Annotated in this window: 98 protein-coding genes, 2 tRNA genes and 2 pseudogenes (1 of these 102 running past the window's edge); 59 read left to right on the plus strand and 43 right to left on the minus strand. The window is 35.5% G+C overall.

The genetic code is table 11. The annotated features are described in order from the left end of the window. Positions 1-392: 392 nt before the first annotated feature. Positions 393-740, plus strand: a complete 348-nt coding sequence (locus LB449_RS07300; protein ID WP_224454443.1) for a DoxX family protein — start codon at positions 393-395, stop codon at positions 738-740. 3 nt (positions 741-743) lie between these two features. After that, positions 744-1,022, plus strand: coding sequence for a TIGR03643 family protein (locus LB449_RS07305; RefSeq protein WP_224454444.1), 279 nt, complete (start codon positions 744-746; stop codon positions 1,020-1,022). 14 nt (positions 1,023-1,036) lie between these two features. On the opposite strand, the gene LB449_RS07310 is transcribed toward LB449_RS07305, so the two are convergent. Further along, positions 1,037-1,804 (minus strand): S1/P1 nuclease, encoded by a 768-nt coding sequence (locus LB449_RS07310; protein ID WP_224454445.1) that lies wholly within the window; start codon positions 1,802-1,804, stop codon positions 1,037-1,039. A 158-nt stretch (positions 1,805-1,962) separates the two neighbouring features. Between LB449_RS07310 and LB449_RS07315 the strand changes: the two genes are divergently transcribed. From LB449_RS07315 to LB449_RS07325, 3 genes are read left to right on the plus strand one after another with little or no spacing between them, the layout of a single operon-like run. Next, positions 1,963-2,769 (plus strand): HAD family hydrolase, encoded by an 807-nt coding sequence (locus LB449_RS07315; RefSeq protein ID WP_224454446.1) that lies wholly within the window; start codon positions 1,963-1,965, stop codon positions 2,767-2,769. Positions 2,770-2,818: 49 nt separating this feature from the next. Further along, positions 2,819-4,084, plus strand: coding sequence for a DUF819 family protein (locus tag LB449_RS07320; protein ID WP_224454447.1), 1,266 nt, complete (start codon positions 2,819-2,821; stop codon positions 4,082-4,084). An 11-nt stretch (positions 4,085-4,095) separates the two neighbouring features. Beyond that, positions 4,096-4,842, plus strand: coding sequence for a DUF4369 domain-containing protein (locus LB449_RS07325; protein ID WP_224454448.1), 747 nt, complete (start codon positions 4,096-4,098; stop codon positions 4,840-4,842). A gap of 130 nt (positions 4,843-4,972) precedes the next feature. Here the strand turns inward: LB449_RS07325 and LB449_RS07330 are convergent, their stop codons facing one another. The 8 genes from LB449_RS07330 to LB449_RS07370 all read right to left on the minus strand — a co-directional run bounded on the left by LB449_RS07330 (position 4,973) and on the right by LB449_RS07370 (position 15,210). Beyond that, positions 4,973-5,239, minus strand: a complete 267-nt coding sequence (locus LB449_RS07330) for a hypothetical protein (protein WP_224454449.1) — start codon at positions 5,237-5,239, stop codon at positions 4,973-4,975. A gap of 43 nt (positions 5,240-5,282) precedes the next feature. After that, entirely contained in the window at positions 5,283-6,251 is a 969-nt protein-coding gene (locus LB449_RS07335; RefSeq protein WP_224454450.1) for a type I phosphomannose isomerase catalytic subunit, read from the minus strand. Continuing rightward, positions 6,251-6,706 carry a peroxiredoxin gene (locus tag LB449_RS07340; protein WP_224454451.1) on the minus strand — a complete coding sequence of 152 codons (456 nt, stop codon included), beginning with the start codon at positions 6,704-6,706 and terminating at the stop codon, positions 6,251-6,253. The genes LB449_RS07335 and LB449_RS07340 overlap by 1 nt, the downstream gene beginning before the upstream one ends. Position 6,707: 1 nt before the next feature. Further along, on the minus strand, positions 6,708-7,118 hold the full coding sequence (locus LB449_RS07345; protein ID WP_224454452.1) for a 6-pyruvoyl trahydropterin synthase family protein: 411 nt from the start codon (positions 7,116-7,118) through the stop codon (positions 6,708-6,710). Between the two features lie 4 nt (positions 7,119-7,122). Further along, on the minus strand, positions 7,123-7,659 hold the full coding sequence (gene idi, locus LB449_RS07350) for an isopentenyl-diphosphate Delta-isomerase (protein ID WP_224454453.1): 537 nt from the start codon (positions 7,657-7,659) through the stop codon (positions 7,123-7,125). Positions 7,660-7,762: 103 nt separating this feature from the next. Further along, a complete protein-coding gene (locus tag LB449_RS14035) occupies positions 7,763-10,060 on the minus strand; it encodes an OmpA family protein (RefSeq protein WP_317196207.1) in 2,298 nt (765 codons plus the stop codon). A gap of 2 nt (positions 10,061-10,062) precedes the next feature. After that, complete coding sequence (locus tag LB449_RS07365; protein ID WP_394372311.1) at positions 10,063-10,998, minus strand: PorP/SprF family type IX secretion system membrane protein; 936 nt, start codon at positions 10,996-10,998, stop codon at positions 10,063-10,065. Positions 10,999-11,007: 9 nt separating this feature from the next. Continuing rightward, complete coding sequence (locus LB449_RS07370; protein WP_224454455.1) at positions 11,008-15,210, minus strand: SdrD B-like domain-containing protein; 4,203 nt, start codon at positions 15,208-15,210, stop codon at positions 11,008-11,010. Between the two features lie 125 nt (positions 15,211-15,335). Here LB449_RS07370 and LB449_RS07375 point away from each other — a divergent pair, with 125 nt between their 5' ends. Further along, positions 15,336-16,922, plus strand: a complete 1,587-nt coding sequence (locus tag LB449_RS07375) for a peptide chain release factor 3 (RefSeq protein ID WP_224454456.1) — start codon at positions 15,336-15,338, stop codon at positions 16,920-16,922. Positions 16,923-17,122: 200 nt separating this feature from the next. Here LB449_RS07375 and LB449_RS07380 read toward each other — a convergent pair whose 3' ends face one another. The 3 genes from LB449_RS07380 to LB449_RS07390 form a co-directional block, all read right to left on the minus strand. Beyond that, positions 17,123-17,362 (minus strand): hypothetical protein, encoded by a 240-nt coding sequence (locus LB449_RS07380; protein WP_224454457.1) that lies wholly within the window; start codon positions 17,360-17,362, stop codon positions 17,123-17,125. Positions 17,363-17,884: 522 nt separating this feature from the next. Continuing rightward, complete coding sequence (locus LB449_RS07385) at positions 17,885-18,865, minus strand: PLP-dependent cysteine synthase family protein (RefSeq protein WP_224454458.1); 981 nt, start codon at positions 18,863-18,865, stop codon at positions 17,885-17,887. Between the two features lie 80 nt (positions 18,866-18,945). Then, a complete protein-coding gene (locus LB449_RS07390; RefSeq protein WP_224454459.1) occupies positions 18,946-20,181 on the minus strand; it encodes an ABC transporter permease in 1,236 nt (411 codons plus the stop codon). Between the two features lie 8 nt (positions 20,182-20,189). On the opposite strand from LB449_RS07390, the gene LB449_RS07395 reads away from it, so the two are divergent. Beyond that, positions 20,190-21,389, plus strand: a complete 1,200-nt coding sequence (locus LB449_RS07395; RefSeq protein ID WP_224454460.1) for an exo-beta-N-acetylmuramidase NamZ family protein — start codon at positions 20,190-20,192, stop codon at positions 21,387-21,389. Between the two features lie 50 nt (positions 21,390-21,439). Here the strand turns inward: LB449_RS07395 and LB449_RS07400 are convergent, their stop codons facing one another. Continuing rightward, positions 21,440-21,862, minus strand: a complete 423-nt coding sequence (locus LB449_RS07400; RefSeq protein ID WP_224454461.1) for an OsmC family protein — start codon at positions 21,860-21,862, stop codon at positions 21,440-21,442. 212 nt (positions 21,863-22,074) lie between these two features. On the opposite strand from LB449_RS07400, the gene metK reads away from it, so the two are divergent. After that, positions 22,075-23,325 carry a methionine adenosyltransferase gene (gene metK, locus LB449_RS07405; protein WP_224454462.1) on the plus strand — a complete coding sequence of 417 codons (1,251 nt, stop codon included), beginning with the start codon at positions 22,075-22,077 and terminating at the stop codon, positions 23,323-23,325. A 474-nt stretch (positions 23,326-23,799) separates the two neighbouring features. Here the strand turns inward: metK and LB449_RS07410 are convergent, their stop codons facing one another. Continuing rightward, positions 23,800-24,855: a glycosyltransferase family 9 protein gene (locus tag LB449_RS07410; protein ID WP_224454463.1), complete on the minus strand. Its 1,056-nt coding sequence runs from the start codon at positions 24,853-24,855 to the stop codon at positions 23,800-23,802. A 197-nt stretch (positions 24,856-25,052) separates the two neighbouring features. On the opposite strand from LB449_RS07410, the gene LB449_RS07415 reads away from it, so the two are divergent. From LB449_RS07415 to LB449_RS07460, 10 genes are all read left to right on the plus strand, one after another. Further along, complete coding sequence (locus LB449_RS07415; protein ID WP_224454464.1) at positions 25,053-25,751, plus strand: hypothetical protein; 699 nt, start codon at positions 25,053-25,055, stop codon at positions 25,749-25,751. 3 nt (positions 25,752-25,754) lie between these two features. Then, entirely contained in the window at positions 25,755-27,023 is a 1,269-nt protein-coding gene (gene kynU / locus LB449_RS07420; protein ID WP_224454465.1) for a kynureninase, read from the plus strand. Then, positions 27,016-28,434, plus strand: a complete 1,419-nt coding sequence (locus LB449_RS07425; RefSeq protein ID WP_224454466.1) for an FAD-dependent oxidoreductase — start codon at positions 27,016-27,018, stop codon at positions 28,432-28,434. Before kynU ends, LB449_RS07425 begins: the two co-directional genes overlap by 8 nt. Before the next feature lie 9 nt (positions 28,435-28,443). Beyond that, positions 28,444-29,331 carry a bifunctional 5,10-methylenetetrahydrofolate dehydrogenase/5,10-methenyltetrahydrofolate cyclohydrolase gene (locus LB449_RS07430; RefSeq protein WP_224454467.1) on the plus strand — a complete coding sequence of 296 codons (888 nt, stop codon included), beginning with the start codon at positions 28,444-28,446 and terminating at the stop codon, positions 29,329-29,331. A gap of 59 nt (positions 29,332-29,390) precedes the next feature. Beyond that, positions 29,391-30,473: an amidohydrolase family protein gene (locus tag LB449_RS07435; protein ID WP_224454468.1), complete on the plus strand. Its 1,083-nt coding sequence runs from the start codon at positions 29,391-29,393 to the stop codon at positions 30,471-30,473. After that, positions 30,473-31,114, plus strand: a complete 642-nt coding sequence (locus LB449_RS07440) for an O-methyltransferase (RefSeq protein WP_224454469.1) — start codon at positions 30,473-30,475, stop codon at positions 31,112-31,114. Before LB449_RS07435 ends, LB449_RS07440 begins: the two co-directional genes overlap by 1 nt. A gap of 67 nt (positions 31,115-31,181) precedes the next feature. Next, a complete protein-coding gene (locus tag LB449_RS07445) occupies positions 31,182-33,557 on the plus strand; it encodes a TonB-dependent receptor (protein ID WP_224454470.1) in 2,376 nt (791 codons plus the stop codon). Positions 33,558-33,560: 3 nt separating this feature from the next. Continuing rightward, the gene (locus tag LB449_RS07450) at positions 33,561-34,370 is read left to right on the plus strand and encodes a DUF4249 domain-containing protein (RefSeq protein WP_224454471.1); all 810 of its coding nucleotides are present in this window, start codon (positions 33,561-33,563) and stop codon (positions 34,368-34,370) included. Then, positions 34,370-35,191 carry an N-acetylmuramic acid 6-phosphate etherase gene (gene murQ, locus LB449_RS07455; protein ID WP_224454472.1) on the plus strand — a complete coding sequence of 274 codons (822 nt, stop codon included), beginning with the start codon at positions 34,370-34,372 and terminating at the stop codon, positions 35,189-35,191. Before LB449_RS07450 ends, murQ begins: the two co-directional genes overlap by 1 nt. Then, positions 35,175-35,399 carry a DUF6095 family protein gene (locus tag LB449_RS07460; protein ID WP_224454473.1) on the plus strand — a complete coding sequence of 75 codons (225 nt, stop codon included), beginning with the start codon at positions 35,175-35,177 and terminating at the stop codon, positions 35,397-35,399. The genes murQ and LB449_RS07460 overlap by 17 nt, the downstream gene beginning before the upstream one ends. A gap of 7 nt (positions 35,400-35,406) precedes the next feature. Here the strand turns inward: LB449_RS07460 and LB449_RS07465 are convergent, their stop codons facing one another. Further along, complete coding sequence (locus tag LB449_RS07465) at positions 35,407-36,276, minus strand: sterol desaturase family protein (RefSeq protein WP_224454474.1); 870 nt, start codon at positions 36,274-36,276, stop codon at positions 35,407-35,409. Positions 36,277-36,448: 172 nt separating this feature from the next. Between LB449_RS07465 and LB449_RS07470 the strand changes: the two genes are divergently transcribed. Further along, on the plus strand, positions 36,449-37,207 hold the full coding sequence (locus LB449_RS07470; RefSeq protein WP_224454475.1) for an SDR family NAD(P)-dependent oxidoreductase: 759 nt from the start codon (positions 36,449-36,451) through the stop codon (positions 37,205-37,207). A gap of 3 nt (positions 37,208-37,210) precedes the next feature. Here LB449_RS07470 and LB449_RS07475 read toward each other — a convergent pair whose 3' ends face one another. Then, positions 37,211-37,654 (minus strand): methyltransferase family protein, encoded by a 444-nt coding sequence (locus LB449_RS07475; protein ID WP_224454476.1) that lies wholly within the window; start codon positions 37,652-37,654, stop codon positions 37,211-37,213. A gap of 121 nt (positions 37,655-37,775) precedes the next feature. Here LB449_RS07475 and hemN point away from each other — a divergent pair, with 121 nt between their 5' ends. Both hemN and LB449_RS07485 read left to right on the plus strand, forming a co-directional pair. After that, the gene (gene hemN / locus LB449_RS07480) at positions 37,776-39,122 is read left to right on the plus strand and encodes an oxygen-independent coproporphyrinogen III oxidase (protein ID WP_224454882.1); all 1,347 of its coding nucleotides are present in this window, start codon (positions 37,776-37,778) and stop codon (positions 39,120-39,122) included. Between the two features lie 11 nt (positions 39,123-39,133). After that, the gene (locus LB449_RS07485) at positions 39,134-39,967 is read left to right on the plus strand and encodes a universal stress protein (RefSeq protein WP_224454477.1); all 834 of its coding nucleotides are present in this window, start codon (positions 39,134-39,136) and stop codon (positions 39,965-39,967) included. A gap of 50 nt (positions 39,968-40,017) precedes the next feature. Here LB449_RS07485 and trxA read toward each other — a convergent pair whose 3' ends face one another. From trxA to LB449_RS07550, 13 genes are all read right to left on the minus strand, one after another. After that, on the minus strand, positions 40,018-40,317 hold the full coding sequence (trxA, locus tag LB449_RS07490) for a thioredoxin (protein ID WP_224454478.1): 300 nt from the start codon (positions 40,315-40,317) through the stop codon (positions 40,018-40,020). 40 nt (positions 40,318-40,357) lie between these two features. After that, positions 40,358-41,644 (minus strand): acetyl-CoA hydrolase/transferase family protein, encoded by a 1,287-nt coding sequence (locus LB449_RS07495; RefSeq protein WP_224454479.1) that lies wholly within the window; start codon positions 41,642-41,644, stop codon positions 40,358-40,360. A 145-nt stretch (positions 41,645-41,789) separates the two neighbouring features. Beyond that, positions 41,790-42,188, minus strand: coding sequence for an STAS/SEC14 domain-containing protein (locus LB449_RS07500; RefSeq protein WP_224454480.1), 399 nt, complete (start codon positions 42,186-42,188; stop codon positions 41,790-41,792). A 28-nt stretch (positions 42,189-42,216) separates the two neighbouring features. Further along, positions 42,217-43,674, minus strand: coding sequence for a glutamate synthase subunit beta (locus tag LB449_RS07505; protein WP_224454481.1), 1,458 nt, complete (start codon positions 43,672-43,674; stop codon positions 42,217-42,219). Continuing rightward, positions 43,674-48,185: a glutamate synthase large subunit gene (gltB, locus tag LB449_RS07510; RefSeq protein WP_224454482.1), complete on the minus strand. Its 4,512-nt coding sequence runs from the start codon at positions 48,183-48,185 to the stop codon at positions 43,674-43,676. Before gltB ends, LB449_RS07505 begins: the two co-directional genes overlap by 1 nt. Before the next feature lie 182 nt (positions 48,186-48,367). After that, a complete protein-coding gene (locus LB449_RS07515; RefSeq protein ID WP_224454483.1) occupies positions 48,368-49,069 on the minus strand; it encodes a sulfite exporter TauE/SafE family protein in 702 nt (233 codons plus the stop codon). Further along, on the minus strand, positions 49,070-49,516 hold the full coding sequence (locus LB449_RS07520; RefSeq protein WP_224454484.1) for a FixH family protein: 447 nt from the start codon (positions 49,514-49,516) through the stop codon (positions 49,070-49,072). Between the two features lie 6 nt (positions 49,517-49,522). Continuing rightward, a complete protein-coding gene (gene ccoG, locus LB449_RS07525; RefSeq protein WP_224454485.1) occupies positions 49,523-50,938 on the minus strand; it encodes a cytochrome c oxidase accessory protein CcoG in 1,416 nt (471 codons plus the stop codon). Between the two features lie 17 nt (positions 50,939-50,955). Next, positions 50,956-51,843, minus strand: coding sequence for a cbb3-type cytochrome c oxidase N-terminal domain-containing protein (locus LB449_RS07530; protein WP_224454486.1), 888 nt, complete (start codon positions 51,841-51,843; stop codon positions 50,956-50,958). Then, positions 51,840-52,025, minus strand: coding sequence for a CcoQ/FixQ family Cbb3-type cytochrome c oxidase assembly chaperone (locus tag LB449_RS07535; RefSeq protein WP_224454487.1), 186 nt, complete (start codon positions 52,023-52,025; stop codon positions 51,840-51,842). Before LB449_RS07535 ends, LB449_RS07530 begins: the two co-directional genes overlap by 4 nt. Before the next feature lie 11 nt (positions 52,026-52,036). After that, a complete protein-coding gene (gene ccoN, locus LB449_RS07540; protein WP_224454488.1) occupies positions 52,037-54,232 on the minus strand; it encodes a cytochrome-c oxidase, cbb3-type subunit I in 2,196 nt (731 codons plus the stop codon). Between the two features lie 2 nt (positions 54,233-54,234). Beyond that, positions 54,235-54,441 carry a cbb3-type cytochrome oxidase assembly protein CcoS gene (ccoS, locus tag LB449_RS07545; protein ID WP_224454489.1) on the minus strand — a complete coding sequence of 69 codons (207 nt, stop codon included), beginning with the start codon at positions 54,439-54,441 and terminating at the stop codon, positions 54,235-54,237. A 51-nt stretch (positions 54,442-54,492) separates the two neighbouring features. Further along, positions 54,493-56,889 (minus strand): heavy metal translocating P-type ATPase, encoded by a 2,397-nt coding sequence (locus LB449_RS07550; RefSeq protein ID WP_224454490.1) that lies wholly within the window; start codon positions 56,887-56,889, stop codon positions 54,493-54,495. Positions 56,890-57,006: 117 nt separating this feature from the next. On the opposite strand from LB449_RS07550, the gene LB449_RS07555 reads away from it, so the two are divergent. Then, complete coding sequence (locus tag LB449_RS07555) at positions 57,007-57,561, plus strand: hypothetical protein (RefSeq protein WP_224454491.1); 555 nt, start codon at positions 57,007-57,009, stop codon at positions 57,559-57,561. Here the strand turns inward: LB449_RS07555 and LB449_RS07560 are convergent. Continuing rightward, positions 57,558-58,031: a hypothetical protein gene (locus LB449_RS07560; RefSeq protein WP_224454492.1), complete on the minus strand. Its 474-nt coding sequence runs from the start codon at positions 58,029-58,031 to the stop codon at positions 57,558-57,560. The two genes, LB449_RS07555 and LB449_RS07560, sit on opposite strands and share 4 nt — an antisense overlap. A 155-nt stretch (positions 58,032-58,186) precedes the next feature. Between LB449_RS07560 and LB449_RS07565 the strand changes: the two genes are divergently transcribed. From LB449_RS07565 to LB449_RS07580, 4 genes are all read left to right on the plus strand, one after another. Next, entirely contained in the window at positions 58,187-58,660 is a 474-nt protein-coding gene (locus LB449_RS07565) for an SRPBCC family protein (protein WP_224454493.1), read from the plus strand. A 4-nt stretch (positions 58,661-58,664) separates the two neighbouring features. Further along, positions 58,665-59,363 (plus strand): SDR family NAD(P)-dependent oxidoreductase, encoded by a 699-nt coding sequence (locus LB449_RS07570; protein WP_224454494.1) that lies wholly within the window; start codon positions 58,665-58,667, stop codon positions 59,361-59,363. A 93-nt stretch (positions 59,364-59,456) separates the two neighbouring features. Continuing rightward, positions 59,457-60,764, plus strand: a complete 1,308-nt coding sequence (locus LB449_RS07575) for a cryptochrome/photolyase family protein (RefSeq protein ID WP_224454495.1) — start codon at positions 59,457-59,459, stop codon at positions 60,762-60,764. A gap of 12 nt (positions 60,765-60,776) precedes the next feature. Further along, positions 60,777-62,234 carry a cryptochrome/deoxyribodipyrimidine photo-lyase family protein gene (locus LB449_RS07580; RefSeq protein ID WP_224454496.1) on the plus strand — a complete coding sequence of 486 codons (1,458 nt, stop codon included), beginning with the start codon at positions 60,777-60,779 and terminating at the stop codon, positions 62,232-62,234. Between the two features lie 72 nt (positions 62,235-62,306). Here the strand turns inward: LB449_RS07580 and kdsB are convergent, their stop codons facing one another. Beyond that, entirely contained in the window at positions 62,307-63,050 is a 744-nt protein-coding gene (gene kdsB, locus LB449_RS07585) for a 3-deoxy-manno-octulosonate cytidylyltransferase (protein ID WP_224454497.1), read from the minus strand. Between the two features lie 23 nt (positions 63,051-63,073). After that, on the minus strand, positions 63,074-64,507 hold the full coding sequence (locus LB449_RS07590) for an ATP-dependent DNA helicase (RefSeq protein WP_224454498.1): 1,434 nt from the start codon (positions 64,505-64,507) through the stop codon (positions 63,074-63,076). Positions 64,508-64,622: 115 nt separating this feature from the next. On the opposite strand from LB449_RS07590, the gene LB449_RS07595 reads away from it, so the two are divergent. From LB449_RS07595 to aat, 7 genes are all read left to right on the plus strand, one after another. After that, complete coding sequence (locus LB449_RS07595) at positions 64,623-65,267, plus strand: hypothetical protein (RefSeq protein WP_224454499.1); 645 nt, start codon at positions 64,623-64,625, stop codon at positions 65,265-65,267. Next, complete coding sequence (locus LB449_RS07600; RefSeq protein WP_224454500.1) at positions 65,267-66,064, plus strand: DUF3822 family protein; 798 nt, start codon at positions 65,267-65,269, stop codon at positions 66,062-66,064. The genes LB449_RS07595 and LB449_RS07600 overlap by 1 nt, the downstream gene beginning before the upstream one ends. A 3-nt stretch (positions 66,065-66,067) precedes the next feature. Continuing rightward, positions 66,068-66,604 (plus strand): RsmD family RNA methyltransferase, encoded by a 537-nt coding sequence (locus tag LB449_RS07605; RefSeq protein WP_224454501.1) that lies wholly within the window; start codon positions 66,068-66,070, stop codon positions 66,602-66,604. A gap of 80 nt (positions 66,605-66,684) precedes the next feature. After that, a complete protein-coding gene (locus LB449_RS07610; RefSeq protein ID WP_224454502.1) occupies positions 66,685-67,557 on the plus strand; it encodes a flavin reductase family protein in 873 nt (290 codons plus the stop codon). A gap of 2 nt (positions 67,558-67,559) precedes the next feature. Beyond that, positions 67,560-67,934 (plus strand): DUF3127 domain-containing protein, encoded by a 375-nt coding sequence (locus LB449_RS07615; protein WP_224454503.1) that lies wholly within the window; start codon positions 67,560-67,562, stop codon positions 67,932-67,934. Between the two features lie 93 nt (positions 67,935-68,027). Beyond that, positions 68,028-69,380 (plus strand): short-chain fatty acid transporter, encoded by a 1,353-nt coding sequence (locus tag LB449_RS07620; RefSeq protein WP_224454504.1) that lies wholly within the window; start codon positions 68,028-68,030, stop codon positions 69,378-69,380. A gap of 3 nt (positions 69,381-69,383) precedes the next feature. Next, positions 69,384-70,031, plus strand: a complete 648-nt coding sequence (gene aat, locus LB449_RS07625) for a leucyl/phenylalanyl-tRNA--protein transferase (protein ID WP_224454505.1) — start codon at positions 69,384-69,386, stop codon at positions 70,029-70,031. Here the strand turns inward: aat and LB449_RS07630 are convergent. Beyond that, a complete protein-coding gene (locus LB449_RS07630; RefSeq protein WP_224454506.1) occupies positions 70,028-70,375 on the minus strand; it encodes a tRNA-binding protein in 348 nt (115 codons plus the stop codon). The genes aat and LB449_RS07630 overlap by 4 nt on opposite strands. A gap of 117 nt (positions 70,376-70,492) precedes the next feature. On the opposite strand from LB449_RS07630, the gene LB449_RS07635 reads away from it, so the two are divergent. The 6 genes from LB449_RS07635 (at position 70,493) to LB449_RS07660 (ending at position 75,766) form a co-directional block, all read left to right on the plus strand. After that, complete coding sequence (locus tag LB449_RS07635) at positions 70,493-71,593, plus strand: alkene reductase (RefSeq protein WP_224454507.1); 1,101 nt, start codon at positions 70,493-70,495, stop codon at positions 71,591-71,593. A 78-nt stretch (positions 71,594-71,671) separates the two neighbouring features. Next, on the plus strand, positions 71,672-72,310 hold the full coding sequence (locus tag LB449_RS07640; RefSeq protein ID WP_224454508.1) for a flavin reductase family protein: 639 nt from the start codon (positions 71,672-71,674) through the stop codon (positions 72,308-72,310). Next, positions 72,310-72,447, plus strand: a complete 138-nt coding sequence (locus LB449_RS07645) for a DUF2256 domain-containing protein (RefSeq protein ID WP_224454509.1) — start codon at positions 72,310-72,312, stop codon at positions 72,445-72,447. The genes LB449_RS07640 and LB449_RS07645 overlap by 1 nt, the downstream gene beginning before the upstream one ends. After that, positions 72,426-73,736: a DASH family cryptochrome gene (locus LB449_RS07650; protein WP_224454510.1), complete on the plus strand. Its 1,311-nt coding sequence runs from the start codon at positions 72,426-72,428 to the stop codon at positions 73,734-73,736. Before LB449_RS07645 ends, LB449_RS07650 begins: the two co-directional genes overlap by 22 nt. Before the next feature lie 212 nt (positions 73,737-73,948). Further along, positions 73,949-75,487: a cryptochrome/photolyase family protein gene (locus tag LB449_RS07655; protein ID WP_224454511.1), complete on the plus strand. Its 1,539-nt coding sequence runs from the start codon at positions 73,949-73,951 to the stop codon at positions 75,485-75,487. Between the two features lie 51 nt (positions 75,488-75,538). Then, the gene (locus LB449_RS07660; protein ID WP_224454512.1) at positions 75,539-75,766 is read left to right on the plus strand and encodes a hypothetical protein; all 228 of its coding nucleotides are present in this window, start codon (positions 75,539-75,541) and stop codon (positions 75,764-75,766) included. A 53-nt stretch (positions 75,767-75,819) separates the two neighbouring features. Here LB449_RS07660 and pyrF read toward each other — a convergent pair whose 3' ends face one another. From pyrF to LB449_RS07700, 8 genes are all read right to left on the minus strand, one after another. Beyond that, complete coding sequence (gene pyrF, locus LB449_RS07665; RefSeq protein ID WP_224454513.1) at positions 75,820-76,632, minus strand: orotidine-5'-phosphate decarboxylase; 813 nt, start codon at positions 76,630-76,632, stop codon at positions 75,820-75,822. A gap of 6 nt (positions 76,633-76,638) precedes the next feature. Beyond that, the gene (gene prfA / locus LB449_RS07670; protein ID WP_224454514.1) at positions 76,639-77,715 is read right to left on the minus strand and encodes a peptide chain release factor 1; all 1,077 of its coding nucleotides are present in this window, start codon (positions 77,713-77,715) and stop codon (positions 76,639-76,641) included. A gap of 87 nt (positions 77,716-77,802) precedes the next feature. Continuing rightward, a complete protein-coding gene (locus LB449_RS07675) occupies positions 77,803-78,861 on the minus strand; it encodes a DUF3078 domain-containing protein (RefSeq protein WP_224454515.1) in 1,059 nt (352 codons plus the stop codon). A 6-nt stretch (positions 78,862-78,867) separates the two neighbouring features. Further along, positions 78,868-80,043: an AIR synthase related protein gene (locus tag LB449_RS07680; RefSeq protein WP_224454516.1), complete on the minus strand. Its 1,176-nt coding sequence runs from the start codon at positions 80,041-80,043 to the stop codon at positions 78,868-78,870. Positions 80,044-80,129: 86 nt separating this feature from the next. Then, entirely contained in the window at positions 80,130-82,316 is a 2,187-nt protein-coding gene (locus tag LB449_RS07685) for a glutamine synthetase III family protein (RefSeq protein WP_224454517.1), read from the minus strand. A gap of 106 nt (positions 82,317-82,422) precedes the next feature. Next, entirely contained in the window at positions 82,423-83,373 is a 951-nt protein-coding gene (locus LB449_RS07690; protein ID WP_224454518.1) for a calcium/sodium antiporter, read from the minus strand. 68 nt (positions 83,374-83,441) lie between these two features. Continuing rightward, positions 83,442-84,932 (minus strand): OmpP1/FadL family transporter, encoded by a 1,491-nt coding sequence (locus LB449_RS07695; RefSeq protein WP_224454519.1) that lies wholly within the window; start codon positions 84,930-84,932, stop codon positions 83,442-83,444. Positions 84,933-84,953: 21 nt separating this feature from the next. Beyond that, positions 84,954-86,177, minus strand: coding sequence for a hypothetical protein (locus tag LB449_RS07700; protein ID WP_224454520.1), 1,224 nt, complete (start codon positions 86,175-86,177; stop codon positions 84,954-84,956). A gap of 100 nt (positions 86,178-86,277) precedes the next feature. Between LB449_RS07700 and proS the strand changes: the two genes are divergently transcribed. The 7 genes from proS to LB449_RS07735 all read left to right on the plus strand — a co-directional run bounded on the left by proS (position 86,278) and on the right by LB449_RS07735 (position 92,042). Beyond that, positions 86,278-87,756, plus strand: a complete 1,479-nt coding sequence (gene proS / locus LB449_RS07705; protein WP_224454521.1) for a proline--tRNA ligase — start codon at positions 86,278-86,280, stop codon at positions 87,754-87,756. Positions 87,757-87,819: 63 nt separating this feature from the next. Beyond that, a tRNA-Glu gene (locus tag LB449_RS07710) sits at positions 87,820-87,891 on the plus strand. Positions 87,892-87,924: 33 nt separating this feature from the next. Further along, positions 87,925-87,996: transfer RNA gene (locus LB449_RS07715), tRNA-Glu, on the plus strand. 25 nt (positions 87,997-88,021) lie between these two features. Next, on the plus strand, positions 88,022-88,273 hold the full coding sequence (gene rpsT / locus LB449_RS07720; RefSeq protein ID WP_224454522.1) for a 30S ribosomal protein S20: 252 nt from the start codon (positions 88,022-88,024) through the stop codon (positions 88,271-88,273). Between the two features lie 116 nt (positions 88,274-88,389). Then, positions 88,390-89,418 carry a Fe(3+) ABC transporter substrate-binding protein gene (locus LB449_RS07725; protein WP_224454523.1) on the plus strand — a complete coding sequence of 343 codons (1,029 nt, stop codon included), beginning with the start codon at positions 88,390-88,392 and terminating at the stop codon, positions 89,416-89,418. Between the two features lie 7 nt (positions 89,419-89,425). Then, complete coding sequence (locus tag LB449_RS07730) at positions 89,426-91,063, plus strand: ABC transporter permease (RefSeq protein ID WP_224454524.1); 1,638 nt, start codon at positions 89,426-89,428, stop codon at positions 91,061-91,063. Further along, the gene (locus tag LB449_RS07735) at positions 91,047-92,042 is read left to right on the plus strand and encodes an ABC transporter ATP-binding protein (RefSeq protein ID WP_224454525.1); all 996 of its coding nucleotides are present in this window, start codon (positions 91,047-91,049) and stop codon (positions 92,040-92,042) included. The genes LB449_RS07730 and LB449_RS07735 overlap by 17 nt, the downstream gene beginning before the upstream one ends. Here LB449_RS07735 and LB449_RS07740 read toward each other — a convergent pair whose 3' ends face one another. Beyond that, positions 92,043-93,419 (minus strand): sugar transferase, encoded by a 1,377-nt coding sequence (locus tag LB449_RS07740; protein ID WP_224454526.1) that lies wholly within the window; start codon positions 93,417-93,419, stop codon positions 92,043-92,045. It abuts the gene before it with no gap. A 133-nt stretch (positions 93,420-93,552) separates the two neighbouring features. Between LB449_RS07740 and lnt the strand changes: the two genes are divergently transcribed. Then, positions 93,553-95,130 (plus strand): apolipoprotein N-acyltransferase, encoded by a 1,578-nt coding sequence (lnt, locus tag LB449_RS07745; RefSeq protein WP_224454527.1) that lies wholly within the window; start codon positions 93,553-93,555, stop codon positions 95,128-95,130. 1 nt (position 95,131) lies between these two features. Here the strand turns inward: lnt and LB449_RS07750 are convergent, their stop codons facing one another. Then, positions 95,132-95,860, minus strand: a complete 729-nt coding sequence (locus tag LB449_RS07750) for a CDP-alcohol phosphatidyltransferase family protein (RefSeq protein ID WP_224454528.1) — start codon at positions 95,858-95,860, stop codon at positions 95,132-95,134. 88 nt (positions 95,861-95,948) lie between these two features. On the opposite strand from LB449_RS07750, the gene LB449_RS07755 reads away from it, so the two are divergent. The 12 genes and pseudogenes from LB449_RS07755 to LB449_RS07800 form a co-directional block, all read left to right on the plus strand. Further along, positions 95,949-97,016: a putative type IX sorting system protein PorV2 gene (locus tag LB449_RS07755; protein WP_224454529.1), complete on the plus strand. Its 1,068-nt coding sequence runs from the start codon at positions 95,949-95,951 to the stop codon at positions 97,014-97,016. A 153-nt stretch (positions 97,017-97,169) separates the two neighbouring features. Further along, a complete protein-coding gene (locus LB449_RS07760) occupies positions 97,170-100,394 on the plus strand; it encodes a SusC/RagA family TonB-linked outer membrane protein (RefSeq protein ID WP_224454530.1) in 3,225 nt (1,074 codons plus the stop codon). A 10-nt stretch (positions 100,395-100,404) separates the two neighbouring features. After that, entirely contained in the window at positions 100,405-101,838 is a 1,434-nt protein-coding gene (locus LB449_RS07765; RefSeq protein WP_224454531.1) for a SusD/RagB family nutrient-binding outer membrane lipoprotein, read from the plus strand. Positions 101,839-102,456: 618 nt separating this feature from the next. Beyond that, the gene (locus LB449_RS07770; protein WP_224454532.1) at positions 102,457-105,675 is read left to right on the plus strand and encodes a SusC/RagA family TonB-linked outer membrane protein; all 3,219 of its coding nucleotides are present in this window, start codon (positions 102,457-102,459) and stop codon (positions 105,673-105,675) included. Between the two features lie 12 nt (positions 105,676-105,687). Beyond that, the gene (locus LB449_RS07775) at positions 105,688-107,364 is read left to right on the plus strand and encodes a SusD/RagB family nutrient-binding outer membrane lipoprotein (RefSeq protein WP_224454533.1); all 1,677 of its coding nucleotides are present in this window, start codon (positions 105,688-105,690) and stop codon (positions 107,362-107,364) included. 14 nt (positions 107,365-107,378) lie between these two features. Beyond that, positions 107,379-108,251 (plus strand): hypothetical protein, encoded by an 873-nt coding sequence (locus tag LB449_RS07780; protein ID WP_224454534.1) that lies wholly within the window; start codon positions 107,379-107,381, stop codon positions 108,249-108,251. 113 nt (positions 108,252-108,364) lie between these two features. Then, entirely contained in the window at positions 108,365-108,490 is a 126-nt protein-coding gene (locus LB449_RS13975; protein ID WP_262901850.1) for a hypothetical protein, read from the plus strand. Further along, a pseudogene (locus LB449_RS14130) lies at positions 108,457-108,726 on the plus strand (hypothetical protein); the annotation flags it as partial. The gene LB449_RS13975 and the pseudogene LB449_RS14130, both read left to right, overlap by 34 nt. Positions 108,727-108,861: 135 nt before the next feature. Then, a complete protein-coding gene (locus LB449_RS07785) occupies positions 108,862-110,463 on the plus strand; it encodes an IS5 family transposase (protein WP_317196208.1) in 1,602 nt (533 codons plus the stop codon). 23 nt (positions 110,464-110,486) lie between these two features. Then, positions 110,487-110,690, plus strand: a pseudogene (locus tag LB449_RS07790) (hypothetical protein); the annotation flags it as partial. Between the two features lie 141 nt (positions 110,691-110,831). Next, positions 110,832-114,056: a SusC/RagA family TonB-linked outer membrane protein gene (locus tag LB449_RS07795; RefSeq protein ID WP_224454535.1), complete on the plus strand. Its 3,225-nt coding sequence runs from the start codon at positions 110,832-110,834 to the stop codon at positions 114,054-114,056. Positions 114,057-114,067: 11 nt separating this feature from the next. Further along, positions 114,068-115,343 carry the 5' portion of a SusD/RagB family nutrient-binding outer membrane lipoprotein gene (locus LB449_RS07800; RefSeq protein WP_224454536.1) on the plus strand. It continues 167 nt past the right edge of the window, so 1,276 of the gene's 1,443 nt are visible here — the first part of the coding sequence; it begins with the start codon at positions 114,068-114,070; its stop codon lies beyond the right edge, outside the window.

Below are 115,343 nucleotides of genomic sequence, written 5' to 3' on the forward strand. Positions count from 1 at the left end.
TTTCTCTAAGCGGATGCAAAACTAATACTTATTTTTGATTTAACAAGTGATAATTTTAAAAAAATAAAAACTTTTAATGAACGAAAACTAAATTTTTCCGGGAGGGCAAAACTACAACTTATCTTCAAACCTCACAAGTAAAAATAACTTCAAATTATCTCTACTCCTACCTTACATCTCCTCTCAATACCTCAATTAGCGGGGTGCAAAACTACAACTCTTTTCCTCTTCCTACCAAACTTTTTTAAAGGTTTTTTTGAAAGATTTTATGGTTACATCTTAACTCCCTCTCCTATCACTATTTAGATAATTTAATATCTAATGACGTGTGAAAAATTGATTAAAAAAACATAGGATTCAATTGTTCCTAGTTTAAAATTTTAAATTGCAGTATGAATTTGGATCTTATATTAATGTCAATAATGTATGCTTTTGCAGGAATCATGCATTTTATAAAACCTAAAGCTTACATTAAAGTAATGCCTAGGTTTTTTAAAGCAAGGAAATTTCTTGTCTTACTTTCAGGAGGGATTGAAATAGCGCTTAGTATTGGATTGTTATTTCAAGAAACTAGAAGTATATCAGCAATCGGTATCATATTGATGTTGCTCGTATTTTTTATTGTACACTTTAATATGTTACGAGGCGGTAAATTTGCTGCAGGAGTGCCAAAATGGATTTTAATTTTAAGAATCCCTATTCAGTTTGTTTTAATCTGGTGGGCTTACCTTTATATATAAATTATGGAAAAAGAATTTACAGAAAGAGAACTAGACAGAATTATTGAAATGGCATGGGAAGATCGAACTCCCTTTGAAGCTATTGAATTCCAATTTGGAGTGACTGAGAGTGATGTTATAAAAATCATGCAGAAGGAAATGAAACCTTCAAGCTTCAGAATGTGGAGAAAACGTGTTCAGGGACGGGCTACCAAGCATAAAAAACTGAGAATAAACTCGATGAAAAAATTCAAATCTTCTCGCCAAAAACAAATAACACATAATAAAATTTCTAAGCGATAAATTATCGCTTAGAATTAAGAATAAATATCATTTAAAATTACAGCTAGACGTATTCCTGCTTTTTTCATTTGTAATTGAGATACGCCAAACCAATCATACATGTATCTATAGCTTAAGTTCTCGTTTGCTTCGGCCGATTTGTAAACTTCTCGTGTTAGATTTCTGTTTTCTTCAACCCAATCTAATAAAGTTCCAGCCTTAATGTCGTTAATTTCTGTTTTACTTAATTCTGGTAAACTCTCCGCAAGCTCAGTATAACTCATATTATAACTTTCGATCATCTTTGTATCCCAAACGCTGTGAAGATTGGTTGAATTATAAAACCATTTTACTTTAAAATCATTTGCGCCCTTGTCTTCTTTAAGACCAAAATGAAGTGGCTGATGCATATCTCCGACCAAATGAATTAGCATTTTTAGATAAAATTGCTCTTTTTCTTTACTTAGTTCTTCGTATTTTAAATTTCGAATACACTCTTCTATTCCATATACAATGTCTCCCTTTGGATTTTTATCAGCTTCAGAATACGTTTGGTCAAAAGGAATATTGGCATAATGCCAAGGCTTATATTTATCATAAGCTCTGTCACTCTTAATCTCATCTGCATAGGTGGAAGCATCTGCAATAGATTGTCCATTAAGTATCCTGTCTATTTTTCTACTTGCTTTTGATTTTAAATACTGCTCTGCAGTTTCACCGACTGTGCGGTGACCATTTTGCCCCCAATCTTCTGACGCTAATAATGTTTGAGAGAGTATAAGAAAAGCTAGTAAATATTTCATATCAATTTTTTTTTCAAATATAAATGGAATTGTTTTAAGTAAACGCAAAGGCTTCATTTTATTCTCAAACAAAACACCCGGATTAATCTTACTAAAAGTTATAAACTTACAATCTAAACTCTTTAATTTGAGCAGTATTAAATTCAACCTAAAAAGAAATGATAAAGCTTATTTGCAGTGATATCGATGGAACTCTTCTCAACGCGAAACGAGAGCTTTCTAAAAAAACGATTTTTGAAATTACAAAACTAAAAGATAAGCTACCTATTGTTCTTATTTCTTCAAGGATGCCTTCTGCAATGAATCATCTGCAAAAGCAATTGAAAATCACAAATAATCCAATTGTAGCATACAATGGAGGATTGATTATGGTAAATAATAAAATTAGACAAAGCACCACAATTCCTTTTGAGGTTGTAGATAAAATCATGGACCTCAATCAAAATCATCTGCATTTGAGTCTTTACAATACTAATGACTGGTTCGCTCCTCACCTGGATCACTGGACTGAAAGAGAAACCAACAACACTAAAGTCAATCCTACCATAAAGTCTAATAATGAAGTTTTGGAAGCATGGCAGACTAATCAGACTGGTGCTCATAAGATCATGTGCATGGGTAAAGCTGAGTTGATTACAAAATTTTACAACCTTATGTCTGAAAACTTCTCTGATGATATTCATTTATACAGATCAAAAGACACTTATATAGAGATTGCACCTAAACAGATTTCAAAACGCTCTGCTATTGAATTTTTATTAGAAACAGAATTTGGTTTGAATATGTCTGAAGTGATGAGTTTTGGAGACAACTTTAATGACATAGAGATGCTTAAGGCATCTGGACTTGGGGTTGCAGTAGGAAATGCAAAAGAAGAGGTAAAACTTATTGCCGATAAAACCATTGAAAATGCAAAAGAAGATGGTGTTGCTAATTTCCTAAACGCTTATTTTAAAAAGGGATAAGCTTTAAGAATTGCTAATAATTTTTAATTTTACCCTCTAAATTTCAATAATGGATCAAAATCCGCTAATTACCAATGACGCAGCAGTATTGGGCATTTTAATGCTTTCAATTGCATTGATTTTTTTTACCTCTAGTCAAAAAACGGGCTTTTGGAATAAATTTTACAAAGTAGTTCCTGCTCTTTTAATGTGTTATTTGATACCTGCAATTTTCAATTCTTTGAATATCATAAGCGACTCAACTTCTCAACTTTATTTTGTTGCTAGTAGATATTTCCTTCCAGCCTCTCTGGTATTAATGACTTTGAGTATAGACTTAAAAGCGATAAAAAACTTAGGGTTTAAGGCTCTGATCATGTTTTTAACAGGAACCGTCGGCATTGTGATCGGTGGACCTATTGCGATTTTAATCATTTCCATTTTCTCCCCAGAAACTGTAGGAGGGGCCGGACCTGATGCTGTTTGGAGAGGACTTTCTACGCTTGCAGGGAGCTGGATAGGCGGAGGAGCAAATCAAGCAGCAATGCTAGAGATATTCAAATATAATCCTGAAAAATACGGTGGGATGGTCTTGGTTGATATCGTTGTTGCCAACCTCTGGCTAGCAATCATCTTGCTCGGAATAGGTAGGTCTGAAAATATTGATAAATGGCTGAAAGCTGATAATTCTGCTATTGAAGAACTGAAGGAAAAAGTATCTCAATACACTAAAAGTGTTTCTAGAACCCCTGAACTTAAAGATTATATGATCATGCTTGGAATAGCATTTTTTGCTGTAGGTTTTTCTCATTGGGCTTCGGAGCATATTTCAGAATTTTTACTCACAAACTTTGAGGTTTTTAATGATAAAACATCTGCTTTAGCATCTTTTTCTTCTACATTTTTCTGGATGATTACAATTTCAACTGCTTTTGGCGTTGGGCTATCGTTTACTAAAGCAAAGTCTTATGAAGGTGCTGGTGCAAGTAAAATTGGGAGTATATTTATTTACTTTCTTGTTGCCACAATAGGCATGAAAATGGACTTGGCCGCCGTGTTTGAAAACCCTGGATTGATTCTTATTGGATTGATCTGGATGAGTATTCACGCCGGATTGCTTATAATTGTTGCAAAGGTCATCAAAGCACCTTATTTCTTTTTGGCGGTAGGAAGCCAGGCCAATGTTGGTGGAGCAGCTTCTGCACCAGTAGTCGCTTCTGCATTTCATCCTTCACTTACAAGTGTTGGCGTATTACTAGCTGTATTCGGCTACGTTGTTGGTACCTATGCAGCGCTAGGTTGTACAATTCTAATGGAAATTTCATCAAATATTTAATTAAACAATACATGAAACATTTTTTATCACTCGCTATCCTTGCAATCCTTTTTACGTCGTGTCAAAAGGACAAAGAAAACCTATTGATTACTGGCAATATTGTTGGTTTAAAAAAGGGGAAAATCTACCTACAAAAAATAAGTGATTCAACTTTAGTGAATGTAGATTCCATCCAAATTTCTGGGTCTTCAGAATTTACATTCAATACATATATTGAAGAACCACAACTCATGTTTATAGAATTGGAGCGATACAATGGTTCTAATTATCCAGAACTCATCAATTTCTTTGCTGAGCCAGGAGAAATTAGAATCACTACAACTTTAAAAAACTATGGAATGGATTTAGAGGTTATCTCAGAATTCAAAAACCAGAAGAAGCTAGAAGAATATAATGAAATAGTAAAGCGATTTAATTCACAGCGACTAGATTTAATTGAAGAAAATTTTGAGGCTAACAAGTCTCAAGATGAAAGCAGAATTGATAGTATAAATAGAAAATTCAATTCCATTCTGAAGCGTAAATATCTTTACACTGTCAACTTCGCCCTGAACAATAAAGATTTAGAAGTTTCGCCTTATGTCATCTTATCTGAGGCATTCGATGCAAACCTTAAGTATCTGGACACTGTTTATAACTCCTTGGAGAAACCTGTGAAGAAATCATTGTATGGAAAACGATTAAAAGACCTCATCGAAGCAAGAAGGAAAAATGATGATGAGAGTATGAAAACTGAAGTTATCGAAGAACTCCCTTAAAGAGATTTTCAATAATTTTAATTTGAATAATTTAAATAAAAAAAACCTCGTAGAAATGCCTACGAGGTTAATAAGAAAAGGATTTAAATTTCAACCTAGAAGGTCAAGAAATTAAATCCTAAATAAGAAATTAAAAGTTATTAAGTCTTTTTATAAACTCATCAGCTTTATTGTTGATTGATTCTTTTACAGATTTTAAATGCTTACCTCTGTCTTCAATATCTTTTTTGTTGATTTGCTCAACAAATTGATCAAATTCTGATATAACATCGTCTACAAGCTCTTCAGTTTTTTCTTTAAAATCTTCTGAACTTGCCTCTTGGTTGATTAATGCTCCGTCGATGATTTCACCGAAACGGTCATTAAGGTCCTTTTTTAGTTGCTTCTTACTAGCCATTTTATAAAAATTAATTTTTGCAAAAGTAAACTAATTTAAAAAACTAAATGCTAATTTCTAAAAGTTTGGTGCCTCCTGATTTTATACCTAAAGTATCAATACAAGCTGGGATAAGAATTGTTTCTTGTGAAAGAATTGAATAGTCGATATTCTGATGACTAATTGTAACTGAATTCTGGCCTACATTCATTAAAATGATAAAAGAATCAACCTTTGAATAATCAAAGCTTAAATCCTTATTGATTTCCAAAAATTTAGTTTTAAAATATGGTGTGTCCACCAATGAAACTTTAGTGTTGAACTCAGAATCATATCGAATTCTAAAATCTGATTTATTATCAAAATTAATGGCTTCAAGAGCAAGATCTGTGTGGAGTTCTCTAGAATTACCTTCCTCATCAACTCTATTCCAATCATATATACGATAAGTGATGTCTGATGTCTGTTGAATTTCAGCAAGCAATACTCCTGCTCCTATGGCATGAACCAAACCAGGCTTTATAAAAAAAGCATCTCCTTCTTTTACATTGATTGAATTAAGGGAATTTTCAATTTTCCCTGACCTTAATACATCCTTAAGTTTTTTAATTGAAAGATTATCTTTGAAATCTAATATTAACTTAGCGTTATTTTCAGATTCTATGATGTACCACATTTCAGTTTTCCCGAAACTGTTGTGACGTTTTTTCGCTAGTTGATCATCTGGATGCAATTGAACTGAAAGATTGTCTTTGGCTTCAATAAATTTTATCAGAATTGGAAATTGAGCATTGAATCTTTGATATACAGACTTGCCTAGTAACTGATCTTTAAATTCGGTGATTAATTCTTCAAGGGTTTTACCTTTTAAATCTCCGTTTTCAACAATGGAAATTTCATTTTTAACACCGCTTATTTCCCAACTTTCACCTATTTTCTTATTACCTAAGTTTTGATTAGTTTTCGAATGAAATCTGTAACCTCCCCAAATTTTTTCTTTTAGAATGGGTGTGAATTTTAAGGGATATAACACTAATCTATTTTTTTAACCGCATTCAATGCTTTTTTCATGTGTTTTGAAGCATCTAGGCTATTGAATTTAAAAATCACTTTACCTTCACCATCGATGACAAAAGTTTCTCTGCCTGGAACCAATCCAAGTAGACTTTTTTTAATGCCAAATTTTTTTCTCACTTTACCATTGGAGTCCGAAAGTAAAATAAAAGGAAGATTGTGTTTTTTTGCAAATTTTGAATGAGACTTTTCTGAGTCGTTGCTTATACCGATTACTTCTGCTCCAGCTTCTTTGAAATCCTCGTAGCTATCTCTAAAATTACATGCCTCTTTTGTACAACCAGGTGTAAAATCTTTTGGATAGAAATAAATCACAACAGGTTTTTTACCAATAATTTCCTTTGAATCAAAATCATTTCCGTTTTGATCCTTAAGTTCAAAATGTGATACTTTTTCTCCTTTTTCTAATGACATCTTACTCTCCTTTATAGGTTACAAAATTTCGAGGAGTTTCGTAGAGTGTAATTTCTAACTCATGGCTCTCTTTTAATTTTGGTTTTAGTTTGTTCCAAATCACTACTGCTATATTTTCTGCAGTTGGATTCAAGTTTTCAAATTCTGGGACCTGTTCGTTCAAATTTTTATGATCAAACGCATCTTCTACCTCAGATTTAATAAGATCCTTTAAAATTTTCACATCTATAACGTATCCAGTTTCTGGATCAATTTCACCAGTTACAGAAGCTATAAGCTCGTAATTATGACCATGATACTGTGGATTATTACATTTACCGAAGATTTCTTCATTCTTCTCAAAGGTCCAATCTTTCCTGTATAATCTATGCGCGGCATTAAAATGAGCTTTGCGGTGTACTGTAACTTTCATATGCTTATGTTGAAGATTTTATCATTTCATTTTTATGCTTCGCAAAAATAATTTTGAACCACTCAGTATAATTACTTGGATTTTTCTTGATGTCTACTTCAATGTCTTCAAGTTTCATCCATTTCCATGCATTGACCTCATCGGGATTAGGTTGCGGTTCATCATTGTATTCACCGACAAGGATATAATCATATTCGTGCTCGGTTAAACCATTTTCAAATGGAGCTTTATAAATAAAGGATATTGTTTCTTGAAGATCTGTACTAAAACCCATTTCTTCTTGAAGTCGTCTTTTCCCAGCCTCTATATTAGTTTCATTTAATTTTTGGTGACTACAACATGTATTTGTCCATAAACCTGGTGTGTGGTATTTTGACAAAGCTCTTTGTTGAAGCATTAATTCATTTTTGGAATTGTATATAAATACTGAAAATGCACGATGAAGCTCAGCTTTCTCGTGTGCCTCAATCTTTTCCATGGTACCTAGTGGATTATCATTTTCATCTACTAAGATTACGTAATTTGAAGTGCTATCTGTCATAAATCCAAAAATACAAAATAACTTGTATCTGGATACAAATAAGAAAAGCACCTTTGTTCAAAAAGTGCTATTTATGATTTATTTAATAATTAAACTTTAGATTCTAAAATCGACTTTTACCCCGAAGACCAACAACAAAAGCACCTTCCACTCCTTTATTTCTTAATTCTATCTTGTAAGCATCAGCTTGATTCCTGGTTGGAAAAACTGAAGAAAAATATCGTTTGTAACCATCACTATAAACATAGCTAAAAACATTTTTAACATTATCGAATTCTACATTGGAGTTTTTACCAAAAGCTCCTATTTGGACTGTAAAGATTTCTTCATTAGAATTTTCAAAATCATAGTAAGAAGAATTTTTAGGACTATCCACTTTTTTATTTTCCGACGCTAAAATTTCATTTCGAATATCTTCAGGTGTTTCATTATCATTTAATATTATGAATTCCGATCTTCTATTGAGAGCATGTTCATCTTCTGAGCAATCAATACCGTTAGAACAGTCATTAACTAGCTCGGTTTCTCCATAACCTCTTCCCGAAATTCTATCTTCACTTATTCCAGCTTTATCAATAATGTAATCTTGTGTTGCAGTAGCACGTTTATCTGATAAGATTTGGTTATAGGCATCTCCTGCTCTGCTATCTGTATGTGACCTTACATCTATTCGCATTTCAGGATAAGACTTTATAACTGCTACAATTTTCTGTAATTCAACCTCAGCATCTTGACGAATCTGAAACTTATCAATGTCAAAATAGATAGGGTCTAATTGCAATAACTGACTCAAATCATCACCCTTATCAGCTTTAGTAACACCAAGTTCATCTCCTGTTTGAGCACTGAAATCAAGTGAGTTTTCAGTTCCGAAATCAGAATTTGTACTCACTAATTCTTCAATCGTAGCAAATCCATCTTTAGATACTCTCACTACATAGCGGGTATCGCAATCCACTTCAAATTGATAAAAGCCTTCAGAATCTGTAGTAGTTGTTTTTAATAAATTTAAATCTTCATCAAAGAGCTCAACTTTAGCATCTGCGAGAGCTTCTTCTCCATCTGTTGTAAAGATTTTACCGTTGAGCACCTGAGAACAAGCGGTCATAAGCTTTTGTAGTTGAGTGACTGAATACAAGTTATCATTAGAATCACCTTCACCCCTATTGGAAGCAAAAAAACCCTTTTTAAGCCTTGAATTAATTATAAAACTGAAATCATCTTTGTTGCTATTGATGGGTCTCCCTAAATTAAAAACGTCACCTAATTCTCCGTTATTTTTGATAACAGCAACAAAAACATCCAATCCACCTAATCCAAGATGGCCATCCGATGAAAAATAAAGCAAATTATCTTTGCTGATGAAAGGAAAGCTCTCCCGCCCTTCAGTATTGATAAGGTCACCTAAATTTTCAGGATTACTATAAGTATTGTTTCCTAAGATATTGACTCTAAAAATATCTGACATTCCTCTAGTATCCTGCATATCTGAGGAAAAGTATAATGTTTGATCATCGTTGCTTAAAGAGGGATGAGCAACAGAATAGTTATCGCTGTTGAAAGGGAGCTCCTGAGGCTTAGTCCATTCATTTTCTGAGTTCAAATTTGATTTGAATAGTTTCAAATAACTTACACCGTCTTCACCACGATTCAATTTATTTCCTGAAAAATTATTCCTTGTGAAGTAAACTGTGTTTCCATCGCTTGTGAATACAGCAGAAGACTCATGAAATTTAGAATTTAAAGTTTCTGAGAAGTTAACGGGTTCTGATTCTATATCTAAAGAATCTGATATGTCGACACTATATAAATTTAGATAAGGTTGATTATTCCATTCGTGAACACGTTTTACTGATGACGAAACAGGTCTGTTTGATGCGAATACTAATTTTGCATCTCCATAAAAAGAAGGAGAGAATTCGGAATATTCAGAATTAATTGGAAGTGAATTGATACTAAACCTTCCTGATTGCATATCAATAAGTTCCAAGTAATTTCGCTCTCGTTTTAATTTTGAAACTCTACTATCTGTGTCATTTAGTGCATCAAACTCAAGCATGATTTGATCTGATTGGTCGTATTTTTTTACGCTTTTGAGCGATTGTGCATATCTGAATAAGTATTCTTTAGGTGGATTTGGATTTAATTGATACAATTTCTTATACCACTCTAGTGCACTCTCCTGATCGTTATTGAAATAGTATGAGTCACCAAGTTTCTTAAAAAGATTCTCTGATTCGAAGCCGCTTTTAGCCACCTCAAGATATATTTTTTGAGCATCGATGAAAGCATAACCTTCAAACATCTTATCAGCTTCTTTAAGTTTATCAACTTGAGAATAAGTTGCACTACCAACAAAAAATGCAGCAATAAGAATTAAATATCTATAGTTAAATTTCATAATTAAAAAAATCTTGGGGTATACATCCTTTTATACTTCTTAAAAAGCTCAAACCTCGCGAAAAATTCAAGCGACCCATCATTGTAGCTTGAAAATGTTGACGTATCTCTATCATAAGCTAAACCTAATAATATGGAATCGCTAACTTGAAAAGCAAAAAGTCCTGAAAATGCTGAGTTCAATCTATAAGCAACACCAGCTGTAAATTTATCGTTTATTAAAAAGTTTGAAGATAATTCAGCTAGCAAAGGAGATCCACTTACATGTCTCATCAATATTGATGGTTTAAATTTAAGTGAGGGACTGATATCAAAAACTAACCCTGCTGTTAAGTAATAATGTAAGCGATCTCTTACAGTTGCATCGGCAATATTACTATCGGAAAAACGATCTGTTCTTAATAAAGCAGGGACGCTAAGACCAACAAAATATTGATCGTTATAAAGTAATGCACCAAGACCTACTTGTGGTGAAAATTTATTTTCAATATTATTTAAAAATTCAGGATCTGTGTTGTCAAACCTGTTTAAATCATTGTAATCTACGTTAAGCATATTGACACCAGCATTTATACCAAATGAGAGTTTGGTATATCTTGAAACCTCAATAGCATAGCTGTAAACTGCATTGATATCTGTTTCTTGCATAACACCAATCTTATCATTTACCACATTAAAGCCCAATCCCATTTGTCCATCTTTTATGGGTGAATGAGCGGAAAGAGTTTGTGAAGTTGGTGCACCATCAAATCCAAGCCATTGTGACCTATGCAAAACACTTGCACTCAAAACATCTCGTGATCCCGCATAGGCCGGATTGATGCTTATAGTATTATACATATATTGAGTAAAGTTTGGGTCCTGTTGGGCATGGCTTCTAAGCCCTAATAAAAGGAATAAAACTGCTAGGCTCGTATATAGAAATCGACTTTTAGTCATCATTCATTATTAATTTAAATGTAAATATCCGTTTCTCCTCAAGGGTTCACCCAATCTATTCACATAATTAAGAATGTAAAAATAGGTGCCGGTTGGAAGTCTTTTATCTCTCTGTATTGTGACATCCCCATCACTAAAACCATTGAATTTCACTTCTCCGTTGTCATAGCCTTCGGCATCATATACCTTCATTCCTTGTCTATTGAATATTTGAACAGAGTTTTCAGGATAATTCTCAATTCCTTTTATTCTGAAAAACTCGTTTAATTGATTTCCTTCAGAACCAACCGCATTAAATATTTCAATGTCATCAATAAAAAATCCATCATTATCAGAATTAATAACCTGACCTGAAATAACTAGGGCCGTTGTCGGATCAGTTCCTTCCGTTTGAGAAACATTAGTTGGGAAATCAATATCCTCAGTGTCAATTTTTGAAATGGTTTCACCGGCCAAGACTTCTATAGACCAATCACCATTAGTATCTGTTTCTGTTTCAAATACATTTCCATTTATATCTGTTATCGAAATACTGATGTTAGAAATACCATCTTCATTGGCGTCTTGTGCTTCATTAGCATTATCATCGTAATAAAGACGACCTGTCAAGGTACCAGTTGTTTCTTCAACAAAAAATCCGTCAGGAACTTCATTAATAGTTGAATCTGATGCTACAAATGTGGTTGTAGGATTGGTGCCTTGAGTTTGAATGGCATCTATTGGAAAGTTGGAACTACTTTCATCTATGCTTGATGTTGTTTGCCCAATTTTTACTAGAGTTGACCATTGACCATTTATGTTGGTTGTTACACTTGTGATCTCACCATCAGATTCTAAAATTTCAACCTCAACACCTTCTATACCAATTTCATTACCGTCTTGAGCTCCATTACCATTAAGGTCCTCATAAACAATCCCGCTTAAAATTCCAGTTTGATTTGGAGTGAAAAAACCGTCTGGTTCTTCAGAAAAATTATCTCCGGCATTGATTGTTGTTATTGTAGGATCTGATCCTTCTGTTTGTGTTGCACCAGCAGGAAAATCGGGATCATTTTTATCAATAGTAGATGTCACGTCACCTTCTGCAACAGTAGTCGTCCAATCACCATTATCATCTGTTACTATACTCTGTGAAACTCCATCACCATCAACAATTTGAATTGAAACATTCGGCATATTGGGTTCATCGTTGTTTTGAATACTGTCATTATTATTATCAAAGTAAAGGTGGCCCGAAAGCGTTCCAGTTACATCAGGATTTTGTACAAAATATCCATCATTATCAGATAATGTTACGGCATCTGCAATTACGAATGTCAACGAAGGATCTGTTCCCTCGGTTTGTACAGCACCAGATGGAAAATCAGGATCTTGCTGATCTATATTAGAAAATGTGTTTCCTGCCGGAACCTCTATGGACCAGTCACCATTTACATCTGTTGAGATTAAAGTGACAACGCCAAAAACATCTATAATTTCTAAATCTACGTCAGGCATATCAGGCTCTCCAACGTCTTGTACTCCGTTACCATTATCATCAAAATAAAGATGACCTGTAAGGATTCCGTTTAAATTTGGATCCTGGACAAAAAAACCATCATCTTCAGAAAATGTTGTATTTCCAACAGTTACAAAGGTTGTAGTAGGATCTGTACCTTGAGTTTGTGTAGCTCCTTGAGGGAAATCTGAGTCCTGCTGATTTATATCTGAAATTGTATTTCCAGCAGGAACTTGGATTGACCAGTTTCCATTAGCATCTGTAATTACTGAACCATTATCTCCAAAAGAATCTGTTATTACAATTTCAATGTTTTCTAAATCAGGTTCACCAGATTCCTGATTTCCATTTCCATTGGTATCTATATAAAGATGGCCTGAAAGCGTACCTAATAAATCAGGATCATTGTTGAAGAAACCATCATTATCGGATAACACTGTATCGTTAGCAAGCACAAAGGTAGTTGTTGGGTCTGTTCCTTCAGTCTGAACTGCACCTACGGGAAAATCTGGATCATCTTGATTTACATTAGATATTGTATTCCCTGCTGGAACTTCAATTGACCAATCACCATTAGCATTAGTCTCGATTACAGTCACATCACCAAAAGCATCAGTGATCTCAACCTCTACATCTGGCATGTCTGGCTCACCAATTTCCTGGTTCCCATTTCCATTGGTATCGAAGTATAAATGCCCCAGTAAAGTCCCTAGCAAATTAGGATCTAGATTAAAGAATCCATCGATATCTGAAAGAGTAATCTCGTCTGCAACAACTAGAGTTAAAGACGGATCTGTTCCTTGGGTTTGTGTTGCTCCTGTCGGAAAATCTGGGTCTTGTTGATCTATATTAGAAAAAGTATTTCCAGCTGGAACTTCTATTGACCAATCCCCATTAATATCTGCTTCTAAAAGTGAGACGTCTCCAAAAACGTCAATGATTTCAACATCTACGTTAGGCATATCTGGTTCACCTACATCCTGAATTCCATTTCCATTGTCATCGAAATAAAGGTGACCTTCCAGTATTCCAAATAAATTTGGATCTGGAACAAAAAAACCATCATTATCAGATAGGACGGAGTCATCAACAGGGACAAAAGTTGTTGTAGGATCTATACCTTCAGTTTGAACAGCTCCTTGAGGAAAATCCGGATCATTTTGTAGAATATCTGAAGTTGTATTTCCAGATGGAACTAGAATTGACCAATCTCCATTAGAATCTGTCTCTAAAAGTGTAATTTCTCCAAAAACATCTGTAATTTGAACATCTATATTTTGCAAATCAGGTTCTCCACCATCCTGAGTTCCGTTTCCATTAGTATCTATATATAAATGCCCAAGAAGTGTTCCCTCTAATTCTGGATCTACCTCAAACCACCCATCATTATCAGATAAAATAGTTTCACCAGCAATAACTTGTGTTAAAGTAGGATCTGTGCCTTCGGTCTGTGTTGCTCCTTGAGGAAAATCTGGGTCTAGTTGTATAATATTAGAAAATGTATTTCCAGCTGGGACTTCAATTTCCCAATCACCATTTACATCAGATTCTAATAAAGTTACATCACCAAAAGAATCTATAATTTCAACATCAACTTCTGACATGTCTGGCTCTCCAACATCCTGAGTTCCATTCCCATTCTCATCAAAATACAAGTGACCTCTTAGAATTCCAGAACCTAAAAAGCCATCAAACTCTTCATAGGTTTCACCATTTAAAACATCTGTTGACGTTGGATTAGATCCTTCAGTTTGAGAGGATCCAGTTGGAAAATCGGGATCTGCTTCATCAATCAGAGAAACGGTTGTTCCAATAGGGACTCTGGTACTCCAAGATCCATCTCCACCTGTAGTCAAGTTTATAGTATCACCCTGAGAGGTTACAATTTCCACTAGAACGTTCGCAATTCCTTGTTCTCCAGTATCTTGGTCACTACTACCATTATCGTCAAAATATAAAATTCCGGAAAGAATTCCTGATTCAAAGAATCCATCATTCTCCGTAAAAGTCACCTCACCATTGGGGATTTCATGAATTGATGGATTATCGCCTTCAGTCTGGAAAGCTCCAGTGGGAAAATCAGAATCACCCACTTCAACATTGACTTCAACCGGACCAAATAATACTGTTGCTAACCAATCCCCATTAACATCTGTAGATATTGTTTGTGAATTTCCATATTGGTCTGTAATAAGTAGATCTATATCTGGCATATCCAACTCCAAAGAATCCTGTACTCCATTTCCGTTGGTATCAAAATATAAATGACCGGTAGCATCCCCTTGGAAAGCGTAACCTTTGGCTTCTGCCTGAACTGTTTCATCTGCAATTACCAATACATTACTTGGGTCTGTGCCTTCAGTTTGCAAGAACCCTGGCAGTAAGCTAGATAAATCTGTTATAATATTGGCGTTTCCTTCTACAACTTGTGTTGACCAAATTCCGTCTGAGTTGGTCAAAGTCGTTTGTCCATTCCCATTAGAGTTTACGATTATCACACGAACGCCTTCAATTCCTGGCTCTCCAGTATCTTGAGTTCCATTACCATTAAAATCTGAATAAATAAACCCCTCAACTGTACCCGAGGCATTGAGTACTTGCATGAGTTCCTGAAAAGGATTAGGCAAATATGATTTTTCTTCTTGTGCATTCACAAAAAAACTTTGAAAAACCAATACAAAAAAGAATATAAGAGATGAAGTAGTTATTCTCATGTAATAGATAGTTTAACACAAATATAGATTAAAGATATTAAAGTATTTTGATTTTTTTAAGCAAAAATCATCAATAAACAGGTGAATATGATTGATTTCAGACTATAAAAAATTAAGTTTGCAGCATGAAAATAAATAAGGAAATCAATCGCCGAAGAACATTTGGTATTGTCTCTCATCCCGATGCTGGTAAGACGACTTTAACAGAAAAACTGCTCCTTTTTGGAGGCGCTATTCAGGAAGCAGGCGCTGTAAAGTCCAATAAAATAAAGAAAACTGCTACGAGTGACTTTATGGAAATTGAACGCCAAAGAGGAATTTCGGTAGCCACTTCTGTTCTAGGATTTGAGTATAAAAACATTAAAATCAATATTCTTGATACTCCTGGTCACAAGGATTTTGCTGAGGATACTTTTAGAACATTAACTGCTGTAGACAGCGTTATTGTAGTGATAGATGTCGCTAAAGGAGTAGAAGAACAGACGGAAAAACTTGTCAAAGTTTGCCGCATGCGCAACATACCTATTATAGTATTCATCAATAAGATGGATAGAGAAGGTAAAGATGCCTTTGAACTCCTAGATGAAATTGAGCAAAAACTCGGGCTTCATGTGACGCCTTTAAGTTTTCCTATCGGAATGGGTTATGACTTTAAAGGTATTTACAACATCTGGGAGAAAAATGTCAACCTCTTCACTGGTGATCCTAAAAAGGACATTGAAGAAACGGTTCAGGTAAGTGATTTAACAACAGATGAAATTGATGAACTTATAGGTACTGATTCTGCCAACACCCTAAGAGATGAACTCGAACTAGCACAGGGGGTTTATCCGGAATTTGATATCGATCAATATAAAAGAGGAGAACTGCAGCCTGTATTTTTTGGCTCAGCTCTTAACAACTTTGGAGTGCGAGAGTTACTTGATTGCTTTATTCACATCGCTCCCCCTCCAAGACCCAAGCAAAGTGACATCAGAGAAATAAGACCAGAGGAGGATAAGTTCACAGGCTTTGTCTTTAAAATTCATGCCAATATGGATCCTCGACATCGAGATCGATTAGCTTTTGTAAAGGTGGTCTCTGGCAAATTTGAAAGAAACAAGCCTTATCTTCACGTCAGAAGTAAAAAAAATCTAAAATTTTCCAGTCCCAATGCCTTTTTCGCTGAACGCAAAGAGATCGTAGATGAAATGTTTCCGGGCGATATCGTAGGACTTCACGATACAGGAACTTTTAAAATCGGAGACACGCTCACTGAAGGTGAAATTCTTCAATACAAAGGAATACCAAATTTTTCTCCAGAACACTTCAGATACATCAATAACGCCGACCCCATGAAATCCAAACAGCTTAACAAAGGTGTTGAGCAGTTGATGGATGAAGGCGTTGCACAGTTATTCACCTTGGAACTCAATAACCGTAAAATTATTGGTACCGTAGACGCTCTTCAATACGAAGTGATTCAATATAGATTGGAACATGAGTACGGTGCCAAGTGTTCTTACGAAAATATCAATGTGCATAAAGCCTGCTGGATAGAACCTAAAGATCCGAAAAGTGAGGAATTTAAGGAGTTTAAACGCGTAAAGTCTAAGTTTCTAGCCAAGGATAAAGCTGATCAGCTGGTGTTTTTGGCAGATTCAGAATTTTCTTTGCAAATGACTCAACAGAAGTATCCTAATATCATTTTTCACTTTACTTCAGAGTTTTAAATCCTCATTGAGGGTATAATTCTCTGGCTATAAAGATCGATATTCTTATTATCTCCCTTTGTACACCTCTCAGGTTTGTGTTGAGGGAGATGATTTTTGCTCAGAAGCCAGGAACCTGCTTTACGGGCTTTATGCTTCAATCAGGGCTAAACCTTAGTAACAGTAAAACTTAAAGTTTATTTTTTTTTTTGAAAAACTCTTTAGTCCTGAAAGGTATCTACTAATAAAGGTTTTCTTTTTTCCTCTTTATGGAATACATAGGCAAATGCATAATATCCTACTATTCCAAGCATAGGGAAAATCCAAATCATGGATATAAATAAAACTCTTTCCATCAATCTCTTTTTAACTACCAATACATGGATTGATGTAATGATTTTAATCACAAATAAGGAGATTAAAAAAATATGAATCAACGGTTCTGGTAATATTAATTCCATAAGCTTAATTAAATTAATTATTTATCAAGGGTTAGCTATTACATAATATTGTATTGAAATACATAAATCATAATTTGATTACGTGTTTAATGTCACAAGCTCCTATAAAGTTTTTATGATTTCCTACCATTACTCAACTCCTCAATTTGTTTTCATCTATTAATCAATTCCTGAAGCATAAATGCTCTAAAAAACATAATTTACTTTGAAAGAGTTTGTTTTATGTTTTTAATTATTGCTAAATATAACTAATAAATGCTTTATAAAAATCACATTATATTAATTTTATTTTTGTGGTTTTTTACTTAAGCTTTAAGTAAACCGCAAATTTTACAGCTTCTTAAGTTTGGGGGCTGAAAATTTTCATTCGTGAAGGAACTCTCAATTTGTCTTAATCTCTTATTCAACAATTAGTGTTTGCTTAGAAAGATGTAAGTAAATTTAACTCAAACTTGACTTCAAAAAAAAAGCTCTTGATTTCTCAAGAGCTATATTATATAATATTAATCGATCGATCTTTTGTTAATCAATGTAGCCCTTCTCTCGCATCCAATCATCGTTAAACATTTTACCAACGTAACGGCTTCCATGGTCATGAAATAAGACAACTACGACATCATCTTTTTTGAAATGCTTTTTCAATTGTAAGAGTCCCTTCACAGCAGCTCCGGCAGAGTTTCCCAAAAACATGCCTTCTTCTTTGGCTAATTTTTGAGTATAAACCGCAGCATCTTTATCGGTGACTTTAGTAAAGCCGTCGATGCCATCAAATCTGACATTCAGTGGTAAAATATCTTCTCCAATCCCTTCAGTCACGTAAGGATAAATTTCCTTTTCATCAAAAATCCCTGTCTCATGGTATTTTTTGAAGACAGAACCGTAAGTATCAATACCCCAAACTTTAATGTCAGGATTTTTCATTTTTAAATAGCTGCTTACACCAGAAATAGTTCCTCCAGTCCCTACGCCTACGACAAAATGAGTAATTTTACCGTCAGTCTGCTCCCAAATTTCGGGTCCGGTAGTCTTAAAATGAGCTTTACAGTTTGATGGATTATCATACTGATTTACATACCAGGAATTTGGCGTTTCTTCAGCCAATCTTTTGGATGTAGAATAATAAGATCTTGGGTCATCTGGAGCAACGTCGGTTGGACAAACATGAACATCACAACCCACTGCTCTCAAAATATCCATTTTCTCCTTACTCTGCTTGTCACTTAGTACACAAACCACTTTGTAACCTTTCACAATAGCTACTAAAGCCAGCCCCATACCCGTGTTTCCAGAGGTGCCTTCAATGATAGTTCCGCCTGGTTTCAAAATTCCATTAGCTTCAGCATCTTCTATCATTTGCAAAGCCATTCGGTCTTTGACAGAATTTCCGGGATTGAAGGTTTCATACTTGGCTAAAACCAAAGCATCAATCTCTTCAACTATTTTATTCATTTTCACCATTGGCGTTTTACCAATAGTTCCAAGGATATTTTCAGCGTAATCCATAGTTTATTTTTAGAATCGCAAATATAAAAAAGTAATAATCATTTATGGAATTATACCCTTTAGACTAATTCCAATCTTTATTATTCAAATTTCATGGCTTTTACAGGAGAAATCTTAGTAATGATGACAGAAGGAATCAAAAGCATCAAAATACATAATAATAAAGTTCCAAGGTTTATGAGAAGAATATAATCTAAGCTTAAGTAAATTGGAGCTTCGGACACATAATAAGTTTCTGGGTTTAATGGAATAACTTTCAAGTATTTCTGTATTAGCAGCAATGAAATCCCTATGACATTTCCCCAAAACAAACCTTTGAAAATCAAGAAACCAGCATTGTATAGAAATATCTTTCTTATACTCCAGTCAGACGACCCTAAAGATTTTAAAATACCTATCATCTGTGTTCGCTCCAAAATCAAAACCAACAAAGCAGTAATCATATTGATCCCCGCCACCAAAATCATGATTCCAATAATTAATATAATATTAAAATCGAACATTTTTAACCATTCAAAAATCGATGGATATAATTCTATGATGGTACTGGCGTTCAAAAAGGAGTCTACTTCTTCATACACTTTATAGCCAACTTCTTTAATGTCTGAGAAGTCTTCCACAAACAATTCAAACTGACCGATTTGATCTTTATCCCAATTGTTTAACCGTTGAATTTGCTTTAAATCGGCGATAATATACGTTTCATCGAACTCTTTAAAACCTGAATCAAATATTCCTGAAATTGTTAAACCAACTGATCGTGGAAGACGATCTTGATCATCCCTTATAAAATAAACAATAAGTTTATCACCAAGTTGAAAACCAAGACGTTGAGCAAGATAATTCGAAATTAATACTTCTCTGCTAATAGTTTCATCGAAAACTGGAAGCTTTCCCTCGATAAGGTATTCTTCTAAATATTTCCAGCGGTAATTTGCTTCAACACCTTTAACCACTATACCTTCGAAATTGGTTTCGGTTCGGATGATTCCATACTTTGTCGCCACTTTTTGGATGTGTTCTATTTCTGGAACCGCAGTAAATTCTGGATAAAAGTCCTGTTGAGTTGTGATGGGATTTTGAGTAATCGTAGACTGGTTGTTGGAAAAATTGTTGATCACAATGTGCCCGTTAAAGGCAGCAATCTTTTCTCTTATTTTATTTTGAAGACCCAAACCTGTGCTTATCGCCACAAACATCATAATGATGCCAATCGCAATTGCGGAAATTGCAATTTTTATTATCGGAGCCGATATGTTACTTTTATGATCGGTTTTGGTAACAAGCCGTTTAGAAATAAAATATTCAAAATTCAATCTCAGGTATGGTTTTAAGGTGGCTCAAAAATACAGTTTATTTTCTTCTTTTGGTATGTATTTCTTGCACTGCTCAAGTTAGAACTGAATCTTCTTCTGAAGAAATTATCATAGCTGCCAATCGTACTGAAAGTTACCTTCCACTTTTAGAAGGAAAAAAGGTGGGTATCGTTGGAAATCAAACCTCAGTGATATTCAAACCTGAAGGACAACACATTCATCTGGTCGATTCACTTTTGAAACACAACGTTTCCGTAAAAAAAGTCTTTGCACCAGAACACGGTTTTCGTGGGACAGCGGATGCCGGAGAAATTATAAAAGATGGAATAGATACTAAAACGAGCTTACCCATTATCTCACTTTATGGCAACCAAAAGAAACCAAAACCAGAACATTTAGAGGATTTGGATATTATCATATTTGACATTCAGGATGTTGGCGCTAGGTTTTATACTTACATCTCCACTTTACATTATATTATGGAAGCTTGCGCTGAGAACAATATTAAGCTTTTAGTTTTGGACCGGCCAAATCCCAACGGTTATTATATTGATGGTCCAGTTCTGGAAAAAGAATTTAAAAGTTTTGTAGGCATGCACCCTATACCAGTTGTTCACGGATTAACGATTGGCGAATATGCTCAAATGATTAATAGGGAAAAATGGCTAAAGGACGGCGTCCAATGTGAGCTGAATGTAATCAAAATGGACAATTACAAGGTTGGCGAAGCTTACGATTTGCCTATTAAATCTTCCCCTAACCTACCAAACTCTAAGTCTATCAATTTGTATCCCAGTTTGTGTTTTTTTGAAGGAACCAACGTGAATGCAGGTCGTGGAACTTCGATGCAATTTCAAATTTTTGGATCACCTTTTTTGGACCCTTCTGTTTTTGATTATGAATTTACTCCAGTTCCCAACTCTGGTGCCAAATATCCAAAACATGAAAACCAACTTTGTTTTGGCAAAAACCTTCAAAATCATAAGGATCTTGATTATTTAAATTTGGACTGGCTGCTTCAGGCGTATCATCACACTCAGGACAAATCATCATTTTTCAACGATTTTTTTAATAAACTGGCAGGAAATTCGAGCTTGCAGCGGCAAATTCAGCAGGGAAAAACAGCAGAAAAAATAAGAGAAAGCTGGCAAACTGACTTGGAAGCTTATAAAGTCAAAATAAAGCCATATTTGCTTTATGATCGATGATTTTAGTGAACTGGTCAACCAGTTTACTAGTCTACCAGTTCACCAGTCCTCTATTCCACCAACTCCCCATTCAACTCCACCTGATACTGAATATCTACTGTAGCATCCAGCATTTTGGAGACTGAACAGTACTTTTCAAATGACAATTGAGCAGCACGTTTGGCCTTATTGGCAGGAATATCTCCTTTTAGTTTTACAAGCAGTTTAATCGTATGGAAAACTTTGGGATCGGTGTCGTTCCTAAAACCTTCTACCTCAACATTCAGATCTTTGACTTCATGGTTTTGCTTTTTCAAAATATGAAGAATATCGATACTACTGCAACCAGCTGTTCCCATCAAGATCAATTCCATCGGACTGGGAGCTTGCGGATTTGGTGCCGAAGAATTGTACAGTTCTATACTTTGGCCTGCAGCATTCTGAGCTTCAAAGTGCACGTCGCTATTCGGTTTTTTATGTAAGCTTACTTTCATGATTATGTAATTTTATACAAAACAAACGAATCTGGAGTATAAATCTGCTAAAAATAACATAATACAATTTAGAATGCTTCAAATTTATTATGTTTGCATTGAGGAAGGATTTGACTGATTGCAACCTCTTTTTAAAATGCTAAAGCAGTGCACAAATTAAAATATAGTCCTGTCAATTCCTTCCTTACGACTATAACTTTAAACATTACTTTATGTCTTATTTATTTACTTCAGAAAGTGTATCTGAAGGACACCCAGATAAAATCGCCGATCAAATTAGCGATGCCTTACTCGATTCGTTTTTAGCTTTTGATGAAACGTCTAAAGTCGCCTGCGAAACTCTAGTCACCACTGGCCAAGTGGTTTTAGCTGGAGAAGTGAGAAGTAACACTTATCTAGACGTGCAGCAAATCGCTAGAGACGTCATCAACGACATTGGCTATACCAAAGGAGAATACCAGTTTTCTGGAGATTCCTGTGGGGTTATTTCTTTAATTCATGAGCAATCCAAAGACATTTACCAGGGAGTCGACCGGGAATCTAAGGAAAGTCAAGGTGCCGGTGACCAGGGAATGATGTTTGGTTACGCTACCAACGAAACCGAAAATTACATGCCATTGGCATTGGATATTTCTCACAAACTACTTATCGAACTCGCCAAGCTTCGCAGAGAAAACGATGACATTACCTACTTACGACCAGATGCCAAGGCGCAAGTCACTATCGAATATTCCGATGACAACGTTCCTCAACGCATCGATACTATTGTGGTATCTACCCAACACGATGATTTTGACAGAGACGATACCATGCTCAATAAAATTGAAGGCGACATCAAGTCAATTTTGATTCCACGTGTCAAATCGCTTTTTACAGACGATATTCAGAAGTTATTTAACGACGACATTACTTACCACATTAACCCGACTGGTAAATTTGTGATTGGTGGACCTCACGGAGATGCGGGACTGACTGGTCGCAAAATTATTGTAGACACATACGGCGGTAAAGGTGCCCACGGTGGTGGTGCTTTTTCTGGAAAAGACCCGAGTAAAGTAGACCGTTCTGCAGCATATGCTGCCAGACACGTAGCCAAAAATATGGTTGCTGCAGGTATTGCTGACGAAGTGCTTGTCCAGGTGTCTTACGCTATTGGCGTGAGTGAACCGACTTCCATTTTGGTGAACACAACCAATAAACACATCGATATGAGCGATGGGGACATTGCCAGAAAAATAAGAGAGATTTTTGATATGCGTCCCGGAATGATCGAAGATCGCCTCAAGCTGCGTAACCCTATTTATCGAGAAACCGCCGCTTACGGCCACATGGGGAAAGAGCCTAGATTTGAAACCAAAATCTACCGCTCCGATTACTCTGGTGAAGTGCGCCGCGAAGTCGAATTGTTCACCTGGGAAAAACTGGATTACGTCGACCAATTGAAAGAAGCTTTTGAATTGTAGTTACTACTGAATTTAATATAAGTTGAATTTAAAGTATAACGACAATGAGCTTAAAGCTTAAACTAAATTGATGCAGCGTCCAGGTTGTTAGCCTTGTCCCAAAAGCACGGGATAAAGCTAACAAGCTCAACACGTAGGAGTAAACTAAGATGTCAGGGCTACGCCCCTTTTTTCATATTTTACAGCTCTTTATTACCAAAAATATCACAGCTAAAGCCCCTAATTCATCCTCATTAATCAAAATTTTTCTATGTATTGCTTTGTGAAAAACTTTGCGGGCTTTGCCTGAAAAAACATCTGTTTTAATTCGGGGATAGCGCCCAAAGATCTTAGCAACTGCTAATCGAGGGGGCAACGCACTGACATTTAAGTTGGGAAAAAGTCAATGAATAGACCAAAAAATTAATTAAACTTATAAACCACTTAAAACATGACCAACTTTAGTATTTTTTCAGATAAGGTTTTAAAAAAAAATCAAGCTTTAATAAAAGCAAGGTCTAAACTCTCTTGATGAGTTTTTATAATTTTACAAATTTCATCTGCTTTTTTATCATTTGTATCTATACCCAGGCAAGCTTTGTTATAAGGCTCATACATGTTTTTTTTGGTGACATTAAACAAGCCAACGGTTGGTATATTTGTAGATGCTGCTAAATGCATAATACCACAATCTCCAGTAATAAACACCGAGGTTTGAGAAATAAATGAAGCTAATTCTCTTATACTATTGCTGTAAAACGCAGGTATTTTAAAATCTAAAGAGGATACATTCTCTACTGGCAATGCTTCAATTATGTTGTGATTAGGATAATCTTTTTTCAGAGTTGTATAAAAATTATTCCACCACACTTTTGCAAAACATTTATTACCAGTAGCAAACGTGTATAAGCAAATTGTAGGCTTTTCTAAATCGACGTACTTAGCTAATATTTTTTTTCCTTGATTTAATTCTTCACTTGTCAGTTTAATTTCAATGTCAGGTAAGGGTTTACCTGTAAGGGGTTGCTTCAGAAAGTAACGCAAACTATAAATGGGGTATTTTGAAATATGTGATGCATTGGCTGCTTCGAAAAGATTCAACTCGCGTTCATAGCCAAAATATTTATAAGTTGATCTTGCTACCTTAGTAGACAAACGACCAGATGAAGAGGAGGCTTCGGCATTGATGACCAAGTCATATTTGTAGCGTTTCAACTTAAACCATGAGTTCAAATAACGACCTAGTTCATTAAAATGCTTTTTTGGTAAACTGATGATACGATCAACATAATCATAATTTTGAAATAGGATTTCTCCAAGATTACCTTTAAGAAATAAATCAATTTTGGCCTCAGGAAACTGCTGATGTACTTCTTTAACCAATGGAGTAATAAGCAATTGATTTCCAAGCCGATGGTTTGGACGTGTAATTAAAATACGCTTAATACCCCCTTGATCAGAAAGGCTTATACTTTGCTGTTTTAGCAAACTTTTGGTTATAGATTTTGTAGCCTTTTTTCGAAAAGCATTAATCTTTTTTTTAAAACTCAAAACATAACTAACTTAGGAATTTAATTAATGTTTAAATATACAAAAACTAAAATAAAAATTTTGAGTTTTTGTAAACTAATTATTTTGAAAATTGAAAGGAAAAAACCACCCCACACCTGTTAAATAAATTCCCGTCTAAATCCTTTTATTTGTACAAGCCTTTTTGATCACCTAACTTTACCTAAAATTTATACCTTATGAAACATTTCTCTACATTACTAGTTTTAGCAATTCTTCTTACAGGTTGCAAGCAGAACAACGAAAAATCTGAAGAGGGCTCTAGTTTAAAGGATTCTACAGAAGTGGGATCTGACAAAGAACTAAGTCTGCTTGATGAAATCGCCTACGCCAACGGTTACGAAAACTGGTCTACAGTCGATTCAATTTCTTATACCTTTAATGCTCAAAATGGAGATAATATTTCCAAACGCTCTTGGCAGTGGAAACCTAAAACTGGTGAAGTCACTATGAAAACTCAGGACACCACACTTACCTATAACAACACTAATTTTGAAGAAGAAGTTGCCTTTGCTGACCGTGGTTTTGTGAATGATAAATACTGGTTGTTATTTCCTTACAATTTGGTTTGGGATGAGAATTTTGATCATAAAGTAGCAGAGCAGGTAGAAGCACCCATTTCAGGTGAATTGATGCAGGAAATTGCCATCATGTATAACAATGATTCAGGTTATACTCCTGGTGACACTTATCATATTTATGTGGATGACAACAAAATAATAAGAGAATGGACGTATACACCAAGTGGAAGCGATAAACCAAGACTAGCAACTACCTGGGAAGATTACGAAGACTTTAAAGGCATCAAAATTGCAAAAATGCACGACACCAAAGAAGGCAATTTTAAAATCTTCTTTACTGACATTAGCGTAAATTAATCTATGCAGTACATCAATACCAAAGCTTTCGCGGAACAACAAGACCGCAACGATCCTTTAAATTCATTTAGAGATCAATTTCACTTTCCTGTGGATCAAAAAGGTAATCCCAAGATTTATCTCTGTGGTAATTCTTTGGGGTTACAACCTAAACAGACTTCAGCTTACGTCCAGCAGGAATTAGAGGATTGGGCCAAATTTGGAGTCGAAGGCCATACCGATGCGCAAAGTCCCTGGCTCACTTCTCATGAAGATTTAGCCAAGCCGATGGCTGAAATCATTGGCAGTCAGCCCGAAGAGGTCGTTATCATGAACACCCTGACCGTTAATCTCCACCTGATGATGGTCTCGTTTTATAAGCCAACCAATACAAAATTCAAAATCCTGATTGAAAGCGACGCTTTTCCTTCCGATAAATATGCTATAGGATCTCAATTAAAGTTTCATAACATCGACCCCAAGGAGGGTTTGATTCTCTGGAAACCTCGTAAAGGGGAACACCTCTGCCGACACGAAGATTTTGAGAGCTTAATAGACCTACATAAAGATGAGCTTTCTTTAGTGATGATTGGCAGTACCAATTATTACTCCGGGCAGGCATTCGATTTGGAGAGAATCGCCAAGCGGTGTCAGGAAGAAAACATCACCGTAGGCTTTGACCTGGCCCACGGTGCAGGAAATATTCAGCCGAATTTGCATGACATCGGCGCTGACTTTGCCGTGTGGTGCACTTATAAATACCTCAATTCTGGCCCTGGAAGTATTGGCGGGTGCTTTGTTCACGAAAAACATATTAAATCAACAACGATCGACAGGTTTGTAGGTTGGTGGGGACATAACAAAGACTCACGATTTAATATGAGAGTTGGTTTTGATCCAACACCGACAGCGGATGGCTGGCAATTGAGCAATCCACCAATTTTATCTCTGGCAGGAACACGTTCATCTTTAGACCTATTTGAAAAAGCTGGCTTTGATAACTTGAGAGAAAAATCAATCAAATTAACAGGTTTTCTTGAATTTCTAATTGACGAATTAAAAGATTCCAGCATTTCGATTTTAACCCCACGAAATGCTAGTGAACGTGGTTGCCAGTTGTCCATCCAAATGAAAAATGCCGATCGCTCTTTATTTGAAAAGCTCACTGCTAAAGGAGTGGTAGCAGACTGGCGGGAACCAGATGTGATTCGCATCGCTCCTGCTCCACTTTACAATTCATTTACAGATGTGTATGAATTTATACAACAATTAAAACACTGTCTTCATGACTAAAAAAGAACATATACTTATTATTGGTGCCGGCCTCTGCGGGTCTTTACTTGCTTTAAGGCTTACCCAATTAGGTTACCAAGTCACTCTTACTGAAAAGCGAGCAGATTTGCGAAAAGCAAAATTAGCCGCGGGACGTTCTATCAACTTGGCTTTATCGAACCGCGGATTAAAGGGTTTGAAACTTGTAGGTCTAGAAAAAGAAGTGGAAAGTCTCTGTATTCCTATGTATGGAAGAATGCTTCACAATCTTGAAGGAGAGTCACAACTTTCAAAATACAGCGGGCGCGACGGGGAATACATCAATTCCATTTCCCGAACTGGTCTGAACGCTTTACTTTTAGATAAGTTGGAAACTTATCCTAATGTTGAGATCAAATTTGAAGACACCTGCACCCACGTGAACCTCAAGCAAGCGAGTGCTAGCTTTAAGCCGGTAGCATCAAACCCGCCTGAATCAAGTAGTCGGGCAGGTTCAGAATATATTATACAAGCAGATTATATTATAGGAACAGATGGTGCGGGGTCTATGGTGAGAAAACAGATGGAACATGAACAAGGTTTTTTATTCAGTCATTCACAGGATTTCTTAACTCACGGATACAAAGAATTGACGTTTCCAGCAACTAAAAATGGAGGTTACGCATCCGAAAAAGGAGCTTTGCATATTTGGCCAAGGGGTGAAAATATGTTGATCGCTTTGCCAAACATGGATAAGAGTTTTACGGTGACTTTATTTCTAGCCTATGAAGGCGGTAAGTATAATTTTAATAATTTAACTTCTAAAGCTATTGTTGAAGAATACTTTAAAGAAGTTTATCCCGATGCTTACAAATTGATGCCACAATTAAAAACTGAATTTTTCGAAAACCCTACAGCGCCTTTGGGAACCATCCGTTGTTCACCATGGACTTATGGCAAAACACTGTTGATGGGTGATGCATCGCATGCAATTGTACCTTTTTACGGACAAGGCATGAATGCTTCTTTTGAAGATGTCGTAGAATTTGATAAGGCTCTAGTTGAATCTGATTTTGAATTTGAAAATGCTATCAACTTATTCAGCAAACACAGAAAACCTGATGCTGATGCAATTGCAGATTTGGCTTTGGATAATTTCCATGAAATGAAATCCCACACGGCTGATGAAGTCTTCTTAGCAAAACGAAAACTAGAGCTGGATTTTGAAAACCAATTCCCAAAAGATTACCATTCTAAATATTCATTGGTCACCTTCAGGGAAGACTTGCCCTATTCTAAAGCTATACGCCAAGGACGTGCGCAAGACTTGGTGATTCAAGAAATGTTAAGAAAAAACATTCTAAAACCTGAGATGAGTCTTGAAGAAAAACTAAATTTGGTCCGTGAAGTTTCCAAAAAAGCAGAGGAAAACGAATTGATTTTTGACCTTTAATTTATAGCCATGAAGTTATTAGACGGCAAAGCAGTCTCCAAAGAAATTCTAAAAAATGTAAAAGCGGATATCGATCATTACATCGATCAGAAACATTTGGGCTACAATTTATCCAGACCTAGCATTGCTATTGTGATGGTTGGGCACAATGCCGCTAGTGAATCTTATGTAAGAGGTAAGATTAAAGCGTGCGAACGTGCAGAGATCAATCATAAAATTATCCGTTTTGAAGATACTATTTCCACATTTGATTTGATTTCTGAAATCAAGATTTTAAATAAATCTCACTTTGATGGTTTTATCGTTCAGCTACCACTTCCTGATCATATTGACCCAAAACCGATTATCAACGAAATAAGTGCTTATAAAGATATTGATGGCTTTCACCCTCTGAATTTTGGAAAAATGGCTCTAGGCCAAAAGTCCATGCGGCCAGCCACAGCCTATGGAATCTTAAAACTTCTTCAGCATTATGACATCCCTACCAACAGTCAGCATGTTGTTGTGATAGGAAGATCTAACATTGTTGGCAAACCGATTGCCATCATGCTTGGTAACGATTTTGAGGTTGGACGTTCTACGGTGACGTCTTGTGATATCCACACTCCCAAAGAATTATTGATAGAAGAAGCTAAAAAAGCAGATATTGTTATTGTAGCTGTAGGTCAGCCAAACTTTTTGACGGCAGATATGATCAAAGAAGGAGCGGTCGTAATTGATGTCGGCATCAATAGACTGGAAACTGGCAAGTTAGTTGGAGATTGTAACTTTGAGGAGCTTTCCAAAAAGGCAAGCTACATCACTCCTGTTCCTGGTGGCGTAGGACCCATGACCATTGCTGGTTTAATTCTCAATACCTTTGAAGCCTGGAAGATGAAGAATTTGATTAACGAATGAATCTTGAGATTCCATATCTGAGATTTTAGATTCCGAGTAATTGAAACAAATTAAGACACATGAAAAAAAAGCTTAGAATCAACGGTCACTCTCACCTCTTACCCTATCCTGAAGAAATACCTGATTTCATGCGGGAAAAAGAGATTTTCTGGATCGATGAAGATAAAAAATTCATGCTCCAAAAGGGTTGGAAAAGACCAGTAACCGACTCCAGTTTCTTTCTAAATGAAAAACTTGACTGGATGGAGCGTTACGAAATCGATCATGCTGTCGTGCTCAATTTATCTCAACTCTATGGAAACGGTCTTCGTGTGGAAGAAATGAAAAAAGCTCTGCGTTTTCAAAATGACTTTAATGCAAAAATTCAACACGACAATCCTAAAAAATTCACCTGTGGCTTCGTAGTGCATCCCGGTTTCGTGCGTGGAGCCTTATGGGAAATTGAGCGCTGTGCTGAAGAGTTGGATTTAAAATTATTATGCTTGCCTACCCACTATATGGATAGTATTGGCACTTGGCGGTGTATTTTTGACGAAGAAAATGAGCCTATTTTTGAACTGGCCAGCAAATATAATCTGGCTGTGGAAATCCATCCTTACGATGGAGAAAAATTCATTAAACTTGAAAATACCTCCTGGCGATTTCATCTCATATGGATGTTGGCTCAATGCGCAGATGCTTATCATTTTTTAACTTTAAATGGTTATCCGGATAAATATCCAAATATGCGCGTGTGTTTTGCTCATGGCGGTCAGCTGGCCCAAATTAACCTTGGAAGACGCATACAAGGTTTTGATGGTAGACCGGATTTGTTTGAGGGGAAAGTTCACCCAAGAAAGTCTGTAGGCCATAAAAATATCTTCTTTGACACTTTAGTTCACGATACCCGATCACTAAAGTTACTTTTGGAAAATCAAAAAAGCTCTCAAATCATTGCTGGACTTGACGATCCCTACCCCCTTGGAGAAATGGAAAGTGAACCCCAATCCTCATATCCAGGCAAAATTCTGGATTTGGCTTTAGAACAAAAAGTCATCACCGAAGTAGAAAAAGACGAAATATGGTCGGATAACGTTCTTCAATGGCTGTTTGGGGATGATCAAAAGAAAAAAGAAGATTTAGTCAACAAGATCACTAGCTAATGGATTTTATCTCATCAAAGCTTCAAAATTATGTAGAAGCACATTCAGAAGACGAACCCGAATTACTTCAAAAATTAACTAAAGAAACCTGGCAAAAGGTACTTCAGCCAAGAATGCTAAGCGGTCACTATCAAGGCCGATTGTTGAGTTTGATTTCAAAGTTAGCTCACCCGACCTCTATTTTAGAAATTGGCACCTATACGGGTTACTCTGCATTAAGTCTAGCAGAAGGCCTTTCAGAAAAGGGAAAAATCCATACCATAGATCGCAATGAAGAGCTCTATGATTTACAACGAAAGTATTTTGATCTTAGCGGTTATGGAAATCGAATTTTTCAATATACTGGAGATGCAAAAAAAATAATTCCAAAAATTGATGCCGAATTTGATTTGGTTTTCATAGATGCCGATAAAATATCTTATCCCCGTTATTTTGAATTAATAATTAACAAGCTCAAACCTGGCGGGCTTATTCTATCCGACAATGTCTTATGGAGCGGTAAAGTTATTGAAAAGCTTAATCCTAAGGATAAAGACACAAAAGTTATACTGGAGTATAATTTACTGCTCAAAAACGATCCAAGAGTCGAAACCGTTTTATTACCCATAAGAGACGGACTTACGATATCAAGGAAAAAATAAAAATTGTGAAAAATTTTATTTTATTTAAAGTTTTATTCAGAACTAGAGTTAGTTATGTTAAATATATTTGATCAAAACTTCAGCTATCAAATTTTTATTCATCCTCTTTTTTTTAATTAATGTCCAAGTTGGGACAGCACAGGGCTATGACCTTTCTGGGACTGTGCTTGACGATACCAATCAACCCATTCCTGGGGTAAATATTATTATTGACGGTAGCAATAGAGGAACGGTAACCAACGAAAATGGAAAGTATTCGATAAAGCTTGCTAAGGGTAATTATACTATAAAAGTCACTTATCTAGGTTTTAAGACCGTTGAACAACAAATCACGTTCAATAATGACAAAACATTAAATTTCAATTTGGTTCCACAAACTGAGGATTTGCAAGAGGTTGTGGTCACAGATAATATTGAAGGCATCAATATAAGAGATCCGGAAATGAGTGTGAGTAAACTTGATGCCTCAAGTATTAAGAAAATTCCAGTGGTCTTTGGTGAGGTTGATGTCATTCAGTCTTTACTCCAACTCCCTGGTGTTTCTAATGCTGGTGAAGGAGCTTCTGGATTCAACGTTAGAGGTGGAGCGACCGATCAAAATTTGATTTTGATAGATGATGCTTTAATTTACAACTCCTCCCACCTTTTTGGTTTTTTCTCCATCTTCAATCCGGATGCTGTCAAAAACCTAAAACTTTACAAGGGTGGTATTCCCGCCAACTACGGAGGACGTGTATCCTCTGTTTTAGATATTAAGCAAAAGACAGGAAACACTCAAAAGCTAAAAGGAGAAGGAGGAATTGGAGTTATCTCCAGTAAACTCACTTTGGAAGGACCTATCCAAAAAGACAAAAGTTCCTTCCTAGTCAGTGGAAGAGGGACTTATGCGCATTTATTCCTGAAACTAACAGACAATTCCAATTCTGCTTATTTTTACGACTTAAATACTAAACTGAATTTCAATATTGACGAGAAAAATACGCTGAGCTTTTCCGGTTACTACGGTTTAGATTACGTCAATATCAATGACAGTTTTACTAATATTTATGGTAACGCCTTTGGAATTTTGGACTGGGAACACAAATTCAATGAAAATATAAATTCAAACTTGAATTTTTCTTACAGCCAATACAACTACGAACTGGATTTAGCTCTGGTAGGTTTCAATTTTCAAAATAGCATTTCCAATTTTGATTTGAGTTATCAAATTAATCATACTATCAACCCAAATCTAGATCTATCTTATGGTTTGAGCAGCATTCAGTATACCATAAATCCTGGTGAAATCGTACCTACGACAGCAGATTCTGGAGTCAATCCAAGAAAATTGAATAATAAATACGCTTTTGATAATGCGGCTTTTTTATCTGTAAATCAATCTTTGAGCGACAAAATTAATATTCAATACGGATTAAGAGTGAGTGCATTTTTAAGAATGGAAGACGAGTCCATCGACATCTATGCCAATAACAATCCGCTTTTATACGACGAAAATCGAAGCATTTACGCCGAAGCAACTCCTACGGAAACCATTGGTGGTAACACATCACGTGTCAACGAAAGCTTTATTAATTTGGAACCAAGAGCTGGAATTTCTTACCTCATAGACGACAACACTTCTATAAAAGCAAGTTACAACCGCATGGTTCAAAACCTGCATTTGCTTTCCAATACCTCATCTCCTACTCCATTTGACGTGTGGACTCCTAGTGGTACTTACATCAAACCACAAAAGCTGGATCAATTCGCTTTTGGCTACTTCAAGGATTTTGAAAATATTCCCTTCACCTTAGAAACTGAGGTTTTTTATAAAACCATCGACAACAGAATTGACTATATAGACGGGGCTAACCTCATTGCCAATGAAGCTATAGAACGGGTGATCCTCAATGGAGAGGGCCGAGCTTATGGACTTGAGTTTTATTTCAAAAAGAATACTGGAAGACTTACTGGCTGGTTATCCTATACCTTATCGAGAAGTGAACAGCGCACACCAGGTCGCACGCCAAATGAAATCGGAATTAATAACGGAGATTGGTACCTCAATGGTTATGACAAAACGCACGATGTGTCTTTAACTAGCAGCTATGAGCTTAATGAAAAATGGCAGATTAACAGCAATTTTGTGTTACAAACTGGTCGTCCAGTGAATTTTCCTGTTGGACAATTTGAATTTCAGGATCTAAATATTCCAGTTTTTGAAGGTAGAAATTTGAATAGACTGCCAACGTTTCACAGACTTGACCTTTCTGCAACCTATACTCCAGAAAAGAAAAACAAAAGTTGGTCATCCTCATGGAATTTTGGTATTTACAATGTTTATAATCGAAGAAACGCCGCGTCGTTAAATTTTGAGCAGAATACAACCACAGGGCAAAATGAAGCGGTAAGATTTTCTATCTTCGGAATAGTTCCATCTGTTAGTTATAGTTTTAAATTTTAAATGATGAGAAAATTCTTTATTTTACTTGGTCTTGTAAGCTTGTTATCCGCTTGTGAAGATGTGGTAGAAGTAAATCTGGAAGAAGCACAGCCAAGACTTATTGTGGATGCTATACTGAGTTGGGAAAAAGGCACTGATGGAGCAAATCAATCCATAAAGCTGAGTCGTACTCGCGGTTTTTTTGAGCAAGAACCCAATCCGGTTTCTGGAGCAAGTATAGCGGTAAATAATAGTTCTGGTAAAGAATTTATTTTTGAAGAAGTAACTTCAGGTGAATATGCTACTGATAACTTTGAACCAGAACTAAATGAACTTTATAGTTTAACTATAGAACTTGATGGCAGCGTCTATACCGCAGAAGAAAATCTGAAACCTGTAGTTGCAATAGATTCCATAGAACAAAATGATGAAGGTGGTTTTTCTGGTGAAGACATCGAACTAAAAGCATTCTACAAAGATCCCGAAGGTGTTGAGAATTATTATTTATTCAAGTTTTTCACTCCTTTTCTTGCCTTCCCAGACTTTAGTGTTTTCGATGATGAATTCAATGATGGCAATAGAATATTTGGATTATTTTCGGAAGAAGACTTAGAGCCAGGAATGGAAATAGGTATACAAATTCATGGAATTTCCAGAGAGTACTATAACTTTTTGGAAATACTTCTTGCCCAAGCTGGTAGCGCAGGGGGTCCTTTTGAAACTCAACCGGCTACTGTAAGAGGAAACATCAAGAATGAAAATGATTCTGAAGAATTAATTTTTGGTTATTTTGGACTTTCAGAAGTAGATGAAGTCATTTATACCATTCAATAATGAGCAAATCATTTGAAAAAATAACAGAACAGTCTTCCAAATACAGACATTTAGAAACAATGTCAACTCGTGAACTTTTAACCAATATCAATACTGAAGATAAATTGGTCCCGCTCGCAGTTCAAAAGGAAATTCAAACCATTGAAGGCTTAGTTGAAGTGATCGTAAAGCAAATTCAGAAGGGAGGAAAATTATTTTACATCGGAGCAGGAACCAGCGGAAGATTAGGAATTTTGGACGCCAGTGAATGTCCACCAACCTTCGGAATTCCTGCAGAATTAGTCAACGGACTCATTGCTGGCGGTGACAAAGCCATCAGAAAAGCGGTAGAACATGCCGAAGATGATACTGAACAGGCCTGGCAAGATCTCAAGGAGCATGATATCCAGAAAGATGATGTGGTCATAGGTATTGCAGCTTCTGGAACTACACCTTATGTGATTGGTGGATTGGAAGCTTGCCAAAAGCAGGGAATAATTACTGGCGGCATTGTTTGTAATCCAAATTCCCCGATTTCAAAAGTATCTGATTATCCTATTGAAGTAATTGTAGGGCCGGAATTTGTAACAGGAAGTTCCAGAATGAAAGCTGGAACCGCTCAAAAATTAGTGCTCAATATGATTTCAACTTCTGTCATGATTAAACTAGGCAGAGTCAAGGATAATAAGATGGTGGATATGCAACTAAGCAATGCAAAACTAAAACAACGTGGAAGCCTTCTAATTGCTGAGGCTTTGAATATTTCAGAAGAGAAAGCAGATGAGTTATTAAAAATTCATGGAAGTGTAAGAAAAGCTATTGATCATGAAGCACACCAATAAAGACACTTTAGCCAAAGGCGTAAAATATCTGGCTGGTGCTTTACCACTCATATTCATTGGCCCTTCAATTTTATATAGTGCCTTCAACAATCAAGACAAAGCTTTATACTGGCCAATTTTAATTATTGGAATTCTAATGAGTTTTGGAGCTATTTTCCTAATCTTTAAAGGAATAATGACGCTATTAAAAGCTTTATTTGACGAATAAGATCAGTTTACTCCTTAAAAGGTCTTTTCAATTGATTCCAAAAATCCTGAGGATAATTTTCATCATTATCAAAACCTAATTCGATGTTTTTTCCATCATTAGGGATATGAGCTGTACCAAACATATAGTCCCAGAGACTTAAAGTTAAACCGAAATTCATACCATAAGGACGCTTTTCTGGCAGAACTTTGGAATGATGCCAAATGTGCATTTTTGGATTGTTCAATATATATTTGAATGGACCATAATCCCAACCAACGTTAGCGTGATTGAGATGACCTACCAAAACACTAAACATGTGGACAATAAAGAATTCCTGAATCCCAAAACCTATCATAGCTAATGGAACATATTGTACCACTTTGTATACAATGGTTTCCATGAAATGGAATCTAAACTGAGCGGCAAATCCCATTTCTTTAACGCTGTGATGAACTTTATGAAACTTCCATAACCACGAGCGTTTATGCAACTGAATATGTACATTCCACTGAATAAAATCTGCAACCAGAAACATGATAAGAAATTGAGACCAAATTGGAAAATTCTGGATGTGAAAAGCAACTAAGTTATCTACTCCAAATAAGCCCAAGAAATCATTGAACATTTCAACAAAAACATTGGAAATTGCATTATAGCCAATAAGAGAAAAAATGAAAAAGTTGAAGAAAACATAAAACACATCCAGCCAAAATCCTTTTCTTATGATTTTCTGGTCTTTTCTCCATGGGATAATGATTTCCATAGCGAGTACTAAAAAGGAAAGCCCTATCAACCACCAAAAATAGTTAGTAAGAGAGGGGTTTTGAATTTCATTCATCAGGTAATTAAAATACCCTGTAAATGAATTTAAAAAAATGTCAATATATTTTTCCATAACAGGGTGCAAAATTAAGCCATCATAGCGATTCCAGGTGTAACCTTGGTCACAATAATCCTTTAAATTTTAAAGTGAAAAAGAAGTAGGCATTATTGACAAATTTTGACTCGCATGAACTTCAAAAAACCTTATTTTTATTTCGAGTAAATTTCAAACCTTAACAATGCCTATGGATTTTAAAGATAAATGTGTACTAGTCACTGGAGCCTCTAGAGGAATTGGAAAAGCTACCGCTCTCGCTTTTGCTGAAAAAGGAGCAAAAGTAGGTATCAACTTCAGAAGCCGAATTGATGAAGCTGAAAAAACACTTATTGAACTTTCAGGAAATGGACATCAACTGTTTCAACGAGATATTTCTATAAAGAAAGAAGCTAAAGCTTTGATAGATGATTTTGTAAATGCATATGGCAAAATAGATGTACTGGTCAATAATGCAGGGATAGCAATTACTCATAAAGTAGATGAAGTTGATTTTGAGGAGTGGACTTCCGCCTGGGAGCAGACACTTCAAACCAATCTTTTTGCTCCAGCGCATTTATGCTACCTAGCAGCACATCATATGATAAAAGCTGGTGGTGGAAGTATAGTTAACGTGTCTTCCAGAGGCGCTTTTCGTGGAGAACCCGATCAGCCCGCGTATGGGGCTAGTAAGGCAGGACTTAATGCCTTAAGTCAATCCTTAGCCAAAAAACTAGCTCCTCATCACATTCATATTGGTGTAGTAGCACCAGGTTTTACTGAGACTGACATGGCAACAGAAACTTTAACTGCTTTAGAAAAAGAAAAAATGCTCCAAGAAACTCCATTTCATCGCATGGCAAAACCTGGAGAAGTTGCACATGCTATTTTATTTTTAGCTTCAGATGAATCTGCATACTCCTCTGGAACAATCATAGACGTAAATGGAGCTAGTTATTTGAGAAGTTAAGGTTTAGAATTTAGGAAAAAAGCGTCCTGTTTTAGACTTATAGATTTTATAGTCATCAAAAGTGTCTTCTAGTAAGGACTCTTCATAACTGGTTTTATAAATGAATAAGGCTAAAATTGCCAGACTTATGCATAATTTGTAACCATCCCCTAGCCAGAATGAAAAACTAAACATAAAGATTAAAATTCCTGTGTAAATAGGATGTCTACTTAGCTTGAAAACACCAGTGGTGATGAGTTTCGAATTAGCCTTAGGTGTTGGAAAAGGTGATAAATAAACATTCAATTGCAGAAGGGCAATCCCTGAAATCGCAACACCTACAATTCCTATATAAAACCAGATGTAATGTTCTATGAAAATGATTGAAAACCATTCTAAATTCAGAAAAAATATAAGCATCAGGAAAAACTGAATTGACACTAACACTACATCTTTAATCTTTGGCATCCCGTTTTTATTTTCAAAGTTAGCATTCTTTATGCGCACATATAATAGTAATCTCTTATATGCTGATTTTTATCATTTTAAATACGTCACTTCCCTATTACTTTTGAATAAAATGCAATAAATAATGCAGAATTTAATAAAAAAATATAACGTTCCTGGGCCAAGATACACGAGTTACCCCACCGTTCCTTTTTGGGATGAATCCACTTACAACACAAAGTCATGGATCCAAAGTCTTCAAAAAGAAAACTCTTCCAGAGAAATAAGCTTATATATTCATCTCCCTTTTTGTGAAAGTCTATGCACGTTTTGTGCGTGTAACAAACGTATCACCAAAAGACATGAAGTGGAAATTCCTTATATAGAAGCCCTTCTTAAAGAATGGAATATGTATTTAGATATTCTTCAGGATAAACCTATTCTGAAAGAAATACACCTGGGTGGCGGAACACCTACTTTTTTTGACCCAAAACATCTGAAATATCTACTGGATACGATTAAAAAAACCTGCGAAATTCCTGAAGATGTAAGCTATAGCTTTGAAGGTCATCCTAATAATACAACTACAGATCATTTACAAACATTGCGACAGTTAGGCTTTGATCGAGTGAGTTACGGCATTCAGGATTATAGTCCTAAAGTTCAAATTGCGATACACAGGTTTCAGTCTTTTGAAACTGTTAAAAGGATTACTGAAAAGTCTAGGTTATTGGGATATACCTCTGTGAGTCACGATCTTATTTACGGTTTACCCTTGCAAACCTTACAAGATGTCATTTCAACCATAGAGAAGACCATAGAAATTATGCCAGATCGTATTGCTTTTTATAGTTATGCACATGTACCATGGACTAAAGGAAATGGACAGCGTGGCTATGATGAAAAGGATTTACCTTCTCCAGATTTGAAGCGTCAACAATATGAGATGGGTAAAAAAATGCTCGAGGAAAAAGGATATATCGAAATTGGGATGGATCACTTTGCACTGTCTGAAGATGGATTAACCAAAGCTTTCCAAAATCAAAATCTGCACAGAAACTTTATGGGCTATACGACAACAAAAACTGAAAAAATGATAGGACTTGGAGTATCAGCAATAAGTGATAGCTGGTTTGGTTTTTCTCAAAACCATAAAAATCTCAAAGATTACTATACTAGTCTATCCAAAAATGAATTACCAGTCTCCCGAGGTCATATTTTGAATAAAACCGATCTGATTATCAGAAGAAAAATATTAAATTTAATGTGTCACTTTGTATCTGATCTGGATGGATTAGACATTAGCGATCAGCTTGAAATAAAAAGCGATCTGGCTGAATTTAAGACTGACGACTTAATAAATATAGAAGATGATATGATACAAGTAAAAACAACAGGAAAAGCTTTTATTAGAAATATATGCATGGCATTTGATCTTAGATTGAAAGCGAAGCAAACAGAATCACAATTATTTTCAATGACCATTTAAATCCAAATATTATGAAAAAGATATTAGTACCCGTAGATTTCTCAACACCATCTGAAAACGCACTTAAAGTTGCAGCACAACTTGCAAAAAAGAATAATGCAGAAGTACATGTATTGCATGTGGTAGAACTTGCAGAATCTCTGTTTGGCGCCGAACAATTTAATGTAAACGACGAGCAAATCATTTTCTTCATGAAACTTGCTCATAAGCGTTTTGAGAAATTTTTAAAACAAGATTATTTAGAAGATGTCACTGTAAAAAGTTACGTTGAACCAGGATCTGCTGCAATGGCTATAAAAGATACGGTTAGTAAAAACGAGATTGATATGATCGTGATGGGTTCTAGTGGCACTTCAGGATTAGAAGAAATTGTGATAGGTTCAAACACAGAGAAAGTTGTAAGATATTCTGAAGTACCTGTATTGGTTGTCAAAAATGAAATACAAAGTATCAATATTAAAAACACTGTTTTTGCATCTAATTTTGAAATTGAAAATATTGAGGCCTATCAAAAAGCTAAAAAGTTTGCAGATAGTTTTGATGCAAAAATGCATATGCTTTATGTGAATCTTCCAGGAAATCAGTTTAGCAGTACTACAGAAATACACGAGCAAATGCGAGTCTTCCTAAATAAGGTCCAAATGCCTCTAAATAAGGAACATATCGAAATTTTTAATGATTACACCATACAGGAAGGAGTTTTAAATGGATCTAAGAAGCTTAAAGCTGACCTTATCATTATCCCAACACACGGAAGAAAAGGCTTATCTCATTTCTTCAATGGTAGCATTGGTGAAGATGTAGTCAATCATTCAGAATTACCTGTTCTCACTCTCAAAATTTAATAAATCATTTGTATTAATAAAAAAACACCTCAGCTTGAGGTGTTTTTTTATTAAGAATTTGACTTGATGACTTGTACAATCTCATCTTTCTGCAAAACACCACTTTGTCTCCATTTTTGTTCACCGTTTTTAAAAACAATCATGGTCGGCACACCTCTCACCTGATATTTAGCTGCTAGTTGCTCGTTTTTGTCCACATCTATTTTGATGATTTTAATAGCATCACCAAGTTCTTCTTTAACTTCTTTAAGTATTGGAGCTAGCATTTTGCAAGGTCCGCACCAATCAGCAAAAAAATCAATAAGCACCGGAGTTTCACTTTTTATAATTTCATTAAATTTCTGACTCATAATTGTAAATTTTTAAATTAATACTCAAAATAATTATCTCTTAAGCTTTTGACCTAAAGCGCTCAAAAGCTGCTTTCTCAAGATTTTCACGATGATCTGGATGAGCGATTGAAATTAAGGCTTCTGCTCTTTGTTTTAGATTTTTACCATAAAGATTGACGACTCCATATTCTGTGATTATATAGTGTACGTGAGCTCTAGTTGTTGTTACACCTGCACCTTCATTCAGGAATGAAGAAATCTTTGAAATACCTTTACTGGTAACAGATGGCATTGCAATAATAGCTTTACCACCTTCAGACAAGGAAGCTCCTCTTATAAAATCCATTTGTCCACCAACACCAGAAAATTGCAGTTTACCAATAGTATCAGCACAAACCTGACCTGTAAGATCTATTTCAATAGCAGAATTGATCGCAGTAACTTTAGGGTTACGTCTTATAATCGCTGTATCATTAGTGTAAGCCGCCTCCTTCATATGTACCAATGGATTATCATCTATAAAATTATAAAGTTTTTGAGAACCCACAGCAAAACAAGTTACAATTTTACCAGTCTTCACTTCTTTTTGACTTCCATTGATGACACCACTTTCAACAAGTGGTAAAATCCCATCAGAAAACATTTCTGTGTGAATACCTAAGTTTTTATGACCTCCGAGATTTTTGAGAGCAGCATTAGGAATTCCACCAATGCCCATTTGTAACGTAGCACCGTCCTCCACCAGACTTGCAACATTAGCTCCTATTTTACTTTCCAGTTCTGAAACTTCAGTAGGTTCATGACCAAATATGGACTCATCAACTTCAACTGCAAAATCTAATTCACTCATATGTATAATTCCATCACCGTGAGTTCTTGGCACTTGAGGATTGACTTGTGCAATAACCAACTTGGCTGTTTGAATGGCAGGTATTGTGATGTCGACTGAAACACCGAGTGAACAATAGCCATGCCGGTCTGGAGGTGAAACTTGTATAAAAGCAACATCTAAAGGCAAAATTGAACGTCTGAAAAGTCTGTGAATTTCACTTAAAAAAATTGGAATATAATCACCATTACCTTCCCTTACAGAGTTTCTCACATTTCCACCAACAAATGCACTGTTGATCTTAAAAGCCCTGGAATAAGGTTTTTCTGTATATGCTGCCTGACCTTCGGTATGAAGATGCATAATTTCAACATCTTCTAAAGATTCATATCTGGAAACCAAAGCATCAATAAGGTTGAAGGGAGTCATCGCTGCACCCTGGATAAAGACTCTGTCCCCAGATTTAACTTTGGAAATAGCTTCTTCAGCCGTTACTTTATTAAATTGATGAATCATATATTTCTATCTTAAATTAAAGTACAAAAATAAGAGCCAAAAATCTATTATAGCTGAGCTTAAACGAAAGCTTATATGATTTCAATCAGTTTCTGGGAAGGTTTTTTAATAAGAGAAAAAGGATTCAAATTTTGAATTTGACTAATTAATTATTCTGAATCTGACTCCAGGTCCAAACTTGTGCATCTTTATATGTTGAAAATATCTCAAAAGGAACAGGCTGTTTTTGAAGCAAGAGAATCATCTTTAACACCCATCTCATGGTTTTATTTGGAATCACATAAGCAGTCCCTAAGCAATAGTCCTCCATCAAAGTGATATTTTCCTTTAACCATTGAGCTTGCAAAATCTGATGAGAAATTTTAGGCACCACAGCGTTTGTAGCATCAAAAACGATAGCCAATTTCTGCTGTGCAAAATAGCAATCATCTAGTTCTTTCAGGTAGGACTTAAAGCTGGCGTTAGTTCCTCTTTCACCAGTAAATGTTACCGTTATTAAAGGAAATGCTGTCTGATCTACAACTGCGTAAGGATTCGTTTTCAAAATTTTTATCCAAATTTAGAATAAACTTTTATACTTCCAAACTTAAGTAAGAATCGTTTTTGGATGGAAGTTCGGTAGTTCCCATCAAGAATTCATCCACTTCCCTGGCAGCTTCTCGGCCTTCTGAAATAGCCCAAACCACTAAGGATTGGCCTCTTCGAGCATCTCCTGCAGCAAAAATGAAATCTATATTTGTTGAATAATTATTAGAATCTATGGTTCCAGATTTGGTTTGAGAAACACCAAGATGCTTAAGAAGCGAACTTTCAGGCTGTGTGAATCCGATAGCAAGTAATGCAAGTTCACAAGGTATTAAACGCTCTGTTCCTTCGATTTCCTTCATCTCTTGTCTTCCACCTTGGTTAACCCACTCGAGGTCTACAAGTTTGATATGAGTAAGCTCACCTTTATCGTTTCCAACAAATTCCTTGGCTAAAGTACTCCATTTACGCTCACCGCCTTCTTCATGAGAAGAAGAGGTTCTTAAGGTCATTGGCCACATTGGCCATGGATCATTAATTCCGCGTTTACTTTGTGGTTTCGGCATTAATTCCAGTTGCAATACAGATGCAGCGCCTTGTCTGTGAGACGTTCCTATACAATCTGAACCTGTATCACCTCCGCCAAGAACCACAACATTTTTACCTTCTGCAGTTATTTTATCGTCAAACTTAATTCCATCAATTTCCTTATTCTGAAGACTAAGGAAATCCATAGCATAATGGATACCTTTCAATTCTCTGCCAGGTATAGGAAGATTTCTTGGAACCGTTGAGCCAGTGCAAACCACTATAGAATCGAAATCGTCTTTCAACACATCAGGATTTACAGTTTTACCGACTTCAGCATTAACCTTGAAACGTACTCCTTCATCATCCATAATTTGAATGCGACGGTCTACTACCCATTTTTCAAGTTTGAAATCTGGAATACCATACCTCAACAATCCACCAATTTTCGCTTCTCGTTCAAATACCGTAACCCAGTGACCAGCTTTATTCAATTGATCTGCTGCTGCAAGCCCTGCAGGGCCGGAACCGATGACAGCGACTTTCTTACCAGTTCGCACTTTAGGTGCATTAGCTTTTATAAATCCCATTTCATGAGCTTTCTCAGCAATTGTTTTCTCAATATGCTCTATCGCCACAGGATTTTTATTAATTCCTAAAACACAGCTAGCTTCACAGGGTGCCGGACAAATTCTTCCGGTAAACTCAGGAAAATTGTTTGTTGAGTATAAAATGGAAACTGCATTTTTCCAATCTTCGTTATGAACTGCTTCATTAAATTCTGGAATGATATTACCAAGCGGACAACCTGAATGGCAAAAGGGCACTCCACAATCCATACATCTTGCGGCCTGACTCTTGGTCTTCTCTTCTGGAAAAGGCTCAAATATTTCTTTATAATCACCAATTCTCGCTTCTGGAGGTCTACTATTTGGCAACTCTCTATCATATTTCAAAAATCCGTCGTGTTGTCCCATTATGCTACTATTTTTTGTTCTTGTTTTTCTTTCGCTTCTAAAATTCGTTTGTAATCATGTGGAATGATCTTGACAAAATGAGATTTCATCTCTTCAAAATGATCTAAAACGTATTTTGCTTTCTTGCTTCTCGTCAATTGATAATGATTCTCAATCAAGACTCTAAGTTCTTTAAAATTCTCTTCAGAAGGAGTTTCAAGTCCTACCATTGCTTTGTTACAATTATTTTCAAAAGTATTTTGATCATCGAGAATATAAGCGGTTCCACCACTCATACCTGCGGCAAAATTCTTACCTGTTTCTCCTAAAATTACAATTTTACCGCCTGTCATATATTCGCAGGCATGATCTCCAACACCTTCTACTACGGCTTCCACACCAGAATTTCTGACACCAAAACGCTCGCCAGCCATTCCGTTAATATAAGCTGTTCCTGAGGTTGCTCCATAAAAAGCAACATTTCCTATGATTATGTTTTCTTCTGAATCAAATGAAGAGGACTTTGGAGTGTAGATAATTAATTTTCCACCAGATAAACCTTTGCCAAAATAGTCATTGGATTCACCTTCAACTTCAAAAGTGACACCTTTCGCTAAGAAAGAGCCGAAACTCTGACCAGCAGATCCATCAAATTTGAAATGTATAGTATCTTCTTTAAATCCCTCAGCTTTAAATTTCATACTGATTTCATTGGATAATATTGCACCAGTGGCTCGATCGATATTTCTAATTGAATATGAGTTTTTTACTGATTTACCACTTTCAAAAGCTGGTTTTGCATCTTCCAAAAGTTTCCAGTCTAAAACTTCGTCAATTTCATGATCCTGATCAATTTGCTTAAAGACACCCACTTGCTCGGCTATATGTTCTTGATATAAAATTGGACTCAAGTCCAGATCTTTCAATTTCCAGAATGGTACGTCTTTTCTTACTTTCATTACTTCTGAGTGACCTACCATGTCACTCACTGTCTTGAATCCAAGTTGAGACATGATTTCTCTCAAATCTTCCGCCAGGAATCTAAAGTAATTGACCACATGGTCTGGGTTTCCTGTGAAAAGTTTTCTCAGTTCAGGATTTTGTGTTGCAACACCTACCGGACAGGTATTGGTGTGACATTTTCTCATCATGATGCAACCTTCCACAATCAAAGCTGCTGTGGAAATTCCCCATTCTTCAGCGCCGAGTAAAGTAGCGATTGCGAGGTCTCTACCAGTTCTTAACTGGCCATCCACCTGAACGGTGATTCTACTTCTTAAATTATTTTTCACCAGCGTTTGATGAGCTTCGGACAAACCAAGCTCCCAGGGCAAACCTGCATGACGTATAGAACTTAAAGGAGATGCTCCAGTTCCTCCATCTGCTCCAGAAATCAGAACCACTTCAGCATTGGCTTTTGAAACTCCCGCAGCCACCGTACCCACACCAGCTTGTGAAACCAATTTCACATTGATTCTGGCTTTGCGATTTGCATTTTTCAAATCGAATATAAGTTGGGCTAAATCCTCTATAGAATAAATATCGTGGTGTGGAGGTGGTGATATTAATCCAACACCAGGAGTTGAATGTCTCACTCTACCAATCCACTCATCAACTTTATGACCAGGCAGTTGACCACCTTCTCCAGGTTTTGCTCCCTGTGCCATTTTAATCTGAAGTTCATCAGCATTGGTGAGGTAGTAACTCGTCACCCCAAAACGACCTGAAGCTACCTGTTTGATTGCAGAACGCTCCCAATTCCCATTAGGTTTCACTTCAAATCTGGCTTCATCTTCTCCGCCTTCGCCACTATTACTTTTGGCACCAATCCTGTTCATGGCAATAGCTAAAGTGGAATGTGCTTCGTGCGAAATCGAACCAAATGACATGGCTCCAGTGGCGAAACGTTTCATAATATCTTCTGCCGGTTCTACTTCCGCAAGTGGTATGGGTGTTCTTTTTTTGAACTCCAATAAACCTCTTAAGGTCAAAGAATCTTTTAATTGGTCATTGACCGTTTTCGCGAACTTTTTATACAAAGAAAAATTATCCGTCTGTGAAGAATGCTGGAGCAAATGAATAGTTTCCGGATTGAAAAGGTGTTTTTCACCTCTCAACTTCCACTGATAAACTCCGCCAACTTCCAAACTCTTTTTCACCTCATCATTTCCTGGAAAAGCTTTGTGATGTCTAACCAGAACTTCTTGAGCAAGCCCATCAAAGTCAATACCTTCTATCCTTGATATGGTGCCTTTAAAGCATTTTTCAATGACAGTAGTATGCAAGCCTAGAGCTTCAAAAATCTGAGCTCCTTGGTAAGATTGAACTGTGCTAATTCCCATTTTAGAAAGAATTTTCAGTAGTCCATACCCTATAGCCTCTTGATAATTTGCTTTAGCTTGATCTATACTTATATCTGCATCGAGTTTTCCATCAATTTGCTGATGTTCGATAGATTGTAGGGCTAAATAAGGATTGACAGCACTAGCTCCATAGCCTATTAACGTTGCAAAATGATGTGTTTCTCTAATATCTCCCGCTTGCACCAAAATTCCAGCTTTAGTTCTCAAATTCAGTTTGACCAGATGGTGATGAACTGCTCCTGTAGATAGCAAGGATGGGATTGGCGCATGGTTTTTATCAATAGCTTTATCAGATAAAATCAAAACCTTTTTACCAGATTTTACAGCATCTTCTGCTTTTTTACAAACCTCATCTATAGCCTTCTCTAAGCTTCCAGGTTTTCCATCCGCCTCAAAAACACAATTAATAAAGCCGTAGTCAAAGCCTTTTTCTGCTAGATGCTTAAATTTTTCAATATCAGAATCCAATAAAACAGGTTGTGAAATATGAATCTGTTTGGTATGTAATTCAGATTCGTCCAATATATTAAGACTTTCTCCAACTCTTGTGAATAGCGACATCACCATTCTCTCCCGAATAGGATCTATTGGTGGATTACTAACTTGTGCAAACAATTGTTTGAAGTAGTTGGCAACATGTTGACTTTGTTTGCTCAATATAGCCAGCGGCGTGTCTGCACCCATAGAACCAATAGGCTCTGTCGCTCTCACGGCCATATCGGCTAAAATCACTTTCAATTCCTCTGAAGTGTAGCCATATGCATTTTGAAGGTGAAGTAATTCTTCACTCGATAATTTCTTTTCATCAAATTCAGGTACTGACTGAAGCCTTAATTTGATACGTTGGTTTTTAATCCATTGCGAATACTGCTTATCCTTGACTATTCTGTTTTTTATTTCATCATCGTAAATGACTTTATTCAAATCAAGATCTGCCATGATCATACGGCCAGGTTGTAAACGCCCTTTTTTAATTATTTCTGAAGAATCCACCGGAAGCGCTCCAGCTTCTGAAGAAATGATAAGACGGTTGGTTGATGTAATGCAATACCTTGATGGTCTCAAACCGTTTCTATCTAAAGTTGCCCCAACCCGCTTGCCGTCGGTAAAAATAAGCGCTGCCGGACCATCCCAGGGCTCCATTACCGAAGCATGGTATTTATAGAAAGCTTTTCGTTCGGGATCTATAGATGTATTATCCTGCCAAGCTTCTGGAACAAGCATCATCATCGCGTGTTCCAAAGGTCTCCCATCCAGAACAAGCATTTCGACCATAGCATCTAAGTTAGCTGAATCTGAATGCTCTGGGTTGGTTACGGGAAGTAAACGCTGGAGATCTTCGTCGGAGAATACTTTGGATTTAAAATTTGCCTCCTTAGATTTCATTTTAGTCACATTACCTTTAATCGTATTGATTTCGCCATTATGAGCTGTAAAATGAAATGGCTGAGCCAGTTTCCAATTTGGAAACGTATTTGTTGAAAACCGTGAATGAATAATAGCAAAAGCAGATTTAAAGTTTGGATTTCTTAAATCTTCAAAGTATTCTCTCAGTTGATTGGTCTTAAGTTGGCCTTTATATATAATGGTATTGATAGACATACTACATACATAGAACGCTTTGTTATTCCCTTGAATGTTTTTACCTATATAATGAGTTGTATAATTTCTAAACACGAAGAGTTTTCTTTCCAGTTCTTCATCAGATATTTTATCTTTTGGCTGAATCAAAACCTGCTCAATTAAAGGTTCCACAGGTTTTGCTCCGATACCTGGAACTTTAGAATCTACTGGAACCGTTCTGTAACCTAAAATGTCAAGATCGAGTTCCTCTGCATGTTTGGCTAAAATTTCTTTGCATTGATTGGCAACACTTCTAACTTTTGGAAAAAACAACATTCCGATTCCAACAGGTTTTTCGCCATCAATGTTAACATCAATTTCTATAGCGATTTCCTTTATAAAATTTTTATCAATTTGAATAAGAATTCCAGCACCATCTCCGGTATCCGGGTCTGCGCCAGTTCCTCCCCGATGTTCCATATTTTCAAGCATGGTAAGTGCATCAACTATAAGTTGATGTTCCCTTTTTCCATCAATATTTATGACAGACCCGATTCCACAGGCGTCATGTTCAAAACTACTATCATACATTGATTCTCTCTTCATAAAAAAAATTTCAACTATTATTATAAGAATTAACTCTTAAATCTAGTTAATTATGAGGAAAATAATCAGCTATAGCAGATTAATTAAGCATTATTTTTGTTAAAATTGATTATACGCTAAACTAAAACGATTTCGTAAGTGTTTGAAGTAGGATACGGAATGAAGGAAGATTAATCTTAAAGTTAATGACATTCCATAGATGAAGTTACTTGACTTTGGGCAGGTTTTGGAGAAACGTAAGGAATACCAAGCCCCATTCCTCTCAAGATAAAAAGAATACCAATAATGGCAATAGCAATAGGAATTAAGCGTTTAGGATTGAATTTTAAAACTGAGTTGAGCCAGTCTTTGGCATAAATTACAAGGCTCATCAGCGGGATTGTGCCCAAACCAAAGAACGCCATATACAATGAACTTTCAACTAATCCTGTGATAGCTATGGATCCAAAAACCGCCATGTATACTAAGCCGCACGGCAGTAAACCATTCAGAAAACCTAAATAATAAAATGTATCGAGTTCCTTTTTCTTTAACGAAGAGCCAAGTTCGGACTTTAGTTTACCTACCCATTTATAAAGTGGTTTGGCGAGATTAAGCTTTCCTAAAATAGATTCAGAAAAAAGAAGAGAAGACAGCATGATGACTCCAATGATGATAGAGAGTTGCTGTTGAAATCCAAATAACGCAAAGCTTTCTCCGATAAGGCCAAATACTAGACCTATGAGCGCATACGTAGTAATTCTACCTAAATGGTATAAGGAAACTTGGAAGGCTTTTCGCCATGGATTTTGACGATCTACGGGCAGCATAAGAGCTATAGGCCCACACATGCCAACACAGTGAAAACTACCTAAAAGTCCTAAAATGAAAGCTGTCCACAACATTTAGATTTGGATTTTCTGTTGAATAAAGTAATCTTCTCCTTTGTGATTGAACTTTAGATTAACTTCCCATTTCCCAGCCTCCATCAATGATCTTGGCAAAACATATTCACTGTTTTCCAATTGAAGCTGAACTGTGAAATCCAATGCCTTATCTGAAGGTCTGTAGAGAAAAACTTCTCCTTCTATTTCAGAATAGTCAAAATCTGAAGGAAAAATAATCTGAAGCCCTTCTGATATCATTGCTATATTCACCTGATTTTCCAAATCTGCCGCATTCTGCGCAGAATCCAAATCCTCCTGAAAAGTCAATTCTTTCTGGTAATAAGACTCTACTACAAGGTCGTATTCTAGTTCTTTATTTGATAACATTTGTACCACCATAAACATGATGAATCCTATGAAAAGTACAAATGCGATTACTATAGATGTTCCCCAATTTAATTTCATAATTTTTTATCTAAAAGTTCGTGGTCCCATGAAGTTGGTCGTTGCCCGGTCAATGATTCGGTCTTTGCTGTAAACTTCTATTTCAATTTTATTTTTAGAATCACTAAGCTGAGCTGGTTCTATTTCTATAAAGAAAGTTCCTTTGGCAATTCCGCCTTTATCTATGCTGAAATACTCTTTTTTGACCATTTTTAATTCTCCGTCAAAAGAGTTGATTTTGAAATGAATACTATCCATTTCCACATTAGTTTTGTTCAATAATTTATAGGTAAAAACATTGGATACTTTACCTTCCTTTGTCATTTCATAAAGTTGTCCAGGTAATCTCAAAACCTTTGCTTCAATATCGCTTCTGATAAGTAAAAGACCCATTAAAAAACCAATAAGTATCGTCAGAACTGCTGAATAGCCTTTCAATCTCGGTGTAAATTCGAATTTTGCTTTTTTCTCAATATTCTCTTCACTAGCATAACGAATAAGTCCCTTAGGTAAATCCACGCTTTCCATGATCGAATCACAGGCATCAATACAGGCAGTGCAATTAACACATTCCAGCTGAGTCCCATTTCGAATATCTATCCCCGTAGGACAAACCTGGACACATTGCGCACATTCAATACAATCTCCAACGCCTTCTTCTGCCCTATTTTGATTTTTCTTAAATTTCTGACGGCCAAGCTCCCGCTCTCCTCGATTATGGTCATAAGCTACCACAATAGATTTCTTGTCCAGCATCGCTCCTTGAAGTCTCCCGTAAGGACAAGCTATGATACAGACTTGCTCTCTAAACCAGGCGAATACAAAGTAGAACACCGCCGTAAAAATGAGCAATGGAATAAATGTTCCTAAGTGACTGGTTGGTCCGTTGGTGATGTATTTCACTAACTCATCACTACTGATCAAGTAAGCTAAAAACACATTGGCAATCAAAAAGGAGATGATGGCAAAAATAGTCCATTTACTTCCTTTTTTAAATATTTTCTCTTTGTTCCATGGTGCCTTATCTAAGCGTATTTGCTTGCCTCGATCCCCTTCAATGGCGTATTCTATTCGTCTGAATACCATTTCCATAAAAATGGTCTGTGGACAAATCCAGCCGCAAAAGATTCTACCAAAAGCCACTGTAAACAAAGCGATAAAAACAACTCCAATAATCATGGAAATCACAAAAAGATAAAAATCCTGTGGCCAAAACGGAAACCCAAAAATGTTGAATTTACGCTCTAATACATTAAAGAGTAAAAATTGATTCCCATTGATTTTAATAAAAGGAGCAGCTAACAAGAAAAGTAACAGAAAATAACTAACGTATTTTCTATACTTATAAAAAACACCATTAGGCTTTTTTGGATATACCCAAGCACGCTTTCCCTCCTGGTCTAACGTTCCTATGCTGTTTCTAAATTCTTCTTTATTATCCACTTCGCTTTATTTTATAATTATTCTACTCCTTCTACCCAAATCTCACCTTCAGGTTCTTTAGGTTCAGCTGGGACAGTCCCTTGCAATGAAAGCACATAACTCGCTACCTGCTGTAATTCTGAAGGTTTGAAGTCATTTTTCCATGACACCATGCCTTTACCAGGACGTCCGCCTTCAAATAAAGTTCTATATACATTCTTGATCCCACCCCCAAGAATCCAATGTTCATCTGTTAAGTTAGGGCCAATTCCTCCACCGGCATCGGCTTTGTGACAAGCTACGCAGTTGTTGGTGTAGATTTGCTTACCAGCTTCTAGATCTGACGGATCTGCCATAAGCGTTACTGTTTCCAGAGTGACCAAATCTTTGGCAGTTTCTTTATATCGAGCAATATCTATTTCAGCTTGTGCCAGCTCAGCTTTATATTCTTCAATTTGTGTGTAATCGTCAAACACATGGAATCTTACTAAGTAAATGGCCGCAAAAACTATACTTGCATAGAAGCTATAGATCCACCATGGTGGTAATTTATTATCCAGCTCACGAATTCCGTCATAGTTATGATCCAGTTCAATTTCACCTTCTTCTTCAATAGGTCTTGAACGTGTTAGAAGTTTTGGAAGATTTTCAAATTTTGCCTTCAATTGATCCACACGTTTATTTTCAAGAGCTAAGAATTTTTCTTGTTTCTCTTCTGAAAGTGATTTGAACAATGTAAATCTTAGTGCAGCTACAAAAACTTCAATGGCAATAGATACTAGAGCTATGACCCCCAAGAAAATTAAGGTTTTTGGATATGCTAAGACGGCAAGCTGTCCTGGTTCTGTTTCAAAAAGAAGTTCAACTCCTCCCCAAGCTATTGCTACCAGCGCTATGATTCTAAATATAGATGCTAGGTTCCTCATAATTCATGTTCGTTTTTAGATTCCAATGGTATTTGACTTACTTCTTCCACATAGTCTTTCTTGGCGGTAAACACCCACCAGAAAAGCACAACAAAAAAGATGAAGAAAATAAGCAGGGAAATGATAGGATAGATCTCTATCCCTTGTATCGTTTCCATATGTCCTTTTATAAATTTCAACATAGTTCAAGTATTTAATTAGAAGTTGTAACTTCTTGGTTAGTCTTTATTTTAATATCAGTTCCAAGCCTCTGCAGATAAGCAATCAGAGCAACAATCTCTCTGTTTTTCATTTCGACAAAATCAAGATTATTCTCTTCTGCATAAGCTTTATCAGCTTCGTAAGCTTTTACAAAATCCGGATCGTTATACAAATTGGATTGAATTTCCTCTCCCTGGGCAAGCATAGAAGCCTGAGCATTTTCTATTTCTTCATCAGAATAAGGAACTCCTAAATTTGCCATTGTCTTCAGCTTATCGACAGTGTTTGATTTATCCAATTCACTTTTGATTAGCCACTGGTAACTTGGCATGATCGATCCCGATGATGTGCTTTGTGGATCATACATATGGTTGAAGTGCCAGTTGTCTGAATATTTTCCTCCAACCCTTAATAAGTCTGGTCCGGTACGTTTACTTCCCCATAAGAAGGGTCTATCGTAAACAAACTCTCCAGCTTTGGCATATTCACCATAACGCTCTACTTCACTTCTAAAAGGTCTCACCATTTGAGAGTGACATCCCACGCAACCTTCTCGAATGTATAGATCACGACCCTCAAGTTCTAATGGAGTATAAGGTTTCACAGTAGAAATAGTCGGGATATTAGATTTGACTAATAAAGTTGGTATGATCTGAACAATACCGCCTATAAGAATTGCGATTGTTGCCAGGATGGTTAATTGAATAGGTTTTCTTTCCAACCAAGTGTGGAATTTTTCTCCTCTTTTTCTTCTACCACCACGGCTTAAAGCAGCTGCTTCTGCAAGCTCATCTTCAACGCTTGAACCAGCTTTTGCTGTTCTAATAACGTTGTAAATCATTACAAATGTACCTATGATATAAAGACTACCTCCAATAGCTCTCATCCAGTACATTGGCATAATTTCAGTCACAGTTTCCAGGAAGTTACCGTAAAACAAACTTCCATCTGGATTGAATTGTTTCCACATAGAGGCTTGCAAGAAACCTGCGACATACATTGGTAATGCATACATCACAATTCCTAGAGTTCCTAGCCAAAAGTGTAAGTTGGCTAATCCTACTGAAAATAATTTAGTTTTGAATAATCTTGGGATTAACCAATAAACCATACCAAAAGTAAGGAATCCATTCCACGCTAAAGCTCCAACATGGACGTGAGCAATGATCCAGTCTGTAAAGTGAGCGATCGCATTAACATTTTTAAGCGAAAGCATAGGTCCTTCAAAAGTAGCCATACCATAACCAGTAATGGCAACCACGAAGAATTTAAGAACAGGATCTGTTCTAACTTTATCCCATGCACCACGAAGGGTAAGAAGACCGTTGATCATTCCCCCCCAGGATGGCATCAACAACATAATAGAAAAAGTAACACCTAAATTTTGAGCCCAGTCAGGTAGTGCTGTATACAGCAAGTGATGAGGACCAGCCCAGATGTAGATAAAGATCAAAGACCAGAAGTGAATAATCGATAATTTGTAAGAATAAACAGGTCTGTTCGCTGCTTTAGGTACAAAATAATACATCAAACCTAAGAATGGAGTAGTCAAGAAAAACGCAACCGCGTTGTGTCCATACCACCATTGTACCAATGCGTCCTGAACACCAGCATAAGCAGAATAACTTTTAAATAGGTTAACCGGCAAGGCCAAACTATTGAAAATATGAAGTACGGCAACGGTAACGAATGTAGCTAAGTAAAACCAGATGGCTACGTATAAGTGACGTTGACGTCTTTTCAGAATAGTACCAATAAGATTCCATCCAAAAACAACCCAAACGATAGCTATCATAATATCGATAGGCCATTCTAATTCAGCGTATTCTTTGGAGCTTGAAAAGCCTAGAGGTAAAGTGATTGCTGCTGCAACGATGATCAATTGCCATCCCCAGAAATTAATTTTACTGAGAGCATCACTAAACATTCTCGCTTTGAGCAATCTTTGAGTAGAGTAATAAACTCCTGCAAATATGGCATTTCCCACAAATGCAAAAATCACAGCGTTGGTGTGTAATGGTCTTAAACGACCGAAACTTAACCAAGAGATACCGTCGGTAACGCTTGGAAAAATAAACATAAATGCCAATAAAAGGCCAACAGACATTCCAATAACGCCCCAGATAATGGTGGCATAAAGGAAGTTTTTTACGATTTTATTATCGTAATGAAATTGCTGTAACTCCATAGTTATGATTGTTTTTGTTGATTGTTCGAATTTTCTTTGTCTTTCACTTTAGCGTCATCGTCTTTGACTAATTCGTCATCGAATAGCATTCTCACCGATGGTGTATAATCATCATCAAATTGGCCTTTTTTTACTGAGAAAATAAAAAGCCCGAAAAACACAAGGGCTACAAGAATACTGATGGCAAGAAGTCCGTAGATGACGTTCATAGTTTATTTTTTTTTCAAAATTACATGGGAAGTTCTCTTTAAAAAATGACGTTAGTCATGTTTACTTAGCTTTTCATTAAGAATTGGTTTGGAAATGTATTGTGTTGCCAATGTTGTAAAAATGACGATTGAAATTGAACTCAAAGGCATTAGTATCGCTGCAATGACTGGCTGTAGCTGACCTGTCAAGGCGAAATATAGACCTATGACATTATAGAGGAATGAGAATGCAAAACTGAGTTTAATGATTTTGATTCCTTTTTTTGTTATACTCACATACTTATCTAGTTTATAAAATTCAGAAGCATCCATTATCGCATCGCAGGCAGGAGAAAAAACGTTCACATCCTCTGAAATAGCAATCCCTATATCAGCCTGTTTTAATGCTCCTGCATCGTTTAAACCATCACCAACCATTGCGACACTTTTGTTTTCAGATTGAATTTTTTCTATCAAATGCATTTTGGAATCAGGCTTTTGATTGAAAAACATCTGAGTGGTTTTAGGCAGCATCTTTGTAAGTACTGGCTTCTCACCTTCATTATCACCAGAAAGTATAATCAATTTATAATATGAATCTAGTGACTCAAACAGTGGCTCTACACCTTTTCTGTAAACCGTATCAAATTCAAACTTGCCTAAGTAGGTTTCATCTTTACTGATGTGAACGGCAGTTGACAAACTCGCATCCTCCACATGATCTGAAACAAATTTTGCAGAACCCAATTTATAAGTGTGGTCATTGTAAGATGAAATAATTCCTTCCCCAAGGTGTTCTTCAAAAGATTCTGAATCTTGAATATTCTGACTACTTAAAAAGGAATACAACTCTCTACTCAAAGGGTGATTGGAGTTTCTAAAAGAGTTTTTCAACACCATCTTATCATCCTCGCTTAGAGTCAAGCCAGAATATGAAATATCACTTTTTTTATTTGTTGTTAACGTTCCTGTTTTGTCGAAAACAAAAACATCAAGATCTGCCATCTGCTCCAGGACGTTTGTATTTTTGAGATAAAATCCATTCTTCCCGAAGATCCTCAACAAGTTACCCATAGCAAAGGGCGTCGCTAAGGCTATAGCACAGGGACATGCAATGATAAGCACCGCCGTAAATACATTTAAGGCAAGACTGGCATCGTAAAAAAGCCAAAAAAACAAGCCTGAAAAGGCTATAGAAAGAACAGCTACTGTAAATTTCTTACTGATTTTGTCAATAAGACTTTGAAATTTTGGATTGTAATCTTTTTGAAAGACATCATTACTCCACAATTGGGTCAGATAACTTTGTTCAACCGACTTTTCGGCAACAATTTCCACAGCGCTGCCACTTTGCTTTCCTCCGGCATAAACTTTATCACCAGACACTTTTTTCACAAGTTTAGCCTCACCGGTGACAAAACTATAATCGATTTCTGCAGAAACGGACATCAGGACTCCATCTACTGGGAGCAATTCCTGATTTCTGATGAGTAACCTATCCCCTCTTTCTATTTCATAAACCTGGGTGTTTTCTTCTTTTCCTTCTGAATTTATTTTCGTTACCGCTATTGGGAAGTAAGATTTGTAATCCCTTTCGAAGGACATAAATTTATACGTCTTCTGCTGTACAATTTTACCTAAAAGCAAAAAGAACACTAAACCTGTAAGACTATCGAAAAAACCAGATCCTAAATTGAAAAGAATATCAACAGTACTTCTCAAAAATAAAACGGTGATTCCTAAAGCTATGGGGATATCAATATTTAAAATTTTACTTCTTAAACCTTTAATGGCCGACTTGAAATAATCTTGCCCAGCGTAGAAAACCACCGGCAAACTGAAGAAAAACATGAGCCATCTAAAAACTGGCTTATACTGCTCCAACCAATATTCTGTAACCTCAAAGTATTCTGGAAAACTCAGAAACATCACATTACCAAAAGCAAAGCCGGCAACACCAATTTTGTAAACTAGACTTCTATCCAAACTTTGCTTGGCTTGTCCGTAATTTTCAAGGCTGATATAAGGTTCGTAGCCTATTCTCGACATCAACTCGACCAATGACTTTAGAGAAAATTCTTCAGTATTGTAAGTTACTGTCACTTTTTTCTTGGGAAAGTCAACTTGAGAAGAAACGACGTGTTTATTTAATTTATGGAGATTCTCTAGGACCCAAATACAAGAGCTACAGTGAATATGAGGGATATAAAGAGTGACAATTTCAGTAGAATCTTCTTGAAAATCAATAAGTTTATTAACGATATCTTCCTTTTCAAGATAATCGAATTTGCCATTGATTTCATTTGGAGTTGCACCGGGATTCTGTTCTAAGTCATAATAACACGTCAAGTCATTCTCAGAAAAAATCTCAAAAACGGTTTTACAACCATTACAGCAAAAGACTTTATCATCGTGATAAACTTCGATTGAACAGTCATCACCACAGTGAAAACACTTATCCTTCGACATATAATTAAATTAGGATACAAAAATCTCACAACAGGCTGTTACTAAAAATGATAAGTATCAGCTCTGGTTATATTGGAGGAATAAGTTTATATCTTTGCTATAATTAAAATGAAAATTATGAAAACTCTAATTTTTACTCTTTTATATTTATCAATTTTAAGTATTGCTCACAGTCAAGTTTGGCTTGATAACACCTGCCTTATTGAAAAAGAAATTTCAAACGAAGACTATACTTCATCAAAATCTAACAACCTGTTGACTCTAGTAATTAACCAAGAGGGAAAATTGTTGATGAATGGTGTTAAAAAAGAAGGGATTTCTGAAATTCAATTCAAAGAGGCTGTTTATGATTTTATGACAAATCCTAACAAGGAAAAAACTAAAGCTGACTCTTCAAAACAGGCTATCATTGCGTTAGGATCTTACGGAGAACACGATTCCTACGATTTGATTTTAACCTATGTAAGAGAGGTTTATTTATATGCTTGGGACACGGCTGCTGAGAAAAAGTATGAGACGTTTTACGCCGATTTGAATTGTAAAAAAAGAGATAAAATCAGAAATGGAGACTTTCCTTATAATGTCATAGAATTAAACTCTGAGGAGGATACAAAAAAACCAAGTTTCTCACCTGGCGTTCCTACATTTTCAGGAGATGTTATTGACAATTAAATTTCAAGATCAATAATCTGAATAACTTGCTTTTTTTCTGATTTGATTTCTAAATGAAGTGAAATAGTTTCCTTATTATTCAAAATTACTAGTTCACCTTGATTTACGTACTTAAAACCCGACTCCTCACAATTACAAATCTTACCAAACACAACTTTCTGGTTATTTAGGCTATAATTTTTGGAATGAATTTCTCTAAATCTTGACGGAATTTGAAGATAGATTTCTTCGGTATAATCCTTTTTCTTAGAGTCTTTGTATTTGATAAAAATGACTTGAAAATCTTTATCCTCTTCAAAAAATACATCTGAAATTTCTGAAGATTTTTCTTTGAGTAATAATTTGGTTTCTTTAAACACTTGGACTTCGCAATCTCCATTACCCGGGCAATTCTGCAAAACAGGCAAATCAGTTTGAGAACTTTTACAGCCTGTGAGTACAAGCAATATTAAAAGACTCTTATATATCATCTAAATTAATTTATTGCAAATAAAGGTATACTCCTTATAATCAAGTATCGTATAAAGATTTATTTATCAGTTTTTCGGTTTGAAAGCACGTAACAATAACTTTTGTTTAACTTCAATCTTATTTCATTAAACAATAAAATATTTACTTTTGAATCATGATATATGAAATCAACACCAAGCAGAAATTACCCATCACAAAGCAAAGGGCTTGGGAATTTCTTTCAGATCCTAAAAATCTACAAGAAATAATGCCAGATGATATGGGGTTTGAAATATTATCTGGTGCGGACAGAAAAATGTTTACAGGACAATTACTACAGTATAATGTAACTCCATTACCGGGTTTTAATACAAAATGGGTGACTGAGATTACACACGTAGAGGAACCTAACTATTTTGTAGATATTCAGCTGTATGGACCCTATGCATTGTGGCATCACAAGCATTTTATCCATGAAATTGAAGGTGGCGTAGAAGTAGAAGACTTAGTTCACTATAAATTACCACTTGGAGCTTTGGGACGATTAATGCACCCACTAGTTGTAAAACCAAAATTGAATAAAATTTTTAAAGCCAGAGAGGCTAAAATGATTGAAAAATTCGGTCATTTTGAAAATCAAAATAAATAAGCATATGAAAAAGAATATTTTACTAATAGGAGGATCTAAAGGAATAGGTTTAGAAATCGTAAAAGAGTTAAGTGCAAAACACAACATTATAGTGGCATCAAGATCTGATGAAAATTTATCTAATTATGATGTGACATACCACAAGTTTGATGCACTTACAGATGACATATCAGAATTAGATTTGCCCGAAACTTTAGATGGTTTAGTATACTGCCCAGGAAGCATCAATTTGAAGCCTTTCAAAATGATGAAGCCTGAAGTCTTTGAAGAAGACTTTCAATTGAATTTCATGAGTTTGGTCAAAGTTACCCATGGTGTGCTTTCAAAGTTGAAAAATTCTAAGCAAGCGAGTATAGTATACTTTAGTACTGTTGCGGTACAAACTGGAATGCCATTTCATACCAGTATTGCTGCGGCAAAAGGAGCTATAGAGGGATTTGCAAGATCACTAGCAGCAGAATATGCACCTTCATTTAGAGTAAACGTTATTGCTCCATCTCTTGTAAATTCACAGTTGGCTGGTAAATTGCTTAATAATGATAAAAAGAAGGAGAAGATGGATGAAAGACACCCACTTAAGCGTGTCGGTGAACCTTCTGATATCGGAAAAATAGCAAGTTTCTTATTATCCGAAGATTCTACCTGGATAACAGGCCAAGTTCTTGGCGTAGATGGTGGAATGGGAAGTCTGAATGTAAGTTAGATTTCAGCTAAAATTTTTAAAATCTTCTTGTGGGTCAGCTAACTTGCAAGAAGATTTTTTATGTTTAGGAAAGTAATTCAAATTTCAAATAAAATGAGTGATAAAATAAGAGTGTTTTGGTTCAGAAGAGATATGCGTTTTGAGGATAATGTGGGGCTTTATCATGCTCTTTCAGGAGAATTTCAAGTGCTTCCACTATTTATATTCGACAAGCATATTCTAGATGAGCTTCCTAAAGATGATGCACGTATCACTTTCATTCACGATGAATTACAAAAAATGCGCTCTTATCTTCAGGAGCATCACAATTCTTCTATTGCTACTTACCATGACACTCCAGAAAATGCAATAAAGCAACTCATTGAAGATTTTGAGGTTGAAGCCATTTACACCAATAGAGATTACGAACCATACGCTCAAAAACGTGATGCAAAAATTGATGCTCTGTTAGCTGAAAATGGTATCGAATTCCACAATTTTAAGGATCAGGTCATTTTTGAAAAAACTGAAGTTGAAAAAAATGATGGTGGGATGTATTTAGTGTTTACTCCCTACATGAAACAATGGAAAAAAGAATTTAAAAACATTGATTTTAAAACGTATCCTTCTGAAGATTTTTTAGATAAGACTTATAAAAATACAAGATTACCAAATGTTTCATTGTCTGACATTGGATTTGAAAGATCTTCTATAAAAGTACCCAAACATAATTTGGACAAAACTTTGCTTAAAGATTACGAAGAAACCAGAAATATACCTTCCATAGAAGGCACTTCCAGATTAAGTCCCTATTTAAGATTCGGCACCATTGGTTACAGAAAAGTTATTGAAAAAGCATTGTCTGTTAAGAATGAAACCTTTTTGGATGAATTGATCTGGAGAGAATTTTATAAAGCCATTCTATATCATTATCCTGAAACACAGGATAGAGCCTTCAAGCCCAAATACGACCGAATAGAATGGAGGAATAATGAAGAAGATTTTGAAAAATGGAAATCGGGACAGACAGGATATCCAATTGTGGATGCAGGAATGAGACAACTTAATGAAACTGGATGGATGCATAACCGGTTGAGAATGGTTGTTGGTAGTTTTCTTTGCAAACATTTGTTGATTGATTGGCGCTGGGGTGAGGCCTACTTTGCTAAAAGACTATTGGATTATGAAATGTCATCCAATGTTGGTGGTTGGCAATGGGTCGCTGGTTCTGGAGTGGATGCAGCACCTTACTTCCGGGTTTTTAATCCCTATTCTCAAACTGACAGATTTGATAAGGATAAAAAATTCATCAAAAAATGGGTGCCAGAATTTGAATCCGATAAGTATCCTGAACCAATGGTTGAGCATAAAATGGCTAGAGAACGTTGTCTGGAAACGTATAAAGACGCAGTAAAAAATTAAGAGAAAATAAAAATGGTAAATGTAGTATGGCTGAAGAGAGATTTGAGATTGCAGGACCATGCACCATTACATAAGGCTTTACAAAACAGGCATCCGGTTTTAATATTGTATGCATTAGAACCTATTCTTCTTCAAGATCCGCATTACAGCGAAAGGCATTTTAGGTTCATCAAAGAATCTTTAACAGATCTTCAAAAAGAATTAGCTAATTATCAAACCGAAGTATTAATTGTAAAATCTTCAGCAGAAAATGCATTTAAAAAGGTACATGATCAACTGAAGATAAAAAGTGTATTTTCCCATCAGGAGACTGGTTTGAGTATTACTTTCCAAAGAGACAAAAGACTAAAAAGCTTTTTTAATTCTCATAAGATTCAATGGAAAGAATTTATCAATAATGGCGTCATCAGAGGTTTGAGCAACCGAAAAACCTGGGTCAATTCCTGGGAGAATTTCATGAATCAAGAGGTAATTCCATTTTCTGCAAATCAAGATCAATTTGTCGAGCCCAAGACCATTCAAAAGCTTAAGGGCCAATTTGAAGCTGTAAATATTTTCGTAGAAAGAGATGTGAATTATCAAAAAGGAGGTCGAAAAACTGCTCTTCGTTATCTCAATAGTTTCCTTGAAGAGCGCTATCCCAACTATCAAAATCATATTTCAAAACCACTTTTGGCCAGAAAATCCTGTAGTCGATTATCGCCTTATATCGCCTGGGGAGTCTTATCAATAAGGGAAGTCATTCATGCTTCCATGGAAAAAGAAGAAAAAATTAAAAACAAGCAGGCTTTAAGTCAATTTCAATCACGATTGAGATGGCAGGCGCATTTCATACAGAAGTTTGAAATGGAATACAGAGCAGAATCCCGAAATTTCAATTCTGCATTTGATGTATTGAAGCATAAAAAAGATAATGTGCTGATTAAGGCCTGGAAAGAGGGTATGACAGGTTTTCCTCTTGTGGATGCAAGTATGAGATGCTTGACCCAAACGGGGTATCTCAATTTTAGAATGCGAGCCCTTCTGGTCTCATTTTTCACTCATTTGCTATGGCAAAAATGGCAGGATGCTTCAGAACATTTAGCGAGTTTATTTTTAGATTTTGAGCCAGGCATACATTATCCTCAGCTGCAAATGCAGGCAGGAACTACAGGTATCCATACGTTAAGGATTTACAATCCTGTGAAAAATTCCTACAAACACGATCCTGATGGAGAGTTTATTTTAAAATACGTTCCAGAATTGAATACGATACCAAAGGAATTTGTTCATGAACCTTGGAAATTAACCAGTATGGAACAAGACATGTATGGTTTCAAACTCGGTGAAGATTATCCAAAACCTGTGGTTGATTTAGAAACCTCTCGCCAATATGCCTCAGATTCTATCTGGAAAATTATTCAATCTGAAAGATCGAAAATTGAAGGAAAGAAAATTCTGAAACGACATACCATAAGAGGGAGTCGCTAGAAACCAACAATTTCTTAGTAAATCACTAAATGAATTGGGAGTTTCAGCTAGGAGGTACGGTTAATTAAACCCTCAGTTAGGAAACCTCTGTCTTGCTTTTTCTAAATCTTCTGGAGTGTCGATCCCAATACTTACTTCTTGCGTTTCCACCATTTTTATGGTTTTACCATTTTCCAAATAGCGAATGCATTCGATTTTTTCTGCTGATTCCAATGGGCTCATGGGCAGATTATAAAAAGCCATCAAAGCTTCTTTCCTGAAGGCGTAAATGCCCACATGTTTAAAATAATCGATTTGTAACTCTTTGGCTCTGTGAAAAGGAATTGGTGATCTGGAAAAGTAAAGAGCAAAATTATTGAGGTCTGTTATCACTTTGACATGGTTTGGATTTAAAATATCTTCTTCTGAAGTTAATTTTACTTTCAAAGACGCTAAATCTATAAGTCTGTCTTTATCTTCTTTGAAAACATTTAATAGTTTACTCAAAGCCTTTTCATTGATGAAAGGTTCATCGCCTTGTACATTGATAACAATGTCAACATCCATATCTTGAACAGCTTCCGCAATGCGATCGCTGCCACATTCATGTTCCTTTTTGCTCATGATCGCCTTTCCCCCTTCGTTTTCAATTTCAGAAAAAATGAGTTCAGAATCTGTAACAACGTAAACTTCATCAAACAATTCAGTTAGTTTTGCGGCTTCGTAAGTTCTAGTAATTACTGTTTTTCCAGCTAAATCCTGCATCAGCTTTCCAGGAAATCTGGAAGCTTGGTACCGGGCAGGAATCATTGCTATCACTTTGAAAGGCTTAGACATAGATTTAAAATTTAATTAAAGGTTTACAATTGCTTTTCGCTGAAAAAATCATCTTTAAAACCAATGAGGTATAATTTTTCTTTTGCTCGTGTACAAGCAGTGTACAGCCATCTTAAGTAATCTTTATTGATTCCATCTGGCAAATAAGGCTGTTCAACAAAAACTGTATCCCATTGTCCACCCTGGGATTTGTGACAAGTGATCGCATAACTAAATTTAACCTGTAAAGCATTAAAAAACGGGTTCTGTTTCACCTTCAGGAACTTTTTGTATTTGGAGGTGATGTCTTCATAATCTTTCATCACTTCCTGATATAGCTGATTGGATTGCTCGTAGGGCAAAGATGGAGAATTTAAGTTTAATGTATCCAACATAATAACCGTTTCAAAAGGTTTCATTTTAGGATAATCTACCATTTGAACTTTCACTTCTGCAAACCTAAATCCATAAAGTTCTTTGATTCCAAAAATTTCTAATATCTCAACGATATCACCGTTAGCTATGAAGCCAGCATCACTTTTAGGCTTGACCCAGAAGTAATTGTTTTTGACTACCATTAAAAAGTCACCAGGTGCAATTTCGTCTTCCCTCAGCAATATCCTACTCCGTATTTGCTCGTTGTACAGATTTGCTCTTTTGTTGGATCTCACAATAATAGCAGTTTCCTCATGACCAAGATTATCGTAAGCTTCGTTTATAGCATCCAGAATTTCGTAGCCGTCCACAAGTCTTACCATATCTGCCTTATCTGACAACTCAAATTTGAAGCTTTCAAAATCTTCATTTTCTATGGTTTCTCGAATTTTGGTGGCATTCAACAAAATACTGCTCTCAAGTTTTTGCCTTACTACCTCATCAAGCTCTACAGGGATGACATCCATTTGATAGTGGTTGGTCAGTGTTTTTTCGTCTAAAGCAGGGCTCAAGTTTGCTTTCACAGGAGGTAATTGAGCGGTATCACCAATAAAAATTAATTTGCAATTTTCTCCGGAATAAACGTATTCCATGAGGTCATCTAGCACAGAACCTCGGTTGAAAAGTTGATCTCCACTTGGGAAATCAGGAATCATGGAAGCTTCATCAACAATAAAAATTGTGTTTTTATGCTTGTTCACTTGAGGGACGAACTCTATTCCTCCTCCACTAGTACTTTTAGGTTGATAAATTTTTCTGTGAATGGTTTGAGCGTATTGATTGCTATAGTTTGAGATGACTTTAGCAGCTCTACCTGTTGGTGCCGCTAAAATAACCTTCTTTTTTACCTTCCAGATGTTTTTAACGAGCGTCCCTATAATAGTCGTTTTACCTGTACCAGCATAGCCTTTTAATAAAAAAATGCGATCCACTGAAGTTTCCAAAACAAACTTTGACAACAATTGCAAAGTAAGATCTTGTTTTGGTGTTGGAAGGTGCCCAAAATCAGTTTTGAGTGCTTCGTAAAACTCTTGATTGTTCATAAAAGAAGATACAATTCGTAAATTTCAAATATAAGCACGATTTTTTGGTAGTAAACTTTTGTGATTGAAAAAAAGTTGTAGTTTTGTCTAAATCAAAAATTCTTAATTTTAAGTTATGAAGATTGTATTTCAGATTGTTTTGTGGGTTGTTATCGGAGTTCTAGGCTACTTCACTTATAATGCGGTTTACGGACCTGTCGAATTTAATAAAATAAGAGACAGAAGGTACGTAGACATTGTTGAGAAAATGAAAGACATCCGTGATGTGGAGTTAGCTCACAGAGAAATTATAGGTAACTATGTTGGAAATTTCGATGATATGATTAAATTCATTGACACTGCTGAATATGTTATCACGCAAAGAAGAGATACTACTTTTCTAGACGAAGAATACCTTAAAACCTACGGAGTTGACAGGTATATTCAAGACGTAGTAATTGATACTTTAGGGTTTGCAGCTGTAAAAGATTCCATATTTGGTGAATCAGATAGATACAAGCAAATAATGTATATCCCTCATACAGACAAAAAGACATTTGAAATTGATGCAGGATACATAGAAGAAGATGGTAATAAAATTCCTGTTTTTGAAGTAAATGCTCCAAAAGACTTAATTCTTGCAGACCAAAATAGAGATTTGGTTATCCAGGAAAAGCAAATAAAGTCTGTAGATGGTGTTGATGGAGATGCTATTAAAGTAGGATCTATGAAACAAGTCAATACAAATGGTAACTGGCCAAAAAACTTTGGTGACAATTAATGAGTGAATACTCGATACATACTTATAACAGACTATCCATCTTAATTTTACAAGATGGATTTTCTTTTTTAGTACTTAACGAGTATCAAACTCCACTAGTTTTTGAAAATTTTAAGCTGGAAGCTACTTCTTCTGCATCCGAACTTTTAAAGCTTTTAAGATCAAAAATCAATTCTCAGTTCTTAAATTATTATGGGATCAAGGAACTTGAAGTCATTTATGGAAATCCTCAATTCAGCATTGTTCCCCAGGAATATTTTGAAGAGTCTCATCTGCCTCACTATTTAAAATATAGCTCAAAACTTATAGAAGGTGACGATTTCTCCTATGATGGAATTCAATCTATACAGGCGAATACGGTCTATATTCCTTATATCAATATCAACAACTATCTGTTCGATGAATTCGGTAGCTTTAAATTCACTCATTTAGTTTCAGGTTTAGCTGAAAATGGATATGAAGAAAGGTCTATTTCAGCAGAATATTTGAAAATTCATGTGTGCAAAAACCAATTCTACCTCACAGCATTTAAAAATCAAAAATTACAACTTGCAAATGCTTTTTCCTTTGAGACGGCAGAAGATTTTGCCTACTATGTGTTGTTTTCAATTGAAGAATTAAATTTTAACAGAGAGGATTTGATTATTGATTTTACAGGAAATTTTTATAATTCTGAAAACAATATCGCTTTCACAATACTTTCAACCTATATACGACATATGCACTTCAAGAATAAAGAAGATTTATCTGGTTTTAGTTTTAAAGAAGGATTTAACGAGCATTTTAATTTAGTATAACTTATGAGAATAGTATCTGGAAGTCTTAAGGGACGAAGAATTATAGCTCCAAAAAAGCTTCCTGTAAGACCAACTACAGACATGGCTAAGGAAGGTTTATTCAATATTCTGAATAACAGATTACACTTTCAAGACCTAGAAGTAATCGATCTTTTTGCTGGAATAGGAAGTATTTCTATTGAATTTATTTCCAGAGGAACTCAACGCATTACCGCTGTTGATTCAAATTACGACTGCATTAAATTTTTAACCAAGACTTCTGAAGAATTAGATTTGAATTTGAACATTATAAAAAGTGATGTTTTTGATTTTTTAGAAAAAACACCTCAGAAGGCAGATCTTATCTTTGCAGATCCTCCCTATGGAATACCTCTGGAAGAATTTGAAAAGATTGAAAACAGTGTAAGAGAACGTGAACTTTTGAATGAAGATGGTTTACTAATTATTGAACACTCGAAACATACAAAGTTGGAACATATAGATACCTTTTCAGAACAAAGAAGGTATGGGAATTCTGTGTTTAGCTTTTTTAAAATTTAGCTCCCGGCATTTTTTTTAAGTGAAATCTTTTCTAAAAAGAAATTCCAAAAGAGATTAATTACCTTTGTAAAAATTCAAGCATGAAAAGTTTTTTGCCTTCAGAACTGGAAACTAAAAATATATACGGACTCCTTTCTGGTTCTATAGGACCAAGACCCATTGCTTTTGTAAGCAGCGTCGATAAAAACGGGAAACCCAATTTATCTCCTTACAGTTTTTTCAACGTTTTTAGCGCTAAGCCACCTATTTTAATATTTTCACCAGTAAGACGGGTAAGAGACAATTCTATCAAACATACCCTAGAAAATGCTATGGAGTATAAAGAAGTGGTTATCAATGTTGTCAATTGGGATATGGTACAACAAGTCTCACTCTCGAGTACAGAATATGATCAAGGTATAAATGAATTTGAAAAAGCTGGTTTTACTATGCTTGAATCGGATCTAGTCAAGCCGCCAAGGGTAAAAGAATCTCCGGTTCAATATGAGTGTAAGGTCAATGAAATTATCTCACTTGGAGAAGAAGGCGGCGCAGGAAATCTTGTTATTGCGGAGGTGATGAAAATTCATATCCGGGAAGATTTGCTTGATGAAGGTTTACACATCGATCAACATAAAATAGACTTAGTATCCAGAATGGGTGGAAACTGGTACTCTAGAGCAAATGAAGGCATGTTTGAAGTTGAAAAACCTATACATAAAACTGGAATTGGTGTTGACCAATTACCGAAATCTGTAAGATTGAGTACAATTCTAACAGGCAACGATCTGGGAAAGCTTGGAAATATTGAAGGCTTACCAGATAGAACTGAAATTCAAAAATTTATTTCTGAAAATCATTTAGAACATTTTATAGAAGAAAGCACTGATGAGCGCATACATGTGATCGCCCAAGAATATATAGAAAAAAATGAGCTTGAAAAAGCTTTAAATATTTTACTCGCAAAACAATAATTATGGAAGTACAAGGAAAAATTAAAGTCTTAGGAGAAACCAAAGAATTTGGTAGTAATGGTTTCAGAAAAAGAGAGATGGTTGTCACCACTGAAGAACAATATCCTCAACATATTCTTATTGAATTTGTTCAGGATAAGACCAACTTATTAGACAATTTTAATGTTGGACAAAACGTGAAAGTCGGAATCAATTTAAGAGGTCGTGAGTGGGTAAGTCCACAAGGAGAAACCAAATACTTCAATTCTTTAAATGGCTGGAGAATTGAAAACTTGGAGCAAAGTAATTCTGCCGGGGCTCCTCCAGTTCCACCGTCGGATCAGTTTGAACCTGTCCAAGACTTGAATGATGATGACGAAGATGATTTACCATTCTAACTCGTGTTCAATCATAAATACATACAGCTCTAGACGTTTATCTAGAGCTTTTTTTATTTTTACTCTGGAAATATTTAAAATAATAACCATCTCTTGATCGCTAAACTTGAACTCTTTTTTGCAAAAGTACTCCCCTCACCTTTCACCCTAAGTATTGGACTTACTTTGCTTACTCTTGTTTTAGCTTTTGTCTTCGGCGATTTCTCTACCGACCATTCTCAAGTAATTTCCACATTACAGGCATGGCAATCTGGAATATGGGATCAAGACCTGTTGGTTTTTGGCTACCAAATGATGCTGATTTTAGTTCTGGGTCATATTTTAGTTTTAAGTAGTCCTGTAAATAGACTTCTTGAATTTATAACAAAAGGTGTTACAGATACCAACACTGCGATCGTCATAGTAAGTGTAAGCACAATGCTAATGGGATTTTTCAACTGGGGTTTAGGGCTGATTTTTGGAGCTATACTCGCCAGAAAAATTGGTGAAAAATCTGCAAAAGAAAACTTAAACATCAACTATTCACTCATCGGTGCTTTAGGTTACTCTGGAATGATGGTTTGGCATGGCGGTATTTCTGGCTCAGCTCCGTTAAAGGCGGCAGAAGATGGTCATTTACATTCTATCATGAGTGATTTTCCTGCTGGTTTTCCTTCAGAAATATCTACTTCTGAGACTATTTTTAGTTGGAGCAACATCATCATATTTGTCATAATTCTTATAGTGGTTCCTTTAATCTTCAGAAGCATAAAGCATAAATCCTCTTCCAGGTTTGATGTCTCCAGTCTCTTAACTGAAGTGGGATTAATTTCAGAAGAAAAAAAGGCGCACCCTATTGAAAACAACAGGGTTGTACCTCTAATCTTTGGAGGATTGATTAGTTTATGCTTCTTTGTGGTGTATTTTGAAAATCTACTACAACTCAATATCACTCCCAATATGCTCAATTTTCTAATGCTTGGACTGGGAATTTTATTTCATAAATCTATTATTCAGTACCTAGATTCTCTTTCTCAAGCTATTAAGGGAGCTTCAGGAATTTTAATACAATTTCCACTCTATTTTGGAATCATAGGAGTGATGAAGGAGAGTGGACTGGCTGTAAACTTTGCCCAATTTTTTATTAGCATTTCTACTGAAACAACATTACCTATTTTTACGTTCATCAGTTCTGGAATCGTAAATATTTTTGTCCCCAGTGGTGGAGGGCAGTGGGCAATACAAGGACCCATTGCCTTACAATCTGCTACAGAACTTGGCGTGGAACTCCCCAAAATCATTATGGCCTTGAGTTATGGTGACCAGATTACAAATATGCTTCAACCCTTTTGGGCTTTACCGCTTCTTGCCATAACCAAGTTAAAAGCAAGTGATATTTTCCCATTCACTTTTATATTATTTATTATTGGGAGCTTTATTTTTATAACAGGATTACTTATTTTTTGAAACATGTATAAACTCACTAAAGACATCATATTTCCACATCCAAAATTTGCAGACGACAAGGGTTTATTGGCTTTTGGAGGAGATTTGAGTTTGGAGCGAATCAAGGTTGCTTATGAAAATGGGATTTTCCCTTGGTATGAGGAAGGACAACCAATTTTATGGTGGAGTCCAGATCCTCGAATGGTCCTGTTTCCCGAAAACTTAAAAGTCTCAAAATCTATGAAGAAGCTTTTTAAAGAAAAAGCCTTCAAAGTGACTTATAACAAGGATTTTGAATATGTGATGCGCAAGTGTGCAGACATTAATAGAGATCGACAAGACGGCACCTGGATTACTGAAGATATGATAGAAAGTTTTATCAAACTTCATGAAGCTGGATTAGCAAAATCTGTTGAAGTCTGGAAAGATGATAAAATTGTGGGTGGTCTTTATGGAATTCTACTAAAGGAAAAAAAAGTATTTTGTGGAGAGAGTATGTTTACTGAAGTAGACAATGCATCGAAGTATGGATTTATTACACTGGTTAAAAATATGGAAAAAAATGGCATTAGTCTTATTGACTGTCAGGTTTACACCAAGCATCTGGAAAGCCTTGGCGCAGAGGAAATAAGCAGGCATAACTTTTTAACCATTTTAAATTCCAAGGTCTAAGAAATTCGAGTTCCATTTTTTAAACTATGATCTGGTGATAATAGGGATATGCCAATTTCATCATCTACTCCAGCGAGGACTAAACACTCACTCATCATTGTAGCGATTTGTTTGGGAGGGAAATTGACAACTGCTATGATTTGTTTTCCAATAACTTCCTCTGGTGAATAAAGCCTGGTGATCTGAGCGGAAGAACGCTTCACTCCTAGCTCTCCAAAATCAATTTCTAGTTTGATGGCTGGCTTCTTAGCTTCCTTAAATATTTCAGCTTTGAGAATTGTGCCAACTCTAATATCCACTTTTTTAAAATCGGACCAGCTTAGATTATTTTCTGAAGTATTCATAGTTTTTTTAGTATAATAAATCCTTATATCAAAATTAGATAAAAGTAATTTTCTTTTATAATTGCCTTAACGAACTAGATTTTAATAAATACTAAGTTTACAAAAAAATAAATAATAATGAGTGATCAAGCTTTACTAAAGCCTATTAAAATGGGCGATATGGAATTAAAAAATAGAGTGATTATGGCTCCAATGACAAGAAATCGGGCCAATAATGAGCATAATGCACCTACGGACCTTCATGCAGAATATTATAAACAACGCGCAAGTGCAGGGCTTATAATAAGTGAAGGAGCCCAAATATCTTATCAAGCCAGAGGATACATCAACACTGCAGGAATTCATCTAACAGAACAAATTGAGGGTTGGAAGAAAGTTACAGATGCTGTTCATGAAGAGAATGGAAAAATTTTCGTTCAGTTATGGCATGTAGGAAGAATTTCACATCCAGACTTTCATAATGGTGAAAAACCAGTTGCTCCAAGTGCAATTAATGCAAATGCACAATGTTTTACAGAAGAAGGTTTCAAGGATACTGTAGAGCCAAGAGCTATGACTACAGAGGAAGTTAAGGAAACTGTTCAGGATTTTAAAAGAGCTGCCAAGAATGCAGTAGACGCTGGCTTTGATGGTATAGAAATTCATTCTTCAAATGGATATTTACTTCATCAATTTTTTAATAAATCCTCCAATCAGCGAACAGATGAATATGGTGGATCAATTGAAAACAGAGCTAGAATACTTTTTGAAATTATTAATGCCATTAAAGTTTTTATGCCAGAAAATAAAATTGGTGTGAGACTGAATCCTTCATTACATGGAATATTTGGAATGGAAGCCGATGAAGAAACCATTCCAACTTTTGAATATATCGTAAAAAAGTTAAATGATTATGACTTAGCTTACCTTCACTTGTCTGAACCTTTCAATGATGTAAGTGAAAAAGATTTTCTAGTCAGCAATATTGCAGAACACTTCAGACCTTTGTATAAAGGTAACCTTATGATCAATGCAGGCTTTGACCAGGATAGCGGAAATAAAGTTATCGAAGAAGGGCATGCGGATATGGTAGCCTTTGGTAAATTATTTATTTCTAATCCGGATTTACCTGTGAGATTTGAAAAAAATGCAAAAATGCAGGACTGGGATCAGGACACCTTTTATGCAATTGGAAAAAAAGGTTATACAGACTATCCTAAGCTTGAAGAACAAAAATAATTTAATTTTGTTTAATTTTTAACAATAAAAGATTAAACAATATCTATTTTTAGGTCGATTAAATTTCGACCTTTTTTTATGCCTTATTTTTCAAAAGAAGACATTATCAACTTACCTGGAATTGAGCGAATGCACCTTATCAATTCATGTGGTGGTATTAAATCGGGAAATCTTATTGGCACTGTTTCGAAAGCTGGAGTTTCCAATTTAGCTGTATTTAATTCAGTGATTCATTTGGGCAGCAATCCACCGATGTTAAGTTTCATGTTGAGACCTACTACTGTAGAGCGTCATTCCTACGATAACTTCTATCAAAATTCGTATTTCACAGTGAATCACATTCATGAAGATTTCGTGGATAAAGCACATCAAACTTCAGCTAAGTATGAAGAAGATGTTTCAGAATTTGAAAAGGTAGGTTTAACCGAAGAATATATTCAAGACTTCAAAGCACCATTTGTCAAAGAATCAAAAATAAAGATGGGATGTAAATACATCAACGAATATTACATCGAAGAAAACGGTTGCAGATTAATAATTGGAGAAATTCAGCATCTTACATTCTATGATGGATTACAAGGTAAAGATGGATTTTTAGATTTAGCAAAAGCAAATTCAGCTGGAATAATTGGGCTAGATGGCTATGTAAAAGCTCAACTTATTGAGAGATATGAATATGCCAGACCAGATCAAACTTTAAAACCTTTGAAAAGATAATGGCGCATAAAAAAGTAAATCTACCGGAGAAGATATGTGCAACTTGTGGTTTACCATTTACCTGGAGAAAAAAATGGGAAAAGAATTGGGAAAACGTAAAATATTGTAGCGAAAAATGCAGAAGAAACAAGACATAAATGTAGTTTGGTTCAGGAATGACCTCCGCACTAGAGATCAAAAATCATTGCAGGATGCTTGCCAACAAAAAGAACCAGTAGTTGGAGTGTATTGCTTTGATCCGAAACATTATGAAACCACAAAATATGGTTTTAAAAAAACCGAAAAATATAGGGCTAAATTTTTAATAGAGTCGGTTACTCAACTCTCCACAAATCTGAAAAATTTAAATATCACCTTACAGGTTGAGCACGATGAACCGGCAAATGTGTTGAAACAACTCGCCGAAAAGTATAGCATCAAGACCGTTTTTTTTCAAACTGAATGGACTAAGGAAGAAAAACAAGTAGAGCTCGAAGTGAAGTCAGTGCTTACAGAAACGAATTTTATTGATAATTACAATCAATTTCTGTTTCATCCGGACGATGTTCCTTATGACAATTTTAGTCAGATTCCAGAAGTGTATACCAACTTTAGAAAAAAGTGCGAAAAGCAAAGCGAGGTAAGAGATGAAATTCCATTACCTGAGAAGCGCCCAGAAGAAAATTTACTGGATATCAAAACCGAAATTCCAAGCCTAACAGATCTCGGCTTAGAAGAATTTGAAATGGATGAAAGATCTGCATTCCCATTTCAAGGTGGTGAAAATGAGGCCTGGGAACGTCTTCAGCATTATTTCTGGGACACAAAAAAACTCCAATATTATAAAAAAACCAGAAATGGTTTATTAGGTCAAGATTACAGTTCCAAATTTTCTGCATGGTTAGCCAACGGATGTATTTCCGCGGTTTCTATATATCATGAAGTCAAAAAATTCGAAAAAGAAATCAAAAAAAATCAAGACACATATTGGTTAATTTTCGAACTCATTTGGAGGGATTATTTCAAATACGTTTCACTTAAGCACGGTAATAAAATATTTCAATTGGAAGGTATTACCGACAAGAATTATGACTGGGGAAATAGCAGTAAAGCTATCAACCAATGGATTAATGGTAACACTCCAGAATCATTTGTCAATGCCAATATGATAGAAATTCGTGAAACTGGCTTTATGAGCAATCGCGGAAGGCAAAACGTCAATAGCTACTGGGCTAAAGAATGGAAGCAGGACTGGAGGATTGGTGCTGCTTATTTTGAATCCATGTTGGTGGATTATGATGTCCACAGCAACTGGGGCAACTGGATGTATAACTCTGGAGTGGGCAATGATCCTAGAGACAGAAAATTCAATATAAAAGGTCAAGCAGAGCGTTACGATTCCAACGGAAAGTATCAAAGAACCTGGTTGCAGGACTCTTTGTTTTAAAAGCCAGGAACCTGCTCTCAGCTTTATCTTGGTCCATGAGCTCTAGCAAACTTGGCTTTATAAAAAAGCTTCTTGTAAGTCGCTTTCTAGAAAGCAGTTTGCAAAGTCACTCAAAGATCAAGGATATCGCTTCCATCAGGGCTATTAAGCTAAGAGATTTAAGCAAATGAAAACACGAGATTTATTGTTCAGGATTAATTTAGAATAAAACGATGAAAAAGACTTTAAGATATATTCTCGGAGACCAACTCAATCATAATCACAGTTGGTTTCAGGAAAAAAATGAGAACGTCATTTATTTTATGGCAGAGACTCAACAGGAAACCGGCTATGTGAGACATCATGTCCAGAAAGTAGTGGCTTTTTTCCTTTCTATGAGAAATTTTGCTAGTGAGCTGAAAGAAAAGGGACACCAGGTTATTTATTACGAAATAGATGATAAAAATAACGAACAGGATTTACCTGCCAACATCAAAAAAATCATAGAACAAGAACACATAGACCACTTTGAATACTTGTATCCGGATGAATACAGGCTTGACATTAAATTAAAAACCATCTGTAATAAGTTAGATATAACAAGTGAAGCTTATGACACTGAACATTTCTACACTAGAAGAGAAGATATAGAAAAATTCTTCGAAGGCAAGAAAGAAATGACCATGGAATATTTCTACAGAGACATGAGAAAAAAACATGGCATAATGATGCTGAATGATAAAAAACCTGAAGGTGGTGAGTGGAACTATGATAAAAGCAATCGAAAAAAATGGACAGGTAAACCAGAAATCCCAGAAGCCAAAACATTTGATAAAGACGTCAGTAAAGTATTAAAACAACTTGAAACCATGGATGTAAAAACTATGGGAAGAATTGACAAAGATAATTTCCCTTGGCCTACATCAAGAGAAGAATGCCTGGATGTGCTCGATTACTTTTGTGAGAATTTACTTGTTCATTTTGGTGACTATGAAGATGCACTTCACACTGACCAGAAGTTTTTATTTCATTCAAGGCTTTCCTTTGCTATGAATTCTAAGATGTTATCTCCTAAGGAAGTCATAGAAACAACTTTAGATTACTATTATGATCATAAAGAAGATATTAATATTTCTCAAATTGAAGGCTTTATAAGACAGATTTTGGGTTGGCGAGAATTTATGAGAGGAATTTACTGGAAAGAAATGCCGGGCTATAAATCCAAAAATGAGTTAGATAACACCAATAAGCTCCCAGATTTTTACTGGACAGGAGAAACAGATATGAACTGCCTAAAACATTCTGTCAATCAAAGTCTTGATGATGCTTATGCGCATCACATTCAACGATTGATGATTTTAGGAAATTTTGCTTTGCTGACCATGACTGATCCAGATGAAGTAGATGCTTGGTATCTTGGTGTCTACATCGATGCTATAGAATGGGTCGAACTAACCAATACAAGAGGCATGAGTCAATTTGCAGATGGAGGCATTGTAGCAACCAAACCTTATGTATCCAGTGGGAGTTACATCAATAAGATGGGGAATTACTGCAAGTCCTGCAAATACTCTGTGAGTAAAAAAGAAGGCGATGATGCTTGCCCATTCAACAACTTATACTGGAATTTCCTTTATGAAAAGCAAGAACATTTTAAAGGAAATATGCGAATGAATATGATGATGAGTCTTCTTAAAAAGATGAAAAAGGAAACACTTGATAACCATATTAATCGCTCAAGAGAAATAATAAAAAACCCTGATAATTTTTAAAATATTTAAGAAATTTCTATACTTTTGGCTTTCAATCAAAAATCAAAACAAATGAAAAAGTCAATCTTATCTATTACAATGGCTGCACTTCTTGGATTAGGAGTAGTGAGCTGTAGAGAACAAAAAAGTGATGCTGAAAAAGCAGCGGACGAAGTAGAAGAATCCATGGAAGATGCTGGTGATGCTCTAGAAGACGCTGCAGACAAAACTGGTGATGCAGTAGAAGATGCTGCTGAAGAAACTGAAGATGCAATGGAAGAAACTAAAGAAGAGATGTAATTTGCATTTTAAATTCTTATCATAAAAAGCTTACACTGTTCAGTGTAAGCTTTTTATTTTATAAATAATGCCATTTCTCTTTGAAGCGCTTTAGCTTTTAACTTCGCCTGTTCAGCGAAATCGTTTTGACTTGATGCATAAATAATCCCTCTGGAAGAATTGATAAGCAAACCGTAAGAACTGTTCATTCCGTTCTTACACACTTCATTTAATGAGCCGCCTTGTGCGCCAACTCCAGGAATGAGTAAAAAACTATTGGGTATGATTGACCTGATTGACTTTAAATGATCAGCCTTTGTAGCCCCTATAACATACATCAATTGCTGACTATTTTCCCAGGTCTGTGATTTTTTTAATACACTTTCAAACAGAAAATCATCTTCAGATTTCAAAAATTGAAAATCTTCCGATCCCTGATTTGAAGTTAGCCCCAATAAAATCGTATGCTTATCATTAAAACTCAAAAAAGGTTCTATTGAGTCCCTACCCATATAGGGAGCAACTGTAACAGAATCAAAGTTCAAATCTTTAAAAAAAGCTTTGGCATACATTAAAGATGTATTTCCAATATCACCACGCTTAGCATCAGCTATGGTGAACTGCTCGGGATAAAGTCTGTTGAGATAGTCTATAGTTTTATTCAATGCTGCCCAACCCTTGAGTCCATATGCTTCGTAAAATGCAATATTGGGCTTATAGGCTACACAGAATTCCTGTGTGGCCTCTATTATAGCTTTATTGAATTCAAAAATAGGATCTTCATGATCAAGCAAGTGCTTGGGTATTTTTTCTAAATCCACGTCCAAACCAACACAAAGCATGGACTTTTTCTTTTTAATCTGCTGGATTAACTTTTGAATTTCCATTAACTTTTATAAATCGTCAGAGATATTTTTGAGTTTTTCAGTATTATCAACGAGTTTTAATTCATTAATTATTTTCTCGATATCACCGTTTATGATGTTATCAAGGTCATAAAGCGTCAAATTGATTCTGTGATCTGTCACTCTGCTTTGTGCATAATTATAGGTTCTGATTTTTGCACTTCTGTCACCACTTGTCACCATAGAGCCTCTTTTTTCGGCATCTTCTGCCTGCTTTTTAGCAAGTTCCATTTCATAAAGTCTGGAACGTAAAACCCTAAAAGCCTTTTCTTTATTCTTATGCTGTGATTTTTGATCTTGACACTGGGCTACAATTCCGGTAGGTTCGTGAGTCAATCTAACCGCAGAATAAGTTGTATTTACAGATTGTCCACCTGGGCCAGAAGAACAGAAATAATCAATACGTACGTCTTTAGGATTAACTTCTATATCAAACTCTTCGGCTTCAGGAAAGACCATCACTGTAGCAGCACTGGTATGCACACGGCCTTGAGTTTCTGTTTGTGGTACACGTTGCACACGATGTACTCCTGCTTCATACTTCAACGTTCCATAAACATCTTCTCCTGAAACTTCAAATTGTATCTCTTTGTAACCGCCATTGGTGCCTTCACTATAGTCCACAACATCTACTTTCCAGCCCTTGCCTTCGCAGTATTTTGTCAACATTCTAAAGATATCTCCAGCAAAAATACTTGCTTCATCACCACCGGCTCCTGCCCTTACTTCAACAACTGCATTCTTTGCATCTTCGGGATCTTTGGGAATAAGCATCATCCGGATTTTTTCTTCCAGCTTTGGTAATTCATCTTTGGCTTCATCATACTGAAGCTTAGCCATATCTACCATTTCAGAATCAGATTCGTTCGAAATAATTTCTTCTGCTTCCTCTAAGTTGTTTTTCAATTCAATATAAACCTCACGCTCATCCATGATGGCTTTGAGATCTTTGTACTCTTTAGAAAGATTTATATAACGCTTTTGATCGGACATGATATCCGGCTGAATGATTAAATCACTCACTTCATCAAAACGTTGTTTTATAAAATTTAATTTATCTAGCATATCTATTTAATGTAATGCAAATTTAAGTGAATTCTGATGATTTTTTTACCACAAAACCTTCTTAATGTTTGATATAATAAAGCGTATCTATAAGTCAATAGCGATGCCTATACCCAATTGTTGCTTAAGTTGTATTTTTGGACCTTCCTGAATGAGTGAACCATCTTGGGCTTCATTTTGTACTTTGATGTCGTCATCGTACCTTATATGAGCACCTAAATTTGCTCTCATAAAACTATTAATCTTGAAATCTAAAACAAGCTCCCAGTCAATATCAATGTTTCCAAAATTATTTAAATAATCTGTGTAAAGACTTATTCTACTAGAAAGTACAGTACTTTCAAACAGTTTTTGTTCAAAATCATTGGTTACCAGAATGCCAAGTTCATCTCTGGAAGTTTTTCCTTCTCTTATAATTACTCCCTGATCATCTCTTACAGCTTCTCTGACACCAAAGGCTCCTTGGTTTGCCAAGCGTTGGTTTAATACAAACGTTGACTTTTGTGTTAAAGGAGATAAATAGAGTTCAAAGTTGCTTTTAGTTTCGACAAATCTTGCTCCTGCACCTAGAAAAATGTAACCGGGCGCCATAAATTCTGAAATTGAAACCTCTGTGTCTGGATAATCAAATCCTCTGGCAACTTGAGTTTTAAACCTAAATTTACCAGTGTAGAACCATTTCGAGTTTTTAGAAATTTCATAGCCGAAAGAAGAATTAAACTCCAAATCGTCATCAGTTTTTCTTAGCTCCTGTCCTTCTTGTTGGTTAATTCCATACCTGAATCGAAATTGATTATCCCACCTAAAACCATCATTATTATATGTTCTGACCAAATTCATCCCGTAAAGTCCAGAGATTGAATTTACACCTCCCGCGTTCCAGTTCACAAATGCAACTTCACTCACATCCAAAGTGAACTTATTTACGGATTCCCAAAAACTAGTTCTACCAGTTGTTGGCACCAACTCATTGTAGCTAAACTCATATTTATCTACCAGATCCAAGCTTGTTTTAATGAATGGGATTGCACCCAAAGGAAAAATATTATCCCCTACGGGTTTCACATCTATGATTTCCCCAAAAGACTGAGAGAATCCATGAGTGATACAACCCAGAAAAAAAATGACTATTAAAACTCGATTCATTAATATTTATTGATAAACAAAGTGACCTTGATCTGAAGAAATACTGAGAGATTTTTTCTCTGAAGCTTCTACCCTTCCAACTATTTGTGCATCAACATTGAAGCTCTTTGAAATTTCAATGATTTTACTGGCAACAGATTCATCAACATAAAATTCTAATCGATGACCCATGTTAAATACCTGATACATTTCTCTCCAATTTGTTTGGCTTTCTTCTTGTATGAGTTGAAATAACGGAGGAACATCGAACATATTATCTTTAATGATGTGCAAGCTATCTACAAAATGAAGGATTTTAGTTTGAGCTCCGCCACTACAATGAACCATGCCATTTATAGATTTTCTACCAAGGTTTTCAAAAATCTTTTTAACTATTGGTGCATAAGTTCGAGTTGGAGATAAAATCAATTTACCTACATCTGGTAAATTTTCAGAAATATGATCGGTCAAAGATTTACTACCTGAGTAAATCAAATCTTTTGGAACGTCGGGATCAAAGGATTCTGGATATTTCTCAGCTAACTTGTGGTTCAGAACATCATGTCTAGCTGAAGTTAATCCATTACTTCCCATACCTCCATTGTATTCATCTTCGTAAGTTGCCATCCCAAAAGATGAAAGTCCAACAATTACGTTGCCTGGTTTTATATTAGCATTATCAATAACATCATTTTTATGAATTCTGGCCGTTACAGTAGAATCAACGATGATGGTTCTCACTAAATCGCCGACATCTGCAGTCTCTCCTCCAGTTGTATAAATGTTGACACCATGCACTTTTAAGTCACTGACTAAATTTTCGGTACCGTTAATGATTTCAGCAATAACATCTCCAGGAATTAAATTTTTATTTCTACCTATAGTTGAAGATACCAAAATATGATCTGTAGCTCCTACGCAAAGCAGATCATCAATATTCATGATCAATGCATCTTGGGCTATCCCTTTCCACACAGATAAATCGCCAGTTTCTTTCCAATAAAGATAAGCCAGTGAAGACTTTGTTCCTGCACCATCGGCGTGCATGACGACGCAATGATCGTCACTACCGGTAAGATAGTCTGGAATAATCTTGCAAAAAGCCTGTGGAAAAAGGCCTTTATCTATATTCTTTATGGCTTTGTGGACATCTTCTTTTTGTGAAGAAACCCCTCTTTTTGCATATCTATTTTGATCACTCATCTTAAAAAATTTGTGGCAAATTTATAAAAAAATAACCCAGCCGTAGTAAACATACTAGACTGGGTTATGGAAATCTGTTCTTTGTTTTATTTAGTGAACAAAAGCTCTCTATATTTAGTCATAGGCCATATTTCATTATCCACTAATAGCTCTAGTTTATCACAGTGGTAACGAATATCATCAAAGTAAGGCTTTACCTGATTGCAATAAGCAAAGGCTTTTTCTGTAGGATCTTCAAGCACATTGGCCTTTTTACGCTCTTCTATCATCAACTCTACTTCTTCATTTATCTTTTCGATATGTTCAGAAATAGCCTCTATAATACTGATTTGTTGCTTGGCTTGATCTTTAAAATTTGAACCATATATTTCTTTTAAGCCTTTCACGTTTTTAATAAGTATGTTTTGATACTTAATGGCTGTTGGTATAATATGATTTCTGGCGATATCACCTAGAACTCTACCTTCAATCTGAATATGCTTAGAGTAATCTTCGATCTCGATTTCATACCTAGCTTTAACTTCTCTTTCATTCATGATTTTTAATTCCCCAAACAAATCAATAGCTTTTTTAGAAACCTTTGCTTTAAGTGCTTCAGGAGTAGTTCTGAAGTTACTTAATCCACGTTTTTCGGCTTCTTTTTCCCAAGCCTCTCCATAACCGTCTCCCTCAAATCGTATCTTTTTAGACGATTTGATATATTCTCTTAGAACATTAAAGATTGCATCGTCCTTTTTCATTTTTTTATCCGAAATTAGACTATCAACCTCAACTTTAAACTCTTTGAGTTGTTTGGTAACTATTGCATTAAGAACTGTCATAGGATCTGCACAATTAGCGGTTGATCCCACAGCTCTTAATTCAAACTTATTACCTGTAAATGCAAAAGGTGAAGTTCTATTTCTGTCTGTATTGTCCAATAGAATTTCTGGAATTTTACCTACAACATTAAGTTTGAGTTCTGTTTTTTCTTGTGGTGACAATTTCCCATCAGTTACTTTCTCAAGTTCATCAAGAACTTTCGTAAGTTGTGAGCCTATAAAAACCGACATTACCGCTGGTGGGGCTTCATTTGCTCCTAGCCTATGATCGTTGGAAGCTGAAGCGATTGTCGCCCTTATGATCTCTTCATTTTCATAAAAGGCCTTTATTGTATTGATAAAAAATGTAAGAAACCTCATATTTTTCATAGGGGTTTTACCAGGACTTAACAAGTTCGATCCAGTATCTGTTGCCAAAGACCAGTTGTTATGCTTACCACTACCATTAACACCTTGGAATGGTTTTTCATGAAATAGCACTTTAAAGTGATGACGCTCAGCAATTTTATCCATTACATCCATTAATAATGAGTTGTGGTCTACTGCTAGATTAACCTCTTCAAAAATTGGAGCAAGTTCAAATTGATTTGGTGCTACCTCATTGTGTCTCGTTTTGACAGGGATTCCAAGTAACATACATTCTTTTTCCAAATCTCTCATGTAATTGAGAACACGGCTCGGAATAGATCCGAAATAATGGTCATCAAGTTGTTGTCCTTTTGCTGGAGAGTGACCAATCAAAGTTCTACCAGACATCATCAAGTCTGGACGCGAGGAAGCCAATGCTGAGTCTACCAGAAAATATTCTTGTTCCCAACCCAATGTGGTAATAACTTTATTTGTTTTCTTATCAAAATATTTAGCTACATCCGTAGCCGCTTTATCTAGGGCGGAAACAGATCTCAAAAGAGGAGTCTTGTAATCTAAAGCTTCACCAGTGTAGGACACAAAAACTGTTGGAATGCATAAAGTAGGCCCCCAAACAAAGGCAGGCGAAGAAGGGTCCCAAGCTGTATAACCTCTGGCCTCAAAAGTATTTCTGATTCCACCGTGAGGTAAGCTTGATGCATCTGGTTCTTGCTGAACCAATTGAGAGCCATTGAATTTTTCCATGGCACCTCCATCTTCAATGGTTTCAAAAAAAGCATCGTGTTTTTCTGCTGTTGATCCTGTGAGAGGCTGAAACCAGTGTGTATAGTGAGTGGCTCCTTTTGAAATAGCCCATTCTTTCATCCCTGTGGAAATATTTTCCGCAAGTGAACGATCTATTTTAGTACCGCTTTCTATTGCACTTTTTAGCCTTTCAAAAGAGTCTTTGGTAAGATATTGGCGCATAGCCTTCTGGTTAAAAACATTTCTTCCAAAAAGATCGGAACGACGCTCGTCTTCCTGAATTTTAACCGGTGCTCTATTAAGTGATTCCTTTAAAGCATTAAATCTCAAAATTGCCATGTTGAATTAAATTTAGAATTCAAACAAAAATAGATAATTTTAGAATATGATATAAAATAAAGGGGGTGAATTTTAGTAAGATGGCATTTTTAAAGAATAAACCCCTCTATTTTTTAATAAAGGTTAGAAGTAGGAATGAAATATAAGCTAAAAAGATAATAACCCCTTTATATCTAGATATGGTGTTTTTTGGTGGTAAAAAAACTAATGGAAGAAGTACCAATGAAAATCCAATCATCCACAATATATCATTGCTTAAAACTTCTTCGGATTGAAGAAAAATAGGTTGTATGAGTGCTGTGAGTCCTATTACAGAACCTATATTAAAAATATTTGAACCTATAAGGTTTCCTAATGAGATCCCTTTTTCTTTCTTTAGTGCTGCAATTACAGAAGCAGCTAACTCAGGTACACTTGTACCAATTGCTATCATCGTTACTGAGATTATTCGTTCACTCACATCAAACGATTCTGCAATTCCTACTGCGCCATCAACTAACCATTCAGACCCAAAATAAAGTCCTACTGCACCTATAAAAAGCCACAGAATTATTTTAAACATGGAGGTATGATTTAAGGTTTCATCTACACCTTCAGAACCATCAACTTGCCCTTTTATAGCTTTTCGAATCAAAACCAAAACAAAAATAAAGATCACTATTAATAAAGCTATCCCCTCAATTCTGGATATTTGCTTCCCTGTAAAAAGAAATAAATAAAGCAAACCAGATAATAAAATCATTACTGGAAAATTAAATTTCAAAAAGTCCTTATCGGTGTCTATTGAAGAAATAATAGCAGTGAGACCGAGAACCAAACCTATGTTAGCAATATTTGAACCAATAACATTCCCGAGTGAAATATCAGAAAAACCAGACAAGGCGGCTTGTAAGCTTACTAGGAGTTCCGGGGCTGAAGTTGCAAATGAAACAACAGTGAGACCGATGATCATTTTTGATATATTAAATCTTAATGAAAGAGCAACAGAAGATCTAACCAAAAACTCTCCTCCTATTACTAAAAGAATAAATCCTAAGATCACTAAAAATATATCCATTGATTTTTTTTAGCGAAAATAGGATTTTGAAAGGTATGTGATTATAAAATCACCTCTAAAGTTTGATGTTATAAATTTAAAGTCAACGTAACCATATAATTATTCATAAAACTTTGTATATCTGATTCCTGAGTTATATCTGTGAAATATAAAATGCCTTGTCGATCTTGCTCTACACGCTGGTAGGAGAAATCTAAAATGGCATTGCCAAAGTTGAAACCCAGCCCAAAAGAATACCCTGTTGTATCACCAAGAAAATTTTCATCTAAATATGGACTTTCTTGAATAAAGTAACCAGCTCTTAAACTAGTATTTTGAATTCTGTATTCACCACCAAGATTAAAAGTAGAAGCACCTGTCATTAAGTTTGAGATTTCATCATTTTGAAAACCGAATCCACTTGAAGTAAATTCCATAGCTGAAAAATCTTTGTAGCTATAATCAAAACTGATTAACCCAGAGCCTCCAAATACGTAAGCTGTACTCAAAGACAACCGACCTGGGGTTTTAAAATTGTAATCTGGATAAATATTGAGAATATCAGGATCTATGATAGCTGGAGTATTTTCACCCGCCCTTACAGTCTCTAGTCTTTGGATAAGTTCTTCTGAAATACTCATCCAAGTTGGAGAATCATATGTAAAACCTAATCTCCATTCTTCCGTGATTTTAGCAATTCCACCCAGCTGAAATGAAAATCCACTACCTCTAATTCTTAAATCATTATCAAAAAATATTTCATTTACTCCAGTTCCAGAATTAAATTCATCAAACAGAGTTTCTCTTCTATATTCCGAAAAATGAAAATTAAGATTTAATCCCAAATGAAGCCTATCTCCAATCATTCCCCCACCATTAATCGTATATTTTCCTGAACTCCCTCTAGTTGTTTCACTATAATTTTGATTGGAACTCGCTCCAAATACGTTACTCAGGTATGAAGTATTATTAGGATTGTCAGGATTTGCAGCATCAATTATAAATGTGTTATACCCTATAAAGCCCTGTTGAGCGGCAAAATTTTCTCTTCTGCCAAAGTCACGATAAGCGCCTATAGGATTGGACAAGCCTTGATCGAATGTATTAAGGGCAGTTCCCTCAGCTCTATTTATAAAATAATCTGCAATGGTTTCTACATTATCTCCATTCACAAAATATTCGTTATCGTAATTATTTGTTCTGTTATATGAAAATCCTAATGTCAATTTCTTAAATAAGGCATCTTGATTATTGGCTTCAAATACAAATACTGCACCTAGCTGATTAAGATCAAAATTTGATGAAGACGTGGTGTTAGAATTTCCGCCATAAAAAGCATCATTATTAACTGAGGTCAAATCTAAAGAACCAGAAAATTTGTTATTTAAAAAAACTGCAGAACTCGCTGGATTAATGTTAATCGCAGATATATCTCCACCTAAAGCACCAAATGCGCCTCCCATAGCTGTATATCTAGCTGTGCCATTAATTTCATGAGATGAAAATCGCAAAGCATCTGTAATATCCTGAGAGAATGCACTTGTACCAATAAATAAGACTAAAATTATAAACCTTTTCATTCGATCTGTTTTGATTAAAAATTATCCTCTTCCTCCAGAACTTCTGCCACCAGAAGATCTTCCACCGGATGATCTCCCTCCAGAAGACCTTGAACTACTACCACTACTTCTCACACCAGAGCTTCTTGAGGACCTGCCTGAAGATCTGACGCCAGAACTTCTACTTGAACTGTTTGAAGATCTCACACCACTACTCCTCGTACTTCTGGAAGATGAATTATATAATCCTGCTCTAGAAGAATTGTTTGAATAACTTGAATTCGTTCTGGATCTTGCATTCACATTGTTAGAATTTCTGATTCCAGATCTTGAATAATTAGATGAACTTCTTACCCCAATACTTCTTGAATTATTTACCCTATTGGAATATCTTGAAGTATTGGCTCGTGAACTTCTAGCAACATTAGACCTGTTACTTGAAGCTCTGGTAACGTTTCCTCTAGATCTGGTAGAATTTGCTCTAGTAACATTAGATCTGGTATTACCTAATCTATTATTATAATTACCTCTCGAGTTTGCTAAAGATCTAGTATTACTTACATATCCTCTATTGTATCTATTATAAGCTATACCATTATATCCTCTGCCATAAAAGCCGCCACCATAGAAACCGCCATAAAAAGGATAACCAATTCCTCCGCCGTAGAATCCTGGGCCAAAAAAGCCACCATAACCGAATCCTCCAAGACCAAAACCGCCCCAGCCTGGACCATAAAAGCCTCCATACCCAAACCTACCGAAACCCCAACCTGGGCCATAAAAGCCACCTCCAAAGAACGGTCCTCCGAAGCCAAAGCCTCCCCAACCAGGACCGTAAAAGCCATTATTTATGTAATTAACACTTACAGAGGTTGGATTTGTACCCCATCCTGCATTATTACCATTATAGATAGGCTCTTCGTAATATTTTTCCTCTTCTGTATAATTTCCATCATCTGAAGAATAATTGTCAACATCTGTGAATACCTCATTATTATAAGTTCTAGCTTCAGAAATCATTTGACCTTGATCTTGAAAAAACTTTGAGTAAGTATCTGTTTGATTATCTGAATTTTGAACCGAATTGGATTTTCGTTGAGTAGTTTCTTCATTAGAAACCGACCTTCTAGTCTCCGAAGGGACGCTAGATCCATAAATTCCATCAGACGAAGAATTCACGTTTCTGTAAGACGAACACGAAGCCAAGAAAACCACAGATAATATTCCTAAAGTTGTAGCATTTAAAATTTTGCTTGATTGTATCATAACTTGTGGTTTTTATTATTACTATTATCAAATTTAGTTAGTTTTGTGCTAACTAAATAATCATTAACACAGGTACAACATTTGTGCCAAATCAAATATAATGGGAAAGAGCTTAACAAGTAGAAAAGAAGATTACTCCAAATGGTATAACGAGTTGGTGGTGAAAGCAGATTTGGCGGAAAATTCAGCTGTAAGAGGCTGTATGACCATAAAGCCATATGGTTTTGCTATTTGGGAAAAAATGCAAGCTGAATTGGACAAGAGATTTAAAGAAACTGGACACGAAAACGCTTACTTCCCACTATTTGTTCCAAAATCTTTATTTGAAGCTGAAGAAAAAAATGCTGAAGGATTCGCTAAGGAATGTGCTGTAGTGACACATTATAGATTACAAAATGATCCAGATAAACCGGGCAAATTAAGAGTTGATCCTGAAGCCAAACTTGACGAGGAACTTGTAGTAAGACCTACGTCTGAAGCGGTCATCTGGAATACTTTTAAAGGATGGATACAATCGTATAGAGATTTACCATTAAAAATCAACCAATGGGCAAATGTCGTAAGGTGGGAGATGAGAACCCGTTTATTTTTAAGAACCACAGAATTTTTATGGCAAGAAGGGCATACAGCTCATGCCACAAAAAAGGAAGCTATTGAAGAGGCTGAACTTATTAATTCACTTTATGCAGATTTCGCTGAAAACTTTTTAGCGATGCCAGTGATACAGGGTTTAAAATCTGAAAGTGAAAGATTTGCTGGTGCTGTAGAAACCTATTGTATAGAAGCTTTAATGCAAGACGGAAAAGCTTTACAAGCGGGGACTTCGCATTTTTTAGGTGAGAATTTTGCAAAAGCATTTGATGTAAAGTTCACCTCAGACCAGGGGAAACAAGAATATGTTTGGGCGACAAGCTGGGGAGTTTCAACTAGGCTCATGGGCGCACTAGTCATGACCCATTCAGATGACAATGGTTTAGTTCTTCCGCCAAACTTAGCACCTATACAAGTGGTGATTGTTCCTATTTTTAAAAATCAAGAACAACTGGATCTAATCACCGAGAAAGCAGAGTCGATAGCCGAAGCCCTAAAAGCGAAGAACATCAGGGTAAAGTATGACAATAGAACTACTCATAAGCCAGGTTGGAAATTTGCAGAATATGAGCTAAAAGGTATACCATTGAGAATTGCTATTGGACCAAAAGATCTTGAAAAGGGAACAGTTGAACTTGCTAGAAGAGATTCGCTTAGTAAATCCTTTGAAAATCAAGAGGGCATTGAAAATCTTATTGACATTCTTCTTAAAGATATTCAAGGGGAATTATATACTAAAGCTAAAAATTTTAGAGATTCTCATATTACACAAGTAGATACTTTTGAAGATTTTAAAGACATCCTTGAAAATAAAGGTGGATTTATTTTGGCACATTGGGATGGAACTACAGAAACTGAAGAAAAAATTAAAGAAATCACTAAAGCCACAATTCGTTGTATTCCTATGGAGGGTCACAAAGAGAGTGGTGAATGCGTTTTAACTGGCAATTTTTCTTCTCAACGCGTTTTATTCGCGAAAGCTTATTGATTATTTTTAAAAAACATTTGTGCAATTTAAATAATTGGTTATTTTTGCACTCGCAAATTTAATGGTCCGTTCGTCTAGGGGTTAGGACGCCAGGTTTTCATCCTGGTAACAGGGGTTCGATTCCCCTACGGACTACAAGTTTAAGTTCATATAACAAATTATTAACACGGTCCGTTCGTCTAGGGGTTAGGACGCCAGGTTTTCATCCTGGTAACAGGGGTTCGATTCCCCTACGGACTACTATTAAAATTTTATATTTAAAGTTATGGCTAATCATAAATCAGCATTAAAGAGAATAAGAAGTAACGAAGCAAAGCGCTTAAGAAATCGTTATCAACATAAGACGGCTCGTAATGCCATCAGAAGATTGAAAACTACAGAAGATAAGTCCGAAGCGACAAAAAGTCTTCCTGAGATCATTTCAATGATCGATAAGTTGGCTAAAAATAATATTATTCATAATAATAAAGCCGCTAATTTAAAGTCTCAACTTACAAAACATGTTTCAGCTCTTTAAGTTGAAGCGTTTAATAACTAAATGATCTCAATTAAGAGATCATTTTTTTTGGTTAAAAATATTATTAATAATAAGTCTAAATAAGTTTAGTTGTTTAAATTTGCAAATAAAAAACTATGAAAAGAATAATCTATTTACTTCTAATTGCAGTTTCAATAATCGGATGTAAATCTGATAACAAAAAAGAATCTGAAAAAATACTAACTGTATACACACACAGACACTATGAGTCGGATCAGGAATTATTCAAGCGTTTTGAAAAAGAAAGTGGAATAAAACTCAATGTTGTAAACGCTAGTGCAGACGAATTAATTCAAAAAATGAGCTTGGAAGGTGAGCAATCACCTGCTGATGTACTCATAACCGTTGATGCAGGGAGGCTTTACCGAGCAAAATCTCAAGACTTATTACAATCTTTCTCATCAAAACTTGTAGATTCCATAGTTCCAAAATATCTAAAAGATGAAGATGGACAGTGGGTTGGTTTAACCAAAAGAGCACGTGTAATTGCTTATTCTAAAGACAGAGTGGATTCAACACAATTATCAACATATGCTAATTTGGCAACAGAAAAGTGGAATAATAAGATAATGGTGAGAAGCTCTTCCAACATATACAATCAGTCACTTTTAGCTTCTATAATAGCAAATCAGGGTGAAGAATTTGCTGAGGAATGGGCTCAAGGTGTTGTAGAAAATATGGCACGAGTTCCAAAAGGAAATGACAGAGACCAAGTAAAAGCGTTAGCCAACAATGAAGGCGACCTCGCTATAGTAAACACCTATTATATTGGCAAGCTTTTAAACTCTGAAGATAAAAGTGAAGTTGAAGCTGGAAAAAGTGTTAGCATATTCTTTCCCAACCAAGAAACTACAGGAACTCATATTAATGTGAGCGGTATAGGCGTTGCTAAATATTCACCAAATAAAGACGATGCCATAAAGTTTATCGAATTTCTTCTTCAAGAAGAAGCTCAAAATATCTTTGCAGGCTCAAATTTTGAATATCCTGTAAACTCAAATGTAGAACCTTCAGAAATTTTAAAATCCTGGGGAGATTTTAAGGAAGATAATTTGTCCCTCAATAAGCTTGGCGAATATAATAAAGAAGCTGTCATCATTTTTGATAAAGTAGGCTGGAAATAGTTTCTAATTGAATCTAAAAAATAGATTTTTCAAACTCAAAAGAGACCTCAATCGATGGTCTCTTTTGTTGTTGCTGATCTTGGCAATAGTTTCAATACCTATTTTCACTATAGGACTAAAATTATTTGATGGCCCAGGGGAAAGCTGGAGTCATATAGTAAAATATGTATTATATGACTACTTAAAAAACTCATTTTTACTTGTTCTTTTTTGCTCTATAATTGTTATCACCTTTGGAGTTGCAACAGCATGGCTAGTTTCAAGATTTGAATTTCCATTCAGAAAACAACTGGAATGGCTACTCATTTTACCTCTATCGGTTCCAGCTTATATTATGGCTTATGCCTACGCTGGAGTTTTTGGTTATTCTGGGGTATTCTCAAAGTTTATGGAAGTGATAGGTATCAATGATTTCAGAGTTGAGTTTATGAATATTTACGGTCTCTCATTTGTACTAAGCATCTCGCTCTTCCCTTATGTCTATGTGAGCTGTAGAACTTTTTTTCTAGCTCAGGCAACCAATTTGCTAGAAGCTTCTAGAATGCTTGGCATTAGTGAATTCAAATCTTTTTTTAAACTTATTTTTCCACTGGCACGTCCAGCTGTAATAGCAGGGTTAGTCCTAGTTCTAATGGAAGTGTTGAATGATTATGGTGCCGCAAGCTACTATGGCGTAAGTACGTTTACGACTGGCATTTTTAGATCTTGGTTTTCTCTTGGAGAACCAGAAACAGCCATCTATCTATCGGCAATCCTTTTAATCATTGTGTTTGGTTTGATTCTTATTGAAAAATGGCAGAGAAGAAAGCTCAATTATACAACACCAAAATCTTCAAAGCAAAATTACAATTCAAGGCTAAAACCAAAAATCAGCAATCAAATTTGGTTCAGTGTTATTTGTTTTATTCCGGTTTTTCTAGGCTTCATTTTACCTGTTATACAACTTCTTATTTGGGTAAAACATACCTTTTCTAAAGTCTGGAATATTGATTTTATTTCAATCACTTTGGAAAGCTTTGGTATTGCTTTCTTAACTGCATCGGTTACGGTTTTGGTAGCTTTACTTCTACTCTTTTTTACAAAGTGGAACAAAATTGAATTACTTAAAAGTAGCTCAAAACTTGGCATACTAGGTTATGCTGTCCCTGGAATTATAATTGCTATCGGAGTTTTAATACCAAGTTTATATCTAGATAAGTGGTTGATTGAAAAAAATATCACTTCAAAGTTGATTTTAAATGCAACTTTAATAGCGCTTGTTTATGCTTATGTTATAAGATTCTTAGCCGTAGCTTATCAGCCTTTAGAATCTTCTAGTTTGAAAATTGATAGAAGTCTATCTGATTCATCAAAAGTCTTGGGAAAAGGTAACTTCAGGACTTTCTTTAAAATTGAGTTTCCACTTATAAGAACAGGATTATTGAGTGCTTTCATTCTTGTTTTTATCGATATTTTGAAGGAATTACCGCTCACGTTGATAATGAAACCCTATGATGTCGATACACTGGCAGTTAAGGCTTTTGAATATGCTAGCGATGAAATGGTAAGCTCTGCTGCACTTCCTTCTCTTCTCATAATATTAACGGCATTAATTCCTGCAATTTTTTTAAATAAGTTACTTTTGAAAAATGCAAGCAACTCTTAATATATCTAACTTATCGAAGTCTTATGACCAGGGAAAGGTCAAAGCTCTGGAGAAGATATCTTTTTTTGTCAATAAAGGAGATATCTGCGCAGTTGTTGGTGAAAGCGGAAGTGGTAAAACGACTCTAATCCGATTAATTGCTGGTTTGGAAGAATTAGACAATGGAGAAATCTTCATAGAAGACCAACTTGTAGCTTCCATCAAAAAAAATATTGCACCAGAAAAAAGAGATGTTGGGATGGTATTTCAAGAATATGCCTTGTTCCCTCACCTTTCTGTTTTAGAGAATGTGATTTACGGCATTAAAAAATCGAAAACCAAAAAAGATGTTGCTTTAGAAACGCTAGACCTTGTTGGTTTGAAAGGTTTTGAAAAACGTTATCCTCATGAATTGTCTGGAGGGCAACAACAAAGAGTTGCATTAGCAAGAGCTCTGGCTCCCAAACCGTCTGTCTTGATCTTGGATGAACCTTTTAGTAACTTGGATGCCATGATGAGGCACAGGCTTAGAAATGAAGTTTTCAATATTATAAAAAAAACTGGTGTAACCGCTATTTTTGTTACTCATGATACCCAGGATGCCTTAGCAGTAGCAGATGAAATTCTGATTCTTCAGAATGGCAGATTAGTACAAAAGGATGAAGCTTCAGCTTTGTATAAAAAACCACAATCTATATACGTTGCTTCATTGTTCGGAAATACAGTTCAACTTAATAAAGGTTTACAGACTGCATTCAAATGCCCGCTAAAAGAGGATTGTTGCCATGCCATAAGGAATGAAAATCTTACTGTAAATCAAGATTGTGATTATGTTTCTGAAGCTGAAATACTCAAAAGAACTTTTCTAGGAACACACTCACAACTGCTCCTCAAACTTGATAATGGAGAACATCTCACGGTTGTTACAAATGAGCCTGTTTTGGGTAAAACCATTAAGATAGGTTTCAATTCAAAGGATGTTTTGGCATTCGATGAATAGCTATTGACCCCTAAAGAATATCACTGTACTTATCGTTTTTAGAATAATTCTTAAATCCAAGAAAATACTTCTGTGCTTAATGTAGTAAAGATCATATTGAAGCTTTTCAATCATATCCTCATCTGAATTTGCGTATTTGGAATTCACCTGAGCCCACCCAGTAAGACCAGGTTTTATAATTTGCCTAACTTCATAAAATGGTATTTTTTCTGAAAGTGTTTTAACAAACTCTGGGCGTTCCGGCCTTGGGCCGATCAAACTCATATCCCCTTTTAGCACATTAAAAAACTGAGGAAGTTCATCAAGTCGGCTTCTTCTTAAAAAATTCCCGAATTTGGTGATTCTTACATCCCCTCTTGAAGCAAGTTGTGCTCCATTAGTCTCAGCATTTTTGATCATGGATCTGAATTTGATTATATGAAATTCCTTCCCTGATTTCCCTAACCTTAATTGCTTATAGAAAACACCACCCCTATTTCCTATTAAGTTTCCAAGTAATATTAATGGTAGTACGACAATCCCAAAGACCAAACCAATTAAACTCATTAAAATATCGACTATTCTATGGTATAAAAGGTAAAGTCGATTCTGATTGCTTCTACTAAAAGGGAAGTAAAAATAAAAGTCGTTGTTGATATATTGAATAGGCACTTTACTGGTGATTTCTTCATAAACATGCGCGTAGGCTTTAATAGGAAATCCTGTCTTAAGAAGAGGTGTCAAAGCCTGGTAAAGCTCGGAGCTCAAACCATCAATGGAATTTGCGACTACAATCTCCCCTACTTTACGGCTCTGGACAACATCTTGCAGATCGCTAAGTTTGTAAGCTTCAAAATTGACAGATGTCCTTTCTTTCGTACTTATAAACCCTCTAATTTCATAATTAGGATCATTTGATAACAAATCGTTTCCGATTTTATCAATATCAACATCATCACCAACGATCAAAACTCTTTTAAAAAATCTAGGAGAAGCGATTAAGCCTATGTAAAGGAATCTCCAAACCAATAGAGTAAAAAGAATTATTCCAAAAAAATAAATGATTTGAAATCGGTTATCTGGAAGTGGGGGAGAAAAAATAGGGGTAAGTAGAAAAAATAAGGTAACAAGTAAACTAGTGAACACTACATTTTTCACTGTTGCCTTTCTGGACTCAGCTTTTTGCAAATCATAAATTTCGAAGACAGTCCCAAACAATAAAATGTAAAAACCCAGGGTGACCAACCAGGTCCAGACATTGTCTTTGAATGGAAAATAAGTGAACGAAGAACTTTCTGTAGCAATATAGAGGGCGAGCCAAACAAAAACCACATCAAAAATTCTAAGTAGTATTTTTCTCTCAGAAATCTCAAAATGGGTAGCTTGATTAATTTTCATAATTCAGGATGAACAGACAAATTTATAAAATATCCAGATGAATACTCGATGAACTATTTCTTTATATTTTTAGTTTGCTAGAATTTCTTTTGAGGGCTTCAATTTTAAAGTAAATTTGAAAAAAAAATTGAGTTTGAAAAACATACTTTTAGCCTTAGCATCTGGATTTTTATTAGCATTAAGTTGGCCTACAAGCGGTTTTAGCCCTTTAAGTTTTATCGGATTTGTGCCACTTCTACTTGCTGAATTTGACATTAGGAAAGATAATTTTAAGAAAAAAAACTTGAGAACCTTTGGTTATGCTTACTTCAGCTTCTTAATTTGGAATATTGTAACGACTTATTGGCTATACTACTCTACTCCCTTCGGTGGGATTTTTGCTATTCTCGCAAACTCTCTATTGATGAGCTTGGTTTTTCTGATTTATCATATTATAGCTAAAAAAGTTGCTTTTACAGCAGCATCGTCATTTTTCGTTGCCTTGTGGCTTAGCTTTGAAAAACTTCACCTGGGTTGGGAATTCTCATGGCCCTGGCTAAATCTAGGTAATGTCTTTGCAAATGATATCAATCTCATCCAGTGGTATGAATACACTGGGACTTTTGGCGGAAGTCTTTGGATCTTGATTTCTAATTTCATACTCTTTAAGGGTATTTTGCTCTACATTCAGCATAAAGATAAAGGGATACTAATTCGCACAGGACTAAGATTTATACTCATAATTGGATTACCTATTATCGTTAGTCTTATAATAAAGCCTGAAATAAATTCAGAAAATACTATTGAGACTTTAGTTCTTCAGCCTAATGTTGACCCTTATGCTGAAAAATACACAACAGATGATAAAGGAATTTCTAAAAGCCTACTAGAGCTTACCAAACCTTTCCTCAATGAGAAGGAGCAACTCCTCATAGCTCCAGAAACGGTTTTTGCTGAAGGTGTTGATATAAAAAACTATAGATTTTCTCAAGCCAGGAAATTTTCTCAGCAACTTTTTGCACAAAACGAGAAACTCAACATTTTATATGGCATATCAATGTATGAAATTTTGCGTGATAAGACTCAGTTGTCACCACAAAGTAATTTTTTAAGAGAAGGTATTTGGTTCAATGATTACAATAGTGCAGTATTCGAAAGAAAAGATACTGAACAGGAGTTTTACCATAAGTCAAAATTGGTCGTGGGAGTAGAAAACTTTCCTTATCAATCTACTCTAAAGCCGTTACTGGGAGATATTATGATAGATCTTGGCGGCACCGTTGCTATGAAAACCACTCAAGATGAAAGAAGCGTTTTTGAATTGAATAATGGTTCCGTCGTTGCCCCTATTATTTGTTATGAGTCGGTATATGGTGAATTTGTAAACGGATATGTATCTAACGGAGCGAATGCATTAGTTATCATCACAAACGATGCGTGGTGGGAAGAAACTCAAGGGCATAAACAACATTGGAGTTATGCAAGATTGAGAGCTATTGAAACAAGACGAGCGGTTGCCAGAAGTGCGAATACTGGAATATCTGGCTTTATAGATAAGGATGGGACCATTCTTGAAAAATCAAAATACGATGAGAAAACTATTTTAAAATACGATTTACCACTATATGAGGGGAAAACGTTCTACGTAAATTCTGGTGATTATATCCCCAGAATTTCAAATTTCCTAGCCTTATTCATATTTCTGTTTGCAGTAACAAGAAGGAGAAAATAAACTAGTCTTTAGACTGCAGAGCAATTGACACTAGTATGTAAATGAAAATTATGAGAGGAATTGCTACAAACTGAAGCAAAACCAGAGTTACTATAGAAAAAATAACAATAAAATATCTAAACCAATTTTCTTTAAAGTTTAAGTTTTTGAATTTCAAGGCGAATAATTTTAATTCTGCATTGAGTAATAAAACGCTAAGTAGTGAAATAAAAACAAGAACGTAAGTGTTTTCAATCAAGGGAATTAGGAAAGATTCTGGGTGGTATTCCAATATAAGTCCTAAACTTAAAATCAATAACGCATTGGCAGGTGTTGGCAAACCTATAAAACTTTCGGTTTGCCGCTCGTCAATATTAAATTTGGCCAACCTGTAGGCAGAACCGAGTGTAATGATTAATCCTATAAAAATCATCCAATTTACCTCTGAAGACAGAAAGTCCAAATCCATAGAAGAATCCATAGATTTTAATAAAAGCTGACACATTACAATTCCTGGAACCAAACCACTTGTGACCATATCTGCTAAGGAATCTAATTGTAAGCCTAAATCACTTTTCACATCCAAAGCTCTGGCAGCCAGGCCATCGAAAAAATCAAAAAAAATACCAAAGCCAACAAACAGAGTCGCAGCTCCTAAATCGCCTTGCACTGCAAGTACAGCAGCAACACTCCCGGAGAGTAAATTTAAAAGGGTTATAAAGTTTGGGATTTGTCTTTTAATCAATGACATAAAGTTGAATATTTTCACACAATAAGAAATAGCAAAATAAGTTTTAATATTATTAATTGTAGCATATTTGCTCAAAATAATTACAAGATTGAAGAGGCTTACCTTCATATTAATATCGTTTTCTACATTTTTTGCTTTTTCACAGACAGCAAAGTATTCCAACGAATTCTTGAACATTGGTGTGGATGCCGCTTCTTTTGGAATGGCAAACGCTGTAACAGCTACTACGAGTGATGTGAATTCTGGATATTGGAATCCAGCTGGTTTAGTACATCTGGAAGACAATCAAGTTTCTGCAATGCATGCTAACTATTTTGCAAACATAGCCACTTACAATTATGTTGCAGGCGCGATGCCCATCGACAGCAAAAGTGCTGTGGGGTTTAGTATTATCCGCTTTGGTGTGGACGACATCTTAAACACTACACAATTAATTGATGATCAAGGCAATATCGACTACAACAGAATAAGTTTATTTTCAACTGCAGACTATGCTTTTACCTTATCTTATGCTAGGAATTTACCTTTGGAGGGATTTTCATATGGTGTAAATGCTAAAGTAATAAGAAGAGTTATCGGTGATTTTGCACAAGCTTGGGGGTTTGGCTTTGACGCGGGGATCCAATTTCAAAAAAACTCTTGGTACTTTGGAATAATGGCAAGGGACATTACAACTACCTACAATACCTGGACTTTTGATGATTCTGAATTAGCTACAATTCAAAATGCAATAGAAGGACAAAACCAGTCAGCACCAGAAGCCTCTGAAATCACTTTGCCGAAACTTCAAATTGGAATTGCGAGAAAAACTGCAATTACAAGAGATTTTGACTTGAATACTTCTTTAAATCTCGACATGAGATTTGCACAAACAAACGACGTTATCTCTTCTGGTACATTGAGTGCTACCCCTGCATTCGGTTTTGAAGTAGGCTATATGAATTTAGTTTATCTACGTGGTGGTGTTGGTAACTTTCAAAATCTGGAACAACTTGGAGGAAACGGTACTGAGCTTGGCTTTCAACCCAACTTTGGAGTTGGCTTCAAGTATAAAGGCATACAAATTGACTATGCCCTTACCGATATAGGCGACCAAAGTCTTGCTTTATATTCCAATGTTTTCTCTTTAAAATTGGATTGGTCAATATTTAGATGATTTCTAAATAGCTTTAACCCTCTCTTGCTCAGGGCAATATTTATAAAAACATAGTAACTGTTTAAAAAGTCATAAAGTTTTAACCTTATAGGCTTGTTAAAAGTTTTTGTGTCCTTTAGTTTCGTCGCCGGCTAATTCAAAAAAAACTAACAAATGAAACAAAATGCAAATTGGATCTTTTTATTCGTTTTCGCTCTCATCTCACAAGTGAGTTTTGCGCAGAATCAAGAAGTGACAGGAACTGTAGTTGACAACACTGGATTACCCTTACCAGGTGTTAACGTAATTGAAAAGGGAACAACAAATGGTACTCAGACCAACTTTGATGGAGAATTTACCCTACAAGTTGATAATGATGCTATTCTTGTATTTTCCTACCTAGGAATGAAAGAACAACAAGTTACTGTCGGGAACAAAACAAGCCTTGACATTACATTACAACCTGATACAGGTCAACTTGATGAAGTCGTTGTGACTGCTTTGGGTATCAAAAGAGAGAAAAAATCTTTAGGTTACGCAACGCAAGAAGTCGGAGGAAATGAGGTCTCTGATGTAGCAACACAAAACTTCACAAATGCTTTATCTGGAAAAGTTGCTGGTCTTAAGGTAAAATCTTCTGGTACCATGGGAGGTTCTACAAATGTAGTAATAAGAGGAAATGCTTCATTAACAGGAAGTAACCAAGCCTTATTTGTAGTAGATGGCACGCCAATCATAAACCAAAACTCAAATACTAATGCCCAAAGAACAGGTGGTGGAGGTTATGATTATGGTAATGCCGCTGCAGATATAAATCCAGATGACATTGAATCTATAAATGTCTTAAGAGGTGCTGCTGCTTCTGCTCTTTATGGAGAGAGAGCAGCTAATGGTGTCATCATTATCGAAACTAAAAGAGGACAAAAAAACAAAGGTATAGGCGTAACAGTAAGATCTTCTGTGATGTTCTCTAATGCGGATGATGAAACTTTACCTAACTACCAGCAAAAGTATGGAGCTGGATATGGCCCATACTATCAATCTGAAGATGGGTATTTTAATCTTTCTGATGTCAATGGTGATGGTGTTTTAGATGAAACAACACCTTTTACAGAAGACGCCTCTTTTGGTGCGGCCTTTGATCCTGACAGAATGATCTACCAGTGGAATTCTATATATCCAGAATTGGACACATATCAACAAGCTTCACCTTGGGATGCTGCAGAATATACTCCAAATGATATCTGGGAAACAGGTTATACTATGATCAATTCTGTTGCTTTAGATGGTGGAACTGATAAAAGTACATACAGAGTTGGGTTCACAAATTTAGACCAAGAAGGAGCCTTACCAAATAGTAGCATTACTCGTAACAACATCAAATTTTCAGCATCTCATGATCTGACTGATAAATTCAGTGTAAATTCTAATTTCAACTTTATCAAAACAGATGGAAAAGGAAGATATGGAACTGGTTATGATGCTTTGAATGTTATGCAGTCATTTAGACAATGGAATCAATCTAACGTTGATTTATACAAACAAAGAGATGCATATTTTGCTACTGGAAGTAATATCACTTGGAATCCAAACGGCCCAAATAATTTAACTCCAATCTATACAGATAATCCATATTTTACCAGATATGAAAATTATCAAACAGACACTAGAAATCGCTACTTTGGAAATATCAATTTGAATTACCAAATCAGTGATGTATTTAGTGTTTTAGGACGTTTCACGTTTGACACATACAGTGAACTTCAAGAAGAGCGTAAAAATGTTGGATCTGTTGGAGTTTCAGGATATTCAAGATTTGATAACAGAGTAGCTGAATACAATTATGATTTAATTTTAAATTTCAATAAAGATTTAACTGATGACTTAAATTTAGATGGGAATGTTGGTTTCAATTTGAGAAGAAATGAGCAATCATCTATAAGAGCATCCACCAATGGAGGATTAAATGCACCTGACTTTTTTGCCTTGAGCAATAGTAAAGATCCGCTAAATCCACCATCAGAATATGAAGCAGACCAAATGCTCGACGGTATATTTGCCAGAGCAAGTTTAGGTTACTTGAACACATATTACATGGAAGCTACCATGAGAAGAGACAGGTCTTCTACTTTACCAAGCTCTGATAATACTTATTATTATCCATCAATTTCAACAAGTGTTTTATTATCAAACATCATTGATAAGGATTGGTTGAGTTTTGCGAAATTTAGAGCTAACTATGCACAAGTAGGAAGTGGAACAGACCCTTACAGAGTTTTTAATACTTACCTAGTCTCAGCGCCATTTGATGGTCAAGGTGTTGCAAGTTTGAATGGAACTCTTAATAATCTTGAATTAAAATCTGAAACTTCAAAATCATTTGAAGTAGGTTTAGAATCAAGCTTTATAGATAATAGATTAAGTGTAGATTTTTCATACTATAACACCAGAACAGAAGATCAAATTACTCCTGTTCCTGTTTCTAATGCCACAGGTTATACTAGAAAACTTTTAAACGCAGGGGAAATAGAAAACAAAGGTTTTGAAGTTCTTCTTAGTGGTAAGCCATTACAAATGGATGATTTCAATTGGAATGTTAGCGTAAACTGGTCTAGAAATAGAAATGAAGTGATAAGCCTTACAGATGGAGTAGACAATCTTCAACTGGCAAGCCTACAAGGAGGAGTTTCAATTAATGCAGCTCCAGGTCAACCATATGGAGCTATAAGAGGTACTGATTATGTTTACGACGATAATGGAAGTAAAATCGTAAATAGTGACGGTTATTACGAAACAACAGATTCCAATAATAATGTGATTGGAAATATTCAACCAGACTGGAATGCAGGTATAACAAACTCGTTTAGGTATAAAAATTTCAGATTTAGTTTCTTGATTGATATTCAAGAAGGAGGAGATATCTTTTCATTGGATACTTGGTACGGAATGGCTACAGGAGTTTATGATGTCACAGCAGGTATAAATGATCTTGGAAACGAAATGAGAGCACCATTAACCGGTGGAGCTGATAGTGGTGGTATAATTTTACCAGGTGTAAATGCGGATGGATCTCAAAACGAAACGAGAGTTCCTTTTGATACCTATGCGAATCCTTACGGATATGCTCGTGATGCGAACAAAGGTCATGTTTATGATGCATCTTACATAAAACTTAGGGAATTGAGTCTTACTTACGATTTCAGTGATAAGATTCTTGAAAAATTACCATTCACCAACGCTTCTATTTCATTCATAGGAAGAAATCTATGGATAATTGATAAAAACTTACCATATTCAGATCCTGAAGCTGGATTGAGTTCTGGTAATGTACAAGGTTATCAGTCTGGAGCATATCCAGCAATGAAGCAATACGGTCTAAATCTTAGGTTTAATTTTTAAACAATAAAAAATGAAAAAATACTTAATCATATTTACAGTAGCTTTTCTTTTCGCATCATGTTCTGATGATGAAAAATACGAAAGGCTCAATCAAGACCCAAAAAACCCAACCCAAGTATCAGAAGACTTTTTGTTTACTTCGGCAACGGTGAGTTTGGGAGACTTTTTGGCAAGCCCAAATGTAAACATCAATATCTTTAGATTCGTAAGCCAGTACCTCACAGCTACAACTTACGTAGATGAACCAAATTATGATTTGACAAACAGAAATATACCTCAGTCTCAATGGTCTGAAATTTATAGAGATGTTTTATTAGATCTTGATGATGCTAAAGGATATATAAATGATAATGCCGATCTTTCTCAAAGTGAAAAGGATGCACGCATAGGACAAATTGAAATTATTCAAGTTTATGCATGGCAAGTTTTGGTTGATACCTTTGGAGATATACCATATAATGAAGCTTTACAAGCAGAAACTAATACGCTTCCAGCTTACGAAGATGATGCTGTTATTTATGAAGATCTCATAGAAAGACTTCAAGCTGCGAGTACATTATTAAATTCTGGACAAGGATTTATTGGCCCAGATGTAATATTTGGAGGTGATATGAGTAAATGGAATAAATTCAACAACTCTCTTCAACTTAGATTAGCAATGAGAATTTCTGACAGTAATCCAAGTTTATCAAAAAGCGCTGCAGAAGATGCCGCTAGTAAGGGAGTTTTTACAGGAAATCAAGATAATGCGATAATAGCTTATCAAAGTTCACCGCCTAACACCAACCCATTATGGGAAGATTTAGTACAAAGCGGGAGATCTGATTATGTTGCAGCAAATACTATAGTTGACATCATGAACGATCTAGAAGATCCAAGACGTACCTATTATTTCGATCAAAATCTAGGCGATGGTGTTTATGAAGGAGGAATCTATGGATCTCAAAATCCATTTTCTGGATCAACTCATATAGGGGAAGCCTTTAGGGATCCAACACATGCAGGTATATATTTAGATTTTGCTGAAGTTTCATTTCATTTAGCAACTGCATCAGATTTAAATTATAATGTTTTTGGAGATACAGAAACACATTACAACAATGCAATTACAGCATCTATGAACTATGCAGGTATTGATGATCAAGATGCCATTGATACTTATTTGAGTAAACCGAATGTTTCTTATGATCCTGCAAACTCCAACGCCTTAATAGGAACTCAATTTTGGATTGCTATGTTTGATAATCCTTTGGAAGGATGGTCAACTTGGAGAAAATACGATGAACCAAGCTTAAACCTACCTGGATCGACAGAAAATCCAGTACCAGTGAGATATACTTATCCTGTAAATGAGCAAAATTTGAATGAAGCAAATTACAATGAAGCTTCTCAAGCTATTGGAGGAGATACACAACAGACCCCGATCTTCTGGGATGTGAATTAGCTTATAATTCTATAATATAGTATCAAAAACCTGCTAGATTTCTCTAGCAGGTTTTTTTGTTGCAAATCACCCTTAAAGTGGGGATTTAATCTTTTAAATAAGATTTGACTTAATATCATGGTTTCCCTAAAATCCAACTAGATATTTTAAAATAAAGACATACTCTTTAGTAAGGATAAATTCAAGACATAATTTAAGACATAATTTAAGACTTAACTATGTATTGAAAATTGAAAGGCATCTCTCACAAAAAAAATAGCTTCAATCAGATAATTTATTATTAAGAAAATATTTTAAAAAAACCTAAACCAAAATCGATCTGATTTCTAGTCTTTAGACCATGAATTCATTTTTATGGGTAAATCTGACTTTATTCGATAAAATAAAGTGGTTCATTCTCTAAAAATCTTTTTTACTCAGCCGATTTAGTTAATTTTATAACTCCTGTTTATAAAATTAATAATAATGCCAAACAATACATAAAACACTGTTTTTCAGAATTTTAAAAAATTTTAATGAAAATATTTTAATAAATTATATAAATTTAACGTTAGTATCTTGTTAATATTTGAAAATGCATTTAAGTTTGTAATTGGCTAATTTACTTAAACAAATGATATGAAAACAAAGTTAAATGGAATTCTAACACTATTTTTAGTGTTACTTGTGCAAATTACGTTTGCACAAGAGAAAACAGTGACCGGAACGGTGACCGACGACTCTGGGTTACCCCTTCCGGGAGCAAACGTATTAATAAAGGGGACCTCTGTTGGAACACAAACCGATTTCGACGGGAATTATTCTATCGAAGCAGAGAGCAATCAACAAATTATCTTTACTTATATTGGTTTTGCATCTAAAACCATAAAAGTAGGCGAACAAACAGTTATTAATGTACAGATGGAATCTGGTGAAGCATTAAACGAAGTAGTTGTAGTTGGCTTTGGTACAAGTAGAGAGAAGAAATCATTAGGTTATTCAGTAAGTTCAGTTGAATCTGAAGGCTTGGAAGATAGGTCTGAAGGTGATCTTGGCCGAGTTCTCAATGGTAAAGCTTCAGGAGTTGTCATTAACAATTCTAGTGGTGTTTCTGGTTCTGCAACCAATATAAATATAAGGGGCTACACATCTATAAGTGGAAGTAATCAACCTTTATTTATTGTAGATGGTGTTCCTATTTCTAATGACACCAACGCTATTGGTGATTTCCAAGACGGTAATTCAGGTTCTTCGAGATCTTTAGATTTAGATCCAAACTCAATTGAAAGTGTTTCTGTACTTAAAGGTTTTGCAGCGGCAACGGTATATGGATCTGCGGGTAAAAATGGAGTTATATTAATTACAACAAAAGCAGGTTCTGCAGGTACATCAAAGAAAAAAAGTGAAATCTCAGTATCTCAAGGTCTCTTTTTTAATGAAATAGCTTCGCTTCCAGATTACAATAGCAAATTTGGTAATGGTTTTGATGGTGCTTTTGGAAATTTCTTTTCCAATTGGGGGCCTGGTTTATATGAACAAGGTTTTGGGGGATATGCAGAACCAGCAAGTGGTATAAGCTCAGATGGAACTTATAATCACCCTTATAATAGAAGTAATCTTGCAGATGTTTTTCCACAATTTCAAGGTGAAACTCTTCAATGGGAAAACCAACCCAACAACGTAAAAGATTTTTTTAGAACAGGTATAGTCAGAAGTACGTCTATAAATATTGGAAGTACTTCAGAAGATGGAAAGGTTTCATACAATGTAAATTTTGGGCACCTAGATGATGACGGGTTTACGCCGAACAATAACATTACTAGAACAAATTTTTCGGTTGGTGGTAGAGCTTTGTTGTCAAACAAAATTACTGTAAACTCTACAATAAATATTTCAAGAACAGATTTCACAACTCCACCAGTGGCTTTAGGTGACGGTAATGGTACAACTGGAGATGGTTTATCGGTATATTCAAACATATTTTTTACGCCTAGAAATATTCCTCTAATGGAATTGCCTTTTCAAAATCCATTAACAGGAGCTAGCGTGTATTATAGGAATGATGAGGCTATTGTAAACCCAAATTGGGTAGCTAATAATAGCTTCGTAAATCAAACTACGTCTAGAATGAATAGCTCAAATACTATAACCTATGATGTAAATGATAATTTAAATATTTTATATCGTTTAGGTTTAGATGTTTACTCGGAGCGCAATGAAGCAGGAACTAATATTGGTGCTACATCGGGTCCAATACTAGGTGAGTATTCTTCTTTTACTAATGCGAATATTGTTTGGGATCATAACTTCCAAATTAATGGTAATTATGATTTGTCCGATGATATTAATTTGAATTTTACGGTTGGTGCTACATCCAGATACAATAAATATGATAGAGATGGTGTGCACAGTTCTGGACAAGTAGTATTTGATGTGTTTAGACATTATAATTTTAGACAACAATCTCCTATACAATTTCAAACATTCCAAAACATAGTAGGAATTTATGGAGTTGCAGATTTTGAGTACAAAGATTATCTGTATTTCAACTTATCTGCCCGTAACGACTGGGTGTCCAATCAAATTAATAATTCACAATTTTATCCTAGTACTAGTGTATCGTTTTTACCTACCTCTGCCTTTTCTGATTTAAGAAGTCAGGATGGTTTAAACTACTTAAAAATTAGAGCAGGTTATGGTACATCTGCAGGTTTTGCTTCTGGTTTCCCTACCGTAAATACTTTACCACTTAACACTCGATTCTTTCAGCAGCAAGGAGCAAGTACTCCTGTTGCCAACAATTCTTTATCTAGAATTTTAGCAAATCCAGATATTAAGCCTGAATTATACGAAGAGTTTGAAATTGGATTAGAAGCCAGAGCAATAGATAATAGAGTGTCTTTGGATTTTTCTTATTTTAAAAGAAACACTACAGATTTGATAATCGATAGACCACTTGCACCAACGACAGGTTTTACATCGACACAGTTTAATATTGGTAAAATAGAGGGCTATGGTTTTGAAGGTGACTTGGGATTAAAGGTAATTCAAAATGAAGGAAATGGATTGAACTGGGATGTAAACCTTAATTATACTAAAATACGTTCTGAGGTTACAGATTTAGGACTAGAACCAACCGATGATCCAGTTGATAATGCAATTTCATATTCTGGATTTTCTAATCTTGGTAATGCAGCAATTGAAGGATTTCCGTTTAGTAGTATGATTGGTTCGTCTGTTGCTAGAGATGAAGATGGCAATCCACTTGTTAATTCTCAAGGAACGTATATAATTGATCAAGGACCAAATGTGATTGGTGATGCTACTCCAGATTTTTTAACAAATTTTAGTACCACTCTATCTTATAAGAATTTTTCATTGTACACTTTAATTAGTTATCAACATGGAGGTGATATTTATTCTAATACAATTGCAACAATGTTGGGAAGAGGGGTGACCACAGATACAGAAAATAGATTAGATACTTACATATTACCGGGAGTGAACCCTGCGGGTCAAGAAAACACCACCCAAATCAATAATTCTACTTACTATTTTGATGTTTTCGGTATTGGTGCTCCAGATGAATTAAAAGTATACGATGGTTCTTTTATTCGTTTGGCAGAAATTTCATTAACCTATAGGTTTCCAAAAGAATGGTTAGAATCTACACCTTTTGGCAACTTATCTATTGCAGTATCTGGTAATAACCTTTATTATAATGCTCCAAATACTCCTGAGGGTGTTAATTTTGATCCGAATATAACAGGAACTGGTGTCGGTAATGGTAGAGGTTTTGACTTCTTAAATGGTCCGAGCGGAAAAAGATATGGATTTACCTTAAGAGCAACTTTTTAAAAAATAAAAAAAATGAAACATATTAGACATATAATTATTCTGTCTCTGAGCCTATTAACACTTTACTCGTGTGAGACAATAGATTTGGATAAAACAGAAAACCCAAATGAGTTAAGTCCAAATGAAGCGAATATTGACTTAACGATGAATGCAATCTTAGTAAGAACTGGTGATTTTACAAACACAATGGGTGCTTACGGGTCTGAATTGACACGACTTGAAAATATGTTTGGGAGAAATTACCTAAATGTATATGGTCCAGCCGATTTCAATTTAGCTTGGAACCAAGCATATTCTGATATTTTGAATGATATCCGTGCTATGAATAGTCAAATTGAAAATTTGGAAGGTGAGTTTGAAAAGCATAGAGCTGTTGGAGAAGTCATCGAGGCATACATCATTGTGACGCTTGTAGACTATTTTGGAGATATTCCTTATTCAGAGGGTTTAGATCAAACTAACTTTACACCAGCTTTGGATAGTGGTAGCGATGTATATATTGCGGCGTTAAATTTACTTGATAATGCTATTACTAAATTTCAACTACCTACAACTATTGAATTAGAAACTGACTTCTATTATGATAATGACTACGGAAAATGGGAAAGATTAGCAAATACTTTGAAAATGAAAATCTTTTTTCAACAACGATTAGTTAATCCAGGTTTGATAGATGATTTCAAAGCAATTGCTAATACTAGTAATTTTATACAAGAAGGGGAAGATTTCGTTTTTAATTGGGGAAGTAATTTAGATAATCCTAACTCTAGACATAAAATTTATCGTGACCAATATAGACTAGGGGGACCTGAAGGTTCGTATATGTCCAACTGGCTTATGGATAAAATGAGAAATGGACAATCTAATGTTGAGGATCCAAGAGTTCGTTACTATTTCTATAGACAGGTAGATGATGTAGTATCTAATGTTGATCCAATCACAGGGTCTGAGAAGAGATGTATAGTACAGACCATACCTCCACATTATGATACAAACAATATACTTTACTGCTTTCCAGAAGACAATTTTGGATTATGGGGGAGAGACCATGGTCAAGATGATGGTATACCTCCAGATGGGTTCTTAAGATCTGCATTCGGTTTATATCCTATAGGTGGACGTTTTGATGATAGTAGTTTTGAAATCATAGATGGTAATAATTACGGAGCTGAAGGAAATGGTATTACTCCTATATTATTGGCTTCTACTGTAGAATTCTGGAGAGCTGAAGTTGCTTTAGAAGTGGATGCAAATCCCGGTGCAGCTTCGCAATTTTTGCAAAATGGGATGGTAAAACATATTAATTATGTTCAAAGTTTTGATGGTAGAAGTGTTCAAAGTTTTGATAGATCCACCATTCCAGATGCTGCACAGGTAAACGATTATATTTCAGCAGTCGCAAATCAATTTGATACATCAAACGCTGAGGAGCAACTAAATCTTTTAGCTGAACAATTTTTCATATCTTTAATAGGAAATGGAACGGATGCCTACAATTTTTATAGAAGAACAGGTGCCCCAACAGACATTCAACCAAGTGTAGAGCTTGATCCAGGTCCCTTTCCAAGAACGCTTTGGTATCCATCCTCAGAAGTTCAAGCTAATCCAAATGTATCTCAAAAGTCTGACTTAACAATAAAGGTATTTTGGGATAATAATCCAGATACTGGTTTTCCTGAAAATAACTAAAAAAATAGAAACTAATGAAAACACTCATAAACAAAGTAGGTTTTGTAACAATAATCCTTCTACTTATAGGTTGTAGCGAAGCTGATATAAGTACAGAAGAATTGCAAGATGCTACTACTCGAGGAACAGTTTTAAAGACTCTTGAGACTAATTTGGAGTTCCAAATTGGTGAAGAAAATTTAATAAGCATTTCAGCAGAAGTAATAGATCAAAGAGGACAAGATGTTGAAAAGGTAGATGTTTTTATATCATTTTTTGACACTTCCACTGAAGATGGAGACCCGAATAATATTTCAAAAGATGAAGCATTATTTGAATCGGTCCCTGCTAGTGATTTTAATACCAACAATGAATATCCGATTTTTAATTTTGATTTTACAGGTTCAGAATTTGATGATTTTTTCAATTTTAGTGAAGTCGATTACGCTGGCGGTGGTCGAATAAATGTACGCTTAGAATTGGTAATGAATGACGGGACGGTCTATACAAGCACCAATGTAAATGGTATTGTTTCTGGTGGGGCCTTCTATCTCTCACCATTCCAATATAACTTGAATCTTCTTTGTCAACCAGATGATCCAGCGGATGGAACTTGGACCATAGAATTACAAGATTCGTTTGGTGATGGATGGAATGGAGCTGAACTTATTATTTCTTTGGACGGAGAACAAACTTCATTTACAATAGAAGATGGTTCTAGCCAAACAAATACCTTTGAAGTTCTCCCAATTACAGAAGTAGTCTCTATTATATATTCTTCAGGAAGTTTTGATGGGGAAGTTACGTTTCAAGTTATTGCATCGAATGGCAATACTGTTGTAGATGCTGGCCCTAGTCCTCCTGCAGGGCCAGAATTAATCAACTACTGTAATACTAGCTATCAATAATAAATAAATCAAGTTATTTTAAATAAACAAAAGCTGCTAGAGAAATCTAGCAGCTTTTGTTTATTTAAAAACCATCCCGTCCTTACATAGCGATACACTAAAATCTTAGTGTAATGCAAACATCAATAAAGAGTGAGTATGTCAAGATTAGTCAGAAAGATTACTCGATTTCTTTTAATCTTCAAGTAGTCGAAGCAATTGAATCTGGTCAATTTGGACTTTTGATGATGCTGAGCTGACCACTATACAAGGTGCCATCGATGGACAAAACCAAACCACACCTGAGACCACTGAAATTACACTGCCAAAACTTCAACTTGGCATTGCTAAAACCACAAGTATTCACAGAGATTTTGATCTTACTACTTCCTTGAATATGGACTTTCGCTTTGCAGAAACCAATGATATTATTTCCTCTGGATCTATGAGTGCTACCCCCGCTTTTGGTTTTGAAGTTGACTGTATCAAGTTAGTGTAATTAGGGTTTGCTGATTTTCTAAGATAATTATTTTAAGTTATTGTATTACAGATATTTAAGCGTTAAAAACACTCCGTATTTTTTTTATAACTGCACTATTTGTTGTAAATTACTGTATAAATCCTTGCAGTTATGATACAATATACCCCAGCAAATCAACTTACTTTGGATGGCTTTTCGCATCCTTTTGATCGAGAATTATCTTCTGATAATCGTTGGGTAAAACTGTCAGTTCTTGTTCCATGGGACGCACTGGCACAGATCTATTCAAAGAGTCTCCACGCAAATTCGGGACGTAAAAGTATTGACGTAAGAATGGTAATAGCCGCAATCATCGTAAAGCACAAATTAGGACTAGATGATAGAGGTTGTGTTGAGATGATTAGTGAAAATATCTATTTGCAATATTTTTGTGGGTTAAAAAGTTTTCAAACTCAAATACCTTTTCATCCTACAGTCTTTGTAGATATACGTAAACGTATGGGGTCGAGCAGTTTTGATTCTTGGAATGTTTTAATCATGGAGAAAGCAGATCAATTAAAGCCCACAAAGCATAAGATGATTTACAATAATAACGATAAGGATAATAATCCTAACGAGCCCTGTTGCAGTTCTAACAATAAGGGTAAGCTAAAAATTGATGCCTCGGTAGCTAATCAAAAAATAGTATTCCCTACTGATGCAGGACTGCTTAATACAGCAAGAAAAGAAAGTGAGCGTATGATAGACTTGCTTTGTAAAAAAGTAGCAACAGGCATTAAACCTAGAGATTATCGTAGAATAGCTAGAACAGAATACCTCGTTTTTTCTAAAAAACGAAGGAAGTCTAAAAAAGTAATCCGTAAATTTATAAGAAAGCAAATCAGCTATTTAAAACGTAATTTAGGTTATATAGAAAATTTGCTTAACCAAATTCAAGAACAAAGAGAGCAACCACAAAAGCTAGGAATGTTTGTAGATTTGGAAAACAAATACCCCTTTAGATTCCCATTGTCTGATAGAGACCAGAAATTATATTGGGTAATTCAGCATCTTTATGAGCAACAAGTCTATATGTATGAAAACAAAATTCATAGTGTAAAGGATAGAATAGTTAATATTTACCAGCCTTATGTGCGTCCTATCCCAAGAGGAAAGGATAAAGCAGCCACAGAATTTGGCGCAAAGATAAGTGCAAGTGTTGTAGAAGGAATGAGTCGAGTAGAACACATTAACTGGAATCAATTCAATGAATCTACAGACTTAATACTGCAAGTAGAAGCTTATAAGACTGTTCATAATCGCTATCCAGAATTAGTGCTGGCAGATCAAATATATCTTAATCGAAAAAACAGGAAATGGCTCAAGGAAAAGGGAATACGTAGTGTTGGAAAGCCACTAGGAAGACCTCCCAAAGTAGAGCTCAGCGCCTATCAAAAAAGGAAACTCAAGAAGGAGCGCAAGGAAAGGAATCACATTGAAGCTAAATTTGGACAAGGAAAAAACGCCTACGGTCTAGCAAGCATAAAAGCAAAAAGGAGCGACACTTCACAGAGTTGGATTGGAGCAATATTCTTTGTGATGAACCTTATAACATTAACAAAAATAGCCGAGAAATATGCTATTTTTTGTGCCTTTTTCAAAATGAGACTTATTCAATGGGATAAACTCTTTCGTAAAACAAATTACAACATATATCTAATCAAAAATAGCCAACCAAAACATACAAATCAACAGTATCAATATGTATACTAATTTTGAAAATCAGCAAGCCCTAATTAAGAGGCGGTGTTGGTAATTTTCAAAACCTTGAATCCCTTGGTGGTGAGGGAACCAACATTGGCTTCCAACCCAATTTTGGAGTAGGATTTCGGTATAAAGGAATTCAAATTGACTACGCCCTTACTGATATTGGAGACCGAAGCCTTGCCTTATATTCCAATGTTTTTTCTTTAAAGCTAGATTGGTCCGTATTTAGATAAAAGTTTAAGTCCCTGACTCACAGAGTAATAAAAGTTAAATCTTGATTTTTTTTGTAAATTTAACATTATAATTTTGTTAACAAAAAGCTAAACCCATAGCCGTCGCGACGGCTAATTCTAACAAACAAAAATTATTAACAAATGAAACAAAATGTAAATTGGATCTTCTTATTCCTTTTCGCTTTAATCTCTCATGTGGGTTTTGCGCAAAGTCAAGAAGTAACAGGAACTGTTGTAGACAACAGTGGTTTACCCTTACCGGGAGTAAACGTAATAGAAGATGGAACTAGTAATGGTACTCAAACCGATTTTGATGGAAATTTCTCTATCGAAGTGGGACAAGAGGCCGTTCTGGTGTTTTCTTATTTAGGAATGAAAGAACAGAAAGTGACTGTAGGTAGTCAATCTTCTATTGAAGTAACATTAAAGGATGATACCGGTCAACTCGATGAGGTGGTTATAACTGCTTTAGGCATCAAAAGAGAGAAAAAATCTTTGGGTTATGCGACTCAAGAACTCGATGGAGATGAAGTATCTGATGTAGCGACACAAAATTTCACAAATGCTCTATCCGGAAAAGTCGCTGGACTTCAAGTAAAATCATCTGGAACCATGGGTGGTTCAACAAATGTTGTCATAAGAGGGAGTGCTTCTTTAACAGGAAATAATCAAGCTTTATTTATTATTGATGGGACTCCTATTATAAACCAAAATTCTAATACTGCTGGACAGACAAGAGGGCGAGGAGGTTATGATTATGGTAATGCAGCATCTGATATCAATCCTGATGACATCAAGTCGATTAATGTTTTACGTGGTGCAGCTGCATCAGCTCTATATGGAGAACGTGCTGCAAATGGTGTTATAATTATTGAAACCAAAAAGGGATCAAAAAATAAAGGTCTTGGAGTAAGTATAAGATCTTCTGTTATGTTTTCAAATGCTGACAAAAGTACATTACCAAAATATCAACAAAAATATGGCGCAGGTTATGGTCCATATTATCAATCTGATGATGGCTATTTCAATTTGAGTGATATCAACGGTGATGGTGTTTTAGATGAAACAACCCCTTTCACAGAAGACGCCTCTTTTGGTGCAGCATTTGACCCAGATCGAATGATCTACCAATGGAATTCATTATATCCAGGATTGGATACTTACCAGCAAGCTTCGCCATGGGTAGCTGCAGAAAAGACTCCAAATGACATATGGGAAACAGGTTACACTATGATTAATTCTGTCTCCTTAGATGGGGGAACTGATAAAAGTACTTACAGAGTCGGTTTTACTAACCTAGATCAAGAAGGTAGCCTTCCAAATAGTAGTATTAAGAGAAACAATATTAAATTTTCTGGGTCTCATGATTTATCAGACAAGCTAAGGGTAGCTTCTAATGTTAATTTCATTAAAACTGATGGTAAAGGTAGATATGGAACAGGTTATGATGGTTTGAATCTCATGCAATCCTTTAGACAATGGAATCAAACTAATGTTGACCTTTATGAGCAACGTGATGCCTATTTTCAAACAGGAAGAAATATAACCTGGAATCCTAATGGACCTGATAATTTAACACCTATATATTTTGATAACCCATACTTTACAAGATATGAAAATTATCAGACCGATACTCGTAATCGTTATTTTGGTAACATCAATTTAAATTATCAAATCAATGATGTATTTAGTGTATTAGGTCGTTTTACCTTCGATACTTATAGCGAATTACAAGAAGAGCGTAAAAATGTAGGATCAGTTGGTGTATCTAGTTACTCGAGGTTTGACAACAGAGTTGCTGAATATAATTACGATTTAATATTAAATTTCAATAAAGATTTAAATGATGATTTAAATCTTGACGGTAATATTGGTTTCAACCTTAGAAGAAACGAACAAACTTTTATAAGAGCAGAGACAAACGGGGGACTATTTGAAACTAGTCTTTATGCTTTGAGCAATAGTAAAAATCCATTGGAGCCGCCAGTTGAATATGAAGCAGACCAAATGGTTGATGGTGTGTTTGCTAGAACAAGTTTAGGTTACAAAGACACTTACTATTTGGAAGCCACTATGAGGAGAGATCGTTCATCTACGCTCCCAAAGGCAGATAATACATATTTTTATCCTTCGATCTCAACCAGTATTTTACTCTCAAACATAATAGAAAGAGATTGGTTAAGCTTTGCTAAATTCAGAGCTAAATATGCTCAAGTAGGTAGCGCGACACAGCCATTTAATGTTTTTAATACCTATAACATGACAACGCCTTATGATGGCCAAGGGATCGCTAGTAATAATGATGCTTTGTTCAATCGTGAGTTAAAATCTGAAACTTCAAAATCTTATGAAGTTGGTCTAGAAGCAAGCTTTCTAGATAATAGGCTTAATTTAGATTTCTCTTACTATAGAACAAGAACAGAAGATCAAATTACACCGGTTCCTGTATCTAATGCAACTGGGTATTTAAGGAAATTACTCAACGCTGGAGAAATAGAAAATAAAGGTATTGAGGTTTTACTTAGCGCAACACCTTTGGAGCTAGATGCCTTTAGTTGGAATGTTAGTGTAAACTGGTCTAGAAACAGAAATGAAGTAATAAGTCTAACAGATGGTATAGACAACCTTGAGCTAGCAAGCCTTCAAGGAGGTATATCTATAAATGCTGCACCAGGCGAACCATATGGGGCTATAAGAGGATCTGATTATGTATATGATGCTAGTGGTAGTAAAACTGTTAATAGCAGTGGTTATTACGAAACAACGTCATCAAATAATAATATAATTGGAAACATACAGCCAGACTGGAATGCAGGTATTACTAACACTTTTACTTACAAGAATTTCAGATTTAGCTTTTTGATCGATATACAAGAGGGTGGAGATATTTTCTCTCTCGATACTTGGTACGGTTTTGCCACTGGTGTTTATGATAGAACAGCAGGTATAAATGATTTAGGCAACGAGATGAGAGCCCCTTTAACAGGTGGCGCCGATAGCGGTGGTATAATTTTACCAGGTGTTAATGCTGATGGTTCTCAAAACCAAACAAGAGTTCCGTTCGACACCTATGCAAATCCTTACGGTTATGCTCGTGACGCTAATAAAGGGCATGTTTATGATGCATCCTACGTTAAATTGAGAGAATTGAACTTAACTTATAATTTTGGTGATAAAGTTTTAGAAAAATTACCATTTAATGGTGCTTCGCTTTCAATTATTGGTAGAAACTTATGGATAATTAATAAGAACCTGCCGTATTCAGATCCAGAAGCTGGATTAAGCTCTGGAAACATCCAAGGTTACCAATCTGGAGCTTACCCAGCTATGCAGCAGTATGGCCTGAATCTTAAGTTTAATTTTTAAACAAAAACAAAATGAAAAAATATTTTTTAACTTTTATAATAGCCTGTCTCTTCATCTCATGTGCAGATGATGATAAATATGAGAGGCTAAATCAAGACCCTAAAAACCCAACAGAGGTTTCAGAAGATTTTTTGTTCACATCTGCTACGGTAAGTTTAGGGGACTTTATGGCTAGTCCAAATGTAAATATTAATGTATTTAGATTTATAAGTCAATATCTAACGGCTACAACTTATGTTGATGAGCCAAATTATGCTTTGACTAATCGTAACGTTCCACAGTCTCAATGGTCTGAATTGTATCGTGATGTTTTACTGGACTTAGAAGATGCCAAATCAAATGTAAATGAAAATGAATTACTTACACAACCTGATAAAGATGCTCGGTTAGGTCAAATTGAAGTATTACAAGTATACACATGGCAAGTTTTAGTGGATACTTTTGGTGATATCCCATATACTGAAGCATTACAAGGTGAAGCTGATAATTTTTTACCTGTTTATGATGATGCAGAAACCATTTATGTAAATCTTATAGAAAGACTTCAAAATGCAAGAACGTTATTAAGCTCAGGAAAAGGCTTCGCAGGAGCAGATGTCATATATGGTGGAGACATGAGTAAGTGGAGTAAATTCAATAACTCATTACAGTTAAGGTTAGCAATGAGAATTTCTGATAGTAATTCTAGTTTATCTCAAAGTGCCGCTGAAGATGCAGCTAGCAATGGTGTCTTTACTGGAAATCAAGATAATGCCATTATTGTCTATCAAAGCTCACCCCCTAATACTAATCCATTATGGGAAGACTTAGTACAAAGTGGTCGTTCTGACTATGTTGCAGCCAATACAATCGTTGATATAATGAACGATTTGGATGATCCAAGACGTATGTATTATTTTGATGAAAATCTTGGAGATGGTGTTTATGAAGGCGGTATCTATGGATCTCAAAATCCTTATAATAGTTCAACTCATATGGTGGAAAGCTTTCTAGACCCAGCACACCCAGGAATTTTATTGGATTTTGCAGAGGTTTCATTTCATTTAGCAACTGCAACTTCCACAGATCTTAATTATGATGTATTTGGGAATGCTTCAACTCATTATGAAAACGGTATAACAGCTTCTATGAATTACGCTGGTATTGATGATCAAGATGCAATAGATGACTATTTGAATCGACCAGATGTTTTTTATGATTCTGCAAATTCTAATGCTTTGATAGGAACTCAATTCTGGATAGCTATGTATGATAATCCTATAGAAGGATGGTCTGTTTGGAGAAAAT

The sequence above is a fragment of the Psychroflexus lacisalsi genome (assembly GCF_020164495.1).
GTDB classification, from domain to species: Bacteria; Bacteroidota; Bacteroidia; order Flavobacteriales; family Flavobacteriaceae; genus Psychroflexus; species Psychroflexus lacisalsi.

Bases quoted from the DNA above. Each gene is read 5' to 3' on its own strand.
- LB449_RS07300 (WP_224454443.1), top strand. From the start codon at position 393: ATGAATTTGGATCTTATATTAATGTCAATAATGTATGCTTTTGCAGGA.
- LB449_RS07305 (WP_224454444.1), top strand. From the start codon at position 744: ATGGAAAAAGAATTTACAGAAAGAGAACTAGACAGAATTATTGAAATG.
- LB449_RS07310 (WP_224454445.1), bottom strand. From the start codon at position 1,804: ATGAAATATTTACTAGCTTTTCTTATACTCTCTCAAACATTATTAGCG.
- LB449_RS07315 (WP_224454446.1), top strand. From the start codon at position 1,963: ATGATAAAGCTTATTTGCAGTGATATCGATGGAACTCTTCTCAACGCG.
- LB449_RS07320 (WP_224454447.1), top strand. From the start codon at position 2,819: ATGGATCAAAATCCGCTAATTACCAATGACGCAGCAGTATTGGGCATT.
- LB449_RS07325 (WP_224454448.1), top strand. From the start codon at position 4,096: ATGAAACATTTTTTATCACTCGCTATCCTTGCAATCCTTTTTACGTCG.
- LB449_RS07330 (WP_224454449.1), bottom strand. From the start codon at position 5,239: ATGGCTAGTAAGAAGCAACTAAAAAAGGACCTTAATGACCGTTTCGGT.
- LB449_RS07340 (WP_224454451.1), bottom strand. From the start codon at position 6,706: ATGTCATTAGAAAAAGGAGAAAAAGTATCACATTTTGAACTTAAGGAT.
- LB449_RS07345 (WP_224454452.1), bottom strand. From the start codon at position 7,118: ATGAAAGTTACAGTACACCGCAAAGCTCATTTTAATGCCGCGCATAGA.
- idi (WP_224454453.1), bottom strand. From the start codon at position 7,659: ATGACAGATAGCACTTCAAATTACGTAATCTTAGTAGATGAAAATGAT.
- LB449_RS14035 (WP_317196207.1), bottom strand. From the start codon at position 10,060: ATGAAATTTAACTATAGATATTTAATTCTTATTGCTGCATTTTTTGTT.
- LB449_RS07365 (WP_394372311.1), bottom strand. From the start codon at position 10,998: ATGACTAAAAGTCGATTTCTATATACGAGCCTAGCAGTTTTATTCCTT.
- LB449_RS07370 (WP_224454455.1), bottom strand. From the start codon at position 15,210: ATGAGAATAACTACTTCATCTCTTATATTCTTTTTTGTATTGGTTTTT.
- LB449_RS07375 (WP_224454456.1), top strand. From the start codon at position 15,336: ATGAAAATAAATAAGGAAATCAATCGCCGAAGAACATTTGGTATTGTC.
- LB449_RS07380 (WP_224454457.1), bottom strand. From the start codon at position 17,362: ATGGAATTAATATTACCAGAACCGTTGATTCATATTTTTTTAATCTCC.
- LB449_RS07385 (WP_224454458.1), bottom strand. From the start codon at position 18,865: ATGGATTACGCTGAAAATATCCTTGGAACTATTGGTAAAACGCCAATG.
- LB449_RS07395 (WP_224454460.1), top strand. From the start codon at position 20,190: ATGGTTTTAAGGTGGCTCAAAAATACAGTTTATTTTCTTCTTTTGGTA.
- LB449_RS07400 (WP_224454461.1), bottom strand. From the start codon at position 21,862: ATGAAAGTAAGCTTACATAAAAAACCGAATAGCGACGTGCACTTTGAA.
- metK (WP_224454462.1), top strand. From the start codon at position 22,075: ATGTCTTATTTATTTACTTCAGAAAGTGTATCTGAAGGACACCCAGAT.
- LB449_RS07415 (WP_224454464.1), top strand. From the start codon at position 25,053: ATGAAACATTTCTCTACATTACTAGTTTTAGCAATTCTTCTTACAGGT.
- kynU (WP_224454465.1), top strand. From the start codon at position 25,755: ATGCAGTACATCAATACCAAAGCTTTCGCGGAACAACAAGACCGCAAC.
- LB449_RS07425 (WP_224454466.1), top strand. From the start codon at position 27,016: ATGACTAAAAAAGAACATATACTTATTATTGGTGCCGGCCTCTGCGGG.
- LB449_RS07430 (WP_224454467.1), top strand. From the start codon at position 28,444: ATGAAGTTATTAGACGGCAAAGCAGTCTCCAAAGAAATTCTAAAAAAT.
- LB449_RS07435 (WP_224454468.1), top strand. From the start codon at position 29,391: ATGAAAAAAAAGCTTAGAATCAACGGTCACTCTCACCTCTTACCCTAT.
- LB449_RS07440 (WP_224454469.1), top strand. From the start codon at position 30,473: ATGGATTTTATCTCATCAAAGCTTCAAAATTATGTAGAAGCACATTCA.
- LB449_RS07450 (WP_224454471.1), top strand. From the start codon at position 33,561: ATGAGAAAATTCTTTATTTTACTTGGTCTTGTAAGCTTGTTATCCGCT.
- murQ (WP_224454472.1), top strand. From the start codon at position 34,370: ATGAGCAAATCATTTGAAAAAATAACAGAACAGTCTTCCAAATACAGA.
- LB449_RS07460 (WP_224454473.1), top strand. From the start codon at position 35,175: ATGAAGCACACCAATAAAGACACTTTAGCCAAAGGCGTAAAATATCTG.
- LB449_RS07465 (WP_224454474.1), bottom strand. From the start codon at position 36,276: ATGGAAAAATATATTGACATTTTTTTAAATTCATTTACAGGGTATTTT.
- LB449_RS07470 (WP_224454475.1), top strand. From the start codon at position 36,449: ATGGATTTTAAAGATAAATGTGTACTAGTCACTGGAGCCTCTAGAGGA.
- LB449_RS07475 (WP_224454476.1), bottom strand. From the start codon at position 37,654: ATGCCAAAGATTAAAGATGTAGTGTTAGTGTCAATTCAGTTTTTCCTG.
- LB449_RS07485 (WP_224454477.1), top strand. From the start codon at position 39,134: ATGAAAAAGATATTAGTACCCGTAGATTTCTCAACACCATCTGAAAAC.
- trxA (WP_224454478.1), bottom strand. From the start codon at position 40,317: ATGAGTCAGAAATTTAATGAAATTATAAAAAGTGAAACTCCGGTGCTT.
- LB449_RS07495 (WP_224454479.1), bottom strand. From the start codon at position 41,644: ATGATTCATCAATTTAATAAAGTAACGGCTGAAGAAGCTATTTCCAAA.
- LB449_RS07505 (WP_224454481.1), bottom strand. From the start codon at position 43,674: ATGGGACAACACGACGGATTTTTGAAATATGATAGAGAGTTGCCAAAT.
- gltB (WP_224454482.1), bottom strand. From the start codon at position 48,185: ATGAAGAGAGAATCAATGTATGATAGTAGTTTTGAACATGACGCCTGT.
- LB449_RS07515 (WP_224454483.1), bottom strand. From the start codon at position 49,069: ATGTTGTGGACAGCTTTCATTTTAGGACTTTTAGGTAGTTTTCACTGT.
- LB449_RS07520 (WP_224454484.1), bottom strand. From the start codon at position 49,516: ATGAAATTAAATTGGGGAACATCTATAGTAATCGCATTTGTACTTTTC.
- LB449_RS07530 (WP_224454486.1), bottom strand. From the start codon at position 51,843: ATGAGGAACCTAGCATCTATATTTAGAATCATAGCGCTGGTAGCAATA.
- LB449_RS07535 (WP_224454487.1), bottom strand. From the start codon at position 52,025: ATGTTGAAATTTATAAAAGGACATATGGAAACGATACAAGGGATAGAG.
- ccoN (WP_224454488.1), bottom strand. From the start codon at position 54,232: ATGGAGTTACAGCAATTTCATTACGATAATAAAATCGTAAAAAACTTC.
- ccoS (WP_224454489.1), bottom strand. From the start codon at position 54,441: ATGAACGTCATCTACGGACTTCTTGCCATCAGTATTCTTGTAGCCCTT.
- LB449_RS07550 (WP_224454490.1), bottom strand. From the start codon at position 56,889: ATGTCGAAGGATAAGTGTTTTCACTGTGGTGATGACTGTTCAATCGAA.
- LB449_RS07555 (WP_224454491.1), top strand. From the start codon at position 57,007: ATGAAAACTCTAATTTTTACTCTTTTATATTTATCAATTTTAAGTATT.
- LB449_RS07560 (WP_224454492.1), bottom strand. From the start codon at position 58,031: ATGATATATAAGAGTCTTTTAATATTGCTTGTACTCACAGGCTGTAAA.
- LB449_RS07565 (WP_224454493.1), top strand. From the start codon at position 58,187: ATGATATATGAAATCAACACCAAGCAGAAATTACCCATCACAAAGCAA.
- LB449_RS07570 (WP_224454494.1), top strand. From the start codon at position 58,665: ATGAAAAAGAATATTTTACTAATAGGAGGATCTAAAGGAATAGGTTTA.
- LB449_RS07575 (WP_224454495.1), top strand. From the start codon at position 59,457: ATGAGTGATAAAATAAGAGTGTTTTGGTTCAGAAGAGATATGCGTTTT.
- LB449_RS07580 (WP_224454496.1), top strand. From the start codon at position 60,777: ATGGTAAATGTAGTATGGCTGAAGAGAGATTTGAGATTGCAGGACCAT.
- kdsB (WP_224454497.1), bottom strand. From the start codon at position 63,050: ATGTCTAAGCCTTTCAAAGTGATAGCAATGATTCCTGCCCGGTACCAA.
- LB449_RS07590 (WP_224454498.1), bottom strand. From the start codon at position 64,507: ATGAACAATCAAGAGTTTTACGAAGCACTCAAAACTGATTTTGGGCAC.
- LB449_RS07595 (WP_224454499.1), top strand. From the start codon at position 64,623: ATGAAGATTGTATTTCAGATTGTTTTGTGGGTTGTTATCGGAGTTCTA.
- LB449_RS07600 (WP_224454500.1), top strand. From the start codon at position 65,267: ATGAGTGAATACTCGATACATACTTATAACAGACTATCCATCTTAATT.
- LB449_RS07605 (WP_224454501.1), top strand. From the start codon at position 66,068: ATGAGAATAGTATCTGGAAGTCTTAAGGGACGAAGAATTATAGCTCCA.
- LB449_RS07610 (WP_224454502.1), top strand. From the start codon at position 66,685: ATGAAAAGTTTTTTGCCTTCAGAACTGGAAACTAAAAATATATACGGA.
- LB449_RS07615 (WP_224454503.1), top strand. From the start codon at position 67,560: ATGGAAGTACAAGGAAAAATTAAAGTCTTAGGAGAAACCAAAGAATTT.
- aat (WP_224454505.1), top strand. From the start codon at position 69,384: ATGTATAAACTCACTAAAGACATCATATTTCCACATCCAAAATTTGCA.
- LB449_RS07630 (WP_224454506.1), bottom strand. From the start codon at position 70,375: ATGAATACTTCAGAAAATAATCTAAGCTGGTCCGATTTTAAAAAAGTG.
- LB449_RS07635 (WP_224454507.1), top strand. From the start codon at position 70,493: ATGAGTGATCAAGCTTTACTAAAGCCTATTAAAATGGGCGATATGGAA.
- LB449_RS07640 (WP_224454508.1), top strand. From the start codon at position 71,672: ATGCCTTATTTTTCAAAAGAAGACATTATCAACTTACCTGGAATTGAG.
- LB449_RS07645 (WP_224454509.1), top strand. From the start codon at position 72,310: ATGGCGCATAAAAAAGTAAATCTACCGGAGAAGATATGTGCAACTTGT.
- LB449_RS07650 (WP_224454510.1), top strand. From the start codon at position 72,426: ATGCAGAAGAAACAAGACATAAATGTAGTTTGGTTCAGGAATGACCTC.
- LB449_RS07655 (WP_224454511.1), top strand. From the start codon at position 73,949: ATGAAAAAGACTTTAAGATATATTCTCGGAGACCAACTCAATCATAAT.
- LB449_RS07660 (WP_224454512.1), top strand. From the start codon at position 75,539: ATGAAAAAGTCAATCTTATCTATTACAATGGCTGCACTTCTTGGATTA.
- pyrF (WP_224454513.1), bottom strand. From the start codon at position 76,632: ATGGAAATTCAAAAGTTAATCCAGCAGATTAAAAAGAAAAAGTCCATG.
- prfA (WP_224454514.1), bottom strand. From the start codon at position 77,715: ATGCTAGATAAATTAAATTTTATAAAACAACGTTTTGATGAAGTGAGT.
- LB449_RS07675 (WP_224454515.1), bottom strand. From the start codon at position 78,861: ATGAATCGAGTTTTAATAGTCATTTTTTTTCTGGGTTGTATCACTCAT.
- LB449_RS07680 (WP_224454516.1), bottom strand. From the start codon at position 80,043: ATGAGTGATCAAAATAGATATGCAAAAAGAGGGGTTTCTTCACAAAAA.
- LB449_RS07685 (WP_224454517.1), bottom strand. From the start codon at position 82,316: ATGGCAATTTTGAGATTTAATGCTTTAAAGGAATCACTTAATAGAGCA.
- LB449_RS07690 (WP_224454518.1), bottom strand. From the start codon at position 83,373: ATGGATATATTTTTAGTGATCTTAGGATTTATTCTTTTAGTAATAGGA.
- LB449_RS07695 (WP_224454519.1), bottom strand. From the start codon at position 84,932: ATGAAAAGGTTTATAATTTTAGTCTTATTTATTGGTACAAGTGCATTC.
- LB449_RS07700 (WP_224454520.1), bottom strand. From the start codon at position 86,177: ATGATACAATCAAGCAAAATTTTAAATGCTACAACTTTAGGAATATTA.
- proS (WP_224454521.1), top strand. From the start codon at position 86,278: ATGGGAAAGAGCTTAACAAGTAGAAAAGAAGATTACTCCAAATGGTAT.
- rpsT (WP_224454522.1), top strand. From the start codon at position 88,022: ATGGCTAATCATAAATCAGCATTAAAGAGAATAAGAAGTAACGAAGCA.
- LB449_RS07725 (WP_224454523.1), top strand. From the start codon at position 88,390: ATGAAAAGAATAATCTATTTACTTCTAATTGCAGTTTCAATAATCGGA.
- LB449_RS07735 (WP_224454525.1), top strand. From the start codon at position 91,047: ATGCAAGCAACTCTTAATATATCTAACTTATCGAAGTCTTATGACCAG.
- LB449_RS07740 (WP_224454526.1), bottom strand. From the start codon at position 93,419: ATGAAAATTAATCAAGCTACCCATTTTGAGATTTCTGAGAGAAAAATA.
- LB449_RS07750 (WP_224454528.1), bottom strand. From the start codon at position 95,860: ATGTCATTGATTAAAAGACAAATCCCAAACTTTATAACCCTTTTAAAT.
- LB449_RS07760 (WP_224454530.1), top strand. From the start codon at position 97,170: ATGAAACAAAATGCAAATTGGATCTTTTTATTCGTTTTCGCTCTCATC.
- LB449_RS07765 (WP_224454531.1), top strand. From the start codon at position 100,405: ATGAAAAAATACTTAATCATATTTACAGTAGCTTTTCTTTTCGCATCA.
- LB449_RS07770 (WP_224454532.1), top strand. From the start codon at position 102,457: ATGAAAACAAAGTTAAATGGAATTCTAACACTATTTTTAGTGTTACTT.
- LB449_RS07775 (WP_224454533.1), top strand. From the start codon at position 105,688: ATGAAACATATTAGACATATAATTATTCTGTCTCTGAGCCTATTAACA.
- LB449_RS07780 (WP_224454534.1), top strand. From the start codon at position 107,379: ATGAAAACACTCATAAACAAAGTAGGTTTTGTAACAATAATCCTTCTA.
- LB449_RS13975 (WP_262901850.1), top strand. From the start codon at position 108,365: ATGCAAACATCAATAAAGAGTGAGTATGTCAAGATTAGTCAGAAAGAT.
- LB449_RS07785 (WP_317196208.1), top strand. From the start codon at position 108,862: ATGATACAATATACCCCAGCAAATCAACTTACTTTGGATGGCTTTTCG.
- LB449_RS07795 (WP_224454535.1), top strand. From the start codon at position 110,832: ATGAAACAAAATGTAAATTGGATCTTCTTATTCCTTTTCGCTTTAATC.